Raw genomic sequence first — 112,575 nt, 5'->3', positions numbered from 1 at the left:
CCATCGTTACCTGAAGCCGGACTGCGATTTCGAGGCCGGCGCGGCCGAAGTGACCGGCCTGAGCCTGGACTTCCTGGCCGACAAGCCGCGCTTCGAGGAAGTCGTCGATGAGTTCCTGGCCTATGTGGACGGCGCCGAGCTGATCATCCACAACGCCTCGTTCGACATGGGCTTTCTCGAAAACGAGATGACACTGCTCGGCAGGGGCCGCCTGGCAGAGCGGGTGACCGTCACCGATACGTTGGCGATGGCGCGCGAGCGTTTCCCCGGCCAGCGCAACTCGTTGGATGCATTGTGCCGCCGGCTGGGCGTGGACAACTCGCATCGACAACTGCACGGCGGCCTGCTCGATGCGCAGATTCTGGCCGACGTCTATATCGCGCTGACGTCCGGACAGGAAGAGATCGGCTTTGGTCAGCCGGAAGCGGAGATGACCAATGCTGCCAATGTGGTGGAGGCGTTTGATGCGTCGGTGCTGCTGCCGCGCCCACGGGTGGTGGCGACGGCATCGGAGCTGGAAGCGCACGAAGCGCGGCTTGCCCGGCTGCGCAAGAAGGGCGGTCACGCCTGGTGGGACGGTGAGCGCGCGCCAGAGCCGTCCGAAACCGCTTGAGTCTTCTTCCCGGCCGCACGTAGGAGCGGCCTTGGCCGCGAAGCTCGTGGCGGTGGATGCGTCAGTCGAACAGCAGATGCAGTGAGCCGGCTGCGATGACGGGCGGCGCATCGAGCGTGAACATCGGTGGCTTCGCGCCTGAAGGCGCTCCTACGGCTGCAATCAGTCCTGCGGTCAGTGGCAGCGCACCAGCACCACGGTGACGTTGTCCGAGCCGCCGCCATCGAGTGCGGCTGCAATCAGTGTGTCCACGCATTCCTGCGCGCTGCAGTCGGCATGGCCCAGGGTCTGGGTGAGGTTGAGGTCGTCCACTTCTTCGGTCAGGCCATCACTGCACAGCAGCAGCTGCATGCCCGGGCGCAGTTCGCCGGTCATCGTGGCCACGTTGAGGTGGGCCGGGTCGGTGACGCCCAGTGCCTGGGTGACCACGTTGCGGTGCGGATGGGCGCGGGCCTGTTCGGCGGTGAGCGTGCCCTGGGCGATCAGTTCCTGCACATAGCTGTGGTCCTGGCTCAGCTGGGCCAGCTTGCCGTCGCGCCACAAATAGGCGCGGCTGTCACCAACCCAGGCCACTTCGAAACGGTTGCCCTGCACGCGTGCGGCCACCACGGTGGTGCCCATCGGCAGGCTGTCGTTGCGACGGCGCGAAGTGCGGATGATTTCCTCATCGGCGATGCGGATGGCCTGTTCGAGCGGGGTGCCATTGCGGACTTCGCGCACGATGGTTTCCCGTGCCAGCGCGCTGGCCACCTCGCCGCAGGCGTGGCCGCCCATGCCATCGGCGACCAGCCAGAGGCCAAGCTCGCCGTCACCGTAATAGGTGTCCTCGTTGAGCTGGCGACGCAGGCCAACATGGCTGAGATGTCCGAATTCGATCATGGATGCCCGAACGGGCTGAGTGTGAGCGGGATGGCAACGCATCATCGCGTTCATGGAGATGGACGGCAAGCGTCGGGCGTTGCTGCGGCCAGCTCCCGGAAAGGTGGCGGGATGTGGCGGAAATGCACGGCTGACAACAAAGCGCTTGTCGACGCTGGCAATGCCCCTTATCATTCGCACCCCGGTTCGCCGGGACCATCTGGAGAGGTGGCAGAGCGGTTGAATGTACCTGACTCGAAATCAGGCAGGCGTTTATAGCGCCTCGGGGGTTCGAATCCCCCCCTCTCCGCCAGATACATGAAAAAAGCCGCCTCCGGGCGGCTTTTTTCATGGGCCAACGTTCGCAGCGTTTCCGTTCGCAGGATGGCCAGCGAAGTGAGACGGCGGGGGGATGAGGAGCACCGGTGGGGTTCGACCGCCGGCGCAGCCGGTGGGACGGCGTAGCCGCCCGAAGGGTGAGGCGCGTAGCGTCGAATCAATCCCCCCTCTCCGCCAGATACATGAAAAAAGCCGCCTTAGGGCGGCTTTTCATTTCACTTGTCCTGGCGCGATGGATTCAACGCAGGAGCTCGCTGGCCTTGGCTTCAGCCTCGGCGGTGCTGCCGACGATCAGCATCGGGTAGCCCCAGAAATTCTCGAAGAATCTGCTGAACGCTTCGGCGTTGCGCTGCTCTTCCTCGTTGGCGGTGATATGCAGGTGGGCCTTGATGAATTTGACGATGGCCGGCTTGTTCGCCTTCATCCAGTTGGCGACCATGCGCCGCTCGTCCAGATCAGGCTCTCCCTGATCGAAGCCGCCGCTGGCGATATAGACGAAGGGTTGCTCGCGGGCCAGAAGCGCGGTCATGTCAGCAAGCACGGTTTCAGTGCTGTCGGCATTCTCCGGGGCATGGTCCAGGCGGACCAGCGGAAAGTGGGTGGAGTCAACGCGCATTGTTGTATCCTTTTCTACAAATAAGAATCATTATCGTTTAACAAGGAGCTGATGCGCAATCGCTCCGCTGCCCGGCTGTGGCGAGACTTCCGCCACGGCCATCGCGGCTGCGATGGCAGTGTCGCGGCTTGATTGCAGCGACGGGCTAAACTGTGCGGCACGTTATCCAGGTGTCCCTCATGTCTGAAATTCTCGTCCCCGTTTCCTTTGGCGAACTGCTCGACAAGATCTCGATCCTGCAGATCAAGTCCGAGCGCATGAGCGATGCGGCCAAGCTGGCCAATGTGCGCAACGAGTTGGCGGCGCTGGACCGTACCTGGTCGGCGCATCCGGCCGCCGCGCAGGACATCACTGTGCTGCGGGATGAGCTGAAGGCGGTCAACGAGCGGTTGTGGGACATCGAGGACGACATCCGCCTGAAGGAAAAGGCGCAGTCCTTCGATGACGGCTTCGTGCAGCTGGCCCGCAGCGTGTACATCCAGAACGATGAGCGCGCACGCATCAAGAAGGCGATCAACCTGGCGCTGGGCTCCACCTACGTGGAAGAGAAGTCGTACCAGGATTACCGCGCCGGCTGAGGAAGAGGGCTGACGGTGATAAAGAAGGGCCGCCCATCAGGCGGCCCTTTGCGTTCTGTACGCGCGCTGCCGGCCTCAGGCGTGGTCGCTGCGGTAGCGCTCGAAGGCGGCGATGGCATCGTCCACGGTGATCAGCGACATCACCTCGTCGAACTCGATCTTGGTTCCCCATTTCAGTTCGCTGGCGGGCTTGTGCAGGTAGCGGCGAGCGGCAGCGTCGTAGCGGTCCACGCAGTAGCGGCGGTCCGAGTAGGGGCCGCTGCGCTCGGGGTTGCTGGCCGCGTGCAGGCCCAGCACCTTGGTGCCGACCGCGTTGGCGATGTGCATCGGCCCGGAATCGGGCGTGACCAGCAGCGAAGCGCGTGCCAGCAGGGCCGGCAACTGCTTGAGCGTGTCCTTGCCGACCAGATCCAGCGCCGGGTGCTTCATCGCCGCGAGGATGGCATCGCTGGTGGTGCGCTCCAGCTCGCTGCGCCCGCCACACAGCACCACCCGCCAGCCCTGCGCGGCGGCGTGGTCGGCCAGCGCGGCGTAGCGGTCGGCATACCAGTTGCGGCGCTGGTGGCTGGAGCAGGGCGAGATCATCAGCACCGGGCGGCCATCCTCAGGCCACTGCGCGGCCGCCCATTCATGGGCCTGCGCGGGTGTGGCCAGGTCCCAGCTGATCTCGGTCTGCTTCAGGCCCAGCGGCTCGCAGAAGCTGCCGATGGCATCGAGTACATGGATGCCGGGGCGGTCGGGGATGCGTTCGTTGATGAAAAGGCCGTGCAGGTCCTTGGAACGGGACTTGTCGTAGCCGATGCGTCGCCGGGCCGGAATGAAGGCCGACAACACGTTGGCGCGGAATGCCACCTGCATCTGCAGCAGCGCCTCGAACCGGCCCGCCGGCAGTTCGCTGCGCAGCGCGCGCATTCCGGCCAAACCGGTGTTCTTGTCGTAGACGTGGAAGTCCACGCCGGGCAGGCCGTCGAGCAGTTTGTGCCCGGCCTTGTCGATCACCCAATGCAGCGGTGTGCCCGGAAGTGCCCGCTGAAGAGTGCGTACCAGCGGCACCACATGGGTCACATCTCCCAGTGCCGAGAGGCGCAAGAGGCACAGCGGGGAGGACGTTGCAGGCATGGTGTTGTTAGACTCGCAAAGAATGGTCGCTTTCGACGCCAATGAAGCATTGACGCCTTGCCGCGATGGTCGCGGCTACGGCGCCATTCTGTTCGACCGCCAGCGCCTGCGGCAAGCCGACCCTGGCTTGTTCTCGCCCGCGCAATGGGAAGACAAGGCGCGGCCCGTGGGCGAGGGTGGACGCGGCGGGGCATGGTTCGTCGATGCGCCGTTCGGCCATTGCGTGCTGCGGCATTACCTGCGCGGCGGTGTGGCAGCCAAGCTCAGCCGCGACCGCTACGTGTGGCGCAGCTCCGAACGGACCCGCAGCTTTGCCGAGTTCCGGCTGATGCGCGAGCTCATTGCGCTGAAGCTGCCGGTGCCGCGTCCGTTGGCGGCGTTCTACATGCGTGACGGGCTGAGCTACCGCGCGGCGATCCTGATGGAGCGGCTGGAAGACGTGCGCTCATTGGCCGACCGCGCGCTGGTGGCCGGGCGCGGCGCGCCCTGGGAAGAAGCGGGGCGGCTGATCGCGCGCTTCCATCGCGCTGGCCTGGACCATGCCGATCTGAACGCCCACAACATCCTGTTTGATGCCAATGGGCGGGGCTGGCTGATTGATTTTGATCGCGGCGTGATGCGCATCCCGGCCACGCGCTGGCGCGAGCGCAACCTCAAACGCTTGCTGCGCTCGTTGCTGAAGCTGCGTGGTGAGCGCAGCCGCGAAGATGTCGAGAAAGACTATGCGCGGCTGCGCCGTGCCTACGATCTGGCTTGGAACCGGGGCACGTAATGAACTGGGCGTTGCGTTTTCTGGGCGTCGGCAATGCCTCGGCCGTCGAGCTGGGCTCGCCGATGTCGGTGATCGAGCGCGATGGCCGGCCGTGGCTGACCATCGATTGTGGCGGCGAAGGGCTGACCGCCTATCGTGCCCAGTACGGGGCTATGCCCGATGCGCTGTTCGTCACCCATGTGCATCTGGACCATGTGGCTGGTTTCGAGCGGCTGTTCGTCGATGCGTTCTTCAACCGGCAGCGGCGTGGCAAGGTGCGGCTGTACGTGCCGGCCACGGTGGTGCCGCTGCTGCACAAACGGGTTGGCGACTATCCGAACGTGCTGGCCGAAGGCGGCGCCAATTTCTGGGATGCGTTCCAGCTGATCGTCGTCGGCGATGCGTTCTGGCATGAAGGCGTGCGCCTGGAAGTGTTTCCGGTACGCCACCATTGGCCGGAGACCGCCTACGGCCTGCGTCTGCAAGGCTCGGTGGTGTGGAGCGGCGATACCCGGCCGATTCCGGAAATGTTCGCGCGATACGCCAGCGACAACGAGCTGATCGCGCACGACTGCGGCCTGCACGGCAATCCCTCGCACACGGGCGTGGACGACCTGGAGCGTGAATACGACGCCGCCATGCAGGCGCGGATGATGCTCTACCACTACGCCAGCGCCGCCGATGGGCAGGCGCTGCGTGCACGCGGCCATCGCGTGGCGATGCCTGGCGAGTGCGTCGTCCTGGCCGATCCGACGGCCCCGCAGGTCGCGCTGGAAGACTTGCCCTGAAGAGGGGCGGCCCGTCCGTCCCGGAGGCAGTGGCCGTGGAGCTGGTCGCATTGGAGCGCGCCTTGCACGACCCGGCGGTGCGCGCTGATCTGAAACGTCTGGATGCCCTGCTCGACGAAGCGTTCAGCGAGATCGGTCGTTCCGGGCGCTGTTACACGCGCGCGCAGATGCTGCAGCACCTGCCTGCCGAAGCGGCGGGAGTGGCGATCGAAGCCGATGGTTTTGTCGTGGCGCTGCTGGCGCCGGATCTCGCGCAGGTGCGCTATCGCAGCCGCTATCTCGATGCGGGACGGGCAGGGGAGTGGGCTGAACGCAGTTCGTTGTGGCGGCAGCACACAAACGTTTGGCGGCTGCTGTTCCATCAGGCAACGCCTGCACGGTAGCAAGGGGCATCGCCGAAAAGGCGGTGGCCCCGCCGGCTGACCTCGGCGCCCGCGTCGATCGATACCGTTGCTGCCTTCCGGCCCTGGCGGGATTTTCGACCTAGCGTCGCGAGGGGCCGACGGGGCCACCATAGAGACGGTTTGGCCGCGCAGTGCGCGGCCATTCTCAATCTGGGGAAACAGGGGCGATGGGTTCATCAGCCGCCGTGGATCACAGACCGGACACAAACCGGAGCAGATCCTGTCGTGTGTGGCGATTGTAGCGTATGCGTGCGGCATACGGCCAGATCCGCGGTTTGAACCTCATGTAACCCGGCAGCGGCTGCGGTAGGCCATTGTCGGCCCCGTTGGCTAGAATGCCGGCCCATCGGAGGACGACCTCCCCCAGCACGGGAACGTATCCAGGACGGCCTGGCCCCCTCAAGGAGGCTTTCATGGCTTGGATCTATCTGTTGATTGCGGGTTTGCTGGAAATCGTCTGGGCATTGGCGATGAAACAGTCCCATGGTTTCACCAAGCTGGTCCCCAGCATCGTCACCATCGTTGGCATGATCGCCAGCTTCTGGCTGCTGGCCGTGGCCATGCGCACCCTGCCGCTGGGCACCGCGTACACCATCTGGACCGGCATCGGCGCGGTGGGTGCGTTCCTGATCGGCATCTTCTTCCTCGGTGAGCACGTCAGCGCGATGCGTATCGGCGCTGCGGTGCTGATCGTCAGCGGTCTGGTGCTGATGAAGTTGTCGAGCAGCTGAGTGCGGTGCGGTTGTCGTCCATCGACAACCGCATTTCCACTGCATCGAGGCCCTGGCCGTGTCCATCGGGCACGACCCGGGTCACCGCAAATCCCAGACGCTCATAGAAGGCCTGGATGTGCTGGCTGGTGCTCAGTTCGATGTATTTGATATCCGGGTGCTGCAAGGCTTGTTGCAGGCGGGCGTTGGCCAGTTGCCGACCCAATCCCTGCCGATGGTGGCTGCGCAGCACCATTCCCCAGCAGAAACCGGCGATGCCCGTGGCATCGACGGAAAGGCCGCCGCAGGCAAGGATGCGCCCCTGTTCTTCGATGACCTGGTAAGCGCATTGCATGGCCTGGTCATCGAGAAACCGCTGGAAATCCGTGCGCTCGCCGCGCGCAAAATACTCCGGCACATTGCTGTCGAATACCGACAGGCAGCCAGCGGCATCAGCGGCTTGATAAGCGCGTAGCGTCATACGCGTGAATGTAGCGCATGACGCTGGGCCCGCCCCGGATCATCGCGACATGGAATACGGCAGCTTCGTCGCATCTGTCGCCCACTCGCGGTTGGGTTCGGCCTGCATGCTGAAGTGCAGTTCGCCGCCGGCAAGAATTTCTTCGTGCGTCAGATAGGCGCGATCCAATGGCCTGCCGTTGAGGGTGACGCTGCCCACATAGGCGTGCGCGTCATCCAGCCCGTTTGCGACGATGCTGAAGTGCTTGCCGTTGGGCAGGTTCAACGTCGCGCGCGGCAGGAATGGGCGGCCGATGATGTATTGGTTGCTGCCTGGTGTGACCGGGTAGAAGCCCAATGCGGTGAATACGTACCAGGCCGACATCTGCCCGAGGTCATCATTGCCGGCGAGGCCGTCGGGGCGCGCGGCGTACTGCGTGTCCATGATCTGCTTCAGCCGCGCCTGGGTGCGCCACGGCTGCCCGGCGTGCGCATACAGATAGGCGACGTGATGGCTGGGCTCGTTGCCATGCGCGTACCAGCCGATCAGGCCGGTGATGTCTTCCATGTGCGCGAAGATCGATGGATCCACCTTGGCCTCGAACACTGCGTCCAGTCGCGCCATCAGCTTTTCGTTGCCACCGTGCGCAGCGGCGAGGCCGGCAACATCCTGCGGCACGTACCACGAGTACTGCCACGCATTGCCTTCGGTGTAATCGCTGCCGTAGCCGCTGGCGCTGGGATCGAACGGCTCGCGGAAACTGCCATCGCGCTTGCGTGCGCGCATGAAGCCGGTGACCGGGTCGAACGCATGCTTCCAGTTGCCGGCGCGCTTGCTGAACTCGGCAGCGACGTCGCTCTTGCCCATCGACCGCGCCATCTGCGCGATGGTCCAGTCGTCGTAGGCGTATTCGAGCGTCTTGCTGGCGGCTTCGCCTTCCTCATCGATGGGCACATAGCCCAGTTCGCGGTACTGGGCGATGCCGTCGTAGGGGCCGTAGTTGGCGCTGGCCACCATCGCCTGCAGGGCTTCATCGGTGTCATAGCCGCGAATGCCTTTCATATAGGCATCGGCGATCACCGGTACCGCGTGGTAGCCGATCATGCACCACGTTTCCAGGCCGTGGAACGACCACACCGGCAGCACGCCGTGCGCGCTTTCGCGGCGTGAGGCGAGCAGTGAATTGACGAAATCATTGGTGCGTTGCGGCGGCTGCACCAGCGTCGCCAGGGGATGCAGTGCGCGGTAGGTGTCCCACAGCGAGAAGGTGGAATAGTTGGTCCAGCCCTTGGTTTGATGCACGGCGTTGTCCGGGCCGCGATAGCGCCCGTCGCTGTCCATGAACAAGGTCGGCCCCAGCAGCGTGTGATAAAGCGCGGTGTAGAAACGCGTGCGTTGCGCTTCGCTGCCGTGTGCATCCACCGCACCCAATGCCTCACTCCATTGCTGCTTGGCAGCGGCGCGCATGCCATCAAAATCCCAGCCCGGTGCTTCAGCATCCAGATTGGCGATAGCGCCTTCCTCGCTCACTGGCGAAATGGCGACCTTCACCAGCAGCGGCGTGCCTGCGGCCGGCGCCACATCGAATGCGGCGACGAGCTGACGGCCTTCGATCTGCGCGCGCTGCTCCGGGTTCTTCTCGCCCGGCGGCGGGAAGCCCTTGTAGGGGATGTCCTGCTCGGTGTCGTGCAACTGATGGCCGCTGAGTGGCTGCGAAAAACGCAGGGCGAAATACAGCTGGCGTCCCGGCGCCCAGCCGCGCGTTTCGCGGAAACCGGTGATCGTGCCGTCCGGACGCACGCGGATGCGCGACCACAGAATCTTGCCCGGGTAGTCATACATGCTGGTACGCAGGTCCAGCACCACATGCGCCGGCTTGCCGGCAGGGAAGGTATAGCGGTGCATGCCGACCCGCGCACTCGCGGTGAGTTCGGCGTGGACGTTGGAGTCATCCAGCGTCACCGCGTAGTAGCCGGGCTGCGCCTGCTCGGTGGCATGACGGAAGCGCGAGGTGTAGCCACTCAAGGGCTGGTCGGGATTGCCGCGCTCCAGTTTCAGTTCGCCGCTGGTGGGCATCAGCAGCAGGTCGCCCAGGTCCGAATGGCCGGTGCCGGAGAAGTGCGTATGCGAGAACCCGACGATGGTGCTGTCGTCATGGCGGTAACCCGCCGCCCAGCCGTAACCATCCTTGCGCGACTGGATGCGGGTATCGGGCGAGAGCTGGACCATGCCGTAAGGAACGGTGGCGCCGGGATAGGTGTGGCCTTCGCCACCGGTGCCGATGAAGGGGTCGACCGCAGCGTAGGCGGCTTCGCCACTGCCACGTGGTGCTGCCGCTGAGGATGTCGCGGTCGAGACACCCGCGACCGTTGCCAGGAACAACAGTGCCGCACCAAGTTGCTTCATCCCGCACCTTTATTTGGATCGGTCTAATTCGGGAAAGCTAGCATAGGGTCGGCGGGCCGGTCATGGGCCATCGTGGGAGTGCACGCTGGGGGCCGGCTTGTTTGCCGAATGATCGAGAGAACTGGTCGGAGGGGCGTTCCCGAGCCGCTGCGTAGGGGCTCGGGGCGGCGCCGGGCGATTTTCTGTGGGTCCAGGCTGGGATGACGCTTGAATTCGGGGTTCAGGTGTTCCGGGATTGCTCCTGTTCGGCTGCACTGGCCTGCGCAGAAATGGCACAAATGAAAAGCCGCCCATGGGCGGCTGCTTTGAATTCTGGAAAGGGGATTGATTCGATGCTCCGCATCTGGCCCTTCGGTCGGCTGTGTCGTCCCACCGGCTGCGCCGGCGGTCGAATCCGTCGACGCTCTCATCTCCCATGCTTTCCCCCAGATAAAAAGAAAAGGCCACCCGATGGGCGGCCTTTTCTTTTTATCTGGCGGAGAGAGGGGGATTCGAACCCCCGAAGCGCGGTTTAGACGCTTACACACTTTCCAGGCGTGCTCCTTCAACCACTCGGACACCTCTCCGGATCCTGCCGCTGTAACACCTCAGCAGGGGCGCAGATTCTATAGGGCTTGGTGCGCCGCCACAAGCACCCTTAACCCGGGTGCTGGCAGAAGGGTGGGCCGTGGCACAATGGCCGCTCAGATGAAGACGGTACCCTGATGTCCTATCTCGTCCTTGCCCGCAAGTGGCGTCCGAAGCGTTTTGCCGAGCTGGTGGGCCAGGAACACGTGGTCCGTGCCCTGAGCAATGCGCTCGACAGCGGCCGTGTCCACCACGCCTTCCTGTTCACCGGTACCCGCGGTGTCGGCAAGACCACCATCGCCCGTATCTTCGCCAAGTCTCTGAACTGCGAGCAGGGCACCAGCGCCGACCCGTGCGGCCAGTGCCGAGCTTGCCTGGATATCGATGCCGGGCGCTATATCGACCTGCTGGAAATCGACGCCGCATCCAACACCGGTGTGGATGACGTGCGTGAGGTGATCGAGAACGCCCAGTACATGCCCTCGCGCGGCAAGTACAAGGTTTACCTGATCGACGAAGTGCACATGCTGTCCAAGGCGGCGTTCAATGCGCTGCTCAAGACGCTGGAAGAGCCGCCGGAGCATGTGAAGTTCCTGCTGGCCACCACCGACCCGCAGAAGCTGCCGGTCACCGTGCTCAGCCGCTGCCTGCAGTTCAACCTCAAGCGTCTGGACGAGGAGCAGATCCAGGGGCAGATGAAGCGGATCATGACCGCTGAGGAAATCGAATTCGACGACAGCGCCATCGTGCAGCTGGCGCGTGCGGCCGATGGTTCGCTGCGCGACGGCCTGTCGCTGCTGGACCAGTCCATCGCCTATGCCGGCGGCGCGCTGCGTGATGACGTGGTGCGCGCGATGCTCGGCACGGTCGACCGCACCCAGGTGGCGGCGATGCTGGATGCGCTGGCCGATGGCGACGGCGCCCGCCTGTTGCAGGTGGGCGCGGCGCTGGCCGAGTTCTCGCCCGATTGGAGCGGGGTGCTCGACGCGCTGGCCGAAAGCCTGCACCGCATCCAGGTGCAGCAGCTGGTGCCGGGCGCGAGCGTGCCCGGTGAAGGCATCGATTCGGCTGCCTATGCCCAGCGCCTGCGCCCGGAAGTGGTGCAGCTCTGGTACCAGATGGCTTTGGGTGGCCGCCGTGACCTGCATCTGGCACCGAGCCCGCGTGCCGGCTTTGAGATGACTGTGCTGCGCATGCTGGCGTTCCGCCCGGCTGGCGCGGTGCCTGCGGTGCCGGAAGGCTCGGGTCAGGGCGCAGGTGCCGGTAGTGTTGCGCCGGTTGCCACGGGGGTGGGTGTTGCCGCCTCTGCCGCAGCCAGCCCCGCGCCGGTTGCCAAGGCGGTTGAGCCTGCGCCGCAGCCGGTCGTTGCCGCACCCGTGGCACCGCCCGCGGTAGTGGCTGCGCCGGTGGTCGAAGTCGTACAGGAATCGCCTGTCCCGACGCCGCCTGCTCCCGCCGCATCTGCTCAGACGCCGCGCGCTGCCGCTGACGATCTACCGCCCTGGGAGACGGACGCCGCCGAAGCCAGCGCGCGGGACGAAGCCATGGCCATGGAAATGGCCGGGCCTGAAGACGTCGAACCCGAGCCGATCAAGGCCGCGCCTGTCCGCCCGGCGGCGCCTGTCGAAGCTCCGCCCGCGCCTGCTGCGGCTCCCGCACGGCCGAGCGGCATCGCCATCGAGCCGAGCAAGCCGGTGGCCGGTCGTGCGCTGGAAAGCGCCGAGCAGTGGCTGGATCTGGTGGACGACAGCGGCCTGTCCGGTCCCTCGCGCGAACTGGCGGCCAATTGTGCATTCGTCGGTTTCCAGCATGGCGTGCTGCGTCTGGGGTTGCTGCCGGGGTTTGAATACCTGCAGTCCGAACGTGCGCTGACCGCGTTGGCGCAGGCCTTGTCGCAGGCATTGGGCAGCACGCCTAAAATCGTGATTGAAACCGGCAACGTCCAGGCCGAGACGTTGCACGAGCGCGCGGACCGCCAGCGCGGTGAACAACAAGTTGCGGCCGAAGCCGTTTTCATGGCCGATCCGCAGGTGCAGCAGCTGATCCAGCAGGGCGCCCGGGTCGTGGCCGATTCCATCCGTCCATTCAAAGAGTAAGCAACCATGCGCGGCAATATCGCCCAGATGATGCAGCAGGCCCAGAAAATGCAGGAAAACCTGCAGAAGGCCCAGGAAGAAATCGCCAAGTTGGAAGTCACCGGCAGCGCCGGTGGTGGCATGGTCACCGTGACCCTGAGTGGCACGAAAGAGTGCCGCAAGGTGCGTATCGATCCGTCGGTGCTGTCCGACCAGGAAATGGTGGAAGACCTGATCGCCGCCGCGTTCAACGATGCCTCCAACAAGATCGACAGCGAATCGCAGAGCCGCATGGGCTCGGCCACGGCCGGCATGAAGCTGCCGCCGGGCATGAAGCTGCCGTTCTGATGATGCGTGTGCCGGCGCTGTCCGGCACCTGCGTTGCCCGCGTCGCGAAGCTCCCGGGCTTCGCGCGTTTGTTTTTGAACAAGAGCCTGTCGCGATGAGCCTGCCGTTGCTGGAACAACTGATCGAAGCGTTCCGCGTGTTGCCGGGCGTCGGCCAGAAGACCGCGCAGCGCATGGCCTACCACGTGCTTGAGCGCGCCCGCGAGGGCGGCCAGCGGTTGTCCGAGGTGCTGGCCGAGGCCATCGAGAAGATCGGGCATTGCGCGCAGTGCCGGGATTTCAGCGAAACCGAAGTGTGTCCGGTCTGTGCCAGCAGCAGCCGCGAGCGGCAGATGTTGTGCGTGATCGAGTCGCCGGCCGATCGCCTGGCCATCGAACATGCGACCAGTTATCGCGGCGTGTACTACGTGTTGCAGGGGCGGTTGTCGCCACTGGACGGCATCGGCCCGCGCGAGCTGGGCCTGGATAAACTGGAACAGCGATTGGCAGAGGGTGAAGTCACCGAGCTGATCATCGCCACCAACTCCACCGTCGAAGGCGAGGCCACCGCGCATTACCTGGCGCAACTGGCACGCCGCAACAAGGTGCGTCCCAGCCGCTTGGCGCAGGGGCTGCCATTGGGTGGTGAGCTGGAGTATGTGGATCGCGGCACCTTGTCGCATGCTTTTGGCAGCCGCAGCGAAATCAGCGAATAGCCGATGCAGGGGCGGTAAGCTGTAGGCCGTTTCCGCCAGTGAGCCGTCGCATGACCGACACGATTTTCGGCAAGATCATCCGCCGCGAGATTCCCGCCAACATCGTCTACGAAGACGAGGATGTGCTGGGTTTCCAGGACATCGCACCGCAGGCGCCGGTACATGTCCTTTTCATTCCGAAGAACGACGTCATCCCGACCCTGGACGACCTGCAACCGGCGCAGGCGCACCTGATCGGCAAGCTGGCCTTGGCTGCGGCCGAGTACGCGCGCCGCGAAGGCTTCGCGCAGAACGGCTACCGCATTGTCATGAACTGCCGCGAGGATGCCGGGCAGACGGTGTTCCACATCCACATGCACCTGTTGGCCGGCGCGCCGCTGGGGCGTTTCGGCGCGGCCTGAAGGTCCAGTGCCGTGGATAGGGGCGTTCGTTGACCGTGGGAATCAAGTGCGGAACCGGGGTTCCGCCTTGAAGGGGGATTTTCGATGTCGCGAAGCATCTTCAGGCGTATCTGCCTGACGCTGTTGATGTCCACTTCGGCCGGCGCATCGGCGCAGGCCGCATTGGATTCTTCGGCCGCCATGACCGTGTTCCAGCGCATGCAGGCATTGTGCGAGGCCGATGGTGGAACGACCTGGGGTGTGAGCCTGTGCGGCCCCATGCTCCTGGCAGACCCGGCGACGCGGCAGTTCGTCGCCAACATCGACGGTGGGGAAACCGCGCTTGAGCGCGATGGCGCGGTTTTCCGGGGGCGTCTGCCTGACGCCGTTCCGGTTGCGAACACGTCGGTGAAATGGAACGGCCGCAGCTGGACGATGCTGATGCTGCCGTTGCCCGACAAGGAGCCGGCGCTTTCCATCCTGCTCATGCATGAAGCCTGGCATCGCATCCAGGGGCAGGTCGGCCTTGCCGCGACCAACGCCGACCAGACGCAGCTCGAGACCGAGCAGGGGCGATTGTCACTGCGGCTGGAACTGCGTGCCCTGCGTGCTGCCATCACCGCGACAACGCCGCTAGCGCAGCGCCAGGCCACGCTGGATGCGTTGACCTTCCGTGCGTGGCGGCAGGCACGTTTCCCGGAAGCACGGGAAGCAGAAGATGCGATGGAGCGGCACGAGGGAATTGCCGAGTACACCGGCCGCATCCTGTCGCAGGATGCGGCGATGTCTGCGCATCTTGCAGAGCACCTGCTCAAGGGCGATACGGTGAAGGCCTACGCCCGTTCCTTCGCGTATTACACCGGACCGGCCTATGGCGTGCTGCTGGACCGCGCGGCTCCGGGTTGGCGCGGGAGCTGGAACCGGCGCGATGGATTGCCGGAACAACTGGCGGCTGCACTGAAGCTGGATATCCCTGCCGACGATGCGGTGTTCAACGAACGCGCGCCGCACTACGGACTTGTCGAGATCCAGGCGCAGGAATCGGCACGCACCATCAAGCAGGCCGAAGTGGTTGCCGGATTGCGTGCACGGCTGATCGACGGTCCGGTGCTCATCGCGCCCGTCAACGGCGCCAGTTTCACTTTCGACCCCAGTCGGGTGACGCCGCTGCCGCCGGCGGGCGCGGTCTACGGCACCATCCGTGCCGCAGCGCAGTGGGGTGTGCTGGAGGTGGCGAGCGAAGGGGTGCTTTCCACCGACTGGTCACGGTTGTCTGTTGCTTATGCGGGTACAGCGGTGGCCGGCGAAGAGGTGAAGGGGAGCGGTTGGAGCCTGCGCCTGAAGCCGGGTTGGACACTGTCGCCCGGCGAGCGCGCGGGTGACTGGACAATCACGCGACCGGACTGAGCGCCGGTTGCCGGTGGTCACCGACGCGGAAGCGCCATTTCCGACAAACGAAAACGCCGCCCGGAGGCGGCGTTTCGTTCATTGCAGCGTGGTGCTTACCACCAGCCGCTGCGCCAGCCCCAACCCCAACCCGGGCCGGGGCCCCAGGCCGGCCCCCACGGGCCGTAGGGATAGGCCGGCACCACGTCCACTTCACGCACCACCGGCCACAGGTAAACCACGTCGGCGGCGATCTTCGGCAGCGGATAGTCGTACTCGCCGATCTTGGTGGTCTGGTAGCCATCGATGCGGCCGATGAAGGTCACGTCGCGGCCCGGCTCGAACACCGCCGGGTCGTAGAAGCCGGAGCGGCAGGCGATGAAGCGGCCGTCGCTGGCATCGGAGGAGGTGCTGCTCGGGCGACCGCTGCCGTTGAGTGGGCGGGCGATCATCTGGAAGCAGGTTTCACCCTGGCCAGGCAGGGTTTCGATGATGCGGCCACCCCAGCGCACCGGCGTGCCGGTCTGCTTCTGGGCAACCGAGTCGCGCGGGGAAATGGTGCTGAACTGCCCCTGCAGCGGTTTGGGTGCGGTGGCACAGGCGGCCAGCGTCAGGCTGGCAGCAAGGGTGATGAGGATGCGGGTCTTCATGTTCGTGCTCCGGAATTCGGGCGATGCCTGTGCAGGTCGGCCAATAATGAAACGGTGTCGGACTTGGCGCCAGCGTATCTCGCATCGGCGAAACGCTGGCTGAGTGCCAGCAGACCATTGCCGGGATGGATAAGTTCCACGCGCCGGGCCCATTCGATTGCCGGTTCGTGCGGCTCTCGGCCCAGGCCAAGGCGTGCGTAGCGATGGCCCAGCCGTTGCCAGGCGCGCAGCAATGGATCGCGCTGGCGCTCGCCTCGTGCGAGCAGCAGCGCCATCGCGCCCACGGCGAGCGCGGCGAAACCACCGAACAGTGCGACCAACTGCCAAGGCTCGAGTCGGTCGATGCCGAACGGGCGCAGCAAACGCTGCTGGCGGTTGGCGTCGAAGGACAGGAAGGCGGTGTTCCAGCCGCGCCGCATCCAGTCGCCGAACTGCCTGAGGCTGTCCCAGCGGCCAGCCAGATCCAGGCCGGCGGCGTTGCCCTGGCCGAGGCGGTCCTCCAGCGTGTCGTAGATGCGTTCAGGCGCGACCGCAGCGGTGGGGTCCACCCGTACCCATCCACGGCCGGACAGCCAGACTTCGGCCCAGGCATGGGCGTCCATCTTGCGCACGACCCAGTAATCGCCGAACCGGTTGCGGGTACCGCCAGCGTATCCGGTGACCACGCGCGCCGGGATGCCGGCGCCGCGCATCAGCACCACGAACGCCGAGCTGAAGTGTTCGCAGAAGCCGGCCTTCTGCTCGAACAGGAACTCGTCCGCGCTGTGGCGGCCAGCCAGCGGCGTGGACAGGGTGTAGGCGAACTCCTTGTGTATCCAGTCCAGACTGCGGCGCACGATGGCGTCGTCGTCATGACCGGCCTGTGCACGCCATTGCTGGGCCAGTGCGCGCGTGCGCGGGTTGAAGCCGGTGGGCAGTTGCAGGGCCAGCTGCCGCAAATGATCCGGCAGTTGTGCCTGGAAGGCCGGCTGCGGGGCGGACTGCATCCGCCATCGGCTCAATGCGGTCAACGGTTGCGCGCTGGACAGGCTGTAATCCGCGTCCAGATGCGCCTGTGCCGGCGCGGCCAGCGGCAGATCCAGTGCGACCAGTTGGCGGTCGTCGGTGGGCTCGTACTCGATCTGGTAATCCCAGCCCTGGGTGCGGTTGCTCAGCGCGGCCGGCGCGGTGCGGCGCTGGCTGTCCAGGCGGGTCCAGCTGCGCCCGTCGAAGCGGGTCAGTACCGGGCCGCGCCAGTAGCGCTGCTCGGGAGCAGGTGTCGGGCCGAAGAACTGCACCCGCAATGCCGGGCTGTCATCGGCCATCAGGTCGATCCATTCGCCCGGTTGCATGCTGTCCGACAGCCCGGGGCGGGCGACCGTGCGCTCGGGCAGGCCCCATAGCGGGCTGCCCAGGCGCGGCACCAGCCAGAACGCGGACAGTGCCAGTGGCAAGGCCAGCAGCATCAGCCGGCCGACCGTGCGCAGTTGCGCCGCTGCGGGCAGGGGCGCGCTGCCGGCTTCCTCGTCGGCCAAGCGCTGCAACGCCAGCAGCGCGCAGATCACCGCGATGGCGGCCAGCACCAGAGTGAGTGGCCCCTGATCGAGCAGAAACGCGGCGAACGGCGCGAACAGGGCAAAACCGAGCAGGCTGCGCGCATCGCGCAGGCTGCGCAGCTCGCTGGATTTGATCGCCAGCATTGCGGCCAGCAATGCACAGCCGGTATCGCGGCCCGGATGCGCCCCCATTTGCCAGTAGATGGCCAGCAGCATGCCGACGATCAACAGCAGCCGCAGCGGCAAGGCCAGCGTGCCCCGCCAGGACAGCCCGGCTACTGCCAGTGCGACGGCGGCGAATACGCCCGCCAGCACGCCGGGCAGCTGCAGCAGCAGCGGCAGCAACGACAGTGCCGTGGTCAGCAGTACCCACGCACGCGTGCCAGCGCTGGGCTGTGGTTGTGGCAGGCGGCTCATGCGGGTGGCAACAAGGCAAGCGCGCGCAGGCACAGGTGGCGATGCGAGTCGCCATTGGCCGGGCCCAGCGGTGGAGCGCCGGGCAGGCGCAGCTGATAGCGACGTCCTTCGCGCTCGGCCTCGTTCACCCAGTGCGCCAAGCGGGCGATGCGGCGTTCGTGGGGAAGCGCGCGCAGTTCCTGCCAGTCCAGCACCAGTTCGGCGCCGCTTGGCCGTTCGTACTCGCGCACCAGCAGGCCGTCGCGCCGCGCCGAATGCTTCCAGGCCACGGTGCGCAGTGCGTCGCCGGCTCGATAGGGACGCAGTTGTTGCAGTTCATCGCCCTGCGGGTGGATGCGGGTGTGGTTGGAATGGGTGTCGCTGTCCGGCAGTGGCGGAGCGTTGGTTTCCGGGGCGGGGTAGACCAGTATCGGTGTGTCCGGCCAGAACCAGCTCCATGCACGTACCAGCCCCAAGGGTTGGCTGGTGGAGATGCGGATGCGCGAAAGGTCCATCCAGCCGCGCGTGCTGGTGGGCAGCCACAGATCCACTTCGACCTGATTGCCGTGTTGCAGGTCGGTACTTGCCTGCGCAGCATCGTGGTTGAGTTGAAGCGCACGGCGGTTGCGGGTGTCGGTGCGTGCCAGCGCCAGTCGCAGCTGGATGGGCGAGCCGGCGGCCACCGGTTCGGCCGAAAGGGCTTCCAGGCGCAGGCCGGACAGCTGCAGATGCGCATGCAGTGCACTGGTCAACGCAGTGGCCGCCAGTGCGAGCGCAAGCAGCAGTGCCGGATTGTTGTTGTAGTTCAGCGCGCCCAGCAGCATCGTCGCCAGCAATGCGCCAAGGAACAGCCCGAAGCCGGTGGGCAGCACGTAGATGCGCTGGCGATCCAGCACGGCAGGCAGCGCTTCGGGCTGGCGTGGCCGGGCCAGCCATTGCAGTGCAGACGCGCGTTGCCGCAATTGTCCGAGCAACTCAGTCCACCCGGACGCTGTGCAGGATCGCGCGCGCCAGCGTCGGCCCGGACGAGGATTCGGCCTCGGCAACCAGGCGATGACCGGCCACTGCAATGAACAATGCCTGCACGTCCTCGGGCACGACATGGCCGCGGCCCAGCAGCAGTGCATGTGCCTTGGCCGCGCGCAGCAGGGCGATGCCGGCACGTGGAGACAAGCCGACCTTGATTCCGGGGTGCTGGCGGCTGCGGGTGACCAATGCCTGCACGTAGTCGATCAGTGCATCGCTGGCGTGGATCTGCTCGACAGCCTCGCGCAGCGCCAGGATTTCCTGATCGGACAGGCTGGGCGTGGTGCGGGCGATCAGTTCACGACGGCTGCGCCCGGCCAGCAGTTCGCGCTCGGCGTCGGCGTTGGGATAACCCAGGGTGAGCCGCAGCAGAAAGCGATCCAGTTGCGAATCAGGCAGCGGAAACGTACCGGACATGTCGACCGGATTCTGCGTGGCGATCACGAAGAACGGATCCGGCAGCGCATGGGTTACGCCGTCGAGCGTCACCTGCTGCTCGGCCATCGCTTCGAGCAGCGCGCTCTGCGTGCGCGGCGGCGCGCGGTTGATCTCGTCGGCCAGCAGCACGTTGCAGAACACCGGGCCGGGATGGAACTGGAAACTGCGGCTGTGGGCTTCGTAGACCGAAATGCCAAGCACGTCGGCCGGCAGCAGGTCCGAGGTGAACTGCACGCGCTGGAACTGCAGGCCCAGGCTGGAGGCCATTGCATGGGCCAGCGTGGTCTTGCCGAGCCCAGGCAGATCCTCGATCAGCAGATGCCCACCGGACAGCAGGGCGACAAACGCCAGGCGCACCTCATGGGCTTTGCCAAGCAGCAGTGAATTGACCTGGTTCTGTGCCGTGTGCAGGGATTGCAACGTGACATCGGTTAGCATTCCGGGCAGCGCCACAGTCATGGTCGTCTCGTAATTCCAAAGGTTGGGGGAGTGTAAGTGGCAATCAGGGGTGAGCAACGCGCATACCTTACGTTCCTTGTGCTGTGGGCGCTGGTTACCACCGTCAAGGTTCTGATTGCCGCGCAGCTTCCGCTGTTCGTGGATGAGACGTTCTATTGGCAGGAAGGCCAGCACCTGGCCGCGGCGTACTCCGACCTGCCCGGGCTGACTGCCTGGCTGACGCGGCTGGGCGTGGAAGTCGCCGGTGATCATCGGCTTGGCGTGCGCCTGCCGTTCCTGCTGCTCGGCGCAATGTTGCCGTGGATGGTGGCCAGCATCGCCAGGCGCTGGTTCGGCGGGCGCGTAGGTTGGCAGGCTGGTTCATTGGCGTTGTTGATGCCGCTGTCGGCCACGCTGGGAATCCTGGCGGTGCCGGATGTGCCCATGGCCTTTGCCGCGGTGCTGTGTCTGGGGGCCGGTGCGCGGCTGCTGCGCAATGTCGATGCCGGTGGCGCGCTGATGCTGGCGCTGGGACTGCTGGTCGGTGCATTGAGCCACTACCGCTTCATCGGCGTGATCGTGGTGGGTTTCATTGCCTTGATGCTGCTGGCCGAAGGCCGCCGCGTGCTGCGCGATCCCCGCGTGTGGATTGCATTGGCCGTTGGCATCGTGGCCTGGTTGCCGCTGCTGGTGTGGAACCTGGACAACCAGGATGCCGGGTTGAAGTTCCAGGTTGTTGATCGCCATCCATGGGCGTTCCATTGGGAGGGCTGGTTGTTCCTGGTCATCCAGCCGCTGATGGTCACCCCGTTGCTGTTCATTGCCATGGCAGTGGTGGCGCGTGGTGGATTGGTCAGGACGCAGGGCGGGCTTCACCACGTGCAGTGGCGTTACTTCGCGCTGGTCGGCACCACCTCGACCGTGCTGATTTTCCTGCTGGGCTTCCTTACCGACGTGGAGCGGCTCAGCTTCCATTGGCCGCTGCCGGGTTATCTGGCGTTGCTGCTGGGTGTGCCGTTGCTGCTCAATCGCGGCTCGCGGCTGTGGCGGCGCAGTGTCTGGGCGGTCGCTGCGATCGGGCTGATCGCAGCGCTGGGTTACTACACGGCGATATCGATGCCGTCGCTGCGCGAGCAGCTGGCCGGCAGCAAGTACTACCCGCGCAATTTCGCCGGCTGGCAGCTGCTGGCCGAGGGCGTGCGCGAAGAGCTGGCCGACATGCCCGCCGACACCACCGTGCTGGCCGGTAGTTTCAAGGTGGGTTCGGAATTGGGCTTCCGCCTGGATGATCCTTCGATCAAAGTGCTGCCGCATCAGCTCAACGATCACCACGGCCGTACGGCGCAGCTGGCGCTGTGGGGATTGATCAGCGATGGCAGCCGCACCGGCCCGCAGTTGCTGGCACTGGCGCCGGATGACCAGCGTTACCGCGACCTGCTGACGTACTACCACCAGGTCTGCGAACAGGTAGGGCCGCTGCCGCCGCCGCGGGTGATTTCACTGGACCACGGCTTTCGGCGCTTCCTGTTGTTCCGCCTGCCGGCGCAGAAGCAGGATGGCCCCTGTGTCACCCCGGCGATGGCCTGGGTGGATGCGCCCACCGCTGGTGCAACGGTTGCCGACACGCTGCAGGTGCAGGGGTGGGCATTCAAGGATGGCGTGGGCCTGTCGCGCGTGGAGTTGCTGGTCGATGGGCGCAGCGTGGGCGATGCCAGATACGGCCGGGAGTTCGACATCCGTCCCGCGTGGCCGGGCACCAATGATCCCCGACACCCGCACGTCGGCTTCGACGCGGAGCTTGATGTCAGTGGGCTGGCGCCCGGCAGGCATTGGCTGGGCTTGCGCCTGTACGGCACCGACGGCAGCGTCGAGCAGTGGCTGGAGCAGCCATTCAAGGTTGAGCGCTGAGGTGCGCGGCCAGGCTGCCAGCTTTCAGGGCAGCGTGTATCCGGCCTGGCGCAGCAGGCCGCTCAGTGCGATCAGGGGCAGGCCGATCAGTGCGGAAGGGTCGCTGTTGTGGATGGCCTCGAACAGGCTGATTCCCAGACCTTCACATTTGAAGCTGCCGGCACAGTCGAGCGGCTGTTCGGCGTCCACGTAACGGGCGATTTCCCCGCTCGTCAGCGCCCGGAACTGAACACGGGTCAGATCGCAGGCGTGCAGGTGCTGGCTGCCGTTGCTCACGCAGATGGCGGTATGGAACCGCACCTGCTGGCCGGACATCGCCGCCAACTGCGCGCAGGCGGCCTCATGGCTGCCGGGCTTGCCCAGTGCGGCCCCATTCAGATCGGCCACCTGGTCCGAACCGATCACCCAGCTGCCGGGTCGCAGCAGCGCCACCGCCCGCGCCTTGGCGGCAGCCAGGCGCCGGGCCAACGCATCCGGGGCTTCGCCGGGAAGCGGGACTTCGTCGACCTGCGGGGCCATGGAGCTGAACGGCAGCCGCAGGCGCGACAGCAGTTCGGCTCGGTAACGTGACGTGGAGGCGAGGATCAGGTCGGTCATGTGGGAAAATAGGCGTCTTGGGGCTGGCAGTCTGCTGTCGCCAGGCTGCGGCGGCAACGGTTTCGGCGCTTCCGGGTTTGACAGCGGCGGGGCGACTGCCTACCATTCTGCGGCTTATGTCCGCGAACGTGCCCGAATTGCTGGATGCTTGGCGGATGGTCGCAGCACGCAGGTGCTTCGACGGCCAGGTGCCCTTGTCCGAACTGACCCGCCTGCAAGGCCTTGTTGCCGATGCCGAAGGACAGTGCAGCTATGCGCTGGAATTTGGTCGCGATGAGGTGTTGCAGGTAGCCTATGTCGAGCTGACCATCGATACCGCGCTGCCCCTGATCTGTCAGCGCAGCATGCAGCGTTTCCTGCTGCCGGTGTCGATCAAGCAGCGGCTGGGCTTGATCCGCGATGAGGAAGAGGAATCCGCGCTCCCGCCGGATTACGAAGCGCTGCTGGTGCCCGAAGACGGCAACCTGCACCCGCTGGAAATGGTCGAAGACGAATTGGTGTTGGCGGTGCCCGTGGTGGCGCTGGCACCGGGAAGCGAGGCGGTCGAAAGTGACTGGCCCGCGACCGAAGAGGAACAGAGCAAGGCCAATCCGTTCGCGGCATTGGCGGCGCTGAAGAAACAATAGCGGCCGGTTATCGTCGGCGGTCGCGGCGAAAGCGAGAGTAGTGCTGGACGCTGGCGTCCCGTGCAATTAAACGACGAAGCAAACGAACCGAGTTTGGAGCAATCCCATGGCTGTGCAGAAATCCCGTGTTACCCCGTCCCGCCGCGGCCAGCGCCGTGCGCACGACGCCCTGAGCGCCAAGCAGCTGTCCACCGATCCGACCACCGGTGAAGTGCATCTGCGTCACCACATCACCGCTGACGGTTTCTACCGCGGCAAGAAGGTGATCGCGACCAAGTCGTCCTCGGTCGTCGAAGAAGATTGATTCGTGACTGCCACCACGGTTGCGTGGTGGCAGTTTCACTGATTCTTCCGGGGCCGCCTTCGGGCGGCTTCGCGCAACAGGAAACAGCATGAGCAAGCGGATCTACTCGAGGATCGCGGGCACCGGTAGTTACTTGCCCGAGAAAGTGTTGACCAACGACGATCTGACCAAGATCGTGGACACGACCGACGAGTGGATTGAGTCGCGCACGGGTATCCGTGAGCGGCATATCGCAGCTGAAGGCGAAACCACCAGCGACCTTGGCTACCACGCCGCAATGCGCGCGCTGGAAGCCGCAGGCATCGAGGCTTCGCAGCTGGACATGATCATCGTGGGGACCACCACGCCGGATCTGATTTTCCCGTCTACCGCCTGTCTGATCCAGGCACGCCTTGGCGTGGCCGGTGCGGCGGCGTTTGACGTCAATGCGGCATGTTCGGGCTTCATCTTTGCCCTGAGCGTGGCCGACAAATTCATCCGCAGCGGCGACGCCAGGCATGTGCTGGTGATCGGTGCGGAAACCCTGACCCGTATCGTCGACTGGACCGACCGCACCACCTGCGTGTTGTTCGGCGATGGCGCGGGCGCCGTCGTGCTCAAGGCCGACGAGGAAACCGGCATCCTCAGCACCCACCTGCATGCCGATGGCAGCAAGAAGGAGCTGCTGTGGAACCCGACCGGCGTATCGGTCGGCCTGGACAAGCCGGGCAAGATCAACATGAAGGGCAACGACGTGTTCAAGTACGCCGTCAAGGCGCTTGATGGCGTGGTCGACGAAACCCTGCAGGCCAACGGCCTGGATAAGTCCGACCTGGATTGGCTGATCCCGCACCAGGCCAACCTGCGCATCATCGAAGCCACGGCCAAGCGCCTGGACATGTCGATGGAGCAGGTTGTGGTGACCGTGGACAAGCACGGCAACACTTCGGCCGGTTCGGTGCCGCTGGCACTGGACGCTGCGATCCGTTCGGGTCGCGTCGAGCGCGGCCAGTTGCTGTTGCTGGAAGCCTTCGGCGGCGGTTTCACCTGGGGCTCGGCACTGCTGCGCTACTGATTCAAGCCGCTGTATCGGCTGGTTTGTCGATATCAAAGGAATACACGTTCGGGCAGCCATTGGCTGCCCGATGTCGTTTCAGGGCCTGCTACGCAACATGTAGGAGCGGCGTCAGCCGCGAGGCAGATGGTGGTTCCGGTGGTTGGCATGCCTGCAATTGCAGCTTCTCCTTAGATATTTGAGGCGGTATCGGCTTCGCGGCTTAAGCCGCTCCTACGGGGGGCGGCGGGATCCCTCATGCGGGCCGAAATAGCGGGCTTTGCAGGTTTGCCGAGGCCGGCTGCATACGCGCCAGTACAGACGAGCGGGCGCTTTCGCGCTTATGATTCGCGGCTTCGATTTGTGCAGCAGATGACCGCGTGACTGATTCCCGACTCGCTTTCGTGTTCCCCGGCCAGGGCTCCCAGTCCTTGGGGATGCTGGCTGAACTGGCTGAACTGCACCCGCAGATCCGTGAAACCTTCGTTGAGGCTTCCGAAGGCGCGGGCGTGGACCTGTGGGCGCTGTCGCAGGGCGGCCCGGAAAAACAGCTCAACCGCACCGAGTTCACCCAGCCGGCGCTGCTGGCGGCGAGCATCGCGGTGTGGCGCCTGTGGAATGCGCAGGGCGGTGCCAAGCCGGCGGTGCTGGCCGGTCACAGCCTGGGTGAATACACCGCGCTGGTTGCGGCCGGTGCGCTGACGCTGCGTGACGGCGCCCATCTGGTGCGCCTGCGCGGGCAGCTGATGCAGGACGCGGCGCCGACCGGCGTGGGTGCGATGGCCGCCGTATTGGGTGCCGAAGACGCGCTGGTGCAGGAAGTCTGCGCCGAAGCGGCGGGCAGCCAGGTGGTGGTGCCGGCCAATTTCAATTCTCCCGGTCAGATCGTGATCGGTGGTGATGCCGCTGCGGTGGACCGTGCGCTGGCGCTGCTGGCCGAGAAGGGCGTGCGCAAGGCGGTCAAGCTGGCCGTCAGCGTGCCCTCGCATACGCCGCTGATGCTGGAAGCCGCCAACCGTCTGGCCGAAGTGATGGCCGGGCTGGACTGGCGTGCGCCGCAGCTGCCGGTGGTGCAGAACGTCGATGCCAAGGTGCATGAGGGCGTGGATGCGATCCGCCAGGCGCTGGTGCAGCAGCTGTACCTGCCGGTGCAGTGGACCGGTTGCGTGCAGGCGCTGGCCGCACAGGGCGTGAGCCGCGTGGCCGAATGTGGTCCGGGCAAGGTGCTGACCGGCCTGATCAAGCGCATCGACAAGAGCATTGACGGGCGTTCGCTCGCCACCCCGGCTGATTTCGCCGGTGCGCTGGAAGAGTGGGCCCAGTAATCAACCGGCTCGGGGCGCGGTCCGCGCCCGGCCATGACCGGGAGCCGCCAGCGGCGGCCTCGCAGCAAGAGGAAACAGCATGAGCAAGCCATTGCAGGGTGAAATCGCGCTCGTCACCGGCGCCAGCCGTGGCATCGGTGCGGCCATTGCCGACGAACTGGCCGCCCAGGGCGCCACCGTCATCGGCACCGCCACCACCGAGTCCGGCGCTGCCGCCATCGGCGAACGCCTAGCCGCGCAGGGCGGCCACGGCCGCGCGCTGAACGTGACCGAGCCGGGCGCGGTGGAAGCGCTGATCGAGGCGGTCAGCAAGGAGTTCGGCGCCATCACCATCCTGGTGAACAACGCCGGCATCACCCGCGACAACCTGCTGATGCGCATGAAGGACGAGGACTGGCAGGCCATCCTCGACACCAACCTGACCAGCGTCTACCGCACCTCCAAGGCGGTGATGCGCGGCATGATGAAGGCGCGCAAGGGCCGCATCATCAACATCGCCTCGGTGATCGGCGTGACCGGCAACGCTGGCCAGGCCAACTACGCCGCCGCCAAGGCCGGCATCATTGCCTTCTCCAAGTCGCTGGCCAAGGAAATCGGCAGCCGCGGCGTGACCGTGAACGTGGTCGCCCCGGGCTTCATCGATACCGACATGACCAAGGACCTGCCCGAGGACGCCAAGGCGGCGATGCTCGGCCAGGTCGCGCTGGGCCGCCTCGGCGAGCCGGCCGATATCGCCCGCGCGGTGGGCTTCCTGGCCGGCCCGTCGGCCAGCTACATCACCGGCGAAACCCTTCACGTGAACGGTGGCTTGTACATGCCGTAAGCGTGTGGTGCAGGGACTGCGCCCAAGTGGTTGATAGCCGGGGTTTTTTGCCAGAATGCATGGCCCCGGTGCTTTCCACTACACTATCCCACGGCCATCACCACGTGATGGCGTCTTTTGAACCACTACTCCATCTGGAGCGATATCCAATGAGCACCATCGAAGAACGCGTCAAGAAGATTGTTGTCGAGCAGCTTGGCGTCAAGGAAGAGGAAGTCACCACCAGCGCATCGTTCGTCGATGACCTGGGTGCCGACTCGCTGGACACCGTCGAGCTGGTGATGGCGCTTGAAGAAGAGTTCGAGTGCGAGATCCCGGACGAAGAGGCTGAGAAGATCGGCACCGTTCAGGCCGCCATCGACTACGTCAAGGCACACGTCAAGGCTTGATCCACGCCTGACAGGACGCGGCCGGCATGTACTTCCGACCGCGTTGCAAATCCATGGGGCCGCGCATGCGGCCCTGTGCTTTTCACCGCTTCAACCCCCGTGAATGGGGCCAGGAGAATCCGCAATGAGTCGTCGCGTCGTCGTTACCGGCATGGGCATGGTGTCGCCGCTGGGCAATGATCTGGCCAGCAGCTGGGAAGGCATCATCAATGGCCGCTCGGGCATTGGCCCGCTGACGAACGTTGCAGATGCCTATCTGGAACGTTTCACCACCAAGATCGCAGGTGAGGTCAAGGATTTCGACATCACCGCCGACAATCCGTTGTTCGGCAAATTCCGGGTCAGTGGCAAGGATGCCAAGAAGATGGACCCGTTCATCCATTACGGCCTGGGTGCCGCCTTCATGGCGCTGCACGACTCGGGCCTGGAAATCACCGACGCCAATGCCGACCGCATCGGTGCCATCGTCGGTGCGGGCATCGGCGGCCTGCTGGGTATCGAAGAGCAGACCATCGAGTTCCATGAGGGCAAGAAGATCTCGCCCTTCTACGTGCCCAAGACCATCATCAACATGCTGCCGGGCCAGCTGAGCATCATCGCCGGGCTGAAGGGCCCGTCGTTCTCGGCGGTGTCGGCCTGCGCCACGTCCAACCACTCCATTGGTACGGCGATGCGCATGATCCAGTACGGCGATGCCGACGTGATGGTTGCCGGTGGCGCCGAGCGTGGCTCTTCGCCGACCGCACTGGGTGGCTTCTGCGCGATGAAGGCCATGTCCACCCGCAACGATGATCCGACCAAGGCGTCGCGTCCGTGGGACAAGGGTCGTGACGGCTTCGTGCTGGGCGACGGTGCCGGCATCCTGATCCTGGAAGAATACGAGCACGCCAAGGCGCGCGGCGCACGCATCTACTGCGAGCTGGCCGGCTTCGGCGCAAGCTCGGACGCGTACCACATGACCGCACCGAGCGAGAACGGCGAAGGCGCCGCTCGCTGCATGGTCGCGGCGATGAAGGACGCGGGCGTCACTCCGGAGCAGGTGGGCTACCTCAACGCACACGGCACCTCCACGCCGCTGGGCGACCTGGGCGAGACCATGGCGATGAAGACCGCCTTCGGTGAGCACGCCTACAAGATGCTGGTCAGCTCCACCAAGTCGATGACCGGCCACCTGCTCGGCGCGGCCGGCGGTGTGGAAGCCATCTTCTCGGTGATGGCGCTGGAAACCGGCATCATCCCGCCGACGATCAATCTGGAAGACCCGAGCGAAGGCTGCGACCTGGATTACGTGCCGAACGTGGCGCGCAAGGCGCAGGTGGATGTGGTGATGTCCAACGGCTTCGGCTTCGGCGGCACCAACGGCACGCTGGTGTTCAAGCGCATCTAAGGGTTCGTCGCTCTTGCTTGAGCCCCTCTCCCGCAGGCGGGAGAGGGGTTGGGGTGAGGGCAGAGCGAAGCGGAGTTGGTGAGCTGTCGAGTTGTTGAAAGCACCCAACGTTTGTTCTTTCCGCTTTGAAAGCTTCCCCTCATCCGCCCTTTGGGCACCTTCTCCCGCAAGCGTGAGAAGGGAGCCACGAGTTTCTCACGACTCTTCCCCGGGCCTACGATGCACTTCCTTCCCCTGCACGCCGACACCGACCTGCTGGCGCTGCACCGGCTTGCGCCGCATCGCTACCCCGTACTGCTGGAATCCACCGCTGCCGGCAAGCAGGGCCAGTGGGACATGCTGCTGATTGCCGATGGCGGCCAGCTGCGGCTTGACGCCCATGGGCACGTACATCGCGAGGACGGCACGCCGGTGGAAGGTGACTTCCTGGACGTGCTGGATCGCGAATGGCAATCGCTGCGCCTGGCGCGCAATCCGCTTGAAGCCGACATCCCGTTCCGTGGCGGTTGGGCGTTGCTGCTCGATTACGAACTGGCCGGGCAGATCGAACCGATATTGAACCTGCCACAGCGGACCGACGGCCTGCCGTCGGCCATCGCGCTGCGCTGCCCGGCGGCGGTGTTGCGCGAGCGCGACAGCGGCCGCTGCGTCGCGGTGGCTGAAGATGACCACGCAGATCTGCTCGCGCAGCTTCAGCACGACATCAGCGACGCCGCGCAACTCCCGGCATTGCCGCACTGGCAGCCGCCGCATGCAATTGACGAAGATGATGGTCAGCGTTTCACCGATGGCGTGCAGCGGGTGATCGATTACCTGTGCGCCGGCGATGTGTTCCAGGTGAATCTGTCACGCCGCTGGCAGGCGCACTTCGACGCGCCATTGGCGCCCGAAGCGCTGTACGCACGGTTGCGCAAAGCCAACCCGGCACCGTTCGCCGGACTGTTCAATGCGGCCGGGCGTGCGGTAGTGAGTTCCTCGCCGGAGCGGCTGGTATCGGTCAGTGGCGACCTGGTGCAGACCCGGCCGATTGCCGGCACCCGCCCGCGCTTTGACGGTGACGACGATGCTGCGCGCATCCAGGAACTGGTCGGCCATCCGAAGGAGCGTGCCGAGCACGTGATGCTGATCGACCTGGAGCGCAACGACCTGGGCCGCATCGCCGCACCGGGCACGGTTGAGGTTGATGAGCTGATGACGGTGGAAAGCTACGCCCACGTGCATCACATCGTCAGCAACGTGCGTGCACGGCTGCGGCCAGACGTGACGCCGGGCGAGGTGATCGCCGCCACGTTCCCGGGCGGCACCATCACCGGCTGCCCCAAGGTGCGCTGCATGGAAATCATCGCCGAACTGGAACAGACCGCACGCGGCGCCTACACCGGCGCATTCGGCTGGCTGAACCGTGACGGCGACATGGACCTGAACATCCTGATCCGCACCGCCGAAGTACAGGGCGCGGTGGCGACGTTCCGTACCGGTGCCGGCATCGTGGTGGATTCGGATCCGGTCAAGGAACTGGACGAAACCCGCGCCAAGGCGCGCGGTCTGTTGCGGGCGCTGGAACCGCAACAATGAACGCGCCGCTTGGCCGGTGTTCGCGGTGGCGCGGTATCCTGCGCACCGGTTCTATTCAAGCGGAGTGAGCATGGCGGGTGCGAAACGCGGATGTCTGGCAGTGCTTGCGGTAGTGGTTCTGCTGGTGGCATTGGCCGGGGTGGGCGCATTTGCGCTGTGGCAGCGCCTTGGCAGCTTCGCTTCCACGCCTGTGACGCCGGACCAGGCCAGCATCACCATCGCCCCGGGCGATTCGTTCAGCACCGTGCTTGGCAAGCTGCGTGCGGCCGGCATCGACGAAGGCCGCGATGTGCAATGGCAGCTGCTGGCACGCCAGCTCGATGCGGCGGGCAAGCTCAAAGTGGGCGAGTACGCGCTGGAGCCGGCTCCCACGCCGCGCGAACTGCTGCGCAACATGCGCCAGGGCAAGGTGCTGCAATACCGGGTAACGATCGTTGAAGGCTGGAATATCCGCCAGCTGCGTGCCGCGCTGAACCGGGCGCAGCCGCTGCTGCACAAGACCGCCGAATTGAGCGATACCGAGTTGATGGCTGCGCTTGGTTTCCCGGAGCAGCATCCGGAAGGGCGCTTCCTGCCGGAAACCTACATCTACCAGCGTGGCGACAGTGACCTGGATGTGCTCAAGCGCGCGCATGCGGCGATGGAAAAGGAACTGGCTGCTGCGTGGGCATCGCGTGCCGACGACCTGCCGCTGACCTCGCCGTATGAACTGCTGATCCTGGCCTCGATCATCGAGAAGGAAACCGGCCTTGCCAGCGAGCGCCCGCAGATTGCCGGCGTGTTCATGCGCCGCCTGAAAATGGGCATGCGCCTGCAGACCGATCCGACCGTGATCTACGGCATCGGCAGTGCTTATGACGGCAATATCCGTCGCAGCCATCTGACCACCGACACGCCGTACAACACGTATACCCGCGCCGGTCTGACGCCGACGCCGATCGCCATGCCCGGCCGCGATGCGCTGCATGCCGCCGCGCAGCCGGCACCGGGCAATGCGCTGTACTTCGTCGCAGTGGGCGATGGCAGCGGCGCGCATGAATTTTCGGCCACGCTGAGCGATCACAACGCGGCCGTCGCGCGTTATCTGCAGCGCTTGCGCCAGTCCCGCAGCCAGGCGGTGCAGCAGTGAACCGGGAGTACCGCGCATGAGTGATGCATTCGCACCCTGGCAGCAACGGGCCTATGAGCAGGCCGTCGCTGCGCTGGACGCCGGGCGCCTGGGCCATGGCCTGTTGATCTGCGGGCCGGCCGGCATGGGCAAGCGCGCGGTCGCGCTGAAGCTGGCCGCGCACGTGCTGAACCACGGCGTGGATGCAGCCGGCCGCCAGCGCAACGCGCAGCTGATTGCCGCAGGCACCCATCCGGACCTGCTGTTGACCTCGTTCATCCCCAACAAGACCGGCGACAAGCTGCGCACCGAGATCGTGATCGAACAGGTGCGCGATATTTCGCAGAAGCTGGCGCTCACCCCGCAGTACGGCGTGGCCCAGGTGGTCATCGTCGACCCGGCGGACGCAATCAACCGCTCCGCCTGCAACGCGCTGCTCAAGACCCTGGAAGAACCCTCGCCGGGCCGCTATCTGTGGCTGATCAGCTCCGACCCCGTGCGTTTGCCGCAGACCATCCGCAGCCGCTGCCAGCGCCTGGAATTCCGCCTGCCGCCGCGCGAGGAAGCAATGGCCTGGCTGCAGGCCCGCGGCTACACCGAAGGCGTGGCCCGTGAAGCGCTGGATGCCACCCGTGGCCATCCGGCGCTGGCCGATGCCTGGCTGCAGGGCGAGGGCATGGCGCTGCGCCGGCAGGTGGCCAGCGAGCTGGAGCAGCTGGTGTCGGGCAAGCTGGGCAGCGTGGAGCTGGCCCAGCGCTGGACCGGCGACGAGCACGCCGACCTGCGCCTGCGTCATGCCGCCGATCTGGCCCTGAAGAAGGCAGCCGACGGCTTGACCGATTCCTCGCGATTGAACAAGCTGGCCGCCTGGTTCGACGCCGCCAATCGCACCCGCGACCTGCTGCGCACCACCGTTCGCGCCGACCTGGCCGTGGTGGAACTGCTGCTGGCCTGGGGCGCCGCCAACCAGGTGCAATCCAAGGGGACTAATCGATGAGTGCGATGAACGCGCGCCAGGGCATCCTGTCCCTGGCGGTGAAGGACAAGGCAGCGCTGTACAGCGCCTACATGCCGTTTGTGAAGAATGGCGGTGTCTTCGTACCCACGCCCAAGCGCTATTTCCTCGGCGACGAGGTGTTCCTGCTGATGACCTTGCCCGACTCCAACGAGCGCCTGCCCATCGCCGGCAAGGTGGTCTGGGTGACGCCGCTGGGCGCCCAGGGCAACCGCCAGGCCGGCATCGGCGTGCAGCTGGCCGATGGTGCTGATGGCGAGGCAATCCGCAACAAGATCGAGACCCTGCTGGCGGGCACGTCCGGCTCGGACAAGCCCACCCAGACGATGTGAAGAAGTTTGTGAAAACCGTTGACGTGTCCGCTCAGCTCCCTATAATGAGCGGCTCGCAACACGGGCGGTTAGCTCAGCGGTAGAGCATTGCCTTCACACGGCAAGGGTCGCAGGTTCGAACCCTGCACCGCCCACCATAAAAATCAAAGTGTTGCAGAAGAACCGGCGAAAGCCGGTTTTTTGTAGGTGCGTGATAAGTGCCATTGGTATTGGTCATTAGGATGTTGGCCTACAGGGGGCTAGATGCTGTCCTTCGCTACTGATTTTCCGGTTTCTTTCGGTGCCACCAGTTCGGATTTCATGGATGCAGTGCGGCAGTAGATCTCCGGCTCTCCGCACAACGTCCTAACGAGCGAAGACTTGGCTGTCCTCAATGCCCACGGGCGGGCTTCATCAGAACGAGGGCGGGCAAAGCTCGACTCCCTGCGGTTTGTTGACTCTGCAGTGGACAGTGGAGCGATCCGTTACGTCGTCCAAGATGGAGTGCTCCAGTGGATGACATTAGCTACTTTCTCAAAGCGCACCGCCGACAGCTGGGTTTCTGTTCGAACTCTCTGCGAGTCACGGCACCCAGCCGCGGTGCTGCCGTCCGGCAAAAAGCCTTTGCTGGTCAAGCAACTACTCGAGCATCTTGGGGGGGGCGATGACAATGGGCTTGTTTTGGGGAAGCCCATAAGTTTGACTAACGCGGACATGGCCCTTGCTATTGACCTGATAGCAGGAAAGGCGGGAAATCGTCTGCCTATCGTTTACGTAAGCGCACCCTCTTCGAATAAGCACTTTGTTCGTATTGGCAACCTTAGTCATAAGCTTGCTGGAATGGCGCACTTAGTGGTCGAGCCAAGCCGGTCTTTCTCTTGGCGACTACGTGACCAGGTCAACTCAGAGAATGTCTACGGTGGGGCAGTAGGCATTTATTGGCCTGATAGTGGTGGTCGTAGGTCTCAGTTCCGTCGAGGGGACTTCTCGTCGATAAATGAGATGGAGTCAGCGATTGAGGAGGAAGTTCGGGCAGCCCTCATCAACCGGCGGCCACTAGATCGTTGCACATTCTCCTCCGTCGATTCAGCCATCTCGCGTAGTGAAATCGAGCACTACAAAAAGGAAGGCAATAAGGGATTTGATGAATATGCTGCGCATTTCGACGTTGAGTTGCTAGCTAAGGATGAGAGTCTCGAAAGCGCAGAGCGTGAAATCGCTCGTCTTAAGGCCGAGATCAGGGAGCATGAGCGAATTCGAGCAATGCAAGGTGGGGTTTCATTCTCAGTCGGACAAGAAGCAGACTTGTACGCTGGGGAGATACTGGATGTTGTGCTTGGAGCTGTTCAGGCAGAGGTCGGGCGGGCGATTCAGGGGACCCGGCGGCGACACATTGTGGAGGCCATCTTGGAATCCAATAAGGTTGTTGGAATGGCTCCCCGTAGTCGCGAGAAAATCAAGGAAGCGCTGCGCGACTACCGGAGTTTAGATAAGAAGACGATCGCGATTCTAGAAGAGTTAGGCTTCGTTGTTGAGAAGGGTAATCATCCGCGGATAGTGTTTCAGGGCGATGAGCGATATGCGTTCGTCTTGCCTGGCACTGGTGGTGATTGGCGTGGTGGAATGAATGCTGCTTCGGATTTGGCAAACCTCGTATTCTAGACTTCCCACTTCGTAGGGTGACGACAGCTTTTTTGAAGAACAGGGGTCGAAGAACAGGAACGAAGAACAGGGGTCAGAGTCGAGTTTTAACAAGGACCTGACTCTGCTCACTGTCTTTCAGGTTCAATACCTGTAACTCCCACCATTCAAATCGGAGTGTTGTAGAAGAACCGGCGAATGCCGGTTTTTTCGTATGCGGGCTGTAGGTTGTTTCTGCTTGGCTTCGGTGCGATATGGCGGCCAGCTACGCACTCACCGCGTCCGCTTGACCCACGCACGAATCAGCAGCGCCACCAACGCGCTGAACACCAGCCACGAGATCACGTCGAATACGCCGTCGCCGATCAGCGCGCTGACCAGGCCGAGCAGGCTGGCGGCGGCGATCCATGCCGGGGCGGCGAAGGGATTGCGTGGTGCGGGCGCGGGTTTGCTCATGCGCTGGCTCCGGTCTGCGCGGCGCGCTCGAGTTCGGTGATGCGTGCTTCGGTGCTGCCGCGTTTCACCCATAGATACAGGCCGCTGATCAGCACCGCGATGGTGAGTAGATCAAGCAACGCCCACAGGATTTTCAGCGGCAGGTGGCCGTAGTCGCCGAAGTGCAGTGGCTGGCTGAGCAGCAGCACGCTCATGTAGACCGGCAGCTGTGGTTGCGCGGTGAGTGCGCCGGTCTGTGCGTCGATCAACACCGGGCGGTACAGGCGCTCGGTCAGCGGGGTGTTGCCCTGCATGAAGACGCCGTAGTGGTGGTCGCCGCTGTAGCCGGTGCCGGGGAAGCTGACGAAAGCCGGACGCATACCGGGTGCGGCGGCGCGTGCGGTGTCCACGGCGGCCTGCAGTGAAGCCAGCTGGGTGGGGCGTGGCTGGCCGGCGTAGCGTGCGGCGAACTCGCCGAGCTGCTCGGTCTGCCAGGCCTGTTCGAGTGGCTTGGCGATGGTGTTGATGGCGCCGGTGATGCCGACCACCAGCGCCCAGCCGAAGGTGACGATGCCGAGCACGTTGTGCAGGTCCAGCCACGCCAAACGCCGGCTGCGGCCGGTGCGCAGGGTGCCGAATGGCTGGCGGCGCATGAAAGGCCCATACAACACCAGCCCGGAGATGATCGCCACGGCGAACAGCAGCGCCATCGTGCCCATGAACAGCATGCCGGGCAGGCCAAGGAACAGGTCGGTATGCAGGCGGTAGAGGAAGAACATCACGCCTTCGTTGAACTGCGCGGCCGGTAGCACGTCGCCGCTGACTGCATGCAGCAGTGCGGTGTGCATCTGCGGCGGTGGCGTATCCGGGCGCGCGCCGGTGTTGACGTACACCGTGGGTGCATCCGGGTCCCAGCCGACGAAGAGCGGTACGTCGCCGGGATATTCGGCCAGTGCGCTGCGCACTTGTGCATCCAGGTCGCGCGGTGTGGCGTCGGGTGCGACGGCGGCGACTTCGGGTTCACTGAGGTGGGCGATTTCTTCGCCGAATACCAACGGCAGCCCGGTCAGGCACAGCAGCAACAGGAACAGGGTGCAGACCAGGCTGGTCCACTTGTGCACCAGGAACCAGGCTTTGAGGGTCGAACGTTGCATGGGGTTCCCTGGCGATGGCTGGAGACGATGCGATGACCGGCCCGGTCAGCGTGATGCCGACCGGGCCGGGTGAAACGTCAGAACCGGTAGCTGATCGTGCCGGTCACGGTACGCGGATTGCCGCTGAAGCAGTCGCCGAAGTTGCGGCAGGGTGCGAAGTACTGCTTGTTGGACAGGTTGGTGATGTTCAACGCCATGGTCCAATCGGTGACCTGCACTTCCATCAGCGCATCGACCAGCGTGTAGCTCGGCGTGCGGATGAAACCGCCGTAGCCCAGCGACTGGGTGTTGCCGACGTAGCGGCCACCCACGCCCACGCGCAGGCGCGCATCGTCGTCGAGCTGGAAGCCCTTGGCCACCCACAGCGAGGACAGTTCCTGCGGCGTGTCGTTGAGGCGCTGGTCCACTTCCATGGCGAAGTTGCTCTTGGTCACTTCGGCCTTGTTGTGTGCATACGCGGCGGTGACGGTCAGGTCGTTGGCGAAGGAGAACTGGCCTTCCAGTTCCACGCCCTTGGACTGGATCTCACCGGTCTGCACCACGTTGAGCACGTTGTCCGGATCGTTGGTCTGACGGTTGGTTTCGGTGATGCGGTAGACCGAGGCGGTGACCAGCATGTTGCGCGCCGGCTGCCACTTCACACCGGCCTCGCTCTGACGGCCCTGCATCGGCTTGAACGCGCGGCCGTACAGATCCTGGCCGGTGACCGGCAGGAACGATTCGCTGTAGCTGATGTACGGCGAGAAGCCTGCACCGATCTCACCGATCAAGCCGGCACGATAGGTGGTGGCGTTGTCGGTCTGGCTGGGCAGGCCTTCGGTCTTGCTGCGTGCGTGGTCGCGGCGTGCACCGAGTACCAGCGACACGCGATCGGCCCAGCGGATCTGATCCTGCACGTATACGCCCAACTGGGTGTTACGCTGCGTGGGCAGGCGGTTCCAGCCATTGACGGTGACGCCGCCGGAGACCGGCGCGTAGATGTCGATCGGCGTGGCGGTGGCATCGACGCTGGATGATTCCTCGCGGTAATCGTTGTAGTCCACGCCGGCCAGCAGCAGGTGCTGGAACGCGCCGGTGGCGAAGTCGAACTGCAGTGCGGTGTCGCTGGTCAGCACACGTACGTCGGGCTTGATGCCGTAGGCGTTGCGGGCGAGGACGCGGCCATCGGCATCGATGAAGGGGTTGGTCGGGTTGCTGTAGCTGTCCGGGAACAATTCCTGGAAGGTGGTCTTGCCGTCCAGGTAACGTACCGACGCACGCAGGCTGATGCTGTCGTTGAAGGCGTGGTCGAACAGTGCCGAGAGGCTGTACACGCGCGAATCAAGCTTGTCGAAATCCGGGTCGCCGAGGAAGGTTGACGGGTCCAGGCTCGGACGCCCGGCCGGTGCATTCAAGGTGGCGGCAACCGGCAGGAACTGCTGGCTGGAGGCGGTCTGGTCGCGCTGGTAGCTGGCCAGCACGGTGAGGTTGCTGCGCTCGCCGCGCCAGCTGATCGACGGCGCGATGTAGATGCGGTCATCGTCGACGAAATCGGTCTGCATGCCAGCGTCGCGGACCACGCCGACCACGCGCCCGGCAACGGTGCCGGCATCATTGAGCACGCCACCGACATCGCCCTGGAACTGCTTGCGGTCGAAGTTGCCAAGCTGCACGCCGACCTCACCACCGATGTCACCAAAAGTGGGGCGCTTGGTCATCGCATTGATGATGCCGCCGGTGGCGCCGGCGCCGTACAGCACCGAGGACGGGCCGCGCAGCACTTCCACGCGCTCAAGGCCGTAGACCTCGGTGCGTGCCATCGGGCTGAAGCCGTAGCTGCGACGCATGCCGTCCAGGTACTGCACCGGGTCCAGGCCGCGCACGGTGCTGCCGTCGCTGCGCGTGTCCAGGCCCCAGGCATCGGCGGTGACGCCAGCGCTGTAGCGCAGGGTTTCCTGCAGGTTGTGGGCGTCACGGTCGGTGAACAGGCTGTTGGTGACCACGCTGATCGCCTGCGGCGTCTGGGTCAGCGGGGTGTCGGTCTTGGTGGCGGTGCTGGCACGCTCGGCGATCACGCTGACGGCGTCGAGGGTGCGGGCTTCGGGCGAGTCCTGCGCCTGGGCGAGCGGGGCGGCCAGCGCGGTTGCGATGGCAAGGGCGAGCAGCATGGGGCGGCGGGGCGGCAGTGAAGCGGGCATCGGGGGTGGTCCGGCAATGACAATGATGGCGGATTATCCTGATGCGTTAATGCGAATACAAACGATTATCAGCAATGGCGCTTATTGATCCCGCTGGTGGTGTGGCCGAGCCGGGGGGGCGGCCGGGCCGGCTGTGGGCAGGAGCGGGGGCAGCGTTGAGTCATTACGAACCAGGCACAGGGCACTGTTCTTGTGGAACTGACCGTGGCCAGAGAAGCTGCGGCCGGCAGGACTTCGTGGCTGTTGTTCGTGCCGAGCATGGCTCGGCGCTACTGGCGGCGCTGAGACACGTGGGTTAGGCGAAACGGGAGAGCCTGGTCCTGGGCTGTCCTGGTTGTATCCAATGCCGCCACCCTGAACTCGCGCCGGCACCTGCTACATTCGGCTGGCTCAATCGCCGGGGGATGGATATGAGGGCAATCGCACTGACGGCGCTGCTCCTGCTTGCCGCTCACGCAGCCGCATCGGATGAACATCCCCCCGTGCAGTTGTTGCGGTCTTTGCCGCCGTGCGTATCGGAGCGGCTTGGGCAGGTTTCGATCGCGCTGGGGACCAGGGAGCCCAACATGCGGACTGGCATGGCGCCACTTCCGGTCAGCTATCAGCAAGCGTTCGAGCAACTACTGAAGGCGGCAAGCGCGAGAGGCGGGGAGGCGATTGTCCTGCGCGGGCATGAAGCGCAGTTCTTTACGAAGGGCGCGCGAATCGCGCGGCGTCCAACATTCCTTGAGCTGAGAGGAAGCGTTGTGAATCTCCAGGCGCATGGCCAGGGCTGCAACCTCGTCGAACTTGATCCGGTTGAATTTGAGCACGAAGCACTCGCTCGCGAGGGCGAAAGCCTGGAGCATTCAACGGGAGTGGCATTCTAGGGCTCGTTCCTGCGCGGGGCGGAGGCGATTCTGCGTCGGGGTAGCGTTTCATGCACCAGCGGGCCTGCCGTTGCGCGATCCGTGAAACCTGCGGTGATTGGCACGGTTCATCGCGTGCTGCATTGAAGGGCGGCCACTGCCGGGCATGGCTCGGCACTACCGCTGCTCAACGCCGGATCTGGCTTGGGGTTACGTTCAATCGTCGGCGCAGCAGGCGTCGAAGCGTCGCCGGATCACCAAGCCCCACCTGCGATGCGACTTCTTCCACCGACAGCTTGCTGTTTTCAAGCAACGCGCGTGCCTTGTTCACGCGTACTGACTGGATCAGGTGCTGCGGGCCGTAGCCCAGTTCCTTGCTGACCAGACGCGACAAGGTACGCGTGGACATGTTCGCCTGCGCGGCCAGCGTGGCCACCGACACCGGAGCGGGCAGCGCGCTTGTGATGTGTGTGGTGAGCTTGGCGATCAGCTTGCTCTCCGGCGCCATCAACGCCGGCGACATGTAAGGCGATTGCAGGCGCCGGCGCTCCACCAGCAGTGCCTGGCCGATGGCCGTGGTCAGGCGTTCGCCGAAGCGTTGGCGGATCAGGTGCAGCAGCAGGTCCATATGCGCCAGTGCAGCGCCGGCGGTGATGATCGGGCCGTCTTCGTGGACCATCCGCTCCGGTTCGACCTGTGCCAGTGGGGCCATGCGGCGCAGCGTGGAAGCGAGCCACCAGGTTGTGGTGACACGGCGTCCGTCGATCAGGCCGGCGTTGTTGAGCACGAACACCGCAGAACACGACGCCGCGACGACGCCTCCCTTGTTCGCATGGCGACGCAATGCGGCGGCCAACGGCGCCATGTCCGCGTGTGCCAGGCGTGATTCAAGCTGCGCGGCGTCGTCCACGGCCAGCCCCGGCACGATCCAGCAACCCAGGCCCGCCGATGCAGCGCTCAGTCGCTGGGCTGGCAATTGCATGCCGTTGGCCAGTTGCACGGGCCGCGCCGACAGGCCGCAGACCCGCCAGCGCGGTGCGGCGAGCCCCAGCCGCGGCGCGAGTTTGGCGGCGGTGGAGAGCACGTCCATCGTAAGGGTCACGCTGGAACTGAAGGCGCCATCCGGCACTACGAGGGTGAAATCATGCATTGGCCGATTTTGCACGAATGATGTCATCTCGGCCACTTTCCGGCCGCAACGCTCCGGGCTTCAATCAAGGGGCCTTCAATCCAGGAACAAGGGTCATGCCCACCATTTTCATCAAGACTCCTTCCGGCGCCTTGAGCGCGGAGCAACGCGAGCGGTTGCTGGTCGCCGTGAATCAGGCGGCCACGCAATGCAGCGGACTCGGTTCGGATCCTCGGCAACGGGCCTTGTGCGGGGTGATTGCAGAGGAGGTGCCGGCATCGCAGTGGCGCTGTGGCGGCAGCGATGACTTCAGCCGGCTTGTGCCGTGTTTCGTGCAGGTGCTGGTGCCGGCCGGCGTGCTCGACGATCAGCGTCGTGCCAACTACGCCGCCGCCATCCATCAGGCGATGACCGACGCGGTTGGCTTGCCGCATACGCGGATGCTGGCGACCTCGATCATCGTCAGCGATGTAGAGGATGGCGCGTGGGCGGTAAACGGTCAGCTGTGGAAACTGCCGACGTTCATTGCCGCCGCCGGATACGCGCATCTGCAACAGCCGGTGTGCGTGTGATCGTGTGATGCCTTGACGGGCAGGGCGGTCATCGCCCTGTCACGAGCAGAGAAAGATCATCGCCGACCTCGTAACACCGCGACCACGGCAGCGGCTGATTCCTTCGCGCGCTCTTACGAACGGCAGCTGCGCCGCCAGTGTGCTGGTGACATGCCGAAGCGTGCCTGGAACGATCGCTGGAATTGACGCTCGGATGCAAAGCCAACTTCGTACAGCAACCAGGTGAGGCTGCACGTCGGATCGCGTTGCAGATGCCGGTATGCAAGCTGCAGACGCCGCTCGCGGATGTAGTTGGATACGCCGCCAAGCAGCTGGAAACGGCGGTACAACGTGGCGCGCGAAAGATTGAATCGCTCGCGAATCATGCGTTCGTCAAGCTCGCATTCGCCAAGGTGCACGTCGATGTAATCGAGCACGCAGCTCATCCACTCTTCTTCCGTCACCACTGCATCCTGCTTGAAGGATGCAGCGGTGCGGCATGCGTGCGTGGAGCGAAGGTCAGCAGCCAGCGGGCCGGCCACGGAGGCAGCAAAGGCGTTGCGCATTGAGGTGAGCATCGGCCCACAGTTCGGGGCCTGTCATATACAAAAACCGTGGAAAGCAGGAATAGAACATCACGACTCGGTCACAAAAAATGATGTTGAGCAGCTGAGACGAATTGTCGCGTGCGCGATGCCTGCGCGTTCCTAGACTTCAGCGACATCGAAACCCGATGCTGCGGCGATATGCCGAATGGATCGGGTGGCGATGCGCGATTCAATCACCGGCAGCGCATCGCGCATGGCGGGGGGGCAGGACGAAGACGTGGCTGCAGCAGTGCCGGCATGTCATCGGCAGGCGCCTTCGCGCCGGACCTGGATGCTCAAACCGGAGGCCAACCATGGCAAACAGCCAGAAATTCATAGCGCGCAATCGCGCACCACGCGTGCAGATCGAATACGACGTTGAGTTGTACGGCGCACAGAAGAAAGTGCAGCTGCCGTTCGTGATGGGTGTCATGTCCGACCTGTCCGGTGCCAATGCGGGCGAGTTGCCGGCACTGGAAGAGCGCAAGGCGCTCGAGATCGACGTGGACAACTTCGACAGCCGCCTGCAGTCGATGCGCCCACGCGCAGCGTTCTCGGTGCCCAACACGCTGACCGGTGAGGGCAGCCTCAACGTCGATATCACCTTTGAAAGCATGGACGACTTCTCGCCTGCGGCCGTTGCCCGCAAGGTGGCGCCGTTGGCCAAGCTGCTGGAAGCACGCACCGCGCTGGCCAATCTGGACACCTACATGGACGGCAAGGCCGGCGCCGAGGAACTGATCGCACAGGTGATGCGCGATCCGGCGCTGTTGCAGGCGCTGGCATCCGCACCCAAGCCCGACGCGCCGGAACAGGAGTAAGTCATGAGCACCGAACAACTGGCTGAAACCGGCAGCGTTGCCACGCTGGAAGAAGGCGATTTTGCCGCGCTTCTGAGCAGGGAATTCAAGCCGAAGAGCGAGCGCGCGAAGGAAGAAGTCACCTCGGCCGTGCGCACCCTGGCCGAGCAGGTGCTCAGCCGCGCCGACATCGTTGGCGATGATGTGTCGCAGACGCTGAAGGCCTACATCGCCGAGATCGACAAGAAGCTCACCGAGCAGCTCAACGTGATCATGCACCAGGCCGAGTTCCAGCAGCTGGAAAGCGCCTGGCGTGGCCTGCACTACCTGGTCAACAACACCGAGACCGACACCCAGCTCAAGGTGCGTGTGTTGAACATCTCCAAGAAGGAGCTGGGCAAGACGCTCAAGCGCTACAAGGGCACGGCGTGGGACCAGAGCCCGATCTTCAAGAAGGTGTACGAGCAGGAATACGGCCAGCTGGGCGGTGAGCCTTATGGCTGTCTGGTTGGTGATTACTACTTCGACAACAGCCCGCCCGACGTGGAACTGCTGGCCGGCATCGCGCAGGTTGCTTCGGCCGCGCACGCTCCGTTCATTGCTGCCGCCGCGCCGAAGCTGATGGGCATGGACAGCTGGAATGAGCTGGCCAATCCGCGTGACCTGGCCAAGATCTTCTCCACGCCCGACTACGCGGCTTGGCGTTCGCTGCGCGATTCGGACGACTCCAAGTACATCGGCCTGGCAATGCCGCGCACGCTTTCGCGCCTGCCGTACGGCGCCGACACCAACCCGGTGGACGAGTTCGATTTCGAAGAAGACACCGCCGGTGCCGATTCGTCCAAGTACACCTGGCAGAACGCGGCCTATGCGATGGCAGTGAACATCAACCGTTCGTTCAAGCAGTACGGTTGGTGCTCGCGCATCCGTGGCATCGAGTCCGGTGGCGCGGTGGAGGGCCTGCCCACGCATACCTTCCCCACCGACGACGGCGGCGTGGACATGAAGTGCCCGACCGAAGTGGCCATCACCGACCGTCGTTCGGCGGAGCTGGACAAGATGGGCCTGATGCCGCTGGTGCATCGCAAGAACTCGGACATGGCCGCTTTCATCAGCGCGCAGTCCCTGAACAAGCCGGCCGAGTACGACAACCCGGAAGCCACCGCCAACGCTGCGTTGGCTGCGCGCCTGCCGTACATGTTTGCCTGCAACCGCTTCGCGCATTACCTCAAGTGCATCGTGCGCGACAAGATCGGCTCGTTCTCCAGCCGTGAGCAGATGCAGACGTGGTTGGGCAAGTGGATTCTCAACTACGTCGATGGCGATCCGGCCAACTCCAGCGAGGAGTACAAGGCCAGCCATCCGCTGGCAGCGGCTGAAGTGGTGGTGGAGGAAGTGGAAGGTGCGCCGGGTTACTACACCTCCAAGTTCTTCCTCAAGCCGCATTACCAACTGGAAGGGCTGACGGTTTCGTTGCGGCTGGTGTCGCGCCTGCCGTCACAGGCCAAGGCCTGATCCACGGTTCCAGATATGCCGGCCGCCCCGAGGTGGCCGGTGCTTTCCGTCTGCTTGTGTATTTCCAAACTTGAAGGAGTTGTTCCATGGCTTTTGACATGCATCTGAAGTTCAAGGGTGGCTCGGTCACCATCGAAGGTGGCTCCACCCACGCCAAGCACAAGGGCGAGATCCCGGTGCTTGCCTGGTCCTGGGGTGTCAGCAACAGCGGCGACCTGCACAGCGGCGGTGTCAGCTCCGGTGGCAAGGCGCACATCCAGGACATTTCGCTCACCAAGTACGTGGACAAGAGCTCCAACGCCATCCTGCAGGCCGCCTGTACCGGTGCGCGCCTGGAAGAGGCGTGGCTGTACGTGACCAACGCAACCGGTGAGCAGACCGACTACGTGGTCATCCACCTGTCCAACGGTGTACTCGTCACCTCGGTGTCGACCGGCGGTTCCGGTGGCGAAGATCGCCTGACCGAGAACATCACGTTGCACTTCGGCAAGTTCCAGTACGGGTTCCAGCCGCAGACTCCGGACGGCAAGGCCGATGGTGGTCAGAAGACCTTCACGTACGACATGCAGGCCGTGGCCAAGGCGCCCTGATCGGCATGAGCATCCAACTGACTTCCGGCCCGGTTGCCACAACCGCCAACGAGGCGGCTGCGCTGTTGCGTGCCGGGCAGTTGGATCAGGCATTGCAGGCGCTGACCGCACGCGTGCGGTCAGCGCCGGGCGATGCCAACGAGCGGGTGTTCATGTTCCAGATGCTGGCCGTGCTCGGGCAATGGGGCCGGGCGGGCGAGCAACTGCGTACGGCGGTACAGCTGGACCCGAGCCTGGCCTTGCTTGCCACCACGTGCGAGGTGCTGCTGCGTGCCGAAGACGAGCGTGCAGCGGTGTTCGCCGGGCAGAATCTGCCGCATGTGCTGGGCTCGCCGGAGCCGTGGTTGGCGCTGTTGTTGCAGGCGCTGCAACTCGAACAGCAAGGCCAACCGGATGCCGCCGCCGCGTTGCGAGAGCAGGCGCTGGAGCAGGCGCCGGCGGTGCCGGGCACGCTCGACGGAACTGCATTTGACTGGCTGGGCGACGCCGATTCACGTTTTGGGCCCTGCCTGGAAGTGATCAGTCACAGCGGCTATGCGTGGGTGCCGATGGCGCAGCTGCGTGAGTTGCGCATCGATGCGCCTGGTGATCTGCGCGACACGGTGTGGCTGCCTGGCGAACTGGTCTGGGCCAACGGTGCGCAGACGGTTGTCTTCCTTCCGGTGCGCTATCCCGGCAGTGAAGGCGCTGGCGAGGACGCGCTGAAACTGGCCCGGCGCACCGAATGGGACGACGCCGGGCATGGCGTCGGGCAGCGCATGTTTGCCACCGATGGCGGCGAGCATGCGTTGTTGAACACGCGCGTCATCACGTTTGACGCTGCGGCGTGACGGTGGCCGCCGATGGCCGAGCTGACCACCACCGAACGCCTGCAACCCTCGTTGCTGGACCGGCTTACCGACGAAGAGCCGCAGCGTGCCGCTGAAGGCCGCGACCAGCGCGTGATCTCGCCCAGCCGCCTGCGTGAGTGCGTCAGCCGCGATCTGTCCTGGCTGCTCAACTGCGTGCAGATGGACAATGAGCAGAAGCTTGCAGCATTCCCGGAAGTGGCCGCGTCGGTGGTCAACTATGGCATTCCCGACCTGACCGGGCTGGAGCTGGCCGGGCTGGACGTGAGCCAGCTGCAACAACGCCTGCGCGCGGCGATCCTGGCCTATGAGCCGCGCCTGATCGCCAGCACCTTGCAGGTGACCGTGCACGCACACGCCGAGCGCATGGACCGCAAGTCATTGGTGTTCGAGATACGTTCGGACATGTGGGCCCAGCCCATTCCGTTGGCGCTCTATCTCAAGACCGAGGTCGATCTGGAAACAGGCAAGCTTGATCTGGTCGAGGGGTATCTGTGATGGACCCGCGGCTGCTGCGTCACTACAACCGCGAGTTGCAACATGTGCGCGAGATGGGCGCCGAGTTCGCGCGTGAGTTCCCCAAGATTGCCGGCCGGCTGGGTATGGACGGCATCGAGTGCGCCGATCCGTATGTCGAACGCCTGTTGGAAGGCTTTGCGTTCCTGACCGCGCGCGTGCAGCTCAAGCTTGAAGCGCAGTACCCGGTGTTCACCCAGCACCTGCTGGAAATGATCTACCCCAATTTCCTGGCTCCGCTGCCATCGATGGCGGTGGTGCAGATGCAGCCGGACCCGAAGGGCGCCAACCTTGCGGCCGGGCATCGCGTGCCCCGGCACAGCGCGCTGCGCGGGCAGATCGGCGCCGAAGAGCGCACCGCCTGCGAGTACCGCACCGCGCATGAGGTCACGCTGTGGCCGCTGTCGCTGGTGGAGGCCAAGTATTTCGAGAGCCCGGCAGCGCTCGCTGCGGCGGACATCGCGCTGCCGGCAGGCGCCACGGTGCGCGCTGGCCTGCGGCTGCGGTTTGAATGCCAGGCCGGCGTGCCAGTGCAGGATCTGACGTTGGACACGCTGCCGCTGTTTCTTGCCGGTGGCGAGGCGGCCAATCGTCTGTACGAACAACTGCTGGGCAACGCGGTGGCCTGGCAGGTGCGTGGCTCCGGCGTGACCTCGCCCTGGCACGGGCCGGACAGCTTGCGCGAATGCGGCTTTGACGATGCACAGGCGATGCTGCCCTACGACGGCCGCTCGTTCGGTGGCTATCGTTTGTTGCAGGAATACTTCGCCTGCCCGGAGCGGTTCCTGTTCGTGCAGTTCAATGGCCTGCGTCGCAGCTTGCAGCGTGTGTCCGGGCAGGTGTTCGAGATCGTGGTGCTGCTGGACCGCAGCGTGGCGAGTTTGCAGAGCGCGGTATCGGCGGAGAACTTCCGCCTGTTCTGCACGCCTGCGATCAATCTGTTCACCCGCCGTGCCGACCGCATCCACCTTGAGCCGGGGCGGCATGAGTACCACGTGCTGGCCGACCGCACGCGTCCGGTGGATTTCGAGATACACAGCGTCAGCCGGGTGGAAGGCTTTGGTGACAGCCAGGAGCCGGAGCAGCGCTTTGAACCGTTCTATGGCGGCAATGCGCGCACCTGGCACGACAGTCATGCGGCGTACTACACGTTGCGCCGGGAGCCACGACAACTGTCGGCGCGGCAGCGCCGCCAGGGCGCGCGTTCAAGTTATGTCGGCAGCGAGCTGTTCGTCAGCCTGGTGGATGCGCACGACAGCATCTATCCCAGCCGCCTGCGCCAGCTTGGCCTGGAACTGCTGTGCAGCAACCGCGACCTGCCGTTGCAGATGCCGGTGGGCAAGGGCCAGAGCGACTTCCAGATGGACAATGGCGCGCCGGTGGCATCGGTGCGCTGTGTGGCCGGTCCGACGCGACCACGTGCCGCCGGTGATAGCGGGGAGAGCGCGTGGAAGCTGTTGAGCCATCTCCAGCTGAATTACCTGTCGCTGTTCGAGGATGGCGACGAGCGCGGTGCCAACGCGCTGCGCGAAATGCTGTCGCTGTACTGCGACGCGCACGACGCCGGCGCACAGCGGCAACTGGAAGGACTCAAGTCGGTACGCGCGCAGCCGATCGTGCGGCGTATTCCGGTACCTGGCCCGATCACCTTCGGTCGCGGACTTGAGATCACTCTGACGTGCGAGGAGAACGCTTTCGAAGGCAGCGGTGCGTATCTGATGGGCGCGGTACTGCGGCATTTCTTTGCCCGCTACGTGTCGATCAACTCCTTCACCGAGACGGTGCTGCGCACGGTCGAGCGCAATGAGGTGGCGCGATGGACAGCACGTCCTGGCGCTCTGGCAACGCTGTAGCCGCCACGGCCGGCGAGCGCGCGGCGCTGCTGGAGGCGCTGTCCAGCACGCCGGAGCGCTTCCAGCTGCTTGCGGCCCTGCGCCTGCTGGAGCGCGCCTACCCGGAGCAGCCGCGCATCGGTCGTTCGGCGCGGCCGGTTGACGACCCGGTGCGGCTGCGCCACTCGCCCTCCTTGGCTTTCGCTGACCGCGATATCGACCGCTTCGAACCCGTGCGCGGCACGGCGCCGCCGGCATTGCATGGGCTGGTGCTGGGCCTGTTCGGCCCGAACGCACCGCTGCCGCTGCACCTGACCGAATACGCATTGCAGCGCCAGAACAATGCGCGTGACCGCAGCCTGGTGGCCTTTGCGGATATGTTCCATCACCGCCTGCTGGGTTTGTTCTATCGCGCCTGGGCAGATGCCCAGCCAGTGGTTCAGGCCGACCGGCCCGAGGACGATCGCTTCCGCTTCTACCTGGGCGCGTTGATCGGCCTGGCCACACCGGCGTTGCAACAGCGCGACATGCTGCCCGATGACTACAAGCGGCACTTTGCCGGCCGCATGGTGGCGCTGGCGCGTAACCGTGAAGGCCTGCAAGGGCTGTTGCAGCACGCCATGCAGGTGCCGGTGCAGGTGATCGAGTTTGTTGCCGAATGGATGCGCCTGCCCAATGATGCGCGGCTGCGCCTTGGGGGGCGCAACGGTGCCAACCAGTTGGGAAGCAGCGCCGTGCTGGGCGCGCAGGTGCGTGGTTGCCAGCACCGCTTTCGCCTGCGAATCGGCCCGTTGGATGCGCAGGCCTTCCGCCATTGGTTGCCGGGCGGGCGTGCGCTGGCACAACTGACCGCTGCGGTGCGCGGCTACATCGGCGATACGCAGAGCTGGGATGTGCAGCTGATCCTGCGCGCCGACGAAGTACCGCGCATGCGCCTGGGGCGCAGCGGCCGGATCGGCCTGGACAGCTGGATTGGACAACGCACCTGGAGCGTGACCGACGCCGACGAGGTGGTGGTGCGCCCGCGCCTGGGCAGCGCCTTCTTTGATTCGAAAGGACCCCGACAATGACTGAAATCAGCCGCAATGCCCTGTTCGGCAAGCTCAACCCGCTGGCCTACCGCGCCGTTGAAAGCGCCACGGTGTTCTGCAAGCTGCGTGGCAATCCGTATGTCGAACTGGTGCACTGGATCCACCAGATCCTGCAGCTCCCCGACTCGGACCTGCATCGCATCCTCAAGCAGTTCCAGGTCGAGCCTTCGCATCTGGCGCGTGACGTGACCGCCGCGCTGGACAAACTGCCGCGCGGCGCCGGCACGCTGACCGACCTGTCGTCCAACGTCGAGGAAGCGGTCGAGCGTGGCTGGGTGTACGCGTCGCTGAGCTTTGGTGAAGCGCAGGTGCGCACCGGCTATCTGCTGGTTGGCATCCTCAGCGTGCGTACCTTGCGCAGCGTGCTGACCGGCATCTCGCGCGAGTTCGAGAAGCTCAAGCCCGAAGCCCTGGGTGACCGCTTTGCCGAGATCGTAGCCGGTTCACCGGAGGACGGGCAGCGGCCCAGCGATGGCTTCCAGCTCGGCAACGCCGGTGCGCCGGGTGAAGCCAGTGGCGCGATCGCCCCGGCCGCGATGGGCAAGCAGGAAGCACTCACGCGCTTCACCACCGACCTCACCGCGCAGGCACGTAGCGGCAAGCTGGACCCCATCGTTGGCCGTGACGACGAGATCCGACAGGTGGTGGACATCCTGATGCGCCGCCGCCAGAACAACCCGATCCTGATCGGTGAGGCCGGCGTCGGCAAAACCGCCGTGGTGGAAGGCTTCGCGCAACGTATCGTGCGTGGCGATGTGCCGCCGGCTTTGAAGGACGTGGAGCTGCGCGTGCTCGACGTGGGTCTGCTGCAGGCAGGCGCCAGCATGAAGGGCGAGTTCGAGCAGCGCCTGCGTGGGGTGATCGAAGAAGTGCAGGCCAGCACCCGCCCGATCATCCTGTTCGTCGACGAGACGCATACGCTGGTCGGCGCCGGTGGCGCGGCCGGCACCGGTGATGCGGCCAACCTGCTCAAGCCGGCCCTGGCACGCGGCACATTGCGCACCATCGGCGCGACCACCTTTGCCGAGTACAAGAAACACATCGAGAAAGACCCGGCACTCACCCGGCGCTTTCAGTCGATCCAGGTCGACGAGCCGGACGAGGCCAAGGGCGTACTGATGATGCGCGGCGTGGCCAGCACGATGGAGAAGCATCACAAGGTACAGATCCTCGACGAAGCGCTGGAGGCATCGGTCAAGCTCAGCCATCGTTACATTCCCGCGCGTCAGCTGCCGGACAAGTCGGTGAGCCTGCTCGACACGGCCTGCGCCCGCGTGGCGGTGAGCCTGCACGCGGTGCCGGCGGAAGTGGACGACAGCCGCCGCCGCATCGAGTCGCTGGAGACCGAGCAGGGCATCATCGGCCGCGAGAGCGCCGTGGGTGTTGAAACCGCCGAGCGCGCAGCCACGGTCGAATCGGCCCTGGCAATTGAGCGCGAACGCCTGTCCGGGCTTGAAGCGCGTTGGCAGGCCGAGAAGTCACTGGTGGACGAACTGCTGGCTCTGCGCGCCCAGCTGCGTGGCGGCACCGCCCCGGTCGAAGGCACCGGCAGCGCACTGGAAGCTCAGGCCAGCACCGAGGCAGCGCAGCAGGAGGTAGCGGTCGAGGCAGTCTCCGAAACGCTCGTGGATCGCCAGGCATTGCTGGAACGCCTGCGCCAGGTGCAGGCGGCGCTGGCGCAGTTGCAGGGCGAGAGCCCGCTGATCCTGCCGACCGTGGACTACCAGGCGGTGGCTGCGGTGGTGGCGGACTGGACCGGTATTCCGGTCGGGCGCATGGCGCGCAACGAGATCGACACGGTGCTGCGTCTGCCCGAGCTGCTTGGCAAGCGCGTGATCGGCCAGGACCACGCGATGGAGATGATCGCCAAACGCATCCAGACCAGTCGCGCAGGTCTGGACAACCCGGACAAGCCGATCGGCGTGTTCATGCTGGCCGGCACCTCGGGTGTGGGCAAGACCGAAACGGCGCTGGCCTTGGCCGAGGCGCTGTACGGCGGCGAACAGAACCTGATCACCATCAACATGAGCGAGTACCAGGAAGCGCACACCGTCTCATCGCTCAAGGGGGCGCCGCCGGGTTACGTGGGCTACGGCGAGGGCGGTGTACTGACCGAAGCCGTGCGCCGCCGCCCGTACTCGGTGGTGCTGCTGGACGAAGTGGAGAAGGCGCATTCGGACGTGCACGAACTGTTCTTCCAGGTCTTCGACAAGGGCTGGATGGAAGACGGTGAAGGCCGCCGCATCGATTTCCGCAACACGCTGATCCTGTTGACCAGCAACGCCGGCACCGACCTGATTGCCAGCCTGTGCAAGGACCCGGAACTGATGCCTGACCCGGAAGGCATGGCCAAGGCCCTGCGCGAGCCGCTGCTGAAAGTGTTTCCACCCGCGCTGCTCGGCCGCCTGGTGGCCATCCCGTATTACCCGCTGAGCCCGGACATGCTCGGCCAGATCGTGCGCCTGCAGTTGAACCGCATCAAGAAGCGCGTCGAGCAGCGTTACCGCATTCCATTCGAGTACGACGACGGTGTTGTCGAACTGGTGGTCAGCCGCTGCAACGAAAGCGAATCGGGTGGACGCATGATCGATGCGATTCTGACCAATACGATGCTGCCGGAGATTTCGCGTGAGCTTCTGGGCCGAATGATCGACGGCGCTCCCGTGACAGGAGCAAGTGTCGGAGTTGATGCCGCACGTTTCACATACGCGTTCGATCAGTCTTGACGGACTGGGCCGATCCTACTGCCAACGAATGAGCAAGGAGAATGGGCATGCCGAATACGAAGCTGGCTGTTTATGAGTACGGTGCAATCACCCGAAGCTACGTCGTTCCCAATGGAGTCGTGCGTACCGATTGTGTCTGGAACGACTGCATCGATGCCCTCAATGCTCTGGGAGTGGATTTTCGTCCTGTTCAGTGGCCGAATGCGGCAGTTCGTCGGCCCAATGCGTGGTCGAACCCAGGGAACAACATCGGCGCCAACGCAGCGAGTACGGCCTACGGTCCAGCGGTTCTGGGAAGCCCGCACGTTCATGGCGGTATTGGCCCGCAGCATCGGGCGGCTATTGGATGCACGACGAACAATCAGCCTCCCCTCGGGAACATCTATCCATTCATGAAGATTTACATCGGGCAGTTCAGTTGAGTCCGCTTTCGCTCTGGATGCGGGAGCGAGAGAAGGAAGGCTGGCCCTGGATCTTCGCTCAGTACGGGCTTCGAAGAAATTGAAGGTTGGGCTTTGATGAAAGCTCGCCTTCCATTTGCTGATTGAGTGGCACGATCCGAGGGTGCGGAGCCCCTGCCACTTAGCCGCTCCATGTGCTTTTGACGTCGATATCGCAACGTTCTAGTTGAACTTTCAAGATGAAAGATAGGAGAAGTGTCAGATGTTTTTTTTTGGTTCCAGGAGCGCACAGACGTCCAATGAGTCAGCTCAGAATTCAGATGCCGGTGGGGGCGGTGCTGTTGAAAATGCGGTGAAGGGCTACATAACCGCGGCCATGAATTCCGGAAATCCTGTCCAGGTTCACCATATGTGGCGAAAGCTCAGTCGTGACGGCGGGTTCCTGACGCCTCATCACAGTCAGCTGTTTGTTACCAATCTCAACGGCGTCATTCTGTTCAACTTCGGCTTGTGGAGTGACGAGGATGGCAAGGTTGTATTTGCGGAAGAGCAGGAAAAGAACATCAGGCACTACACGTTAAGTGATACCTACAGCCCCAATCCGGTGCGGGTGACGCCTGGGCAGTTGATGCTGGCATTCCTTGCTACAAAGGTGAAATGTGGGCCTGACTACAAGCAGCTTCATAACAATTGTCAGAAGTTTGGTCGGTTGTTCATGACTGAACTCGGTGCCAAACACAGCCGCAGCCTCTTCCATCTTTGATTCTTGCTCGGCCGCTGGGAACTCCAGATGTGCTGTGCGTTGGGCCAGGTGACGACAGGTTTCGGTCTGCCGGCGTGCCGCCGAAGAGTCGACCTTTGGATCTTCCGCAGGATGTAAGTGAGCGGCGAGGTTCGTTGGCGATGCCGCGTGGAGACAAATGGTCGGGTTGCAGGAGGTGGAGCTGCTAGCGTGTGCATATCTCAGCGCATGCAAGCCAATGCAACCCGCAGCCCGCCTGACTGATCTCCACACCTGCCCGATGGTCACCGGCATCGTTCCGCATGTCGGTGGCCCGATTCTTGCGCCCGGTGCGCCCACGGTGTTGATCGGAAAACTGCCGGCGGCGCGGGTGACGGACATGTGTACCTGCGTCGGTCCGCCGGACACCATCGTCAAAGGTTCGACCAAGGTGTTCATCAAGGGCTTGCCGGCCGCGCGGATGGGCGATACCACCGCGCATGGCGGTGTGATCGTGCTGGGCTGCTTCACCGTGCTGGTGGGCTGACAGCAGCACGCTCGTGCCGTGATCGCGGTGCTTCGATCCGGGTACGTGTGCGTGCTCCGTGGTACGACTGAGACAAATTGTCGGCTCAAGTCGCAGCGCTCATGTGAGCATCGCCTGGCAGGCCGGTGCCAGCGCGATGGCGCTGCGTGGCTGATGACAAACTTCCTGAGTTCCGGACCTGGTGATGGCGCGCACTATTTCTCTGCAATCCGACCTCGGCGCGCAGCTGCGGTTCGTGCGGTTGCAGGCAACCGAGGCGTTGGGCCAGCCGTTCCGCTATGAGGTGGAGGCGCTGTGCGCCACGCTCGCACCGGACCTGCCGGCGCTGCTGGGCACACCGCTGACGGTATCGGTTGCCTATGACGGCGGCGAACGGCACTTTCACGGCATCGTCGCGGCGGTGGAGCAGGGCAGCGGCGGGTTGATCGACAACCTGGTGCAGGTACCGTTGCTGTTCACGCTGGTACCCAAGCTGTGGCTGCTGGGCCAACGCGTGGATTGCCGCATCCACATGGACGTGAGCGTGCCGGACCTGGCGCGTCAGCTGCTGAGCGAAATCGGCTACAGCGATGTGCGGTTGAACCTGTCGGCGCGCTATCCCAAGCGCGAGTACTGCGTGCAGTACAACGAGAGCGGCCTGGACTTCCTGGCGCGTCTGTTCGAGCAGGAAGGCATCTATTACTACTTCGAACATGGCCCGGGCAAGCACACGCTGGTACTGGCCGATGGCCTGGGCGCGCATGCTCGCCACGCGCCCTATGAGAGTCTGCCGTGGCGCGGTGAAGGTGCGGCACAGGGCGAGCACATCGCATCGATGACGCAGTGGCGGCAGCGCCGCGCCGTGCATCCCACGCGCTACCAGTTGGATGAGTACGATCCGCTGAAACCGCGCGCCAGCCTGATGGGCGAGGACGCCTTGAAGGGTGACGGTTTGCATGCGGTTGCCGGGCTGGAAAGTTACCACTGGCATGGCGCACATCCGGTACAGGCCGATGGCCAGCGCTACGCTCAGGTACGTGCCGAAGCACACAATGCCGAACGTGCCTGCTTCCAGGGCCAGACCAATGCGCTCGGCCTGGCGGTGGGGCATCTGTTCAAGCTCAGCGGATGCCCGCAGACCGGCTGGGACCAGGAGTATCTGGTGACCACCGCTCGGACCGAACTGAGCCAGGCCGACGCCAATGCCGGCGCTGGGCCGGTGCTGTCGAGCAGCGTGGAAGTGCTGGAAAGCCGGTTGCCGTACCGCTGCGTTGCACGTACCTCGCGCCCGCGCATTGCCGGGCTGCAAAGCGCGGTGGTGGCCGGTGACCGCGATGAAGACATCGCCGTGGATCAGCATGGCCGGGTCAAGGTCAACTTTCACTGGGCCAAGCCGGCGCGCAAGAACGGCAAGGTGTCCTGCCCGGTGCGGGTGGCCTCGGCCTGGGCTGGCAAGGGTTGGGGTTTGCAGGCCATTCCACGCGTGGGCCAGGAGGTGCTGGTCGCGTTCCTGGACGGCGACCCGGACCGGCCGTTGATCGTCGGCAGCGTCTACAACGCCGATCACGTGCCGCCGTATGCCTTGCCGGACCAGCGTACCCGCAGCGGCATCCGCAGCCGCAGCCATCCCGATGGCGGTGCGGAAGACTTCAACGAGATCTGTTTCGAAGACCGCAAGGGCAGCGAGGATTTCCTGCTGCACGCGCAGAAAGACATGCACGTGGAGGTCGAGAATGACCAGATGGTGCTGGTCGAGCATGACCAGCAGATCGACGTGCGCCACGACCAGCGCTACACCATCGACAACGACCAGACTGGCAAGGTCAAGCATGACCGCCGCGTCGAAGTGGACAACGAAGACGTGCTCAAGGTGGGCGCCAACGCCACCACCACCGTGCAGAACAAGTTCAAGCTCGATGCCGGCTCGGAGATCGAGCTGGTGACCGGCGCATCGAGCATCGTAATGAAGAGTTCCGGGGAGATCACCATCAAGGGAGTGAAGATCATCATCGAGGGTTCGCAGTCGGTCAGCGCCGAAGGCAAGGTGCAGGTCAACGTCAAGGCCGGCGCGACGATGGATATCGGTGCCGGCGCAAGCTTGAAGATGCACTCCGATGCGATGTTGCAGGTGCAGGCCGGCGCACAGGGCGAGGTGAAGGCGCCGATGCTCAGCCTGTCTGCCGATGCCTTGGCCAAGGTGGCCGGGCCGCTGATTCTGATCGGGTGATGCACGTGGAAGACGACCGTCAGCCCTTTGCCGAGGCCTGTGAGCAGATGCAGATCGCCGAAGCGGCGTGCGCGCTGCTGCGTCCGGGCATGCGCCCGGCGCAGGCGGTGCTTGCGCTGCTGGAGGGCAGCCAGCCACAGGCGGCGTTGCAGCTGGCCGCGCGGTTGCTGCCCAAGCGGTACGTGGTGGCCTGGTTGTGCCAGTGTGCGCGTGGCCAGGCGCTGGCGCCGGAAGCGCGCGCCGGTGTGGCGTTGGCCGAGCGCTGGCTGCGCGACCCGGTGGAGAGCAACCGTCGTGCGGCTTACGAATACGCCAACGCTGGTGGCTACGCGTCGCTGGGCACCTGGTTTGCCGCTGCGGTCGGCTGGGCCGATGGCAGCCTGGCACCGGCCGGGCAGGCCGCCGTATCACCACCGGAACACCTGACCGCCCGCGCCACCGTGGCGGCATTGAACCTGCTGGCCGCCGCACAGCCGCAGGATTTCGCCGAGCGCCGCGAAGCCTATGTGCGCCAGGCGCTGGCCCTGCTCGATGGAGCAGCGCAATGAACATGCGTCGCGCCGCCGGCCATTGCTCGCCTTACTTTTCTGGAGTGCTGCCAACGTGTCCCTCTTGCAGAATCTGATCCTGACCGTCAGCGGGCGCCAGGCCAGCCAGTTCGGCAACGCCGCGCAGAAGACCTTTGTCCAGCACGGCGGCAGCATCGGCCGCGCCGATGAGTGCGACTGGGTATTGCCAGCGTCCGGCGTGTCGCGCACGCACGCGATGGTCCGCTATCTCAATGGCATGTACTTCGTCGAGGATTGCAGCACCAACGGCATGCTGCTCAATGGCTCCGGGCTGGCGCGTGGCGAACCGGCGATGCTCGGCGACGGTGACCGCCTGCAGGTGGACAGTTTCGAGATCGAAGTGCGGTTGCAGACCATCGGTGCGCCACCGGCATCCTTGCCGAGCGCCGACATGGCCAACCCCGACCTCACCCAGGTGGCCATCACGCCACCGCAGCGCAGCGCTGCCGATCAAGCGTTGCCCATGGACGATCCGTTCGACCAGTTGTGGGGCGGCGCGCCCTTCGCCACGCCCGTGGCCGCCGCGCCGGCTCCGGGCTTTGTCGAGCCAATGCCGGCGCAGGCGCCTGCGGAGCTGGACCCGATGCGACTGCTGCAACCTGCGCAGCCGGCACCGGTCGCGCCGCTGCGTGGCGAGGCCGGTGGCTGGAATCACAGCCACGCAACCCAGGATCATTTCCGCCCGCCGCAGGTGAGCGGGGGCGGAAATCATCTGCCCGAGGATTGGGACCTGACCTCAGGCGATTTCGCGCCGCCGCCAGCGACGGCCATGCCTCCCATGCCGACGCCGCACGTTACGGCTGCGCCGACGGCGCTGGCCGAAGCCGAGCGTGAGCGCATCCTGCATGTGGTCACCGAAGGTGTGATGGAAGTGCTGCGCGCACGTTCGGAGATCAAGAACACCTTCCGCCTGCCGGTCACCGTGATCCAGCGTTCGGAGAACAATCCGCTCAAGTTCGCCGCAACCACGGAAGACGCATTGCATCGCATTGGTGCAGCGCCCGGTGGTGCGTTCCTGACCGGTGCGGCGGCGTTTGACGATGCGTTCGACGATATCCGCGGTCACCAGATGGCGATGTTGGCCGGCATGCGTGCCGGTTATGAGGCGGTGCTGCGTCATTTCGACCCTGATCGGCTGGAGCAGGACGTGGACCGCAGTGGTCGGCGCCTGGGCTTCAGTGGCCGTGGCCGTTACTGGGAACGCTACCGCGAACAGTTCGAGGCCTCGGCGCGTGATCCGGACGATTGCTTCCGCCGCCTGTTCGGCGAGGAGTTCGCGCGTGCCTACGAGAGCCAGCTCGCACGCTGCAAACGCGTGCGTTGAGCTGAGACGAAATGACGGGCCGTGATGGCCCGCCGCTGGCCAGAATCAACCGCATCGGTCACCGACATCGCGGGGCGTGCGTTCGGCCAGCCGTGGCCAACGGGGACGACCGGATCTTGATTCCTGATTGGTGTCGCAACGGCGTGCGCACCGCAAACTGCGAGCTGCGCCGATGACCCTGAACAACAAAGTCGTATGGAGTGAAGGGCTGTTCCTGCGGCCGCAGCACCTGCAACAGCAGGATCGCTACTTCGAACGGCACGTGGATCTACGCGTGGCACCGTTGCAGGCCCAGGGTTGGGGCTTCAGCGAACTGGAACTGGAAACCGACCTGCTGGCGGTGGGCAAGCTGGGCCTGCGCCGTGCACGCGGGGTGTTCCCGGATGGCACGCCGTTCTCGATGCCCGGTGACGATCCGTTGCCGCCGCCGCTGGAGCTGGACTCCAACGCACGCGACAAGACCATCTACCTGACCCTGCCGATGCGACAGCCGGCGCAGCCGGACACCGCGCGCGCGGAGTCGCCGCAGGACCAGCTGTTCCGCTACCGGGTGCGTGAGTCCGAAGTGCTGGACAGTTCCGGCAGTGTGGATGAGTACGTGTTGATGGAAGTCGGCGGGCTCAATACGCGGCTGGTGCTGGAAACGCAGCCGCTGGAAGGTCTGTCGCGCATTGCCCTGGCACAGCTGGTGGAAGTGCGGGCTGACCGTCGCGCGCAGATCGATGAAGGCTTCATTCCCAGCGTGACCGCCTGCGAGGCGGCGCAACGCCTGGCCACGTTCCTGGTCGAGTTGCTGGGCCTGCTGCATCAGCGCGGTGAAGCACTGGCTGGGCGGGTTGCGGTGTCCGACCGCGGCGGCGCAGCGGAAATCGCCGACTTCCTGATGTTGCAGTTGATCAACCGCTGGCAGCCGCTGCTGGCCCATTGGACCGCCACGCCCAGGCTGCATCCGGAAACGCTGTACAGCGGCTTGCTGGCGCTGGCCGGCGAGTTGGCAACGTTCACCGCACCGGGCAAGCGCCCGCCGCAGTTCGCGCCGTATCAGCATGATGCGCTGCGTGAGAGTTTCGAGCCGCTGATCAATGCGCTGCGCGGCAGCCTCAGCGCGGTATTGGAACAGACCGCATTGGCTATTCCGGTGCAGGCACGCAAGTTCGGCGTGTGGGTGGCGGTGATTCCCGATCCCGGCCTGCTGGACAGCGCCCAGTTCGTACTGGCGGTCAAGGCCGACCTGCCGGCCGAAGACGTGCGGCGGCGGCTGCCGGCCCTGGCCAAGATCGGCCCGGTGGAGCAGATCCGCGACCTGGTCAACCTGCAGTTGCCCGGCATCACGCTGGCGCCGCTGGCGGTGGCGCCGCGACAGATTCCGTATCACGCCGGCCATGTGTACTTCGAATTCGACAAGCAGTCGCCCATGTGGCGTGCGCTGCAGGGCGCCGGTGGGCTGGCGTTCCACCTCGGCAACGAGTTCCCGGGCCTGGCCCTGCAACTGTGGGCGATAAGGGGGTAGGGCGATGAGCGTGCGAGGCTTGGAAGGTGCGGTCCTGCAACGGCCCGCGACCGCGTCGGAGACGACACAGACCGGCATCAACGAACTGCTGGGCGACAGCCTCAATCCGCTCGTGCAGGCTGCCACGCCGTTGCTGCTGCTGGCCGTGCAGCTGCGCCACAGCGCCTACGCGCCGGACCTGGTGCGCCTGCGCGAACAGGCCGAAGCGCAGGTGCGCAAGTTCGAAGCGCGGGTGCGCGAAGCCCGTTGCAGTCCCGAGTCGGTGATGACTGCCCGCTATGTGCTGTGCGCGGCGCTGGACGAGGCGGTGCTCAACGCGCCGTGGGGCGAGCGCAGTGGCTGGGCGCAGCGCACGTTGCTGGTCACCTTCCATGGTGAGGCATATGGCGGTGCCAAGTTCTTCGCCATCCTCGAACGCCTGTGCGAGGACGTGCCGCGTCATATCGACCTGCTGGAACTGTTGTACCTGTGCCTGGCGATGGGCTTTGTCGGGCGTTACCAGATCGAGGCCGATGGCGCGGCGCGCATCTCCGCGATCCAGGACGACCTGCACCGGCGCATCCGCAGCCAGCGTGGCATTGCGCCGCAGGTGCTGTCACCGCAGTGGCAGGGTGTACAGGACCAGCGTCATCGGCTGCTGCGCTGGCTCCCGTTGTGGGTGGTGGCCAGTGCCGCAGCGTGCGTGGTGCTGGCAGTGTTCGTGCTGCTGCATGCACGGCTCAACGCAATGTCCGCGCCGATCAGCAGCGAGCTGGCGCAGATCGGGCTGGAAGCGGCGCAGGTGCCTGACAGCAAGCGTGCGCCACCGACGCTGCGCTTGAGCCAGCTGCTGGCGCCGGAGCAGCGCGCCGGCCTGCTGACGGTGGACGACCAGGCCGACGGCAACGCCCGCGTGCGGCTCAATGCCGCGGCCATGTTCGCCTCCGGCGGCGTGGACGTGGACCCGTCACAACAGCCGTTGCTGGCCAAGATTGCCGCAGCGCTGGACCAGTTGCCGGGCCGGGTGATCGTGGTCGGGCATACCGACGACCAGGCCGTGCGCTCGCTGACCTACAAGGACAACTTCGCCTTGTCCTCGGCGCGCGCGCAGGCGGTGGCGCAGGTATTGGGCAACGGCCTGCGCGATCACGCGCGGGTGGAATCCTCCGGCGCCGGTGATTCGCAGCCATTGGCGCGGCCCACCGGGCTGGCCGCCAATCGCGCGCGCAACCGCCGCGTGGAAATCCTGTACCAACCGGGGGACTGAGTGATGTCTGCATTCATGGAGAAACTCCGTCGCGGTGGTTGGGTGGTGCTGCTCGGCGCGCTGCTGGTGGCCGCCCTGGTCTGGTTTGGCGGCCCGTACCTGGGCATTGCCGGCCGGCAGCCCTGGGCCGGCGTGATGGCGCGCGTGGTGACCGTGCTGGCGCTGGCCTTGCTGGTGGTCGCCGTGTACTTCGCGCGCCGTGCCTTGGCCCAGCGCCGCGCGCGGCGCATGGCCGCCGCGCTGGATGACGATGACCGTGTGCAGCGCGCAGCCGGAGAGCGCAGGCAGCTGGAAAGCCGCTTCCAGGAAGCACTGCAGATGCTGCGCCAGCGTCGTGGCGCAAATCTCTATTCACTGCCTTGGTATGCGGTGATCGGCCCGCCGGGCTCGGGCAAGACCACCTTGTTGCAGCATTCGGGGCTGCATTTCCCGCTGGCCGGCCGCTTCGGCAACGAGTCGGTGCGTGGCGTTGGCGGCACCCGCCAATGTGACTGGTGGTTCACCGATGAAGCGGTGTTCCTGGATACGGCCGGCCGTTACACCACGCAGGATTCGGACCGCATGGTGGATGCCGGCGGCTGGCAGGATTTCCTGCGCCTGCTGCGCAAGCACCGGCCACGGCGTCCGCTCAACGGTGTGGTCGTCACCATGAGCCTGTCGGACCTGCTGACGTTGGACCCGGGTGAGCGGCTGGAGCATGCGCAGGCCATCCGTCGTCGCCTGGATGAGCTGCACAACCAGCTGCACCTGCAGGTTCCGGTGTACCTGGTGCTGACCAAATGCGACCTGCTGGCCGGCTTCAGCGAGTTCTTCGATGACCTTGATGGCGACCAGCGCGCCCAGGTCTGGGGCGTTTCGTTCCCGCTGGAGAAATCACTGGACGGCAGCGCGCCGGCCGCGTTGGCCGGCGAGTTCGCGCGCCTGCTGGACCGGCTCAACGCCCGCGTGCTGCAACGCCTGCACGACGAGCGCGAAGGCAGCCGGCGTGCGGCGGTGCTGGCGTTCCCGCCACAGTTTGCCGCAGCAGCCGAGACCGCGCGGCAGTTCGTCAGCGCGGTGTTCAGTGGCCAGGCCTTGGCGCCGGCACCTTTGCTGCGCGGTGTTTACCTGACTTCCGGTACCCAGGAAGGCACGCCGATCGATCGCATGCTCGGTGCGGTGGCGCGCAGCTTCGGGCTGGATGCACAGCAGACCCCGGCACCCACCGCGCAGCCAAAGACCTATTTCGTGCAGACGCTGTTGCGCTCGGTGGTGTTGAGCGAATCGGGCCTGGCCGGCTTCAACCCGCGCCACCAGCGGCGCCGCACCTTGCTGCATGCCGCCGCCTGCGTGGCGGTGGCGCTGGTTGCGGGCGTGTGGGTGGCGGCCATGTTTGGCAGCTACCACGGCAACGCGGCGTATCTGGCGCAGGTGGAGCAGGCACTGGATGCGCGCCCGCACACGGAAGATCCATCGCAGGGCAACGATCTGCGTGAGTACTACGCGCGCGCCATCCAGCGCTTGCAGGCCACCGAAGCGGTGGCCAAGGTAGCTGCGCCCGCCACGCGGGTGCCGTGGTCGCAACGTTGGGGGCTGTACCAGGGCAATGCCATCGGCGCGGAAATGGAACAGGCCCGCACCCGTGAGCTCAATGCCTTGCTGGTGCCCGGGCTGGCCGCGCAGTTGCGGCGTGGTCTGCAACAGTCGGCGACCGAACCGCAGGCGCTGTACTACTACCTCAAAGGCTATCTGATGCTGGGCGAAACCCAGCACCTGCAGGCCGACGATCTGCGTGCACTGGTGGAGCTGGACGCGCAGCGCCTGTTCGACGGCGATCCGGTGCTGGTCAAGGCACTGGACGCGCAACTGGCCAGGCTGGTGGATCGCCCCGGCCAGCTGCGTGCGATCAGCCCGGAACCGCTGCTGGTGGAACAGGCGCGCAACACGCTGCGCTCGGCCAATCTGGCCACGCTGGTGTACAGCAACCTCAAACTCGGCGCGCGTGCGATGCCGGGCGCGCCGCTGCGGCTGGACCGCGCGCTTGGCCTGCTTGCCGACGTGTTCCAGCGGCGCAGCGGTACCGCGCTTTCAACGCCGTGGCCAGCGCTGTACACGCAGCCGGTGTTCGCCGAGCTGGCTGCCAGCGGCATCGACGAAGCGGTCGAGCGGTTTGTCTCCGACGATTGGGTGCTGGGCCGTCAGCGCATGGATGCGATGACGCGTGCGCGCCTGTCCAACGAGGTGCTGCGGCTTTACGAACAGGACTACATCCGCGCCTGGGATGGGCTGCTGACCGATCTGCAACTGGCGCCGGATGCGGACCCGGACGGTGCCTCGTCCACGCTCGCCAAGATTTCCGGGCCCAGCTCGCCGTTGCGGCTGCTGCTGGGCCTGGTACGCGAGCAGACCCAGGACCTGACCCGTGCTCCGCCTGCCAGCGCTGCGGACAAGGCAGCAGGCGTGGCCGCCGACAAGGGCGAAGCGGCGGCCGGCAAGCTGGCGGCACAGGCGGCGGGGCGTGTTCCCGGTGGCAATGCGGCACTGAAAGCGGCCCTGGCACCGGCCGCAGACCAGCTGCCAGCGGTCGAACCCGGCGCGGCGATCAGCGAACACTTTGCCGCGCTCAACCAACTGTGCGCAGGCGCACCGGGCAGCACGCCGCTGGATGCGGTGCTGGCCACGTTCGAGCAGTTGGGCCGGCAGTTGCTGGCGCCTGTGCCGGGCACGACGGCAGCAGCGTCCAACGAGGCGTTGCTGTTGGCCAGGCAACAGGCGGCGCAGTTGCCGCCACCGGTCTCGGGCTGGTTGCTGGCCTTGAGCGGGCAGGGCTCGGCGCAGCTCAACCGGCAGAGCCAGGCCGCGCTGGACGACAAGGTGGCGCGTTCGATCAGCCAGGTCTGCGCCGAGTTCGTGCGTGGCCGCTATCCGTTCGACCCGGCCGCGACCGCCGAGATACCGGTACAGAATTTCGCCGAGCTGTTCGGCTATGGCGGACGCTTCGATGCGCTGTACCAGCAGGCACTGGAACCGCTGCTGGACACCGCCGGCCAGCGTTGGCAATGGAAAGACCCGACCACCGTCGCCGCAGCCGATCCGGCATTACCGGCGCGCATGCAGTTGGCCGATGCGATCAAGCACAAGTACTTCCGCAACGGTGCGTTGCCGGAAGTGGGCTTCACCGTGTTCGCGCCGGTACTGGCCGAGGGCGTGGCGCGGCTGGCCATCGATATCGACGGCCAGCACTACGACTACCAGGAAGGTGCGCCACCGAACATGCCGATGAAATGGCCCGGCCCAACACCGGGCCGGGTCACCATCGCCGCCTTCGACGCCGCCGGCAAACGCTTGGGCGGCGTTGCCTATCTGGGCGACTGGGCGCTGTTCCGTGCCTTGCAGGCGGGCAAGCTCGAGTTGCAGTCGGACCTGCGCTATGTCGCCACGTTCGACCTGGAAGGTATCCCGGCCCAGTTGCCGTTGCAGGCCAGCAACCTGCGCCATCCGTTCGGTGATGCCGACGTGGCGCGTTTCCGGTGCGGGAGCTGAGCATGCACAAGGCTGTTGCAGCGTCTGCCAGCGGGTACTACGGCAAGGTGCCGTGGGCGGGTGATTTCGTGCAGCGACGTCTGCCGCAGGATCTGGTGCAGGCATGGGACATCTACCTGAGCAACCTGTTGCCGACGCTGCCGTCCGGCAACGGCGTGGCCGGCGCGGCGCAGCCGTGGATGTTCCTGTGCGCACCGGGTGTATGCGGTGAAACGGCATTCGCCGGCGTGGTTGCAGCGAGTGTGGATCGTGTTGGCCGGCGCTTTCCGTTGTTGCTGGCACGCACGGTGCGCAGCGACGGCAATGCTGGTGGTGTGCTGCGTGGTGGACTGCCGTGGTTCAACGCTGCCTGCCAATTGCACACGGACGTAGTCAGCGGCGTGGTGGTCGGCATGGATGCGTTCGATGCGCGCGTGGCAGCGCTGGATGCTGACCCCGATGAAGGCATTGCCGATCCGGCCATCACCGTGCCGGGCGCGGTTTCCGATCGCGCATTGCGCAGCCGCCTGGATGCCTGGGCGTGTTGCGTGGCCGAAGGTGGCAGCGTGTGGTGGCGCGGCGTCAGCGGCGCGCCATGCCTGTTGCCGGGATTGCCGGACAGCGTGCACTGCCAGCGTGCAGGGCAGGCGATTTGTACTGGGGAGGTGGATGCATGAACGCAGTGGCGCAACCCTATATCTCGGCCGGGCACACCGACGTTGGCAAGGTGCGGCGGCTGAACGAGGACGCCATTCTGGTGCGTGACGACCTGGGCCTGTGGGTGGTGGCCGATGGCCTGGGCGGGCATGCGGCCGGTGATTACGCCAGCGCCTTGATCGTCGAGCGTCTGGGCGCACTGCAACGCAGTGGCGATGTGGTGGATTTCATCGAGGCCATCGAAGACGCGCTGGAGCAGGTCAACCGCGAGTTGCTGCAGCGGGCGCGCAGCCAGCAGGTCGATGTGATCGGCTCCACCGTGGTGGTGCTGGTCTATGACCGCGATTTCATGTTGTGCGGCTGGGTGGGTGACAGCCGCGCCTACGGCGTCAGCGACGGCAGGTTGCGCCAGCTTACCCGTGACCACGTCCATGGCATGAAGGATGACGCCACCCAGTTCTCCGGCAGCGGTGCCAGCCCTGGCGCGTTGACCCGCGCGATCGGTGCGCAGGAGCCATTGCTGGTGGATTGGGTGGTGGCCAGCCACGCCGCCGGCGGCCCGTTCCTGCTGTGCAGCGACGGCATCAACAAGGAAATACCCGATGCCGAACTGGATCTGGAATGCCGCCGCGTGCGTGAGCCCGGTGCATTGCTGGCGCGGCTGTTTGAACTGGCGCTGGGGCGTGCGGCGCGTGACAACGTGTCTGCCGTTGCCGTGCGCCTTCAGGAGTAACAAACGTGCAAGAGGACACCGTCTCCGTGGTTGAACTGGTAACTGCTTTCCGCATCGGCAAGCTGGATCTGCATGCGCTGCTCGAGGCCCTGGCCCAGCGCCAGTCGCTGGCCGAGGACGACTACCGCACCGGCGTGGATACGCTGTGGAAGATGCGCGAGGAAGGCGCCATCGACGAGATCACGGTCAGCACGCTGCTGGAGCGGTTGCAGGGGCTGCGGGCCAAAGCGCCGTCGGTTGCGGCCGACGATGTCACCGTGGTCAAGCCGACGCGCAACCCTTTGCCGGACGAAGACATCACGCGGGTGCTGCCTTCCAGCGATGCGCCGGTCAGCGATGGCGAAGGCCGCACCGGCAGCAGCCATTCGCACGCATCCAGCCTTGGCAGCTGGGCGCAGGTGGCGGCCGCCAGTGGCCAGCACGTCACCGTGGGCAGCACGCTCAAGGGCCGCTTCCTGCTGGAGCGTGAACTGGGCCGTGGCGGCATGGGTGTGGTCTATCTGGCCCAGGACGCGCGCAAGGTGGAAGCACGCGACCGCGACCCGTGGCTGGCGGTGAAGGTGCTCAGTGACGAGTTCCGGCGTCATCCCGATTCGCTGATCGCGTTGCAACGCGAGGCGCGCCGCTCACAACAGCTCGCGCACGACAACATCGTGCGCGTGTACGACTTCGACAAGGACGAAGGCATCGTCTTCATGACGATGGAGTACGTCGAAGGCAACGACCTGCGCACGCTGATCCGCGAGCAGGCAGCCAGCGGCATGCCGTTGGCACGCGCACGCCCGCTGATCGAGGGCATGGCGCGGGCATTGGCACGGGCCCATGCGGCCGGCATCGTACATTCGGATTTCAAGCCCGGCAACGTGATGGTCACCACCGACGGGGTGGCCAAGGTGTTCGACTTCGGCATCGCCCGCGCCGGCCAGCACAAGGCCGATGTATCCGGTGAGCAGACCGTGTTCGACGCCGCCACGCTGGGCGCGTTGACGCCGGCCTATGCCAGCCTGGAAATGCTGCGCGGGCAGGCGCCGACGCCGGCCGATGACATCTACGCGCTGGGCTGCGTGTGCTTCGAGCTGTTGGGCGGACGCCATCCCTTCGACAAACTCAGTGCGGAAGTCGCGCTGAAGGAAGGGCGCAAACCACCGCCGCTGCCGGGCCTGAGCAAGCGCCAGTACCGCACCTTGTGTGCGGCGGTGGCGTTCGATGCCAAGCAGCGCCTGCCGGACGTGCAGGCCCTGCTCGATGGGCTGCGCGACGTAAGCTGGCGCGAGCGCGCCCTGCCGGTGGTGGGCTATGGAACGGCGGCAGCACTGGTGCTTGGCGTGGCCGGCACCCTGGTCTGGCGGCAGGCCCAATCCAGCCATCTGGCCGAGGTGATCGGCCGCTTCAACCTGGACGCCGCCGATCGCTATCGCGATGAGACGCAGGCCTGGGAAGGGCTGGGTTCGCTGGGCGATGACCAGCGTGCACGTGTGGTGGTGGAGCGTAGCGACACCATCGAGAAGTTCCTGCAGGCGCGTCTGGACGAGCTGTGGAAGCCATCGGCAGGACGCTTCAACTACCCCGGCACGGCAGCGGTGTTCGCATTGCGCGACCGCCTGCGCCTGTACGCGCCAGCACTGGACAAGCGCCACGACCAACTGGAAGACGAGCGCGATGTGCAGCTCAACACATTGGACACCCGCCTGGCCGACGGCTTGGCGCAGGCCGATCTGTTCGGTGCAGGTGCCGACAGCATGCAGGAGACATTGGCGCGCATACGCGCCATCGATCCCGGCAGCCCGCTGTTGCGCAACACGGACCTGGAAGTGGGGTACGCCGATGCCATCGCCACCGCCCTGCAGGCGGGCGATCTGTCCGTGGCCAAGCAGCGCCTGGCGCTGGCCCAGCAGCAGTTCCCGGATTCACTGCGCTTGCAGATGCTGGCCGCGCAGTCGCGCGTGCAGGCACGTCCGGCGATGGCTGTTGCAGCGGCGGGTGATGCCGCGCAGTCACGCGCGCGGGTCGAGGCGCTGTTGCGTGAAGCGCCAACCAGCGCCGGTTGGCAGGAGCAGATGCATGCAGCACTGGCGTCGTTGCGGTCGACGCCCGATTTCGCACAGTTGCAGGAGCGTGTGGGCCAGAGCATCGCCACCGCGCTGGCCGGCCACGACCAGGCCGCGCAGTTGCCAGACGATCTGGTGCTGCTCAGCTTCGGTCTGGAACAGGCGCCGCAGTCGGCCCCGTTGCAGGCCCAGCGCGACCGTTTGCAGCAGCGTCAGCAGGCATTGATGGCCAGCCTGGAAAGCGAGCGTGCGCAGGCCGGTCTGGTCGCACGCAGCGAGTCGCTGCGCCGGGCCGTGGCCGCGGGCGATCTGGACAAGGCCGAGCGCCTGCTGCTCAACCTGCGCAAGGATCAGCCGGAAGCCGCGTTTGTGCGCGAGCAGGCACCGGCATTGTTGGAGCAGGCCTACCAGGGCAATGCCACCACCCAGTTCGCCAAGGGCAATTTCAGCGCCGCAGCAAGCGGATTGGAGCGCGCTACCCGCGTCCTCGGCGACCGTCCGTCGTTGCGGCAGGCGCTGGACCGCTATCAGTTGATCGCGGCAGTGATGGTCGTTACCGACAGCACGCCTGCGGCCGAGCGCGAGCGGTTGCGCCAGCGTCTGGAAACGGGCTATCGCAATGACGCCACCGCATTGACCCGGTTGGAGCGCGAGATGCAGGTACGTGGGCAACTTCCGCAGGGTTCGCTGCGCGCCCGTCTGCAACGCGACGTGCGCGAAGCGGCGCCGGCCACGGTGGCCGCCAGTGCCGCTCCGGCCGCTGCAACAGCGGCGGCCAAGCCTGCCGCGCGGCCGGTTGCGCCGGCAGTGCTGCCCGGTGCCAGCGCCGAGGAAGAACCGTTGCCACCGGTACCCGATGGCCCGGACCCGTGCGAAGGGCTGGCCGGTCGCGCGCGTGGTTGTTTCGATCCGGTGGCCGGCGGTCGCGGCCCGATGATGATGGTGATTCCGGCAATGTCCGGTGGCAAAGCCTATGCGCTGTCGCGTGGCGAGATCGCCGTGGATGACTTCAACGCGTACTGCCGTGCCACCGGCCGCTGCTCCGTGCAGAACGTCAGCGGCGCCGAACAGGGCCGGTTGCCTGCGCAGAACATCACCCTGGCACAGGCGCGTGGCTACGCACGCTGGTTGACCCGCGCCAGCGGCGGCTGGCGCTACCGCCTGCCCACCGACGCCGAATGGCTGCACGCCGCACAGGCTGACCGGCAGTGGCGACAGGCACCGGATTCGAACTGCATTCCGCCTACCGCCACCGGCGAGCATGTTGGTGCGCCGGCCGGTGTGCGCGGTCGTGAAGCCAATCCGTGGGGCCTGGTGAATCTGTCGGGCAATGTCTGGGAGTGGGTGAGCAACGGCGAAGCCGGCGCGCTGCGTGGTGGCAGCTACACCAGCTTCTGGTCCGACTGCAGTGTGCAGGCGCGTCGCAACGCATCTGGTGCCGCGCAGGCTGACGTAGGCCTGCGGATTCTGAGGGAGCTCAAATGAGCGAGTGGGAACGCCACGCAAATCACAGCCTGCGCAGCCTTGGCGATGCGCTGCAGCGCGGGCAGCTGGACCGTGCCGAGTATCGCGCGCGTCGCCGCCGCATCCTGCATGCCGGTTCGGTGCACAACGCACAGACCCAACCTAATGCAATGCAGCCGTCGGCAAGCGTCGGTACCACGCCGGCCGCGTCGGCGTCGCCCTCATGGGGCCGGTGGCTGGCCGTGGGGCTGGCGGTGGGTCTGTGTCTTGGGCTACTGGCGTGGTGGGGGGTAATCAGATGATGATGCGCGACGTGCGGCCAAGGGGTGTTGTGCGATGTGGGTCGATCGGCCAGCCATGTCGGCGGGCATCGACTACAGGGAAATCGCAGGCTGCCGTTTCCGAGGGGGACATATGTTGTTGATCAGGAACACAGCGCTCGCGCTGGTGGCAGCGCTTGCTGCGCCCGCCGCATTGGCGCAGGACAGCGCGGGTGTGACCGCTACCGCCGTGCCGAGCATGAGCGAGCGTGATGCAAACGTAAGAGTGGAAGTGCGCGGACTGCGGGTGACCGAAGTCGGTGCGCATGCCGAGCAGGGCATCACCCCGCAGACGGTGCAGGCCGTGGCCGATGCGCAGTTCGCCAAACTGGCCGCAGGCGCGTCCTCGGCGTGGCTGGATTTCGCGCAGTTGCAGGCGGTAGCCGATGCCATCACCGAGGAGTATCGCCGCGCCGGCTTCCTGGTCAGCGTGGCGTACCTGCCACCGCAGAACCTGGGTGCGGACAAGATCGTCGAAATCCGCGTCATGGAAGGCCGCATCGGCAAAGTGATCGTGCAGGGCAACCAGCGTTACGACAGCCGCACCGTCGGCGATGCTGCACAGCGCCTGCAGGGGCGTCCGTTGCGCAAGGCCGATATCGACAGCGCATTGCTGTACGCGCGTGATCTGCCAGGCGTGTCGGTGTCCTCGGTGTTGCAGCCGGGCGAGAACGAAGGCGAAACCGATCTGGTGCTGGTGGCCAGCGAGAGCGGGCGTCCGTGGGCGGTCAATCTCAGTGTGGACAGTTACGGCACCGAGACCAGTGGCCGTGGCCGCGCCCAGGCCGGCTTGACCTGGGGCAATCCGCTGGGCCGTGGCGACATGTTCGCCATCAGCGGCATCTGGCAGTTCGATCCCTCCGCCAGCCGCAATGGCGCGGTGTCCTACAGCCTACCCATTCGCGGCGTTACCGGTCTGTCGGTGCTGGCCGGTGCCAACCAGAGCGAACTGGAAATCAACAGTGGCCCGCTGGCGTTGCTGGATCTGCGTGGCCCGGCCGCGCAGCGCTATGCCGGTGCGGACTGGAAGTTCGTCAACACGCAGATGCTGCAGCTGACCAGTTCGCTGCGCTACATCCACGAAACCTCGCGCTTCGAAGCAATGGGCATGAAGCTGTCCGACCACCGTTACGACGTGGCCGAGCTGGGCCTGGGCATGCGCCACAACGACGCCGGCTGGCGCGGGGTCAATCTGGCCCAGCTCAGCGTGCGTCGCTCGTTGCATGACGGCTCGGCGCCGCTGGATGTGGTCAACCCCAATCGCGACAGCCAGTTCACCCTGGCGCGCCTGGGGCTGATGCGCATGCAGTACCTCACCCGCACTCAACGCCTGCTGTTCAAGTTCAACGGCCAGTGGACCAACAACGCATTGCCGGCGATGGAGCAGTTCCAGCTCGGTGGCCATGACAGCGTGCGCGGTTACGGGCAGGGCGAGAGCCTGGGCGACCGTGGCTACTTCGTGGGCCTGGAGTACCAGGTTGATGCGCCGGGCTTTGCCGACAAGGCATCGCCGTTCCAAGGCCTGGCCTGGCGTGAAGTGCTGACCCTGGATGTGTTCGCCGACCACGGCAAGGTGTCCAACATCTATGGCCCGGCGGGTCCGTGGGAGCTGGCCAGTGCCGGTGCCGGCATGACTTTCCGGCTGCCGCGTTTCTACAACCTGGAACTGCGCCTGGCAGGCGCGGTGCCAACCAGTTCCGCCGAGCCGTCCGATGGCCGCAACGCTCGCCTTTACGCACGCTTGGGCATGACCTTCTGAGGATCACCGCATGAATCGTATCTATCGTCTGGTGTTCAACGTGGCCACGGGCCAGGTCCAGGTTGCCTCCGAACTTGCCGCCGGCAAGCGTTGCAGCGCAAAGCGCACGCTGTTGGCACCGGCTGCCTTGCGGTTGCTGCCGCTGGCGGTGGCGCTGGGTTGGGCCGGCGCCGCACAGGCCCAGGGGTTGCCCACGGGCTTCAGCTCGGGCGATGCGACGCAATTGGTCAATGGCAACACGATGACGATCACCCAGACCGGCAACAAGGCACGGGTCAACTGGGCTGATTTCAGCATCGGCAATGGTTCGACGGTCAAATTCGATGCACCCAGTGCCGCGTCGGTGGTGCTGAACGTGGTGACCTCCGCGACCCCGAGCCTGATCAACGGCAATCTGAACGGGAACGGGCAGGTATTCGTCATCAACCCGAACGGCATCGTGTTTGGCAACCTGGCGCAGGTCAACGTGGCCGGGTTGGTCGCCAGCTCGCTGGCCCTGGATCAAGATGCCGGCAACGAGTACACATTCAAGCGCGGCAATGGCGGTGCGGCGGCAGTGATCAACCAGGGGACGATCAAGACCAGCGGCGGCCCTGCGGTGTTGCTTGGCTCTGCAGTCACCAACCTGGGTGTCATCAAGGGCACCGACGGTAACGGCGCCAACCCTGGCAGAGGCGGCAGCATCACCCTGGCTGCCGCCTCGGAAGCCAAGGTCACCTACGAGCCGGGCTTCGGAGTGGTCGTCGTCCTGAACGTGCCGACCGATAATCTCGTGGGTGGCAGCTCGGCGGTAAACAACGTCGGCACGCTGGATGCCTCCCTGATTTCATTGCAGGCATCGACAACCCAGGGCCTGGCTGCGACTGCCATCAACATGGGCGGAAGCATCGGTGCCAGCTACTTGATTGCCAATGGCAGCGGTGGCGCCCTGGCGGCAACCGGGACGATCACTGCGGGCGACGTGAGCCTGAGCAGCAGCCATGCGCTCAGCCAGGACACGGACAGCCGTCTGGAGGCCGGCGACCTTGTGCTCAACATCGGCGGCGACGCCGTACTGCCGGGTACCGACAACCGGATCGCAAGCATCGGCGGCACAGTCACCGGCGATCTGATACTGAAGAGTACGGCGGCGCTGGTGCAGAGCCAGGCGCTGAGCGTTGGTGGTCAGACCGCCATCGACGTTGACCCCTTCAGAATCACTCTGAACAACGCGGGCAACAGCTTTGGTGGCAAGGTGCAACTGGCCGGTGGCGTCGTAGACATCAGCTCTTCGACACCGCTGAGCCTGGGTAACGTCACGGCCGAATCGCTGACGGCACGTGCCAGCAGCATCACGTTGAACAACAGCATCGCTACGGACGGTTGGCAGACCTACGATGGCGATGTGCAGCTCGGCAACGATCTCACCCTGAGCAGCGCCAACAACGGCAGCATCGAGTTCAGGCGCAATCTCAGCGGCAGTGGTCATGACCTGGTTATCCAGTCCGACGGCAACGCCGTGTTTTCCGGGACCACGGCGCTGGACAGCCTGTCGGTTTCGGCCGACAGCATCTCCATCGGCGGCAATGTCACAACATCCGGGCAGCAGGACTACCAGAACGCGGTCTCCCTCACCGGCGGGGCCACATTGGCCAGCACCGGCGGCGGCAGGCTTCGCTTCGGCAACACGATCAACGGCAATTATGTGCTGACCACCAGTACCTCGGGCGAGACGCGCTTTGAAGGGGCGATTGGTGGAAGCAGCGCGCTGTCCTCGCTGAGCAGCGTGGGGGGCGGCACCACGTTCCTGTACCACGACGTGAGCACGATGGGCACGCAGCGCTACGACAATGCCGTGAAGCTGGAAGGCAACGTCACGTTGAGCAGTCTCATCGGCGGCAGCCTCGACTTTGGCAGTACGGTCAACGGCCCGTTCGCGCTGATTACCGACAGCTCCGGAACGACGCGGTTCTCAGGTGCGGTGGGTGGGATACAGGTGCTGGACTCGCTCACCACCACGGGCGCAGGCGTGGTCGCCTTGGGCAACAGCGTGACCACGGTCAATGAGCAGGTTTACGGCAGCGCGGTGGTGTTGACGGGCGATACCACGCTTACCAGCACAAGCCCCGATACCAGCAGAGGCAACATCAGCTTCCATGGCGAGGTGAATGGGCAACATGCACTGACCACCAGGGCCGCCGGCAGCACGGTGTTCGGGGCTGACGTCGGCAAAACCATTTCCCTTGGGTCCCTGAGTATCGGTGGCGGTGGAACCACGCATTTTGGCGGGACGATCAGGGCCGTCAACGATGTGCGTTTCAACGATGCAGTGTCCCTGGCAAGCCCCAGCAAGGTCTTCAGCAGCGCCGGCCACGTCGTGTTTGGCAACACGGTCACCGGCCCGTGGCAGTTGGATGCTGGTGGCAGCGCGGGCACGGCATTCCTTGGAAAGGTTGATGTGGGCCTGTTGGATGTCACCGGCGGTGTGACCACACTGGGCGCGGATGTCGATGTGGCGGTATCGGCGAGGTTTGCTGGTCCGGTGACGTTGTCTTCCGACGTGAAGGTGAGTGGCCGGATATTGCAGTTCGACGGAGCCATCAACGGCGGACATGCGCTGGACCTGCAGGCCACGACTGTCACGGTGGGCGATGATATCGGTGCGGTGGATCCCCTGGCCTCGCTGAAAATCAACACGCAGATTCTCAACCTGGCCGGTGGTATCGCCACCAGCGGTGGTCTGTCATTGAAAGCCGTCGGCGGTTTGACCCAGGGCGCCGCGTTCGAGGTGGGTGGCGCAGCCAGCTTCACGTCCGAAAGCGACATCACCCTGGGCAATGCCGGCAACCGCTTTGACGGTTCGGTCACGCTGGATGGTGCGGATGTGACCATCAACGCCAGCACCGGGTTGGATATGGTGAGTGTGCAGGCCGACAGCCTGGATGCCACGGCGGTTGGCCAACTCAATCTGGCCAATGCGGATAGCACCGGCAACAGCACGCTTCGCGGCGGTGCCATCGACCTGAACAACGTGCAGGTGGGCGGTAACCTGCATGCAACCAGCGATGGCACGATCACTCAGACCGGCGCTGTGCACGTCGTCGGCGGCAGCACGTTGAACGCAGCGGGCAACATCACGCTGCAGAACACAGCCAACACCTTCGACGGTGCACTGCAGTTGCAGGGGGATGCCGTGGCGATCCGGGCCGCCGGCAACATGCTGGTTGCAAGTCTGGCCAGCGGTGCCAACGCGGCGGTGACATTGGTCGCCGGAGGCGTGCTCCAGGTGCAGCCCGTGATCAACACCGGCACTGCAAATCTGGCCCTGCGTTCGTTGGGCGGCAGCCTGAGCATCGGCAATGCCCTGACCGGCGCACAGGTGGCGTTGGAGGCGCGCGATGGTATCTCCATCGCCAGCGATGTGACGGCTTCGCGATTGTCCCTGCACAGCCAGAGCGGGCCGATCACCCAGACCGGCGGCAACCTGCTGGTAAGCGGTACCAGCGACGTGGACGCAGGTTCGAGCGACATCACGCTTGCCAATATCGGCAACTATTTTGGCGGGGCGGTCAGCCTGACCGGTGGCGCGGTCAAGATCGCCGCAGGCAGCGCTTTGCAGCTGGACGACGTGACCGCCGGCAGTCTCCTTGCCACCGGCAACAGCGGTTTGAGCGTGGCCAACGCGGGCATTGACGGCCTTGCAACGCTTGACGCGGGCAGCGGCGCTCTGGTGCTGAGCAATGTGCACGTGGGTGCCGACCTGATAGCCACCGGCGCGTTGATCACGCAGACCGGCACACTGGACGTCACCGACACGGCAACGCTGACCAGCCCAGGGAGCATCGCGCTGAACGGCATTGTTGCCGGCGACCTGGTCGCCAATGCGGGCAACGGCTTGAGCGTCATTGGTGCGGATATCGGTCAGAGCGCTTCACTGCATGCCGGCCTGGGTGCGTTGACGCTCAGCGACGTGGACGCAGGCGCCGATCTGACCGGCAGCGGAACCTCGATCACCCAAACCGGAACCTTGGCCGCGGCCGGCGTCGCCACGCTGACCAGCGCAGGCACCATCGCGCTGCGCAATGTCGGTGGTGGCAGCCTCATCGCCAGTGCCGGCACCGGTCTGGACGTGAATGGCATGAATCTCACCGGCGACGCGTCGCTGGATGCGGGCACTGGCGCGTTGACGCTCAACAACGTCGGCGCGGGTGGTGATCTGACCGGCAGCGGTAGCTCGATCACGCAGATGGGAACGCTCACTGCAACCGGTGTCGCCACGTTGACCAGCGCAGGCACCATCGCGCTGAGCAATGTCGGCGGTGGCAGCCTTGTCGCCAATGCCGGAGCCGGTCTGGACGTGGATGTCGCGTATCTCGCCGGCGACGCATCGCTGGACGCGGGCAGTGGCGCGTTGACGCTCAACAACGTTGTCGTTGGTGGGGATGTGACCGGAACCGGCGCATCAATCACGCAAACCGGAACGCTCACTGCAAACGGCGTCGCCACGTTGACCAGCGCAGGCACCATCGCGCTGAGCTATGTCGGCGGTGGCAGCCTTGTCGCCAATGCCGGCACCGGTCTGGACGTGAATGGCACGTATCTCGCCAGCGACGCATCGCTGAACGCGGGCAGTGGCGCGTTGACGCTCAACAACATCCGCACGGGCGGCAATCTGACCGGTACCGGCAGCTCGATCGCGCAGACGGGAACGCTCGCTGCAAACGGCGTCGCCACCTTGACCAGCGCAGGCAACATCGCTTTGAGCAATGTTGGCGGTGGTGGCCTTGTCGCGCGTGCCGGCAGCGGCCTGAGTGTCGGTGGAGCCAATGTTGGCCGCGATGTGGTGCTGGATGCGGGTAATGGGGCGTTGACGCTCGCCAACGTGCGGGCGGGCGGCAACCTGACCGGCACCGGTACGTCGATCAGGCAAACCGGCGCGCTTGCCGCAGCCGGTACCGCCACGCTGACCAGTGCAGGAAACATCGCGCTGAGCAATGTGGGCGGTGGCAACCTGGTCGCCAATGCCGGCACCGGCCTGGAGGTGGTTGGCGCAGACCTCGCCCGCGATGCTTCGCTGGATGCGGGCAATGGCGCGCTGGCGCTCAGCAACATCCGCACGGGCGGCAATCTCACCGGCACCGGTGCCTCGATCACGCAAAGCGGAACCTTGACCGCAGCCGGTACCGCCACGCTGACCAGCGCAGGCAATATCGCATTGAGCAACGTCGCTGCTGGCCGTCTTTCCGCCAGCGGTGAGGGCCTGAGCGTGACCGGCGGGGCGATCGGGGGGGATGCCGCGCTTGCCGCCGGAAACGGTTCGCTGTCGGTGGGCAATCTGGCCGTTGGCGGAAACCTGCAGGCCAGCGCTGCGCATATCGGCCAGAACGACACGCTCAACGTTGCCGGCAACACCGACCTGCGCAGCAATGGCGACATTGTGCTGGACAACGCAGGCAACCACTTTGGTGGTGCCGTGGCACTGAGTGGGCAGCAGGTAGCGATCGTGGCCGGTGACGGCCTGGAGCTTGGTCAGGTGGACGTCGCATCGTTGCGGGCTCACTCCGGTGGCGCGCTGCGTGTGCGCAACGCGGTCATCGCCGGCAATGCCATGCTGGAGGGGCAGGGCGTTCTGACTGGCACCACCCGCGTGGGCGGCGACCTGAGTGTGGTCAGTGGTGCGGGCATCGACCAGGACGGCAGCAGCCAGGTGCAGGGCAGCAGCAGCTTCGTCGCGGCGGGGCCGATCACGCTGGACAACGACGGCAACGATTTCCGTGGCAGCGTGAGCGCCAGCGGCGACGGCATCACCCTGGTCGATGCCAACGATCTGCAGGTGGCTGCGCTGTCCAACGGTGCTGGCTCTGGCAGTCCGCAGGCGGCAGCTTCCAATGGCGGTGGGTCGGGCAACATCACGGTGGTGGCAGGTGGCAACCTGTCCCTGCCTGCGAGCGCGATCGATGCCGGCAACGGCGTACTGACCCTGCGTGCCAATGGTGGCCCGCTTGCGGTGCGCGGTGCACTTGCCGGGCGCGAAGTCGTGTTGGGGACCAGCGGCGAGATGACGCTGGGCGCCGACATCAGTGCCCGCGATGTGCTCGACTTGCAGGCCGGCGGTGGCATCAACCAGACCGCTGGCAGGCTGTCGACGGCAGTGCTGCGTGGCCAGGCAGGCGGCAATGTGAATCTGTCCGGTGACAACCGGATTGCCGCGCTGGGCGATTTCAGCGCCAGCGCCCTGCAACTGGTCAATGGCAGCAGCCTGGCGCTGACCGGCAATGTGCAGGCCGGCGGCAAGGCGCTGCTGGATGTACGCGGGGGTGACCTGCGCCTGGATGGGCGATTGGCCGCCGATGCGGTGCATCTGCAATCGTCCGGTGCGATCACGCAGGGCCAGGGCAGCAGCATCGTTGCCGCACAGCTCAGTGGCCGCTCCGGTGGCGCCACCCAGCTCGGCAGCGCCAATGGGTTTGCCGCCAACCGGGTCGGACTGCTGGGCAACTTCTACGCCGGCAATGGCTTCAGCCTGACCAATGCCAGCACGCTGACCTTGGGTGCGGTAGACGGCAGTGCCTACAGCGTTGATGCCGGCAGCGGCGCGTTCTATCTGAAGGTCGATGGCGGTGACTTGTTGCAGCGGGGGACCACGCCGGTTCTTGCCAGCAAGTCGAACTGGTGGTCCAGCGGTGGTATCGGTACGGCCACTGCACCGATCTACCTGATCACCACCGCAGGGGGCACCGTGGTCGATTACGTCGGCAGGCCACCGGCCTATTTCAACGCGTTGCAGGCCGACGGCAGTGCCGTGGCGATCAATGGTTCGGTCAACCTGCCGGTGGTCGCCATCGGCAGCCGCGCGCAGAGCGGTTCGATGCGGCGCATGGCCTATGTGGATGTGGGTGCGTTGAGTGCGGAGTACCGCGCCTTCGGCATCGTCAAGCCGGGCATCCGTCTGCCGGCCCATCAGGTGGTCGCCTGCGACGCGGGCGATCCCGATGCCGAGTGCGCGCAATGAATCCCATGATCTGGATGCACAGGAGAGTTCGTCGATGAGCGGTCAATACGATCTGCAGGCCTTGTGGGCGGACCTGTCCGAGCAGGCACCGTGCGGGCTGGATCTGGAATACGACGCCGAGTTCATGGCCCTGGAGCGGGTGGCCACCCAACGGAGTGAACGGGCCATCGGCGACAGCGTGATTGCCGCCGAGCCGCCGGATTGGGAGCGGGTGGGCGAGCAGGCCATGGCGCTGGCGCAGCGCACCCGCGACCTGCGCGTGGCCATGCACCTGACCCGCGCCTGGACCCGCCAGCGCGGCCTGAACGGCTGGGCCGACGGCCTGACCCTGCTGCGCGGTCTGCTCGACCAGCAATGGGCGGCGGTGCATCCGCAGCTGGATGCCGATGACGACGACGACCCCACCGCGCGGGTCAACGCGCTGATCGGCCTGTCCGACCCGCAGGATGCGTTGGCGCTGCTGCGAGGCACGTGGTTCGTGCAGTCGCCCCGGCTTGGTCGCTTCAGCCTGCGCGACCTGCGCGTGGCCGAAGGCACGCTGCAACCCAGCCAGGGCAGCGATACGCCGCCGCCGTCACTGTTGGAAATCGAAGCCTGCTGCCGCGATTGCGAAGCGCAGGCACTGGCCGACACCGCGCAGGTGCTGCGCCGCGCGCTGGACGATGCGCGTGCGCTCGACCAATTGCTGTCGGAGCGGCTAGGCACTTTGGCACCGGACCTGAAGGCGCTGCTGACGGATCTGTCGGAGCTGGACCGCTTCGTGCAATCGCAGTACCAGGCACGCGAAGGCAATGCGATGCCGGCGGCGGAGGATGCGCAGGCACCGGTCGCAGCGGGGCAGCCCGTCGCGGTGCCGGGGCAGATCAACGGGCCGGAGGATGTGCGTCGGCGCCTGGACGAGATCTGCGATTTCTATGCGCGCAACGAACCCTCCAGCCCGGTGCCGCTGCTGCTGCGGCGCGCACGTCGATTGGTGGGTTGCGACTTCCTGGCCCTGCTCAAGGACCTCACGCCCAACGGCCTGGACGAACTGGAACGGGTGGTTGGGCGCAGCGAGGCGGAGTAACCGGGAAGGAGAGTGGCCGGTGTACCCGGCCGTGGATGTTGCCGTTCACCGGCCAGCACCGGCGCCGGGGCGCAGCACCTGGCCTGGCCCATGATTCTCGCGGTCCGGGCATAAATCGATAAAAAACAATGGGTTGATGGCTCCGTCGGCCGTTTCGGAGCCACATCGACAGACAGGCCGCCCGTCCGCATTGGCGCGCTTCCCGTAATCCACCCCGACCGATACCTGCCTGATCCCACGCTTTCACTCTGATTCCTGCGTCCGGCACGCTATCGTTGCGCCGGGCCGCCGAGGCCCGTGAATTGACGGCAAGGCTGGCCGACAGGCGCAGCCGGTATGGCATGGAGGTTGGTGTGGCGAATGTTGGGGTGCGGGGCCTGCATAGCGTGATGCGGGGTATCGGTTGCGGCGTGCTTGCCCTGTTGTGTCTGGCGGTGGGTATATGGGGCGGATTGGCGTTGTGGTTCCAGTTCCCCGGCAACGTCGTGGCGCGGGTGGCGGTGATCCTGGTGTGGTGCATTCCCGGCGTATGGGCGCTGCGTGCCAGTTTCGGGCCGAAGCGGCGCTGGCATTCGTTGGCCGTGTTTGCTGCGGTGTTCGCGTTGATGCTGGTCTGGTGGGCAACGATCACTCCACGCCAGGACCGGGTATGGGCCGACGATGTCGCCCAGCCGCTGCGCGCACGCATCGAAGGCAATCGCCTGCTGATCGACAACGTGCGTGATTTCCGCTGGCGCACCGAGAAGGATTACGACATTGCCTGGGAGCGCCGCGAGTACGACTTGTCGCAGGTGCAGTCGGTGGACATGATCCTGTCCTACTGGATGGGCCCGGCCATCGCCCACACGCTGGTGTCGTTCGGCTTCGCCGATGGCCGACAGTTGGTGTTCTCGCTGGAGATCCGCAAGGAACAGCATGAGTCGTTCTCCGCGCTGGGGGGCTTTTTCCGCAAATTCGAAGTGGTGCTGGTGGCCTCGGACGAGCGCGACATCGTGCGTGTGCGCAGCAACGTGCGTGGCGAGGATGTCTATCTGTACCGCCTGCATGGCCTGAGCCAGGACGAGATGCGCGCGCTGCTGCGGGTGTACGTGGAGCAGGCGCAGCAGCTGGAGCGCGAGCCGCGTTTCTACAACACGCTGACCAGCAACTGCACCACGGTGGTGTTCGCGCTGATGCGTGGCATCGTGCCGGGCCTTCCGCTGGACTACCGCCTGCTGCTGTCGGGCTATCTGGCCGAATACGCCGCCGATGTCGGCGGGCTGACGCCGGGCGTGAGCCAGGCGCAGCTGCAACAGCGCGGGCGCATCACCCAGCGCGCCCGCGATGCCGGTGATGCAGCTGATTTCTCCCGCCGGATACGCCAGGGCGTGCCGGGAATTCCCAGTCAAGGAAATGCTCCATGAGTTCAGCGTCACAGGCACGGATACGCCGTTGGTTGCCGCTGTTTGCGGTGATGGCGCTGCTGCTGAGCAGCGGCTGCGCGATGGTGAAGATGAAGTCGGTCACCACCACCGACCATGTCATGGCCAAGCGTGGCGATATCCTCAACAACGGCAAGTTGAGCGCGTTGTCGCAGGAAGCCTTGTCGGTGATCGGCTTGACCGCCAGTGCCTGCGACAAGGACCTGGCCGCCTGCCGGCAGACCGTGTCCACCGTGGACGGCCTGCAGACCGAACAGCGGCTTTCGACCCTGGCGGAACTGTGGATGCAGGAAGCGCTGGCGCTGACCCCGAAGAAGGGCGGGGAGGACGTCGAGCTGCCACCACAGGCGCTGGATGCATGGCTGGAGACGGCACGTTACTCGTACGCCTATCTGTTCTTCAGTGGGCGCACGCCTGCGCAGCGGGCGTTGGAAGACCGGCTCACCCAGGTGCGTGACTACTACAACTACGCCGCCGAGCAGGCATCCTCGGTGGTGTTCCAGCGCACGCGCATGCGGGCAATGGAGGGTGAGGACATCCTGCGCCCGGTGCAACTGGACCGCTGGACCATCAGCACCGATTTCGCCCGCCTGCCGGTGACCAGCATTCCCAAGCAGCTGCTGTCGGCCTCGTCGGTGAGCTTTGCCGGCCTGCGTAGTTCCTATCGACGCGATGGCTTCGGCGCCGAGCTGGTGGTGGTGATGGAGAAATCATCGCTCGCACTGCCGGTGGATGGCCCCGGCGATGACGCGCCGAAGCTGCCGGTTTTCAGCGAGATGCCGGCGATCAACGCCACCACGCTGCTGCATTTCTCCGGTGACACATTGGAGCAGGTGCTGGCCACGCGCGAGGTCCGGCTGGAGGCTTATTCGCCGGACACCACCACCAGCATCGTCCTGCGCGGGCAGGAAGTGCCGCTGGCGGCCAACTTCACCGCCGCCTACGGGGTGTGGCTGGCGCAGTCCGGTTTTGCCGGTGAATCGCTGCGCACGCTGTTTGGCCGAGGCGAGGGCATCCGCGAGCCGCACATCTACCTGATGCAGCCCTACGATCCCAACCGGCGCATCATCTTCATGCTGCATGGCCTTGCCAGCAGCCCGGAAGCGTGGGTGAACCTGGTCAACGAGATCATGGGTGATACGGAGATGCGCAAGCACTACCAGGTGTGGTCCGTGTACTACCCGACCAATGCGCCGATCGCCTTGAACCGTTACACGGTGAGCAATGCCTTCAACGGCACGCTGCGCCACTTCGACCCGAAGGGTTCCGCGCCGGCATCGCAGGACATGGTGTTCATCGGCCACAGCATGGGCGGGGTGATCGCGCGGCTGATGCTCAGCAGCTCCGGCGAGGTGCTGTGGGACGACGCGGTGCAACGTTACAAATTGCAGGGCGAGCGTCTGAAGCGGGTGGAAACCCGGCTGGGGCCGCTATTGCATTTCACCCCGCAGCCGAACGTGGAGCGGGCGATCTTCATCGCCTCGCCACATCGCGGCACCGAAGCGGCCAGCAACAGCCTCGGCCGCATGATCGGCAAGCTGGTGCGGCTGCCGATCACCATCCTTGGCAAGTTCGCCGATGTGTTCCTGGACCTGCAAAGCCCCGATGAGAACGGCGCCAAGCCCAAGGAACCGCGCGTGGGCACCAGCATCGACAACCTCAAGGCCAGCGACCCGTTCATCGAGTTGTCGTCCACGCTGCCGATCGCACCGGGCCTGAAGTACCACTCCATCATTGCCCAGCGCAAAGCCGACGTGCCGCTGGCCCAGTCCGATGACGGGCTGGTGCCGTACTGGAGCGCGCACCTGGATGGCGCGTTGTCGGAGAAGGTCATCATCTCCGGCCACAGCGTGCAGGAAACACCGGAGGCGGTGCTGGAAGTGCGGCGCATCCTGCGCCAGGACCTGAAGGACGAGAACGCCTTGCCCGCAGGCGAAAGTCCCTGAATGCCAGGGCAAGCGGTGGGCCGTTCGGGCCCACGCTTGCCGCCAGCTCGCAACCGGTCAGATCTGCGCTTCGATCAACGGCATGGCCAGGCGCGAGCGGGTCAGCGCCATGCCCAGGTTGGCGGTGCGACGGCAGACGAACACCATCACGTAGTCCGGGTAGCGCTTGCCGCGCATGAAGATGTGGATCAGGTTTTCACTGTTGACGATGATTTCCTGGAAGTAGTGCGCGCCTTCCTGCTCCTGCAGGCCGCGCGCACGACGGAACATCTGCTCGATGGTGCGGATGTTCGGGCCCTGGTACAGATCGGCGGTGGCGGCGGCCACCAGGTCCAGCACTTCGCGCGGATGCGAGTCCACGGTCTTGACCGACAGCAGCATGCCGGAGCTGATATCGACGTAGCCGGCGGCCACGCATTCGGGAATGGAGGCGACGGATTGCTGCAGGACGCTGTCGAGGGACATTGGGGGGAGTTCCTTGGGGGAGGGAAAACAACAGCCGTGCCGGCCCGACATGCGGGCCTGTGGCAGGCAAAGAGAGTCAGTTCACTGGCAGGCGCGGATCAGCAGGTTTTCTTCCAGCGCGTACAGCAGCGCTTCCTGCTCGTTGGACTGGACGAAGCCAGGCTCGATGGTGCGCAGCCGGCGCAGGGCTTCCTCCGCGGTCAGCCCCTGCTGGATCAGCCAGGCGGCAAGCACCAGACCGGTACGGCCCAGGCCGGCCAGGCAGTGCACCGCCACCACTTCACCCTGGCGCAGCATCACTTCGATCTTGGCCAGCAGCAGCTTGGCCCACAGCAGCGGCGGCGCCCTGCGGTCGGCGATGCCCAGGTGATAGCTGCGCAGGCCGTGGCGGGCCAGGGCCTCGGCCGGCATGGCGTTCTCGGTCAGATTGACCAGCACGGTGATGCCCACGCCGCGCAGCAAGGCCAGGTCGTGGTCGATGGCGAACACCACGCCGGGCATCGGGCAACCGGCCAGCTTGCCCGGTTCCAGCCAATGAAAACCATTGGGACCACGGCGCAATGACGTGGCTTGCAGCATCACCTGCGACGGCGCGGCAAGCTGCGCAGCAGTGCTGATCTGGACGGGAACGGCCAGGGCCGGACTTTCCTGCATGGGGGGGGCGATCACGGGAACTGCGACGTTCTCGGCCAGATCCTCGGCGCGTGCATCCGGTGCCGGGACATGGCAACTGCCAGTGCGCAGAAACTGCGCGAGCACCGGGTGCTGCGCGCGGTTGGCGAAGAAATCATCGGCCGCTGCATCCACCTGCACCTGGCCTCCGGCCAGCAGCAGCACCCGCGAGGCGATGCGCCGCGCCTGGCCCTGGTGATGCAAGCTGACCAGGCAGGTGTGGGTGAGTGCAAGCCGCTGGATCAAAGACAACACCGCGTCGGCATCGTCGGCGGGCAGTTCGCTGGTGGGTTCGTCGATCAACAACAACGGGCTGCCGGTGAAGGCGGCGCGCAGGATCGCCAGTTGTCGCGCCAATCCACGCGGCAGGTCGATCACGCGCTGCTGCAGCCGTTCGGCCAGTGCGTCGGCGCCCAATGCAAGCAGGCGTTCGGTAACGGCCTGGCGCAACGCCAGTGGTGTAGCGCTGCACTGCTGGCGCAACGCCAGTGGTGTAGCGCTGCACTGCTGGCGCAACGCAGCGGCCAGGTTTTCGAGGACGCTGAAGCCCAGTTCGCGTGGCAGTTGCTGGACCAGTGCCGGTGGCGACGGTGCTTCGCTCAGCGGCTGGCCCTGGAACAGCAACTGCCCCCAACGCTCACCATGAGCGCTGTGCTGCCCGGACAGCGCATGCAGCAGCGAGGACTTGCCGGTGCCGGCTGGCCCCATCACCACGACAACACCCGGGCCATCGATAGTGAGATCGAGGCTGGCATGCACGATGCGGCGGCCACGGCTCATGCCCCAGGCCTGGAGTTGGAGCAGTGGAGCGGTACTGATTGAAGCCGGACAAAGGGAATGCATGCAGCGTTGTCCGCGTCGATGACCTGCATCGACAGCGGACGCAATCTAAAAAGTGGCGGTCAGTATGGTTGGCAACGCATGCAAGTCAATTTGAATTTTGTGCCGGAGTCTGCGCAGCGGCTGCAATCGCGCGCCGGCTGCTGCCTGCCGGGTCGCGTCAGCTATCGAATTGATCGCAAAGGCAAACCGCGTTGGTGTTGCGCACGGAAAGTGGCAAGACAGTGCGGTCGTGGCAACAGCAACAAGCCATTTGCGTCACGTTTCCGGGTTTTGATGATGTTCAGAAATTGCGCTCGAAGCGGATGTTGCCCTGGCCCTTGTCCGCAATTACCTGCAACTCCACCCGCAGTTGATCGTGCGGATGCGCATCCAGCACGCCGATCAGATCGGTGTATTCGCCGGTCTGCACCGGGCGCAATGCAACCTGCTGGCGTTTGCCTGACAGATCCACTGCGGTGGCGGTTACCTCGCCGCTGCCGGGCAGCTCATCGCCATCGCGCAGTTCGCGCAACGCCACCACCAGCAGGGCGCGGTTGGCCTCGCGGCGCACGCCGTAGCTGCCGGCCACCGCGTCATTCATCGCCAGCGTCGGCAGCAGGTTGTAATGCACACGCACCGTGCCCAGGTCGGCATGGCCCGGTTGTGGTTGCACCGCCGTCGCCGGACGCGGGATTTCCTGTGCGCTGCAGGCAGCCAGCAACAGCAGGCCGATCGACAACAACGGCTTGGTCGAATGACGCATGGTGGTGCTCCGGAAGCGATGGGAAGGCAATTGCCACAACCCCGTAGGTGCGGCTTCAGCCGCGAACCTGTTGATCCAGCCGCCGCCGGAGCATCCGCAGTTGCAGGATGTTCCGGCATGGGACGAATGGCCAGCTTCGCGGCTGACGCCGCTCCTGCAGGCCAGTGCCGCGGTATCAATCATTGGCCGCCGACAGCTCCCCGCCTCGGCGGGCAGCAGCGGCGATCGCGCGCGATGTCAGCGCCTCGAAGCCGCCGGCCTGGAACGTCTCGATCGCGGCCTGGGTGGTGCCGCCGGGTGAAGTGACACGGCGGCGCAGCTCGGCCGGGGCCTCACCGCTTTCGGTGAGCATGCGTGCCGCGCCCAGCACGGTGTCCAGTACCAGCATGCGCGCCGCGTCGGCCGGCAGGCCCTGTTCGAGCGCGGCTGCTTCCATGGCCTCGGCCAGCAGGAACACATACGCCGGGCCGCTGCCGGAGACAGCGGTCACCGCATCCATCTTGTCCTCGCTGGCAATCCAGACGGTGCGCCCGGCGCTGGCCAGCACCTGCTCGGCCTGGGTGCGTTGTTCGGCCGAAACCCGTGCATTGGCGAACAGGCCGGTGACACCGGCGCCGAGCAGGGCCGGCGTGTTGGGCATGGCGCGGACGACGGACTGGCTGCCACCGAGCCAACGCTCCAGCTGTGCGGCGGTGATACCGGCAGCGATGGAGACCACCAGCGGCTGTTGCCGTGCCGCATGCTCGGCCAGTGCCGCGCACACGCTGCGCATCACCTGCGGCTTGACCGCCATCACCCACAGCGTGGCGTGGCTGGCGGCGGTTTCGGCCTGCTCATGCGGGGTGATGCCGAAATCCTGTTGCAGCGCCTCGCGCAATGCCGCCACCGGCTCGGCCACGTGGATGCGCGCACCGGGCATGCCGCGGCGCACCAAACCGGCAATCAGGCTGCGGGCCATGTTGCCGCCGCCGATGAAGGCGATGTCGGTATCGGGAAGGGCGGCATGTTCGGTGGCGGTCATCAGCGGTCTCGACGGCGGATCAAAGGGAAGGGCGGGGGCCAAACAGCGCGCTGCCAACGCGCACCATCGTCGAACCGGCGGCGATGGCTTCGGCAAAGTCGGCGCTCATGCCCATCGACAGTGTATCCACCTGCTCGTGGCGCGCCGCCAGGGTGTCGAACAGGGCACGCATGCGGGCGAATGCGGCCTGGCGCTTTTCCTGCTCGGGGAAGGGCGCGGGGATGGCCATCAGCCCGCGCAGGCGCAGCCGCTCGTGGCCGACGATTGCCTCGGCCAGCGCATTCACCTGCTCGGGCCGGCAGCCGTGCTTGCTGTCCTCGTCGTCAATGTTGACCTGGATCAGCACGTTGAGCGGGGCCAGCCCGGCCGGGCGGTGCTGGGCCAGGGCCTGCACCAGCTTGGGGCGGTCCACGGTCTGCACCCAGTCGAAAATGCGGGCGGCCAGCTCGGCCTTGTTCGATTGCAGGTGGCCGATCAGGTGCCACTCCAGGCCCTGCCCGGAAAGCGCCTGGATCTTCGCATCGGCTTCCTGCACGTAGTTTTCACCGAACGCGCGCTGTCCTTGGGCGGCCAGTGCCGACACCGCCTCGGCCGGCTGCAGCTTGGAAACGGCCAGCAGGCGGACCGGCCGGGTGGGGCTGGAAACCCCGGCGATCTGGCGCTGGAGTGTGGCAAGCGACACGGTTTGCACGTGGGTCAACCTCTTACTCGGGAACGCTATACTGCCCGGCAGGGGAAACACCTTCCAGATACTCGCAACAGGGGATAACGCGGCGTATGGATATCGCTGAACTTTTGGCGTTCTCGGTCAAGAACAAAGCCTCCGACCTTCACCTTTCCGCCGGCCTGCCGCCGATGATCCGCGTGGATGGCGACGTACGTCGCATCAACATCCCGGCGCTGGACCACAAGCAGGTGCACGCGCTGGTGTACGACATCATGTCGGACAAGCAGCGGCGTGATTATGAGGAATTCCTCGAAGTCGATTTCTCGTTCGAGATTCCTTCGCTGGCACGCTTCCGTGTCAACGCCTTCAACCAGAACCGTGGCGCCGGTGCGGTGTTCCGTACCATTCCCTCGGAAGTGTTGACGCTGGAAGACCTCGGCTGCCCGCCGATCTTCCGCCAGCTGATCGAACAGCCGCAGGGCCTGATCCTGGTGACCGGCCCGACCGGTTCGGGCAAGTCGACCACGCTGGCGGCGATGATCGACCACATCAACAAGAACGAATACGGCCACATCCTCACCGTCGAGGACCCGATCGAATTCGTGCATACCTCGCAGAAGTGCCTGATCAACCAGCGCGAAGTGCACCGCGACACGCACGGCTTCAACGAAGCGCTGCGTTCGGCGCTGCGTGAAGACCCGGACATCATCCTGGTCGGCGAATTGCGTGACCTGGAAACCATCCGTCTGGCATTGACCGCTGCCGAAACCGGCCACCTGGTGTTCGGTACGCTGCATACCAGCTCGGCGGCCAAGACCATCGACCGAATCATCGACGTGTTCCCGGCCGGCGAAAAGCCGATGGTGCGCTCGATGCTGTCCGAGTCGCTGCGCGCGGTGATCTCGCAGGCGCTGCTCAAGCGCGTAGGCGGCGGCCGTATCGCCTCGCACGAAATCATGGTGGCCACGCCTGCCATCCGTAACCTGATCCGCGAAGACAAGGTGGCGCAGATGTACTCGTCCATCCAGACCGGTCAGGCGGTGGGCATGCAGACCCTGGACCAGAACCTGCAGGACCTGGTCAAGCGCAGCCTGATCACGCGCAACCAGGCCAAGGAATACGCAAAGGACAAGCGGTTGTTTGAGTAAGCAGGGAATGGAAAGCAGGGTAGTGGGAACGGCTTGGCTGTTCCTGCGCCTGTTTTCCGGCTCGCTGTCAACGACATCCTGATTCCGTTTTCCTTTTCCTGGCCTCGCCGGAGCATTCCATGAGCAGCATCGATTTCACCTCCTTCCTCAAGCTGATGGCGCACCAGAAGGCCTCGGACCTGTTCATCACCGCCGGCATGGCGCCGTCGATGAAGGTCCACGGCAAGATCTCGCCCATCACCCAGACCCCGCTGACCCCGCAGCAATCGCGCGACCTGGTGCTCAACGTGATGACGCCGGCCCAGCGCGAGGAGTTTGAAAAGACCCACGAGTGCAACTTCGCCATCGGCCTGTCCGGTGTCGGCCGTTTCCGCGTGAGCTGTTTCTACCAGCGCAACCAGGTCGGCATGGTGCTGCGTCGCATCGAGACGCGCATCCCGACCGTGGAAGAGCTGAGCCTGCCGCCGGTGATCAAGACGCTGGCGATGACCAAGCGCGGCGTGATCCTGTTCGTCGGCGCCACCGGCACCGGCAAGTCCACCTCCCTGGCGGCGATGATCGGCTACCGCAACCAGAACTCGACCGGCCACATCATCACCATCGAAGACCCGATCGAATTCGTGCACAAGCACGAAGGCTGCATCATCACCCAGCGCGAAGTCGGCATCGACACCGACAGCTGGGAAGCGGCGCTGAAGAACACGCTGCGGCAGGCGCCGGACGTGATCATGATCGGCGAAATCCGCACCCGCGAAGGCATGGACCACGCCATCGCCTTCGCCGAAACCGGCCACCTGGTGCTGGCCACGCTGCACGCCAACAACGCCAACCAGGCGATGGACCGCATCATCAACTTCTTCCCGGAAGACCGTCGCAACCAGCTGTTGATGGACCTTTCGCTGAACCTCAAGGGCGTGGTCGCGCAGCAGCTGATCCCGACTCCCGACGGCAAGGGCCGCCGCGTGGCGATGGAAATCATGCTCGGCACGCCGCTGGTGCAGGACTACATCCGCGAAGGCGAGATCCACAAGCTCAAGGAAGTGATGAAGGACTCCGTGCAGCTGGGCATGAAGACCTTCGACCAGAGCCTGTTCGAGCTGTACCAGGCCGGCGAGATCAGCTACGACGACGCACTGCGCTACGCCGATTCGCAGAACGAGGTGCGCCTGCGGATCAAGCTCTCGCAGGGCGGCGACGCCAAGACCCTGTCGCAGGGCCTGGATGGCGTGGAGATTGCTGAGGTCCGCTGACCGGTAGTTCCCAACCGACATCGATGAAGGAGTGGCTGCATATGGAAGTGCGAGATCCCTACCAAGCCCCGGCAGCCGTGCTGACGGCCACTCCTTCGGCACCGGTTGTGCCAGGGGTCATCGAAGAGGAATGGGTGCATCCGGAGTTGTTCGCCCCCTCGACCGGCAAGCTGGTGGTCATGAGCCTGACCAGCCTGGGGCTGTACGTGCTGTATTGGTTCTACCGCAATTGGCGTGCCATCGCCGATCAGGAGGGCACGGCGATCTGGCCGTTCTGGCGTGCGGTGTTCGCGCCGCTGTGGGGTTTCAGCTGCTTTGCCCAGCTCAACCGTTACGCATCCGGGCGGCGCCGACAGCTGGCGTTTCCGCCGGTGGTGCTGGCCTTGGTCTATCTGTTGATCAATGCCGTTGCCAACTGGTCGGTGCTGTTCCCGCGTGATTTTGGCCGGAACTTGTGGGTGCTGGGGTTGTTCACCTTTCTGCCGCTGCTGCCGATGAACTCGCTGATGCGCGGTTATCAGCAATCACTGCGCATGGACATGCGCCGCCAGGACCGGCTGACGGTCTGGCACGTACTGGTCATCGTGTTCGGCGGGCTGTTTGTTGGCCTTGCGCTGCTCGGCGCCCTGCTGCGCTGAGGAAGTGACGCAGCCGGAATCTCCGCCGGGTAGCATCGAGCTGCGCTCGCCGGGCGCCTTCCCGGCATCAGAGCCGTGCGCTCCTACAACCGCCGGGCTGCGTCAGCCCCCTGTAGGAGCGGCTTCAGTCGCGAAGCCGGGGCAGGGGCCGGTTGCAGGAAAGCCGGTGATCGCATGTTCCCGAGTGCCGAACTCCAAAGCGATTCCCGCCTGCGCGGGAATGACGGGCTGAGAGTTGGTTGGGAGCTTCGAATCCCCAATCCCAGCCAGCTACTCCCTCATCCACATCGGCTTCAACGGCACCAGCCTTGTGTAAACCGGGCAATCCTCGCGGTGTGAACCGGGCAGGTAGCCCAGGCTCATCAGGAACTCGCCGGTGATCTCGCCGCCGGTGAAACGGAAAGTCTTCTTGAACAGCTTCACCCACTCGGCCTTGGACAGCGGGTGGTGGGCATCAAGCCATTGCGCGAACCCGCCGTGCGAAGCGCGCAACCCTTGGATGACCTGCGCGTTGTGAATGGCGGCAAGCACCTTGAGCCGGTTGCGGATGATCGCCGCATCGGCCATCAGCCGCGCGATATCGGCATCGCCGTAGGCGGCCACCGCATCCACGTCGAAGCCGCTGTAGGCGGCGCGGAACCCTTCCCGCTTGCGCAGGATGGTCTCCCAGCTCAGCCCGGCCTGGTTGATCTCCAGCAGCAGGCGCTCGAACAGTTCGCGCTCATCGCGCTGCGGGAAGCCGTACTCATTGGCGTGGTAATCGGCATGGACCGGGTGGCCGGGAGCGAAGTCGCAGTAGTAGACGGTCATGGAGGCTCACTGACGGGGAGATGTGTCGATTATTACCGCCGCGAGCCCTTGACGGCGGCAACCGTTAGAATGCGCACATGTCCGCGTTGTCGCCCCCATTGTCCAACCACCTGCTGGTCGCCTTGCCGTCGCTGGCCGATTCCACGTTCGCGCGCGCCGTGGCACTGATCTGCCAGCACGATGACAATGGCGCCATGGGCGTGGTGGTCAATCAGGCTTCGGATTTCACGCTGGGCGAGGTGTTCGCGCAGATGGAGATCGACACCGACGACGGCGACCTGCGCAGCGTGCCGGTGCTCAACGGCGGCCCGGTGCATCCGGAGCGCGGTTTTGTGATCCATGACGACGCCCGCAGCTGGGATTCCAGCCTGAAAGTGGCCGAAGGCCTGTACCTGACCACCTCGCGCGACATCCTCGAAGCGATGGCCGCCGGGCAGGGCCCGCGCAACGCGCTGGTCACCCTGGGCTGCGCCGGCTGGAGTGCGGGGCAGCTTGAGCAGGAGCTGGCTGACAACAGCTGGCTGACCGTTCCGGCCGACGCCGCGCTGCTGTTCGCAACACCGCTGGACGAGCGTTGGCAGCTTTCCGGCTCGCGCATCGGCGTGGACCTGTTCAGCATGGCCGGGTACAGCGGTCATGCTTGAGCCGTCAGCGCTTTCCACCGACAGCACGGTGCTGGGTTTCGACGTTGGCTCGCGCCGGATCGGCGTGGCCATCGGCAGCGCGTTCGGCGTTGGCGCACGCGCAATCGCAGTGATCGACGTGCACGCCAACGGCCCGGACTGGATCGCCCTGGACCGCCTGCACAAGGAATGGTTGCCGCAGGGCATGATCGTCGGCGACCCGCTCACCCTGGAGGGCGAGGACCAGCCCAACCGCAAGCGCGCGCACGCCTTCGCCCGGCAGTTGCGCCAGCGCTACAAGCTGCCGGTGCTGCTGGTGGATGAACGTTCCAGCTCGGTCGAAGCGGCAAGCCGTTTCGCCGTCGAACGTGCGCAGGGCCGCAAGCGCCGCCGTGATGCCGCCAATCTCGACGCGGTGGCTGCCGCGGTCATCATCGAACGCTGGCTGTCGGCGCCGCACGACGCCACCCCCATTTCCTGACTCACAAAGACCCGCCATGACTGCCTCGCAACTCGATGACCAAGGACGCCTGCGCCACCTGCTGACCCTGGAAGGGTTGCCCCGTGAAGTCCTGCTGCAGCTGCTTGATCGCGCAGGCCAGATCCGCGACGCTGCCGTGGGCCGCATCAACAACAAGCGTTCGGTGCTGGCCGGGGCTGCGGTCTGCACCCTGTTCTTCGAACCGTCCACGCGCACCCGCAGCTCGTTCCAGCTGGCCGCGCAGCGGCTGGGCGCGGACGTGCTGAACTTCGATGCGTCCACGTCCTCCACCCGCAAGGGCGAGACCGCCTGCGACACGCTGAAGAATCTCGAGGCGATGGGGGTGCGTGGTTTCGTCGTGCGCCACCCCGATGACGGCGCGGTTGCCGCGCTGGCCGCTGCCGCTGGTGAAGGCACCGCGCTGATCAATGCCGGTGACGGTCGCAGCGCGCATCCCACCCAGGGCCTGCTCGACATGCTGACCTTGCGTCAGGCCAAAGGCGCGGACTTCTCCAAGCTCAAGGTGGTGATCGTCGGCGACGTGAAGCACTCGCGCGTGGCGCGTACCGACCTGCATGCCATGCGCACGCTGGGCGTGGGCGAGATCCGCGTCTGCGGGCCGCAGTCGTTGCTGCCGGACGACGAGACGCTCAAGGGCTGCGTGGTCAGCCAGGATTTCGATGCGATGCTCGAAGGCGCCGATGCGCTGATGATGCTGCGCCTGCAGCGCGAGCGCATGGAAGAAGGGCTGGTGCCGTCGCTGGAGCAGTACCACGCGCAGTACGGCCTGGGCGTGGAGCGCCTGAAGCGTGCGGCCAAGGACGCGGCGGTGCTGCATCCGGGCCCGATCAATCGCGGTGTGGAAATCACCGATGAAGTGGTCGACGGCCCGCAGTCGTGGGTGCTGCGTCAGGTCGCCAACGGCGTGGCCGTGCGCATGGCCGTGCTGGAAACCCTGTTGGGCTGAAAGCCGGCGTAGGAGCGGCGTAAGCCGCGAAGCCGGGGGCGATCAATGATCAGTCCCCGGCATGGTTTTCGTAGGAGCGGCCTTGGCCGCGAAGCTGATGCCGTTCCAGTCAGGGCGATGCTCGCGATTGCACGATGAGCTTGGATGGGGCGTCTGGGAGCTTCGCGGCCAAGGCCGCTCTTCCAGAAATCCCGGCCCATGGCGTCATTCGCGCGGAGCCATCGCCAGGATCGCCAGCTGCTGCTGCGCTTCCTCATTGCCCGCCTCGGCGGCGGCCTTCACCTGTTCCAGGTTCGGGTGCTGCACCACCAGCACCGGGAACTCGCATTGCGGGCAGCTGTACTCGGTCTGCTCGTCGTGCAGCTCCATTTCCATCTGTCGCGAATTGCCCTGCCACTCGCAGGCAGGGCAGGTGTGGACCTGCTCGCGCCAGCCCGGCTGGTAATAATCGTGGACGGTGGTGGTCATGACGGCAGCATCCTGCGTTTGGGGCGTTGGAGTTTACGCCGCAGCCGCACCGCGCGCTTTCAGCCGTCGCGTCCGTCCTGGCGGGGCAGCAGGTAGATGCGGCCGATGCGCGCCACCCAAGGTGAGAACGCCAGCAGCCAACCGATCGCACTGAGCGCCTGCCATGCGGCAGCATCGGGCATGAGCTCGGCCACCACCCGCATCACCGCCACCGCCTGGATGGCGATGAAGGCGAACCACGCTACCGGCGTCATCTGCAACGGTCGCCCGGAGTGGCCCTGCGTTACCCGCGTGACCATCGCCACCAGCAGGCTGCCGAACAGGCCGATGAACAGCGCATGGGCCGGGCCACGGCCCAGCGTCAGCGGCCAGCCCAACGCGTCGGCAAGGCTTTGCACGACATACAGCGCAAGGCTCACCGGCAACCAGGCCAGACCGATGAACAACACCCGCAGCAGCCCGGGCATGGCACCGCGCGGCCACCAGCGCCATAGCGCGAGAACGCTGAGGAGCAGCAATGGCAGATCAGCCAGCCACAGCCACGCGCTTTGCGCACGCAGATCCAGCAGCAGATGCAGCACGAGGAACAGCCAGAAGGCGCCCAGCCACCACAACGGACGCCAGGGCTGGTAGCCCGGCACAACATTGCCGGCGAAGAACGGAAACATGCGATGCGCGACGCTGACGTAGATCGGCAGCAGCAGGCCGAAACCACCAAGCTTGATGCCCACCATCACCCAGGCCGGGCTGGCGCCGAAGACGACGAACGCGGCAAACGCCCACAGTCCGGCGTAGCCCAACAGCAATGCCGCCATGCAGGAGCGCGCATGCCAGGTGCGCCCGCGCTCGGACAACAACAGCCGTCCCAGCTGCCACAGGCCGATGCTCCAGCCCAGCAGGGCCAGCACCAAGGCGATGGGGAGGGCATAGGGCAGTCCGAGTGTGCCGAGCAGCAAGGTCAGCTGCCCGCCGATCAGGCCGATACCCACCGGCAGGTAGTGATGGCGGGCCAGCTCCGGCAAGCCCATCCAGCGCGGAAACACCGTCAGCAGAAATCCGAAAATGAAGCTGGGGAACACCAGGTAGACCATCACCAGCGCGTGCAGCCAGCCGGGGTAGACATCGGGCATCGGCATGGACGGTTGCTGCCAGCGGGCGTGGATCAGCCACAGCGCCCACCAGGCCATCGCCAGCAACAGGTTGCTGGCGCCGATGAAGAACATCAGCCGGTGCGGGGTGCGGCCCAGGTTGCGTAATGCCATGCCGGGCGAGGAGGAGGGCGTCTGCATCGGGCCATGGTGCACAACCCATGTGCAAGTCGCCTTGACATCCATCAGCCGCCCCGCGCCTACAGGAATCCAGCGCCGTGGACCGGGCTGGAGCGCAGGTAATCCAGACCTGCGGCCTGCACTGAGCCAGGTTGCATCAGCCACGCCCGGCCGTTGCTGGAGCGGTGTGAGCCGCGAAACGGGGAATCACCAACGTGGCCGCAACCGCTGCAATTGCAGACACGCCGCTGCCCGTGGCTTCAATAGCTTCGCGGCTGACGCCGCTCCTACGGAATCGCGGCGATACCCAGGGAGCGCGGGGATGTCATCCCGGCCCGCTCAGTGCATCAGCACCAGCGTCGCCAGGCCGAGGAAGGTCAAAAAGCCCATCGTGTCGGTCACTGCGGTGAGGAAGATGCCACTGGCCAGCGCCGGGTCGAAGCCCAGCCGCTTGAGCGTCAGCGGCACCAGCACGCCGGCCGAGGCCGCGAGCAGCAGGTTCAGGGTCAAGGCGGTGGCGATCACCAGCGACAAGGCCGGGTTGTGGAACCAGACCAGCACCACCACGCCCAGCACGGTACCCAGCAGCAAGCCGTTGAGCAGCGCCACGCGCAGCTCCTTCCACAACAAGGTGCGTGCGTTGGAAGCGCCCACCTGGCCCAGCGCCAGGCCGCGCACCATCAGTGCCAGCACCTGGGTGCCGGCGTTGCCGCCGAGGCCGGCAACAATCGGCATCAGCACCGCCAACGCCACCAGCTTGTCGATCGTGCCCTCGAAATGGCCGACCACGCTGGAGGCCAGGAACGCCGTGCACAGGTTGATCGACAACCACATCAGGCGCCGGCGCATCGCGCGCCAGACCGGGCTGAACAGATCCTCGTCCTCGTCCAGGCCGGCGGCGCCCAGCGCCTGGTGCTCGGCCTGGCCACGGATGATGTCCACCACGTCATCGATGGTGATGCGGCCGATCAGGATGTTGTTGTCGTCCACCACCGGTGCCGAGACCCAGTCATGGTCGGAGAACTGGCGGGCCACCTCGTCGGCGCTCTCGCCGACATCGATGGCCGGCTGCTCGTCGTCGATCAGGCGGTTGATCGGCGTGGTGTCCTCGTGGGTCACCAACGAGGCCAGCGAAACCCGGCCAAGGTACTGATGACGACGGCTGACCACGAACAGGTGATCGGTGTGGTCCGGCAACTCGCCGCGCAGGCGCAGGTAGCGCAGCACAACGTCGACATTGACGTCGGCACGCACGGTGACCACATCCGGGTTCATCAGTCGGCCGGCGGTGTCCTCCGGATACGACAGCACCTGCTCCAGCCGCTCGCGGTTCTCGCGGTCCATCGACTTGAGAACTTCGTCGATGACGGTGTCGGGCAGATCCTCGACCAGGTCGGCCAGGTCGTCGATGTCCAGGTCTTCGACCGCGGCGATGATTTCGTCCGGGTCCATGTCCGCCAGCAGGCTTTCGCGCACGTCGTCGCCGACATGCACCAGCACCTCACCGTCGTCCTCGGCATCGACCAGCCCCCACACCACCTCGCGCTTGCCGGGCGGCAGCGATTCGAGCAGGTTGCCGATCTCCGCCGGCGAGAGCGTGTTGACCAGGCGGCGTACCGGGCCAAGCCGACCACTGTCCAGCGCGTCGGAAAGCAGGCGCAGCTGTCGTGCGGTCTTGTCGTGGCGTACCGCTTCGGCCATGCGCTGCTCCCGGAATGAAAAGGCCGCTATCCCGGGCAAGGATGCGGCATCGGCGGTGTTGAGCCCGTCATTATCAACTGCGCGGGCCAGCGTTGCACTGGCTTTGCGCGGGAAACTCAGTCGTTGCCCACGCTCGCAACCCAGCGTTCGATGCCGCGACGGTCGCGCGCGGCGAGCAGCTGCGGCGCCTGCGCACGCAATGCGGACAGGTCCATGCTGCGGATGGCACGGCGCACTTCCAGCAGCGTGCCGGGGTGCAGGCTGAACTCGGTCAGGCCCAACGCCAGCAGCAGCGGGGTCATGCGCGCATCACCGGCAATCTCGCCGCAGACCGCCACCGGCGTGCCATGCCGCTGTGCGGTTTCGATCACCTGCAACACCAGCCGCAACACGGCCGGATGCAGCGGGGAGTACAGCTCGCTGACGGCCTCATTGTTGCGGTCGGCGGCCAGCAGGTACTGCACCAGGTCGTTGGTGCCGATCGAAAGGAAATCGACCTGATCGATGAAGCACTCCAGCGCGATGGCTGCAGCCGGCACTTCGATCATCGCCCCGACCGGGATGTTCTCGGCCACCTCATGGCCTTCATTGCGGAGCAATGCGGCCAGCCGCGACAACCGGCGGCGTACCGCCATGATCTCCTCGCGGGTGCTGATCATCGGCACCAGGATGCGCACCGGGCCATAGCCGGAGCTGCGCAGGATGGCGCGCAGCTGGGTGTCGGACACCTTCGGTCGGGCCAGCGACAGGCGCACGCCTCGCAGGCCCAGCGCGGGGTTTTCCTCGGTGCCGACCACCAACCCGGTGCGATCGGCCTTGTCCGCGCCCAGGTCCAGCGTGCGGATGGTGACCGGCAGGCCGCTCATGCCCAGCACGGTGTCACGGTAGACGCGGAACTGTTCTTCCTCGTTTGGCAGCTGGTTGCGCTGCAGGAACAGGAACTCGGTCCGGTACAGGCCCAGGCCGCGCGCGCCCAGTGCATGTGCCTGGGTGACGTCGTCCTGGGATTCGGCGTTGGCCAGCAGGGTGATCTCGACCCCGTCCACGGTGCGGGTGGGCTTGCCGCGCAGTCGCCCCAGCTCACGTTGTTCGCGCGCCAGTTCGCGTTGGCGGGCGCGGTACTGGCGCAGGTCCGCCGCCGCCGGCTCGATCACGATCTCGCCGCTGCCGCCGTCAACGATCAGCACATCGCCGTCGTTGATGCGGTTCAGCACCGCGCTGGCGCCCACCACCAGCGGCATGTGCAGGCTTCGCGCAAGGATGGCGCTGTGCGAAAGCGTGTTGCCGCTGCTGCTGACAATGCCGACCACGCCCTGCGATTGCAGTTGTGCCAGTTCCGAGGGGGCCACGTTCTCGCAGACCAGGATTTCCCCGGACAGCCCCTTCACGTTGTTGGGGCGTTTGTGCAGGAACGACTGGATGCGCCCGATGACGTGATCCAGGTCGTCAAGGCGACTCTTGAGGTAGGCGTCTTCCATGCCCTGGAACACCTGCGCCAGGCGGTCGCGCTGCACGCGCAGGGCATAGCTGGCGCTGTAGCGCTTGCTGCGGACCAGTTCGTCCAGTGCCGCAAGCAGCTCAGGGTCGTCCAGCAGCATCGCGTGCAGGTCGAGGAATTCGCCAACTTCGGCGGGCAGCGCGCCCTGCAGGCGGCTGCGCAGCTCGCGCATTTCGGCGCGGGCGGCATCGGTGGCGCGGTGCAGGCGTTGCAGCTCCTGGTCAACCGCGCCAGCGGCAATGCGCTTTTCACCGGTTTCCTGCACCTGCGGCAGGCGCAGCCGGGCACGGCCCAGAACGGTGCCACGCGAGGCGGGCTGGCCCTGCAGCCGGGTCACGGCAGCAGGCTCCGGCAGATATCGCCTGGCGCGGCCAGCGGCATCAGTTGTCCTCGTCGAAACGGCGCTCGAACAGGGCGGTTACCGCTTCAAGCGCGGCCGCTTCGTCCTCGCCATCGATGCGGACGGTGACCGGGGTGCCCTGCGCGGCGGCCAGCAGCATCACACCCATGATGCTCTTGGCGTTGACCTCGCGGCCTTTGGCCACCAGCGTGGCATTGGCGCGGAAGCCGGACAGCACCTGCACCAGCTTGGCGGTGGCGCGGGCGTGCAGGCCCAGACGGTTGGAAACGGTGAGTTCTTGTTCAAGCATCGTCGACGATGACTCCATTGCGTGCGCCCGCCGCCGCAGTGGCGGGCAGTTGATCCAGTCCCTGTTCCGGATAGTTCATTACCCGCAGCAGCATCGGCAGGCTCAAGCCCGATACGCGCCGGGCCGGTGTGCCCAGACGTGCCAGCTGGTTGGCCAGGTTGCTGGGGCTGGCACCGTACAGATCGGTCAGCACCAGCACGCCGTCTTCACCTTCCACCCGGCGCATGGCCGCCGATGCTTCGGGCAACAGCACATCAAGGTCAGCGTCGAAGGGGACTTCGAACGCTTCGGTCTTCAGGGGCAGCTGGCGCAACAGGGTGGTCGCCACTTCCAGCAGGGAAGTGCCGACGCCGGGATGGGTCACAAGGAGAATGCCGCAGGTCATGTCCGAACGTTAACAGGTCAACATGACCCCGCGATAGCGCTGAAAACGTGTCTTCTGTGTGCCATTGCGGACAAGCCAATTCATCTGGGCCCGCGCCGGCCCTAATCCTGTTCCCGGTGGAAGGTGGCCACGTCCTGCCAGCCGCGCTCACGTGCATGGCGGGCGAGCCGTTCGGCCAGGTACACCGAGCGGTGCTTGCCGCCGGTACAGCCGAAGGCCACGGTCACGTAGCTGCGGGTTTCGCTGCCGAGCTTGGGCAGCCAGGTGTCGAGCAGGTCTTCGAGCTGGGTGACGTAACGCACCACTTCAGGCTGGGCGTCCAGGTACTCCCGCACTTCACGGTCGCGGCCGGTCAGTGAGCGCAGCTCAGGGTCCCAGTGCGGGTTGGGCAGCACCCGCGCATCGAACACGAAGTCCGCTTCGGCGGGGACGCCGCGCTTGTAGGCGAAGGATTCGAACAGCAACGACAGGTTGCTTTCGTGGCTGAGTGCGAATTCGGTGATCACCCTGCGCCGCAACTGATGAACGTTGAGCCGGGTGGTGTCGATGATCGCATCGGCTTCGCGCCGCAACGGTGCGGTCAGTTCGCGTTCGCGGGCGATGGCTTCGGGCAGGGACAGGCCCAGATGGCTGAGCGGGTGCCGGCGTCGGGTATCGGCGTAGCGCGCGAGCAGGGTGTCGTCGTCGGCTTCGAAGAACAACAGGCGTGCATCGATGCCGTGTTCACGGGCGGTCTGGCGCCAGCGCGCCAACTGGCTCAGGTCACTGCGGCCACGCACGTCGATGCCGACGGCCAGCCTTGTCGGGCTGTTCTCATTGCGTTCGCCAAGCACGTCGCGTACGAACTCGGGCAACAGGTTCAGCGGAATGTTGTCCGAACAGTAGTAATCCAGGTCCTCAAAGGTCTTCAACGCGACCGATTTGCCCGAGCCGGACAGGCCGCTGACGATCACCAGCACCGGTGCCTGTGGGGTGTTCATGAACTGCGTTGCTCCAGCAGGTTGCTGTGACGGGCGATGAACATCGCAGCCGGATCGATGCCCTTGGTGCGCAGGATGTGCAGGCGCGTGGCGGCCTCGGTCAGCACGGCCAGGTTGCGGCCGGGCATCACCGGCAGGGTGATCAGCGGCACGTCCAGGTCCAGCACGTGGCGCTTGCCGGAATCGCCAGTCAGGCGCTCATAACCGTAGGTGCTGGGCTCGGTCATCGGCTTGGTCAGGTGGACGATGAGGCGAAGGTACTTGTTCTTCTTTACAGCCGTGTCACCGAACATCTGGCGTACGTTGAGCACGCCCAGGCCACGCACTTCCAGCAGGTCCTGCAGCAGTTCGGGGCAGGTGCCGTCGAGCACGTCCGGGGCGATCTGGGTGAACTCCGGGGCGTCGTCGGCCACCAGCCGGTGTCCGCGCGATAGCAGTTCCAGCGCCAGCTCGCTCTTGCCCGAACCGGCCTCGCCGGTGATCAGCACGCCGATGGAGTAGATCTCCATGAACACCCCGTGCAGGGTGACGCGTGGCGCCAGGGTGCGGGCCAGATGATAGCTGAGGTGGTTGAGCAGCTCGTGGCCGCGCTTGGGCGAAACCCACAGCGGCGTCTGTGATTCATCAGCGGCCGCGCGCAGGTCTTCCGGGCAACCGTGGCTCTTGGTGATGACCAGCGCCAGCGGGCGCGCCTGGATGATGCGTTCGATCACTTCCCAGCGCTGGCGCGAGTCCAGCGAGTCCAGCCAGGTCAGCTCCTCGGTGCCGAGGATCTGCACCTTGTTGGGGTAGATGGTGTTCAGGTAGCCGGCCAGCGACGGGCGGCGCGAGACGGTGTTGCCGGCTTCCAGTTCGCGTTGCGCGCCCTTGTGGCCCGCGACCCAGCGCAGTTCAAGCTTTTCGCGCTGCTGGTCGAACAGTTCTTGGGCGGTGATGCTGGTATTCATCCGCGGCACGCCTGTTGCGGGTGGGTGATGAGGTGTTTGAGGGTTGTCGCGTCGGGTGCATCGCGCAGCGCCTGGCGGATGCTGGCATCGGAGAACATCTCCGCCAGCTCGGACAACAGCATCAGGTGCTGGTGCGTGTAATGCTCGGGCACGGCCATGGCGAACACCAGGTCAACGGCTTCGTCACCACCGAAGTCCACCGGCCGTTCCAGGCGCAACAAGGCGCCACGGGGTTGGGTCAGGGTGGTGGAGCGGCCATGCGGGATGGCGATGCCATGACCGATGGCGGTGCTGCCCACGCGTTCGCGTTCGCGCAGGCTCTGGAAAAGGCTGTCAGCCCCGGCTTCGCGACAGGCGAGCAGTCGCGAGGCGGCGAGAAGGGTGGTATCACGGTCGGCGGCCGCAAGTACCTGGGTACTCACGGCCGCCATAAGGTCGGTCAACGGCATGATTGCTACGGATGTTGGCGTCTAGATGCCATTGTCGCGCAGAGCATGCGATGCGTGGGGAAGATGCTTTTCCTTGTGCTTGATGACCAGGCGGTCCAGCTTGTCTGCAAGGACGTCAATGGCCGCGTACATGGTCGGGGCGGCGGCGTCTGCGTGCAGGGTGCGCCCGGGGAGATTCACCGTGGCGACAACGAGAAAGTCAGGCTTGCGGGTGGATAGCTGCACCCGTATCTCGCAGTGTTGGTCGAAATGCCGGCCCAACCGCTCCAGCTTGGTTTCCACGTACTCCTTCAGGGCGGGTGTCACTTCGATCTGCTGGCCATACGTCTCGATACGCATCGGATTCCTCCTGTGGTTCGGGTTTGCCTCATGAACCCCCGCGCCAGAACAGCGATTGCCTCAGACGATGCGTACGCGTTCGTGGGAGGCGGAGATGTTCATGGCTTCACGATACTTCGCAACGGTGCGCCGCGCTACCGGTATTCCACTGGTTTTGAGCAGCTCGGCCAGCTTGGCGTCAGAAAGCGGTTTGCGCGGGTTTTCCGCGTCGATCAGATTGCGGATCATCGACTGGATGGCGGTGCTGGATGCTTCACCGCCGCCGTCGGTATCAATGCCCGAGGCGAAGAACGCACGCAGCGGCAAGGTTCCGCGCGGGGTGCGCACGTACTTGCGGGCAATGGCGCGGGAAATGGTGGATTCGTGAAGGTCGAGTTCACCGGCGATTTCACGCAGCGTCAACGGACGCAGCGCCTGTTCGCCGAATTCCAGGAAACCGGCCTGGTGGTGCAGCAGGCTGGTGACCACCCGCAACAGGGTTTCGCCGCGGGCCTCCAGGCTCTTGAGCAGCCAGCGGGCTTCCTGGAGCTGGCCGCGCAGGTAGCTGGCGTCGGCGTCACCGCAGCGTCGGATCAGCTGTTCATAACCACGGTTGATGACCACCTTGGGGCCGGCATGTGCGGCCAGCGCGCAGCGCCACACGCCGCGCTGGCGCCAGATCACCACATCCGGCACCACGTAGGTGTCGGTGGACAGTTCACCCAGTTGCTTGCCCGGACGCGGGTCCAGTGAGCGCAGCAGCTGCACGGCCTGTTCGACGTCGGCCAGCGGTTGCTTCAGTTCCTGGGCGATGCCGGGAATGCCAGCACGGGGCAGGCGCTCCAGCGGTCCCAGGGCGATGGTCCGGGCCAGGGCCAGCCCGGGCGTGCAGGCGGGCAGGGTGTCTAGTTGCAGGCACAGGCATTCGCCCAGTGAGCGTGCACCCACGCCGGCAGGGTCGAAACGCTGGATCTGCCGCAGGACGGCGAGGATTTCGTCTTCGCCGGCGCGGATGTCGGGCAGCAGGGTCTGGATGATGCTGGAGAACGGCTCGCGCAGGTAGCCGTCTTCGTCCAGTGCGTCGATCAGGGCCACGCCAATGGCGCGATCGCGCCTGCCCAGATGGGACAGGTGCAGCTGCCAGAGCAGATGGTCCGACAGCGTGTCCGGCTCGGCGGCCTGTTCACGCTCGCCCGGCTCGCCATCGTCATCGAAGGAGCCGGAGCGGCTGCTGCTCCAGTCCTCGTCGCCGCCTTCCCAGTCCTGGCTGTCGTCGTTGATGTCGCCCTGGGCGGGATCGGCAGGTTGTTCGTCGGCGCTGCTGGTCGTCGGCTCGTCGTCGCCGGCGGCATCGCCGGCTTCGGCCCATTCCAGCAATGGATTGGTTTCCACTGCTTCGACCAGCTCAAGTTCAAGCTCGGTGCTGGACATCTGCAACAGACGGATGGCCTGACGCAACTGCGGCGTCATGACCAGGCTCTGTCCCATCGATGTCTGCAACCGAGCTTTCATGCCGGATTCCGTCAGGCGGGAGCGTGACGTGGTGCGGCTGCTCAGAGGGTGAAGGCATCTCCGAGGTAGACGCGGCGCACGTCGGTGTTGGCCAGCAGTTCTTCCGGTGCTCCCTGCGCCAGGACGCTGCCCTCAGCGAGGATATACGCCCGGTCGCAGATTCCCAAGGTTTCGCGGACGTTGTGATCGGTGATCAACACGCCGATGCCGCGTTGTTTGAGGTGAGTCACGATGCGCTGGATTTCGCCGACGGAAATCGGATCCACGCCAGCGAAGGGTTCGTCGAGCAGGATCAGGCGCGGTTTGGCAGCCAGTGCGCGGGCGATTTCGCAACGGCGACGTTCGCCGCCGGACAGGCTGGCGCCGGCCTGGCTGGCGACATGGCTGATCTGCAGTTCTTCCAGCAGCGCATTCAACTCGTGTTCGCGGCCGGCGGCATCAAGGTCTTCGCGCAGCTCCAGCACCAGGGCGATGTTGTCGGCCACGCTGAGTTTGCGGAACACCGAAGGCTCCTGCGGCAGGTAGCCCACGCCCTGTTTGGCGCGCGTGTACATCGGATCGCCGGTGATGTCCTTGCCGTCGAGCACGATGCTGCCGGCATCGGCGGCGACCAGGCCGACGATCATGTAGAAGCAGGTGGTCTTGCCGGCACCGTTGGGGCCGAGCAGGCCGACCACTTCACCGGCGTCGAGGGTGAGCCCGAAATCCTTGACGACTTCGCGGTTCTTGTAGCGCTTGCGCAGACCTTTGGCGACGAGCATTACTTCTTCTCTCCCTGCGCGGCAGGTGCCTTGTTCTTGGGCTGGATGACCGTACGCACGCGGGTGCCGTCGCCGCCGCTCTGCATGGCGCCGGTGCGGGTGTTGTAGACCATGCGCTGGCCGGCGTTGGTGCCGCGGTCGGATTCGACGTTGTAGTTGCCGGTCAGCACGATCACTTCGCTGGTGACGTTGTAATCCATGTTGTCGGCACGGGCATTCATCCAGGTGTTGTCGTCCATCTGCTGCTTCAGCCGGGCCTGCTTGCCGGTGAAGATCACCCGCTCGGTCTCGCCGTTCTTCTGGATCACATCAGCCGTATCGGCCTGGATTTCCAGCGTGCCCTGGGTGATGACGACGTTGCCGCTGAACTGGCATTTGCCGTTGTCGCTGAAGTTGCAGTCGCTGTTGGTCGAGTCGATGGTCATCGGCTGGTTGCGATCGGATGACTTGGCCCACACCGCGGCAGGCACGAGCAGGGCGGCGAGCAGGGTGATCGACGCAAGCTTAGCGGGCAGCATTGGGTTCATAGCGGGTCTTGACCTGGGAAAGGAGGGAGTACTGCTTGGACTTGAGGTTGGCCTGGAAGCCGATGCCGGTCTGGGTAAGCCCCGGGCGGGTCATGGTGACGCGGCCATCGGTACGCGCCAGGCTTTGTTCGGTGAGTACGTCCAGCGCATCGGTACGGAAGGTGGTGGGCGGGGTCTTGCCGTCTTTCGGGCTGTCGCCGGAGACATTGCCGCGCAGGCGCAGTTCTTCGCCCTTGGGGCTGACCCAGCCGGTGCTGGCGCGCAGTTCCCAATGCTGGCCGGCGGCATCGGGCATCAGGAACAGCGGTGAGGTGATCATGGACGTCTGGTCGGCGCGATTGCGTTCCATCGCTGGCGCACGCAGCGTCATGGACTCCTTGCCTTCCTTGTCCAGGGTGATGATCTCGAAATCCTTCAGCACGAAGTCGGTGCTGCCTTCCTCGGCAGCCTGCGGGGTGCTGCTGGCGCGATGGCGCCAGGCCGACCAGCCGCTGATCAACGCCGCCAACAGCAATCCAATGCCCAGTAGGGAGCGCCAGCTCATGCCGAGAACCTCGCCAGAACATCATCGAGCTTGCCCTGCGCTGCGAGCAGCACGTCGCACAACTCGCGCGCTGCGCCACGGCCGCCCTGGGCGCGGGTCTGCCAATGCACGCGTTCGGCGATCCACGGATGCGCATCGGCCGGAGCGACCGCCAGGCCGACATTGCACAGCGGTGCCAGATCGGGCAGGTCATCGCCAAGGAAGGCAACCTGGTCCAGGCCGATGCCATGCGCCTCGCACAGGGCGCGCACGCTGGCCAGCTTGTTGCCGACAGCGATCTGCGTGTCGATCCCCAGATCCGCTCCACGCTTCTGCGCCGAAAGGCTGTTGCGGGCGGTGATCAGCACCGGGTGGATGCCGTGCTGCTGCAGCAGTTTCAGGCCCAGCCCGTCCTGCACGTAGTACGCCTTGCTCTCGTTGCCGGCATGGTCGTAGTACAGGCGCCCGTCGGTCAGCGTGCCGTCCACGTCGAAGCAGGCCAGCCGGATGCGCGCAGCCACGGCGTGCAGCGGGGCGGGGAAGTGGTCGAGCGGGGAATAAGGCATCTGCGGGCAGGATCCGTTGCGGCGGGCGTGGGGAAGGCAGGTTGAATGGGGATTGTGGGGGCTTTAGACCACTTTTGCCCGCAACAGGTCATGAATGTTCAGGGCGCCGACCGGTCGGTTGTCGGCATCGACCACGATCAGGCCGTTGATCTGGTGTTTCTCCAGCAAACGCGCCGCTTCCACGGCCAACTGGTCGGCATCGATGGTGCGCGGGTTGTGGGTCATCACCTGGGCGATGCCGGCGGTGCGTACGTCCAGGTCGGTATCCAGCGCACGACGCAGGTCACCATCGGTGAACAGACCGACCAGGCGGCCGTCGGCATCGATCACCGAGGTCATGCCCAGGCGCTTGCGGCTCATTTCCATCAGGGCCTGGCTGAGGCTGGCGTCTTCACGCACGGCCGGCAGATCGTCGCCGCCGTGCATCACGTCGGTGATGTGCAGCAGCAGGCGGCGGCCGAGGCTGCCCGCCGGATGTGAACGGGCGAAATCGTCGGCGGTGAAGCCGCGCGCATCGAGCAGGGCCACCGCCAGCGCATCGCCCATCGCCAGCGAGGCGGTGGTGCTGGAGGTCGGGGCCAGCGCCAGCGGGCAGGCTTCATGGTCCACGTTCACGTCCAGGTGCACGTCGGCGGCCCGGGCCAGGCTGGACTGCGGCTTGCCGGTCATCGAAATCAGCGGATTGCCCTGGCGCTTGAGCACCGGCAGCAGCATCAGCACCTCGTCCGACTCGCCGGAGTAGGACAGCGCCAGCACCACGTCGTCCTCGGTGATCATGCCCAGGTCGCCGTGGCCGGCTTCGCCCGGATGCACGTAGAACGAGGGGGTGCCGGTGGAGGCCAGGGTGGCGGCGATCTTGCGGGCGATGTGCCCGGATTTGCCCATGCCAGTGGTGACCACCCGGCCGCGCGAGGCCAGTACCAGCCGGCAGGCGGCGGCGAACTCGGCGCCGAGGCGGTTGCCCACCCGGTCCAGCTCGGTGCGTTCGATCTCGAACACACGACGGCCGCTGGATACCAGGTCGGCATCGCGCAGGGTATCCAGGGAAAGCGAAGAAGCAGCCATGCGGGCGCCACTCGGAATAGTAGAATGGGTGTTCATTTTATTAGGAAAGCGCTTTGGACGCCGAGACCATCCGAAACCTGATCGAAGCCGGGCTGCCCGGCGCCCGCGCCGACGTGCAGGGTGAAGACGGCGTGCACTTCGAGGCGACGGTCGTCTGCGAGGCGTTTGCCGGCAAGATGCCGCTGGCCCGCCACCGCATGGTCTATGCGACGCTGGGCGACCTGATGGGCGGCGCGATCCATGCGCTGGCGCTGAAAACCGTTACTCCGGGTGAAGCCGGCTGAGCCGGCTCCCCTCCATTCCCCATATCCGGTTCTCACATTCATGGCAAAAATCGTAGTCACCGGCGGCAAGACGCTGAACGGTGAGGTGTACATCTCCGGCGCCAAGAACGCCGTCCTGCCGATCCTGTGCGCCACCCTGCTGGCCGATGCGCCGGTGGAAATCACCAACGTGCCGCACCTGCACGACGTGATCACCACCGTGAAGCTGCTCGGCGAGCTCGGCGCCAAGGTCACCATCGACCAGGGCACGCTGTCGCGTGGCAGCGCCATCGTGGTCGACCCGCGCAGCGTCAACCAGCACGTTGCGCCGTATGAGCTGGTCAAGACCATGCGCGCTTCGATCCTGGTGCTGGGCCCGCTGCTGGCCAAGTACGGCCAGGCCGAAGTGTCGCTGCCGGGCGGTTGCGCCATCGGCTCGCGCCCGGTGGACCAGCACATCAAGGGCTTGCAGGCGCTGGGTGCGCACATCACGGTCGAAAACGGCTTCATCAAGGCCCATGTCGATGGCCGTCTGAAGGGTGGTCATTTCACCTTTGACATGGTCAGCGTCACCGGCACCGAGAACGTGCTGATGGCCGCCGTGCTGGCCGAAGGCACCACCGTGCTGGACAACGCGGCGATGGAACCGGAAGTCTCGGATCTGGCGCATTGCCTGATCGCGCTCGGCGCGAAGATCGAAGGCATCGGTACCGCGCGTCTGGTGATCGAAGGCGTCGAGCGCCTGAGCGGCGGCCGTCATGCGGTGCTGGCCGATCGCATCGAAACCGGCACCTTCCTGGTGGCCGCTGCGATGACCGGCGGTCGCATCGTGGCGCGCAATGCGCGCCCGGACACGATGGACGCGGTGCTGGCCAAGCTGGTCGAGGCTGGCGCGCACATCGAAACCACCGACGACACGATCACCCTGGACATGCAGGGCAAGCGTCCGAAGGCGGTCAACCTGACCACTGCGCCGTACCCGGCGTTCCCGACCGACATGCAGGCGCAGTTCATGGCGCTCAACTGCGTGGCCGAGGGCGTGGGCGTGATCAACGAGACCATCTTCGAAAACCGCTTCATGCACGTGCAGGAACTGCAGCGCCTGGGCGCGGACGTGCAGATCGAAGGCCGTACCGCGATCTGCCGTGGCAGCGATCGCCTGACCGGCGCACCGGTGATGGCGACGGACCTGCGTGCCTCGGCGTCGCTGATCCTGGCCGGCCTGGTGGCCGAAGGTGACACCACCATCGACCGCATCTACCACCTTGACCGCGGCTACGAGAACATCGAAGAGAAGCTCGGTGCGCTCGGTGCCGGCATCCGGCGCGTGTCATGATCCTCAAGGGCCGTTTCACCCCGCGCCGCAAGGCATTGCTGATCCTGGTGCTGCTGGCCATGGCCTGGCTGGGCTGGGGCTGGTACAGCGGCGTGGCCATCACCCGTGGCGTTGAAAAGGAACAGATGGACTGGAATGGCGACGGCCAGGTCAGTCGCGAAGAGCTGTTCCAGGCGTTCTACGCGGTGAAGGTGAATGACGTGGAGGAAGGCAATCGCCAGTGCCGCAGTTTCATGTGGCGCAGCAGCGGTGAAGAGTTCCGTCGCGACTGCAGGACCGTGTTCAAGAAGGACGCCGAAGCAAAGTAAGTCTTCGTTTCGCGTTCAACAAAAAAGCCCGGCAGATGCCGGGCTTTTTCATGTGCGGGTGGTAGTGCCGAGCCACGTTCGGCAGGAAGCGCTACCGGGAAATCCCAGCGCAGCATGGCTGCGCTCTACGGGTTCCGGGTTTGGATCAGTTGATCGACTTGATGGTCAGGTCCAGCGCGTCGCGTCCGTCCTCGCGCTGCAACAGCCGTGCCGGGACCGGCATGCCCGGCACGATCCAGGCGATCTGTTCCTTGTTGCCATCCACGCGCGAAACCTTGGTCGCTTCCTGCGCCTTGCCGGCGACGGTGACGTTCTCCTTGCCGATCACCCGGTAGGTCATCGGCTTGATGCGGCCATCGTCGACCATGCGGTACGTCAGCGGCCTGCCGGCGTCGAGGTCGCGGGCGATGGCCAGGTTGATCAGCAGCGCATCCATGTCGCCGTTCTGCAGGCGGATCGGGCCGCGGCGCTCAGGCTTAACGTCGCCGGTCCAGCTGGCCTGGTTGTTGCTCCAGTCGTAGCGCGCATCGATCTGTTTGCGCTTGACCAGCACCACCGAGCGGTCGTGGCTGCTGAGCGGACGCAGCTTGCCATTGTGTTCGTCGAACACGGTGCTCTGGCTCAGGTCGGCCATCGGGTTCTTGATCTGCAGGCTGTAGCGGTAACGATTGTCGCCTTCGGCGGTCAGGGTCATCACGCCATTGGCCTGCATGCCCATGTAGTTGGCCTGGTAATTGGCGACAAAGGGTTGCATCGCCAGCGCCGGCAGGCTGGACAGGGCCAGTGCGGCGGCGGCCAGGAGGCGAAGAGGGCGCAGGATGGGTTTCATGCTCAGGCTCCTTGGTATTCGATCAGGCGCAGGTCGATTTCGTCCTCGCCATCTTTCCGTTGCAGGATGCGGACCGGCGTTGGCACGCCATTGGCGATCCACAGGATGGTTTCGTCGTTGCCGCCGTTGGTGCGGTAGACGCGCAGTGCGTCGTAGCTGAGTTCGCCGACCTGCACGTTCTCGGTGGCATCGGCGGCGCGATATTCGTACTGGCGCACCCGGCCCACGTCCACGTAGCGGTACTGCAGGGCCTTGCCGGGGCGCGCATCGCGCATCAGCGAAAGGTTGAGCAGCAATGCGCTCTGGTCGCCGCGTTGCAGTGCGATGGGCTGCCGGCGCTCCTTCTTCAGGTCGCCCTGCCATTGCGCGGTGCCGGCCTGCCAGTCGTAAAGGCCGGTGACCTTCTTGCCGAGGAACAAGGCTTTCTTGACCGTGCTCTGGCTCAACGGCGTGTACACGCTGCCCTCATTGGCGAACACCGTGCTCTGCTCGATGTTCAGGCCGAGCACGCTGGCAAAGCCGCGCTTGCCGACCACGGCCATGTCCACGCGCCACTGCGTGCCTTCGTTGTGAACCACGCGCATGGTCGCATCACCGGCTTCCTTGCCCTTGTAGAAGGCCTGGTAGGTAGCAACGAACGGCTCCAGCGGCGGCGCGCTCCACTCCATGGCCGGCAGCATTACAGGTGCAGGTGCAGGTGCAGGTGCAGGTGCAGATGCCGGTGCAGGCACTTGCTGGGCATGCGCGGCTGTCGTCGTCAGCAGAGCGGCCAGTACCAGCAATTTCGAGGACGGCAGGGTCATGCGGGTTCGGCGAAGGAAGTTAAGGGGGGAGCATGCCAGCAGGAAGGTCAGTGGCATGTAGGCATCAACCAACCAGCACGCCGGCCGAATCTAGGCGTAGCGGCCTGAGCAGGGACTGACCATCGCACAGGATCTCCCCATCCTGTTCAGTTATGCGGCCGGTGACCAGCAGGGCCACGCTGGCCAGCAGCAGCGGGTGTTCCACCGTCAGCACCCGGTTGGCCAGGGTTTCCGGCGTATCGCTGGGCAGCACCGGTACCCGCGCCTGGGCCAGCACCGCGCCGGCATCCAGCTCCGGCACCACGAAATGCACGCTGGCGCCGTGTTCGGCATCGCCGGCCTCGATGGCGCGGGCATGCGTGTGCAGGCCCTTGTGCAGCGGCAGCAGGGACGGGTGGATGTTGATCAGGCGCCCGTTGAAGCGTTCGACGAAGCCGGTGCCGAGGATGCGCATGTAGCCGGCGCAGATGATCCAGTCCGGGTTGCAGGCGGCGACTGCGTCGGCCAGTGCCTGGTCGAAGGCTTCGCGGTTGTCGAAGTCTTTGGGGGCAGATGCCCAGCGCAGTTCCGGTGCGACCTTGTCCAGCGCGGCGGCACCGGGCTTGTCCGAGAAGACGCCGACGATCCGTGCATCGAGCTGGCCACTACCGATGCCGTCCAGCAGGCATTGCAGGTTGCTGCCGCGGCCGGAGGCCAGCACGGCGATGCGTGCGGGGCTGTTCATCGGCTTGCCACCTTGTGCGCCAGCGGCCAGACCAGCAGGCTGCCCAGCGTGGCCAGCAGCATGTCGGCATGTGCATCCCACATATCGCCTTGCTGGCCGTTGTAGGCCTCGGCCGCGTCAGGCGATAGCAGCAGCGCGATGCCCCATTCGAACCATTCGTAGGCCAGGCTGGAACACATGATCACCATCACCGCCAGGGTGAACGCATGGCCGAGGCGCAGCGCAGGCCAGGCATGCCGCACCAGTTGGGTGAGCGCCGGGGTGAAGCACACGCCGTACAGGAAGTGGATCAGCCGGTCGAAATGATTGCGCTCCCAGCCGAACGCGGCATTGGGCGACCAGCCCAGCAACGCCTGGAACCATTGCTCGTAGGGCACGTTGGAGTACAGCCAGCGCGCAGCGATGCAGTGGACGACGATGAAAGCGCAGATGGCGATGAACGCGCCGGCGCCCAGTCGCCAACGTCGGTCAACCCACCACAAGGCGGCCAGGCCCAGTACGGTCAGTGTGCTGTGCAGGGCCTGTTCGACCGGCCACAGCGGCTTGATCCAGGTGATCAGGAATACGGCCAGCACGCCGATGAAGGCAATCTTCTTGGCGTTGGTCATGCGGTGCGACCCAGGCAACAAACGTGGTCGTCAGGCGACGACAGCAGGGTATTCAAGCGAAAGCAGCCTTGACGGAGGGGCGCATCAGCACGATCAGGGTGAACACCCCCAACACCGTGCCGATGGGCATCAACATGCAGGAAATCGCCGCAACGACCAGGCACAGCGTGTGACGCCGGCGCTGCGCCAGGCAGCGCCCGGCGTAGGCCATGTAGCCGGCCAGCAGCAGGCCGCAGGCAATGAACACGGCGGCGAAGATGACGAACAGCCAGCCAAACAGCCGGGGGTCCACGTCCTGGACATCCGGGTTGCTGGCGTTCACCGGAAGCTTGCCGCTGACGATGCCAAGCCCTATCACCAGGTGCATGACCGGGAACAACGAAAACAGGCCGGTCAACGCCGCCACCACGTAGTGGAAGATCGACAGAAGACGCAACTGGTTGGCGTCTTCTTCGGTGATTGCTGGCGGCGGAGCGGGGGGATTCACTGCATCCATGAGTGGCACCTTGCAGGTTGGGCGGTATCAGCCGATGTGGACGCGTTCGCCACCGTTGGCAGCGACCACTTCGCCGATCTGCCAATGCGCCAGCTCCAGCGCATCGAGTGCGCTGTTGATGGCCGCGGCCTGGTCGGCCGGAACCAGCAGCACGAAGCCGATGCCGCAGTTGAAGGTGCGCCACATCTCGCTGTCGGCAACATTGCCTTCGCGCTGCAGCCACTGGAACACCGGCGGCAGCGTCCAGCTGCCGGCATCGATGTTCAGGCCCAGGCCTTCCGGCACCACGCGGATGATGTTCTCGGTCAGGCCGCCACCGGTGATGTGGGCCATGCCGTGCACGGCGGCACCGTGCGACTTGAGCAGCGACAGGATCGGCTTGACGTACAGGCGGGTCGGCGCCATCAGCGCGTCGACCAGCTTCACGCCATCTTCCAGCACCAGGTCGGTCGGGCTGCCGGCGCGCTCATAGATGCGGCGCACCAGCGAGTAACCGTTGGAATGCGGGCCGGAGGAGGCGATGCCGATCAGCACGTCACCCTGCTGCACGGCCGAGCCGTCCTTCAGTTCGCTCTTTTCAACGCCTGCGACAGTGAAGCCGGCCAGGTCGTATTCACCCGGGGCGTACATGTCGGGCATTTCGGCGGTTTCACCGCCGATCAGCGCGCAACCGGCCTCGGTGCAGCCGTTGGCAATGCCGCCGACCACCGCCGCAGCGGTGTCGATGTCGAGCTTGCCGGTGGCGAAGTAGTCCAGGAAGAACAGCGGTTCGGCGCCCTGCACCAGCACGTCGTTGACGCACATGGCGACCAGATCGATGCCGATGGTGTCGTGGCGGCCCAGCTGTTGTGCCAGCTTCAGCTTGGTGCCGACGCCGTCGGTACCGGAGACCAGCACCGGCTCGCGGTACTTGCTGGACAGATCAAACAGCGCGCCGAAGCCACCCAGCCCGCCCATGACTTCAGGGCGGAAGCTGCGCTTTACCAGCGGCTTGATGCGCTCGACCAGTTCGTTGCCCGCGTCGATATCGACACCGGCGTCACGGTAGGTCAGGGGGGAGTTCGCAGAGGTCGGGGAGCTGGTCACGGGCGGCTGCACTGGCGGGGTGAACGCGGCATTTTAACAGGCCACGTTGGCGCGAAGGCCCCATTCGGGCAACAATTCCCTCCGGAATCGTCGAGCAATGGAATATTCAATGCGTCGCAGCCTGGTCACAATGCTGTTTCTGGCGCTGAGCCTGTCCGTTTTCGCGGTGCAGGCGCAGTCGGACATGCGTACCGAAGGGGACGTTGCCAGCGCCAAGGGAGCCTACGAGGCCGAGGTGCCCGTCAACAGCCAGTCCGAGTCGGACCGCAACGGCGCAATGACGCGGGCGTTGGGCGTGGTACTGGGCAAGTTGTCCGGCGATCGCGGCACGATGGCCCGTCCCGGCGTGGCGCAGGCCCTGCGCAGCGCCCGTGACATGGTGGAAAGCTACGACTACCGCCAGGACCAGGGCGTTGCCGCCAGCGGCGCGCCGAGCTTTCGTACCGTGCTGGTGGCGCGTTTCCGCCAGAGCGACGTGGATGAGCTGGTCGCCGCACTGGGCCTGCCAGTGTGGCCGCAGCCGCGGCCCAAGCCGGTGGCCTGGCTGGCCATCGACGATGGCAGCGGCCCGCGTCTGGTCAGCGTGCAGCAGTCCAATGCGGCGCGGCCGTTGCTGGATCGGGCGATCGAACGCGGCTTCCGCTTGGGCCTGCCTGCCGGCGGTGCAGCCGAACAGGCCCTGGTCGGCGCGATCTGGCGTCAGGATACGGCCGCTGTGGCACGGGCTTCGGCCCGCTACGCGCCGCCGATGCAGCTGGTCGGCAAGCTTTACCGCGCCAAGGCCGGCGGCGGCTGGCAGGCGGACTGGGTGTTCGTCGACAACGGCCGTGAACTGTCCAAGTGGACCACCCGTGACAGTGACGCACGTCGCGCCATGGTGGGCGGTGCCGATGGCGCGGCCGACGCGCTGGTGCGGCGTTATGCCAAGGCGCCGGCAGCAACCGGCGCGGCTGGAACCTACCGCATCGTGGTGAGCGGCATCGGCAGTGCGGATGATTACCTGCGGCTGGCCTCGGCCCTGCAGCGGGTGGCGGTGGTCAAGTCGATCATGCCGATCCAGGCAGCGGGAGACCGCCTGGAGCTGGATGTCGAGTTGAGCACCGGCCTGTCGGGCCTGAATCGCATGCTTGGCCAGGACAGCCCGCTGCAACCGGTGAGCACGGTCGAGGATGACCCCGCCGACGGCGAGGCAAGCATCAGCAGGCGCGCCGAGTACCGCATCCGATGAGCATCGTTACCCCGGAAGTTGAAATCGCACTGTTCCTGCGTCGCCTGAAATGGGTGGTGCTGGCCGTGTTTGGTCTGTGGGTGATGGGGCTGCTGGCACCGAT

105 protein-coding genes, 3 tRNA genes, 2 other RNA genes and 1 pseudogene (2 of these 111 running past the window's edge) are annotated in these 112,575 nt (G+C 65.5%); 66 read left to right on the top strand and 45 right to left on the bottom strand.

Annotation, left to right across the window (positions count from 1 at the left end; genetic code table 11):
- Positions 1-613: the 3' portion of a DNA polymerase III subunit epsilon gene (gene dnaQ / locus LR961_RS14130; protein WP_232150539.1), read on the top strand. It extends 116 nt beyond the left edge of the window; 613 of the gene's 729 nt are visible here — the last part of the coding sequence; the start codon falls outside the window, past its left edge; it ends in the stop codon at positions 611-613.
- Positions 614-787: 174 nt separating this feature from the next.
- Here dnaQ and LR961_RS14125 read toward each other — a convergent pair whose 3' ends face one another.
- Positions 788-1,492, bottom strand: a complete 705-nt coding sequence (locus LR961_RS14125; protein WP_232150538.1) for a protein phosphatase 2C domain-containing protein — start codon at positions 1,490-1,492, stop codon at positions 788-790.
- 201 nt (positions 1,493-1,693) lie between these two features.
- On the opposite strand from LR961_RS14125, the gene LR961_RS14120 reads away from it, so the two are divergent.
- Together LR961_RS14120 and LR961_RS14115 are read left to right on the top strand one after the other, a co-directional pair.
- Positions 1,694-1,784 (top strand) — tRNA-Ser (locus tag LR961_RS14120).
- A gap of 79 nt (positions 1,785-1,863) precedes the next feature.
- Positions 1,864-1,987: non-coding RNA, RtT sRNA (locus LR961_RS14115), on the top strand.
- A gap of 61 nt (positions 1,988-2,048) precedes the next feature.
- Here LR961_RS14115 and LR961_RS14110 read toward each other — a convergent pair.
- Positions 2,049-2,426 carry a hypothetical protein gene (locus tag LR961_RS14110; protein WP_232150536.1) on the bottom strand — a complete coding sequence of 126 codons (378 nt, stop codon included), beginning with the start codon at positions 2,424-2,426 and terminating at the stop codon, positions 2,049-2,051.
- 179 nt (positions 2,427-2,605) lie between these two features.
- Here LR961_RS14110 and LR961_RS14105 point away from each other — a divergent pair, with 179 nt between their 5' ends.
- Positions 2,606-3,004: a DUF6165 family protein gene (locus LR961_RS14105; protein WP_232150534.1), complete on the top strand. Its 399-nt coding sequence runs from the start codon at positions 2,606-2,608 to the stop codon at positions 3,002-3,004.
- Positions 3,005-3,079: 75 nt separating this feature from the next.
- Here the strand turns inward: LR961_RS14105 and LR961_RS14100 are convergent, their stop codons facing one another.
- Positions 3,080-4,123, bottom strand: coding sequence for a glycosyltransferase family 9 protein (locus tag LR961_RS14100; protein ID WP_232150531.1), 1,044 nt, complete (start codon positions 4,121-4,123; stop codon positions 3,080-3,082).
- 22 nt (positions 4,124-4,145) lie between these two features.
- On the opposite strand from LR961_RS14100, the gene LR961_RS14095 reads away from it, so the two are divergent.
- Genes LR961_RS14095 through LR961_RS14085 form a run of 3 tightly spaced genes read left to right on the top strand, consistent with a single transcriptional unit; the run spans position 4,146 to position 6,045 of the window.
- A complete protein-coding gene (locus LR961_RS14095; RefSeq protein ID WP_232151156.1) occupies positions 4,146-4,895 on the top strand; it encodes a 3-deoxy-D-manno-octulosonic acid kinase in 750 nt (249 codons plus the stop codon).
- On the top strand, positions 4,895-5,662 hold the full coding sequence (locus LR961_RS14090) for an MBL fold metallo-hydrolase (protein WP_232150529.1): 768 nt from the start codon (positions 4,895-4,897) through the stop codon (positions 5,660-5,662). The genes LR961_RS14095 and LR961_RS14090 overlap by 1 nt, the downstream gene beginning before the upstream one ends.
- A 35-nt stretch (positions 5,663-5,697) precedes the next feature.
- A complete protein-coding gene (locus tag LR961_RS14085; RefSeq protein WP_232150527.1) occupies positions 5,698-6,045 on the top strand; it encodes a nuclear transport factor 2 family protein in 348 nt (115 codons plus the stop codon).
- A 26-nt stretch (positions 6,046-6,071) separates the two neighbouring features.
- Here the strand turns inward: LR961_RS14085 and ffs are convergent.
- An RNA gene (ffs, locus tag LR961_RS14080) (signal recognition particle sRNA small type) lies at positions 6,072-6,168 on the bottom strand.
- Between the two features lie 311 nt (positions 6,169-6,479).
- Here ffs and sugE point away from each other — a divergent pair.
- Entirely contained in the window at positions 6,480-6,797 is a 318-nt protein-coding gene (gene sugE, locus LR961_RS14075; protein WP_057633178.1) for a quaternary ammonium compound efflux SMR transporter SugE, read from the top strand.
- Here sugE and LR961_RS14070 read toward each other — a convergent pair.
- The 3 genes from LR961_RS14070 to LR961_RS14060 all read right to left on the bottom strand — a co-directional run bounded on the left by LR961_RS14070 (position 6,760) and on the right by LR961_RS14060 (position 10,208).
- Complete coding sequence (locus tag LR961_RS14070) at positions 6,760-7,257, bottom strand: GNAT family N-acetyltransferase (RefSeq protein WP_232150525.1); 498 nt, start codon at positions 7,255-7,257, stop codon at positions 6,760-6,762. The genes sugE and LR961_RS14070 overlap by 38 nt on opposite strands.
- 39 nt (positions 7,258-7,296) lie before the next feature.
- On the bottom strand, positions 7,297-9,642 hold the full coding sequence (locus LR961_RS14065) for a GH92 family glycosyl hydrolase (RefSeq protein ID WP_232150523.1): 2,346 nt from the start codon (positions 9,640-9,642) through the stop codon (positions 7,297-7,299).
- A 473-nt stretch (positions 9,643-10,115) separates the two neighbouring features.
- Positions 10,116-10,208: transfer RNA gene (locus tag LR961_RS14060), tRNA-Ser, on the bottom strand.
- 138 nt (positions 10,209-10,346) lie between these two features.
- Between LR961_RS14060 and dnaX the strand changes: the two genes are divergently transcribed.
- From dnaX to LR961_RS14035, 5 genes are all read left to right on the top strand, one after another.
- On the top strand, positions 10,347-12,305 hold the full coding sequence (gene dnaX / locus LR961_RS14055; protein ID WP_232150521.1) for a DNA polymerase III subunit gamma/tau: 1,959 nt from the start codon (positions 10,347-10,349) through the stop codon (positions 12,303-12,305).
- 6 nt (positions 12,306-12,311) lie between these two features.
- Complete coding sequence (locus LR961_RS14050; protein ID WP_232150519.1) at positions 12,312-12,632, top strand: YbaB/EbfC family nucleoid-associated protein; 321 nt, start codon at positions 12,312-12,314, stop codon at positions 12,630-12,632.
- Positions 12,633-12,726: 94 nt separating this feature from the next.
- The gene (gene recR / locus LR961_RS14045; RefSeq protein WP_232150517.1) at positions 12,727-13,326 is read left to right on the top strand and encodes a recombination mediator RecR; all 600 of its coding nucleotides are present in this window, start codon (positions 12,727-12,729) and stop codon (positions 13,324-13,326) included.
- Positions 13,327-13,376: 50 nt separating this feature from the next.
- Entirely contained in the window at positions 13,377-13,727 is a 351-nt protein-coding gene (locus LR961_RS14040) for a histidine triad nucleotide-binding protein (protein WP_232150515.1), read from the top strand.
- Positions 13,728-13,811: 84 nt separating this feature from the next.
- Positions 13,812-15,113 carry a hypothetical protein gene (locus tag LR961_RS14035; RefSeq protein ID WP_232150514.1) on the top strand — a complete coding sequence of 434 codons (1,302 nt, stop codon included), beginning with the start codon at positions 13,812-13,814 and terminating at the stop codon, positions 15,111-15,113.
- Between the two features lie 95 nt (positions 15,114-15,208).
- Here the strand turns inward: LR961_RS14035 and LR961_RS14030 are convergent, their stop codons facing one another.
- Genes LR961_RS14030 through LR961_RS14015 form a run of 4 tightly spaced genes read right to left on the bottom strand, consistent with a single transcriptional unit; the run spans position 15,209 to position 19,575 of the window.
- On the bottom strand, positions 15,209-15,742 hold the full coding sequence (locus tag LR961_RS14030; protein ID WP_232150512.1) for a Slp family lipoprotein: 534 nt from the start codon (positions 15,740-15,742) through the stop codon (positions 15,209-15,211).
- Positions 15,739-17,694 (bottom strand): DUF3488 and transglutaminase-like domain-containing protein, encoded by a 1,956-nt coding sequence (locus LR961_RS14025; protein WP_232150510.1) that lies wholly within the window; start codon positions 17,692-17,694, stop codon positions 15,739-15,741. Before LR961_RS14025 ends, LR961_RS14030 begins: the two co-directional genes overlap by 4 nt.
- Positions 17,691-18,647 (bottom strand): DUF58 domain-containing protein, encoded by a 957-nt coding sequence (locus tag LR961_RS14020; RefSeq protein ID WP_232150508.1) that lies wholly within the window; start codon positions 18,645-18,647, stop codon positions 17,691-17,693. The genes LR961_RS14025 and LR961_RS14020 overlap by 4 nt, the downstream gene beginning before the upstream one ends.
- A 1-nt stretch (position 18,648) precedes the next feature.
- A complete protein-coding gene (locus LR961_RS14015; RefSeq protein WP_232150506.1) occupies positions 18,649-19,575 on the bottom strand; it encodes a MoxR family ATPase in 927 nt (308 codons plus the stop codon).
- 63 nt (positions 19,576-19,638) lie between these two features.
- Here LR961_RS14015 and LR961_RS14010 point away from each other — a divergent pair, with 63 nt between their 5' ends.
- Complete coding sequence (locus LR961_RS14010) at positions 19,639-21,483, top strand: glycosyltransferase family 39 protein (RefSeq protein WP_232151155.1); 1,845 nt, start codon at positions 19,639-19,641, stop codon at positions 21,481-21,483.
- Positions 21,484-21,507: 24 nt separating this feature from the next.
- On the opposite strand, the gene LR961_RS14005 is transcribed toward LR961_RS14010, so the two are convergent.
- A complete protein-coding gene (locus tag LR961_RS14005) occupies positions 21,508-22,080 on the bottom strand; it encodes a Maf family nucleotide pyrophosphatase (protein WP_232150504.1) in 573 nt (190 codons plus the stop codon).
- 116 nt (positions 22,081-22,196) lie between these two features.
- Here LR961_RS14005 and LR961_RS14000 point away from each other — a divergent pair, with 116 nt between their 5' ends.
- The 13 genes from LR961_RS14000 to LR961_RS13940 all read left to right on the top strand — a co-directional run bounded on the left by LR961_RS14000 (position 22,197) and on the right by LR961_RS13940 (position 33,638).
- A complete protein-coding gene (locus LR961_RS14000; protein ID WP_232150502.1) occupies positions 22,197-22,706 on the top strand; it encodes a YceD family protein in 510 nt (169 codons plus the stop codon).
- Between the two features lie 106 nt (positions 22,707-22,812).
- Positions 22,813-23,010 carry a 50S ribosomal protein L32 gene (gene rpmF / locus LR961_RS13995; RefSeq protein ID WP_232150501.1) on the top strand — a complete coding sequence of 66 codons (198 nt, stop codon included), beginning with the start codon at positions 22,813-22,815 and terminating at the stop codon, positions 23,008-23,010.
- Positions 23,011-23,098: 88 nt separating this feature from the next.
- Positions 23,099-24,064 carry a beta-ketoacyl-ACP synthase III gene (locus LR961_RS13990; RefSeq protein ID WP_232150499.1) on the top strand — a complete coding sequence of 322 codons (966 nt, stop codon included), beginning with the start codon at positions 23,099-23,101 and terminating at the stop codon, positions 24,062-24,064.
- A 359-nt stretch (positions 24,065-24,423) separates the two neighbouring features.
- Positions 24,424-25,368, top strand: coding sequence for an ACP S-malonyltransferase (gene fabD, locus LR961_RS13985; RefSeq protein WP_232150497.1), 945 nt, complete (start codon positions 24,424-24,426; stop codon positions 25,366-25,368).
- 79 nt (positions 25,369-25,447) lie between these two features.
- Entirely contained in the window at positions 25,448-26,191 is a 744-nt protein-coding gene (fabG, locus tag LR961_RS13980) for a 3-oxoacyl-ACP reductase FabG (RefSeq protein WP_232150495.1), read from the top strand.
- 149 nt (positions 26,192-26,340) lie between these two features.
- The gene (gene acpP / locus LR961_RS13975) at positions 26,341-26,580 is read left to right on the top strand and encodes an acyl carrier protein (RefSeq protein WP_054659808.1); all 240 of its coding nucleotides are present in this window, start codon (positions 26,341-26,343) and stop codon (positions 26,578-26,580) included.
- Positions 26,581-26,704: 124 nt separating this feature from the next.
- Positions 26,705-27,967, top strand: a complete 1,263-nt coding sequence (gene fabF, locus LR961_RS13970) for a beta-ketoacyl-ACP synthase II (protein ID WP_232150493.1) — start codon at positions 26,705-26,707, stop codon at positions 27,965-27,967.
- Positions 27,968-28,186: 219 nt separating this feature from the next.
- Positions 28,187-29,542, top strand: a complete 1,356-nt coding sequence (locus LR961_RS13965) for an aminodeoxychorismate synthase component I (protein WP_232150491.1) — start codon at positions 28,187-28,189, stop codon at positions 29,540-29,542.
- Between the two features lie 70 nt (positions 29,543-29,612).
- Positions 29,613-30,671, top strand: a complete 1,059-nt coding sequence (mltG, locus tag LR961_RS13960) for an endolytic transglycosylase MltG (protein ID WP_232150489.1) — start codon at positions 29,613-29,615, stop codon at positions 30,669-30,671.
- A 16-nt stretch (positions 30,672-30,687) separates the two neighbouring features.
- The gene (locus tag LR961_RS13955; protein ID WP_232150487.1) at positions 30,688-31,647 is read left to right on the top strand and encodes a DNA polymerase III subunit delta'; all 960 of its coding nucleotides are present in this window, start codon (positions 30,688-30,690) and stop codon (positions 31,645-31,647) included.
- Complete coding sequence (locus tag LR961_RS13950) at positions 31,644-31,997, top strand: PilZ domain-containing protein (RefSeq protein ID WP_232150485.1); 354 nt, start codon at positions 31,644-31,646, stop codon at positions 31,995-31,997. The genes LR961_RS13955 and LR961_RS13950 overlap by 4 nt, the downstream gene beginning before the upstream one ends.
- 62 nt (positions 31,998-32,059) lie before the next feature.
- A tRNA-Val gene (locus LR961_RS13945) sits at positions 32,060-32,134 on the top strand.
- A 223-nt stretch (positions 32,135-32,357) separates the two neighbouring features.
- Entirely contained in the window at positions 32,358-33,638 is a 1,281-nt protein-coding gene (locus LR961_RS13940) for a hypothetical protein (RefSeq protein WP_232150483.1), read from the top strand.
- A gap of 252 nt (positions 33,639-33,890) precedes the next feature.
- Here LR961_RS13940 and LR961_RS13935 read toward each other — a convergent pair whose 3' ends face one another.
- The 3 genes from LR961_RS13935 to LR961_RS13925 form a co-directional block, all read right to left on the bottom strand.
- Positions 33,891-34,073, bottom strand: coding sequence for a hypothetical protein (locus LR961_RS13935; RefSeq protein ID WP_232150482.1), 183 nt, complete (start codon positions 34,071-34,073; stop codon positions 33,891-33,893).
- On the bottom strand, positions 34,070-35,206 hold the full coding sequence (locus LR961_RS13930) for a PepSY-associated TM helix domain-containing protein (RefSeq protein ID WP_232150480.1): 1,137 nt from the start codon (positions 35,204-35,206) through the stop codon (positions 34,070-34,072). Before LR961_RS13930 ends, LR961_RS13935 begins: the two co-directional genes overlap by 4 nt.
- Before the next feature lie 77 nt (positions 35,207-35,283).
- Positions 35,284-37,383, bottom strand: coding sequence for a TonB-dependent siderophore receptor (locus LR961_RS13925; RefSeq protein WP_232150478.1), 2,100 nt, complete (start codon positions 37,381-37,383; stop codon positions 35,284-35,286).
- Between the two features lie 566 nt (positions 37,384-37,949).
- Between LR961_RS13925 and LR961_RS13920 the strand changes: the two genes are divergently transcribed.
- Positions 37,950-38,252, top strand: a complete 303-nt coding sequence (locus tag LR961_RS13920) for a hypothetical protein (RefSeq protein ID WP_232150476.1) — start codon at positions 37,950-37,952, stop codon at positions 38,250-38,252.
- 166 nt (positions 38,253-38,418) lie between these two features.
- On the opposite strand, the gene LR961_RS13915 is transcribed toward LR961_RS13920, so the two are convergent.
- On the bottom strand, positions 38,419-39,381 hold the full coding sequence (locus tag LR961_RS13915; RefSeq protein WP_232150474.1) for a helix-turn-helix domain-containing protein: 963 nt from the start codon (positions 39,379-39,381) through the stop codon (positions 38,419-38,421).
- Positions 39,382-39,476: 95 nt separating this feature from the next.
- Here LR961_RS13915 and LR961_RS13910 point away from each other — a divergent pair, with 95 nt between their 5' ends.
- Positions 39,477-39,932, top strand: a complete 456-nt coding sequence (locus LR961_RS13910; protein WP_232150472.1) for a tautomerase family protein — start codon at positions 39,477-39,479, stop codon at positions 39,930-39,932.
- A gap of 119 nt (positions 39,933-40,051) precedes the next feature.
- Here LR961_RS13910 and LR961_RS13905 read toward each other — a convergent pair.
- A pseudogene (locus LR961_RS13905) lies at positions 40,052-40,348 on the bottom strand (helix-turn-helix domain-containing protein); the annotation flags it as partial.
- Positions 40,349-40,812: 464 nt separating this feature from the next.
- On the opposite strand from LR961_RS13905, the gene tssB reads away from it, so the two are divergent.
- From tssB to LR961_RS13775, 26 genes are all read left to right on the top strand, one after another.
- On the top strand, positions 40,813-41,319 hold the full coding sequence (gene tssB, locus LR961_RS13900; RefSeq protein WP_232150470.1) for a type VI secretion system contractile sheath small subunit: 507 nt from the start codon (positions 40,813-40,815) through the stop codon (positions 41,317-41,319).
- A 3-nt stretch (positions 41,320-41,322) separates the two neighbouring features.
- Positions 41,323-42,813 carry a type VI secretion system contractile sheath large subunit gene (gene tssC, locus LR961_RS13895; RefSeq protein ID WP_232150468.1) on the top strand — a complete coding sequence of 497 codons (1,491 nt, stop codon included), beginning with the start codon at positions 41,323-41,325 and terminating at the stop codon, positions 42,811-42,813.
- A gap of 86 nt (positions 42,814-42,899) precedes the next feature.
- A complete protein-coding gene (locus LR961_RS13890; RefSeq protein WP_232150466.1) occupies positions 42,900-43,403 on the top strand; it encodes a type VI secretion system tube protein Hcp in 504 nt (167 codons plus the stop codon).
- A 5-nt stretch (positions 43,404-43,408) separates the two neighbouring features.
- Positions 43,409-44,233 (top strand): type VI secretion system accessory protein TagJ, encoded by an 825-nt coding sequence (locus tag LR961_RS13885; RefSeq protein WP_232150464.1) that lies wholly within the window; start codon positions 43,409-43,411, stop codon positions 44,231-44,233.
- Between the two features lie 12 nt (positions 44,234-44,245).
- Positions 44,246-44,749 carry a type VI secretion system baseplate subunit TssE gene (gene tssE / locus LR961_RS13880; protein WP_232150462.1) on the top strand — a complete coding sequence of 168 codons (504 nt, stop codon included), beginning with the start codon at positions 44,246-44,248 and terminating at the stop codon, positions 44,747-44,749.
- Positions 44,749-46,620, top strand: a complete 1,872-nt coding sequence (gene tssF, locus LR961_RS13875; protein WP_232150460.1) for a type VI secretion system baseplate subunit TssF — start codon at positions 44,749-44,751, stop codon at positions 46,618-46,620. Before tssE ends, tssF begins: the two co-directional genes overlap by 1 nt.
- Positions 46,584-47,669, top strand: coding sequence for a type VI secretion system baseplate subunit TssG (gene tssG / locus LR961_RS13870; protein ID WP_232150458.1), 1,086 nt, complete (start codon positions 46,584-46,586; stop codon positions 47,667-47,669). The genes tssF and tssG overlap by 37 nt, the downstream gene beginning before the upstream one ends.
- A complete protein-coding gene (tssH, locus tag LR961_RS13865; protein ID WP_232150456.1) occupies positions 47,666-50,416 on the top strand; it encodes a type VI secretion system ATPase TssH in 2,751 nt (916 codons plus the stop codon). Before tssG ends, tssH begins: the two co-directional genes overlap by 4 nt.
- Positions 50,417-50,463: 47 nt before the next feature.
- Positions 50,464-50,838, top strand: a complete 375-nt coding sequence (locus LR961_RS13860) for a hypothetical protein (protein WP_232150454.1) — start codon at positions 50,464-50,466, stop codon at positions 50,836-50,838.
- Positions 50,839-51,079: 241 nt separating this feature from the next.
- The gene (locus tag LR961_RS13855) at positions 51,080-51,580 is read left to right on the top strand and encodes a hypothetical protein (protein ID WP_232150452.1); all 501 of its coding nucleotides are present in this window, start codon (positions 51,080-51,082) and stop codon (positions 51,578-51,580) included.
- A gap of 217 nt (positions 51,581-51,797) precedes the next feature.
- On the top strand, positions 51,798-52,085 hold the full coding sequence (locus LR961_RS13850) for a PAAR domain-containing protein (protein ID WP_232150449.1): 288 nt from the start codon (positions 51,798-51,800) through the stop codon (positions 52,083-52,085).
- Between the two features lie 184 nt (positions 52,086-52,269).
- A complete protein-coding gene (gene tssI / locus LR961_RS13845; protein WP_232150447.1) occupies positions 52,270-54,291 on the top strand; it encodes a type VI secretion system tip protein TssI/VgrG in 2,022 nt (673 codons plus the stop codon).
- A 5-nt stretch (positions 54,292-54,296) separates the two neighbouring features.
- Positions 54,297-54,839, top strand: a complete 543-nt coding sequence (locus LR961_RS13840; protein WP_232150445.1) for a hypothetical protein — start codon at positions 54,297-54,299, stop codon at positions 54,837-54,839.
- A 55-nt stretch (positions 54,840-54,894) separates the two neighbouring features.
- Positions 54,895-56,184 carry a type VI secretion system-associated FHA domain protein TagH gene (gene tagH / locus LR961_RS13835; protein WP_232150443.1) on the top strand — a complete coding sequence of 430 codons (1,290 nt, stop codon included), beginning with the start codon at positions 54,895-54,897 and terminating at the stop codon, positions 56,182-56,184.
- 172 nt (positions 56,185-56,356) lie between these two features.
- On the top strand, positions 56,357-57,694 hold the full coding sequence (gene tssK, locus LR961_RS13830; RefSeq protein WP_232150438.1) for a type VI secretion system baseplate subunit TssK: 1,338 nt from the start codon (positions 56,357-56,359) through the stop codon (positions 57,692-57,694).
- Positions 57,695-57,698: 4 nt separating this feature from the next.
- Entirely contained in the window at positions 57,699-58,940 is a 1,242-nt protein-coding gene (gene icmH, locus LR961_RS13825) for a type IVB secretion system protein IcmH/DotU (RefSeq protein ID WP_232150435.1), read from the top strand.
- A 3-nt stretch (positions 58,941-58,943) separates the two neighbouring features.
- Entirely contained in the window at positions 58,944-62,462 is a 3,519-nt protein-coding gene (tssM, locus tag LR961_RS13820; RefSeq protein ID WP_232150434.1) for a type VI secretion system membrane subunit TssM, read from the top strand.
- Between the two features lie 2 nt (positions 62,463-62,464).
- Positions 62,465-63,118, top strand: coding sequence for a type VI secretion system-associated protein TagF (tagF, locus tag LR961_RS13815; RefSeq protein ID WP_232150433.1), 654 nt, complete (start codon positions 62,465-62,467; stop codon positions 63,116-63,118).
- The gene (locus tag LR961_RS13810; protein WP_232150432.1) at positions 63,115-63,831 is read left to right on the top strand and encodes a protein phosphatase 2C domain-containing protein; all 717 of its coding nucleotides are present in this window, start codon (positions 63,115-63,117) and stop codon (positions 63,829-63,831) included. Before tagF ends, LR961_RS13810 begins: the two co-directional genes overlap by 4 nt.
- Positions 63,832-63,836: 5 nt before the next feature.
- On the top strand, positions 63,837-67,364 hold the full coding sequence (locus LR961_RS13805; RefSeq protein ID WP_232150431.1) for a bifunctional serine/threonine-protein kinase/formylglycine-generating enzyme family protein: 3,528 nt from the start codon (positions 63,837-63,839) through the stop codon (positions 67,362-67,364).
- Positions 67,361-67,645, top strand: coding sequence for a hypothetical protein (locus LR961_RS13800; protein WP_232150430.1), 285 nt, complete (start codon positions 67,361-67,363; stop codon positions 67,643-67,645). Before LR961_RS13805 ends, LR961_RS13800 begins: the two co-directional genes overlap by 4 nt.
- Positions 67,646-67,763: 118 nt before the next feature.
- Positions 67,764-69,422, top strand: a complete 1,659-nt coding sequence (locus LR961_RS13795; RefSeq protein ID WP_232150429.1) for a ShlB/FhaC/HecB family hemolysin secretion/activation protein — start codon at positions 67,764-67,766, stop codon at positions 69,420-69,422.
- A gap of 10 nt (positions 69,423-69,432) precedes the next feature.
- Entirely contained in the window at positions 69,433-76,413 is a 6,981-nt protein-coding gene (locus LR961_RS13790) for a filamentous hemagglutinin N-terminal domain-containing protein (RefSeq protein ID WP_232150428.1), read from the top strand.
- A gap of 34 nt (positions 76,414-76,447) precedes the next feature.
- Positions 76,448-77,479, top strand: coding sequence for a type VI secretion system protein TssA (tssA, locus tag LR961_RS13785; protein WP_232150427.1), 1,032 nt, complete (start codon positions 76,448-76,450; stop codon positions 77,477-77,479).
- 389 nt (positions 77,480-77,868) lie between these two features.
- Positions 77,869-78,882: a DUF4105 domain-containing protein gene (locus tag LR961_RS13780; protein WP_232150426.1), complete on the top strand. Its 1,014-nt coding sequence runs from the start codon at positions 77,869-77,871 to the stop codon at positions 78,880-78,882.
- Complete coding sequence (locus LR961_RS13775) at positions 78,879-80,846, top strand: alpha/beta fold hydrolase (protein ID WP_232150425.1); 1,968 nt, start codon at positions 78,879-78,881, stop codon at positions 80,844-80,846. The genes LR961_RS13780 and LR961_RS13775 overlap by 4 nt, the downstream gene beginning before the upstream one ends.
- Positions 80,847-80,903: 57 nt before the next feature.
- Here the strand turns inward: LR961_RS13775 and LR961_RS13770 are convergent, their stop codons facing one another.
- The 5 genes from LR961_RS13770 to LR961_RS13750 all read right to left on the bottom strand — a co-directional run bounded on the left by LR961_RS13770 (position 80,904) and on the right by LR961_RS13750 (position 85,280).
- A complete protein-coding gene (locus LR961_RS13770; protein WP_232150424.1) occupies positions 80,904-81,311 on the bottom strand; it encodes a hypothetical protein in 408 nt (135 codons plus the stop codon).
- A gap of 81 nt (positions 81,312-81,392) precedes the next feature.
- On the bottom strand, positions 81,393-82,763 hold the full coding sequence (locus LR961_RS13765; RefSeq protein ID WP_232150423.1) for an ATP-binding cassette domain-containing protein: 1,371 nt from the start codon (positions 82,761-82,763) through the stop codon (positions 81,393-81,395).
- A gap of 343 nt (positions 82,764-83,106) precedes the next feature.
- Positions 83,107-83,568 carry a DUF4426 domain-containing protein gene (locus LR961_RS13760; RefSeq protein ID WP_232150418.1) on the bottom strand — a complete coding sequence of 154 codons (462 nt, stop codon included), beginning with the start codon at positions 83,566-83,568 and terminating at the stop codon, positions 83,107-83,109.
- 175 nt (positions 83,569-83,743) lie between these two features.
- The gene (proC, locus tag LR961_RS13755) at positions 83,744-84,589 is read right to left on the bottom strand and encodes a pyrroline-5-carboxylate reductase (RefSeq protein ID WP_232150417.1); all 846 of its coding nucleotides are present in this window, start codon (positions 84,587-84,589) and stop codon (positions 83,744-83,746) included.
- 19 nt (positions 84,590-84,608) lie between these two features.
- Positions 84,609-85,280 (bottom strand): YggS family pyridoxal phosphate-dependent enzyme, encoded by a 672-nt coding sequence (locus tag LR961_RS13750; RefSeq protein WP_332311042.1) that lies wholly within the window; start codon positions 85,278-85,280, stop codon positions 84,609-84,611.
- Between the two features lie 86 nt (positions 85,281-85,366).
- Here LR961_RS13750 and LR961_RS13745 point away from each other — a divergent pair, with 86 nt between their 5' ends.
- The 3 genes from LR961_RS13745 (at position 85,367) to LR961_RS13735 (ending at position 88,292) form a co-directional block, all read left to right on the top strand.
- Entirely contained in the window at positions 85,367-86,404 is a 1,038-nt protein-coding gene (locus tag LR961_RS13745) for a type IV pilus twitching motility protein PilT (RefSeq protein WP_232150416.1), read from the top strand.
- Positions 86,405-86,523: 119 nt separating this feature from the next.
- Positions 86,524-87,654, top strand: coding sequence for a PilT/PilU family type 4a pilus ATPase (locus tag LR961_RS13740; protein WP_232150415.1), 1,131 nt, complete (start codon positions 86,524-86,526; stop codon positions 87,652-87,654).
- Between the two features lie 41 nt (positions 87,655-87,695).
- A complete protein-coding gene (locus LR961_RS13735; RefSeq protein ID WP_232150412.1) occupies positions 87,696-88,292 on the top strand; it encodes a hypothetical protein in 597 nt (198 codons plus the stop codon).
- Positions 88,293-88,562: 270 nt separating this feature from the next.
- On the opposite strand, the gene LR961_RS13730 is transcribed toward LR961_RS13735, so the two are convergent.
- Complete coding sequence (locus LR961_RS13730) at positions 88,563-89,102, bottom strand: DNA-3-methyladenine glycosylase I (RefSeq protein ID WP_232150410.1); 540 nt, start codon at positions 89,100-89,102, stop codon at positions 88,563-88,565.
- A 77-nt stretch (positions 89,103-89,179) separates the two neighbouring features.
- Between LR961_RS13730 and LR961_RS13725 the strand changes: the two genes are divergently transcribed.
- Genes LR961_RS13725 through LR961_RS13715 form a run of 3 tightly spaced genes read left to right on the top strand, consistent with a single transcriptional unit; the run spans position 89,180 to position 91,173 of the window.
- Positions 89,180-89,746 carry a YqgE/AlgH family protein gene (locus tag LR961_RS13725; protein WP_232150408.1) on the top strand — a complete coding sequence of 189 codons (567 nt, stop codon included), beginning with the start codon at positions 89,180-89,182 and terminating at the stop codon, positions 89,744-89,746.
- Positions 89,739-90,206 carry a Holliday junction resolvase RuvX gene (gene ruvX / locus LR961_RS13720; RefSeq protein WP_232150406.1) on the top strand — a complete coding sequence of 156 codons (468 nt, stop codon included), beginning with the start codon at positions 89,739-89,741 and terminating at the stop codon, positions 90,204-90,206. The genes LR961_RS13725 and ruvX overlap by 8 nt, the downstream gene beginning before the upstream one ends.
- A 16-nt stretch (positions 90,207-90,222) precedes the next feature.
- Positions 90,223-91,173 (top strand): aspartate carbamoyltransferase catalytic subunit, encoded by a 951-nt coding sequence (locus LR961_RS13715; protein ID WP_232150404.1) that lies wholly within the window; start codon positions 90,223-90,225, stop codon positions 91,171-91,173.
- Positions 91,174-91,377: 204 nt separating this feature from the next.
- Here the strand turns inward: LR961_RS13715 and LR961_RS13710 are convergent, their stop codons facing one another.
- The 16 genes from LR961_RS13710 to LR961_RS13635 all read right to left on the bottom strand — a co-directional run bounded on the left by LR961_RS13710 (position 91,378) and on the right by LR961_RS13635 (position 104,791).
- Positions 91,378-91,641: a hypothetical protein gene (locus LR961_RS13710; protein ID WP_232150402.1), complete on the bottom strand. Its 264-nt coding sequence runs from the start codon at positions 91,639-91,641 to the stop codon at positions 91,378-91,380.
- 59 nt (positions 91,642-91,700) lie between these two features.
- Positions 91,701-92,930 (bottom strand): NnrS family protein, encoded by a 1,230-nt coding sequence (locus LR961_RS13705; protein ID WP_232150400.1) that lies wholly within the window; start codon positions 92,928-92,930, stop codon positions 91,701-91,703.
- A 318-nt stretch (positions 92,931-93,248) separates the two neighbouring features.
- The gene (gene mgtE / locus LR961_RS13700) at positions 93,249-94,610 is read right to left on the bottom strand and encodes a magnesium transporter (RefSeq protein WP_232150398.1); all 1,362 of its coding nucleotides are present in this window, start codon (positions 94,608-94,610) and stop codon (positions 93,249-93,251) included.
- Positions 94,611-94,726: 116 nt separating this feature from the next.
- Positions 94,727-96,445 carry a phosphoenolpyruvate--protein phosphotransferase gene (ptsP, locus tag LR961_RS13695; protein WP_232150396.1) on the bottom strand — a complete coding sequence of 573 codons (1,719 nt, stop codon included), beginning with the start codon at positions 96,443-96,445 and terminating at the stop codon, positions 94,727-94,729.
- A 43-nt stretch (positions 96,446-96,488) separates the two neighbouring features.
- A complete protein-coding gene (locus LR961_RS13690) occupies positions 96,489-96,758 on the bottom strand; it encodes an HPr family phosphocarrier protein (protein WP_232150394.1) in 270 nt (89 codons plus the stop codon).
- Positions 96,751-97,143 carry a PTS fructose IIA subunit family protein gene (locus tag LR961_RS13685; RefSeq protein ID WP_232150392.1) on the bottom strand — a complete coding sequence of 131 codons (393 nt, stop codon included), beginning with the start codon at positions 97,141-97,143 and terminating at the stop codon, positions 96,751-96,753. Before LR961_RS13685 ends, LR961_RS13690 begins: the two co-directional genes overlap by 8 nt.
- A 101-nt stretch (positions 97,144-97,244) precedes the next feature.
- Positions 97,245-98,123, bottom strand: coding sequence for an RNase adapter RapZ (rapZ, locus tag LR961_RS13680; RefSeq protein ID WP_232150390.1), 879 nt, complete (start codon positions 98,121-98,123; stop codon positions 97,245-97,247).
- Positions 98,120-99,070, bottom strand: a complete 951-nt coding sequence (hprK, locus tag LR961_RS13675) for an HPr(Ser) kinase/phosphatase (RefSeq protein WP_232150388.1) — start codon at positions 99,068-99,070, stop codon at positions 98,120-98,122. Before hprK ends, rapZ begins: the two co-directional genes overlap by 4 nt.
- Positions 99,067-99,519 carry a PTS sugar transporter subunit IIA gene (locus LR961_RS13670; protein WP_232150386.1) on the bottom strand — a complete coding sequence of 151 codons (453 nt, stop codon included), beginning with the start codon at positions 99,517-99,519 and terminating at the stop codon, positions 99,067-99,069. The genes hprK and LR961_RS13670 overlap by 4 nt, the downstream gene beginning before the upstream one ends.
- A 21-nt stretch (positions 99,520-99,540) precedes the next feature.
- Complete coding sequence (raiA, locus tag LR961_RS13665; RefSeq protein ID WP_232150384.1) at positions 99,541-99,858, bottom strand: ribosome-associated translation inhibitor RaiA; 318 nt, start codon at positions 99,856-99,858, stop codon at positions 99,541-99,543.
- Positions 99,859-99,918: 60 nt separating this feature from the next.
- The gene (locus LR961_RS13660; RefSeq protein WP_232150382.1) at positions 99,919-101,349 is read right to left on the bottom strand and encodes an RNA polymerase factor sigma-54; all 1,431 of its coding nucleotides are present in this window, start codon (positions 101,347-101,349) and stop codon (positions 99,919-99,921) included.
- A 41-nt stretch (positions 101,350-101,390) separates the two neighbouring features.
- Positions 101,391-102,110: an LPS export ABC transporter ATP-binding protein gene (gene lptB / locus LR961_RS13655; RefSeq protein WP_232150381.1), complete on the bottom strand. Its 720-nt coding sequence runs from the start codon at positions 102,108-102,110 to the stop codon at positions 101,391-101,393.
- Positions 102,110-102,637: a lipopolysaccharide transport periplasmic protein LptA gene (gene lptA / locus LR961_RS13650; RefSeq protein ID WP_232150379.1), complete on the bottom strand. Its 528-nt coding sequence runs from the start codon at positions 102,635-102,637 to the stop codon at positions 102,110-102,112. Before lptA ends, lptB begins: the two co-directional genes overlap by 1 nt.
- Positions 102,615-103,181 carry an LPS export ABC transporter periplasmic protein LptC gene (gene lptC / locus LR961_RS13645; RefSeq protein ID WP_232150376.1) on the bottom strand — a complete coding sequence of 189 codons (567 nt, stop codon included), beginning with the start codon at positions 103,179-103,181 and terminating at the stop codon, positions 102,615-102,617. The genes lptA and lptC overlap by 23 nt, the downstream gene beginning before the upstream one ends.
- Positions 103,178-103,726 (bottom strand): HAD hydrolase family protein, encoded by a 549-nt coding sequence (locus tag LR961_RS13640; protein WP_232150374.1) that lies wholly within the window; start codon positions 103,724-103,726, stop codon positions 103,178-103,180. The genes lptC and LR961_RS13640 overlap by 4 nt, the downstream gene beginning before the upstream one ends.
- Before the next feature lie 63 nt (positions 103,727-103,789).
- Complete coding sequence (locus LR961_RS13635; protein WP_232150372.1) at positions 103,790-104,791, bottom strand: KpsF/GutQ family sugar-phosphate isomerase; 1,002 nt, start codon at positions 104,789-104,791, stop codon at positions 103,790-103,792.
- A gap of 53 nt (positions 104,792-104,844) precedes the next feature.
- On the opposite strand from LR961_RS13635, the gene LR961_RS13630 reads away from it, so the two are divergent.
- Genes LR961_RS13630 through LR961_RS13620 form a run of 3 tightly spaced genes read left to right on the top strand, consistent with a single transcriptional unit; the run spans position 104,845 to position 106,698 of the window.
- On the top strand, positions 104,845-105,075 hold the full coding sequence (locus tag LR961_RS13630; RefSeq protein WP_232150370.1) for a BolA family protein: 231 nt from the start codon (positions 104,845-104,847) through the stop codon (positions 105,073-105,075).
- 40 nt (positions 105,076-105,115) lie between these two features.
- A complete protein-coding gene (gene murA / locus LR961_RS13625) occupies positions 105,116-106,390 on the top strand; it encodes a UDP-N-acetylglucosamine 1-carboxyvinyltransferase (RefSeq protein WP_232150368.1) in 1,275 nt (424 codons plus the stop codon).
- Positions 106,387-106,698: an EF-hand domain-containing protein gene (locus LR961_RS13620; protein WP_232150366.1), complete on the top strand. Its 312-nt coding sequence runs from the start codon at positions 106,387-106,389 to the stop codon at positions 106,696-106,698. Before murA ends, LR961_RS13620 begins: the two co-directional genes overlap by 4 nt.
- Before the next feature lie 145 nt (positions 106,699-106,843).
- Here LR961_RS13620 and LR961_RS13615 read toward each other — a convergent pair whose 3' ends face one another.
- From LR961_RS13615 to purM, 6 genes are all read right to left on the bottom strand, one after another.
- The gene (locus LR961_RS13615) at positions 106,844-107,527 is read right to left on the bottom strand and encodes a DUF3108 domain-containing protein (protein WP_232150364.1); all 684 of its coding nucleotides are present in this window, start codon (positions 107,525-107,527) and stop codon (positions 106,844-106,846) included.
- Positions 107,528-107,529: 2 nt separating this feature from the next.
- Positions 107,530-108,330, bottom strand: coding sequence for a DUF3108 domain-containing protein (locus LR961_RS13610; protein WP_232150362.1), 801 nt, complete (start codon positions 108,328-108,330; stop codon positions 107,530-107,532).
- Between the two features lie 64 nt (positions 108,331-108,394).
- Entirely contained in the window at positions 108,395-109,054 is a 660-nt protein-coding gene (purN, locus tag LR961_RS13605) for a phosphoribosylglycinamide formyltransferase (protein ID WP_232150360.1), read from the bottom strand.
- Positions 109,051-109,662, bottom strand: coding sequence for a DUF2238 domain-containing protein (locus tag LR961_RS13600; RefSeq protein WP_232150358.1), 612 nt, complete (start codon positions 109,660-109,662; stop codon positions 109,051-109,053). Before LR961_RS13600 ends, purN begins: the two co-directional genes overlap by 4 nt.
- Before the next feature lie 52 nt (positions 109,663-109,714).
- Positions 109,715-110,158: a hypothetical protein gene (locus tag LR961_RS13595; protein ID WP_232150356.1), complete on the bottom strand. Its 444-nt coding sequence runs from the start codon at positions 110,156-110,158 to the stop codon at positions 109,715-109,717.
- 27 nt (positions 110,159-110,185) lie between these two features.
- Positions 110,186-111,244: a phosphoribosylformylglycinamidine cyclo-ligase gene (purM, locus tag LR961_RS13590; RefSeq protein ID WP_232150355.1), complete on the bottom strand. Its 1,059-nt coding sequence runs from the start codon at positions 111,242-111,244 to the stop codon at positions 110,186-110,188.
- A 97-nt stretch (positions 111,245-111,341) separates the two neighbouring features.
- Here purM and LR961_RS13585 point away from each other — a divergent pair, with 97 nt between their 5' ends.
- Together LR961_RS13585 and LR961_RS13580 are read left to right on the top strand one after the other, a co-directional pair.
- The gene (locus tag LR961_RS13585) at positions 111,342-112,472 is read left to right on the top strand and encodes a DUF2066 domain-containing protein (RefSeq protein ID WP_232150337.1); all 1,131 of its coding nucleotides are present in this window, start codon (positions 111,342-111,344) and stop codon (positions 112,470-112,472) included.
- Positions 112,469-112,575, top strand: partial view of an AI-2E family transporter gene (locus tag LR961_RS13580; protein WP_232150329.1) — the 5' portion only. Its footprint extends 1,066 nt past the window's final position; the window shows 107 of its 1,173 coding nt (coding positions 1-107); its start codon is at positions 112,469-112,471; the stop codon falls past the right edge of the window. Before LR961_RS13585 ends, LR961_RS13580 begins: the two co-directional genes overlap by 4 nt.

Origin of the sequence: Stenotrophomonas sp. SY1 (genome assembly GCF_021202945.1) — a bacterium.
In the GTDB taxonomy this organism is placed as follows: domain Bacteria; phylum Pseudomonadota; class Gammaproteobacteria; order Xanthomonadales; family Xanthomonadaceae; genus Stenotrophomonas.
The sequence above is the reverse complement of the archived record's forward strand: the minus strand, read 5'-3'. Positions and strand labels throughout refer to the sequence as shown.

What these genes read in the sequence shown, in the direction of transcription:
- LR961_RS13935 (WP_232150482.1), bottom strand. Translation starts at nt 34,073, where the DNA reads ATGAGCAAACCCGCGCCCGCACCACGCAATCCCTTCGCCGCCCCGGCA.
- LR961_RS13915 (WP_232150474.1), bottom strand. Translation starts at nt 39,381, where the DNA reads ATGCATGATTTCACCCTCGTAGTGCCGGATGGCGCCTTCAGTTCCAGC.
- LR961_RS13705 (WP_232150400.1), bottom strand. Translation starts at nt 92,930, where the DNA reads ATGCAGACGCCCTCCTCCTCGCCCGGCATGGCATTACGCAACCTGGGC.
- LR961_RS13595 (WP_232150356.1), bottom strand. Translation starts at nt 110,158, where the DNA reads ATGGATGCAGTGAATCCCCCCGCTCCGCCGCCAGCAATCACCGAAGAA.
- LR961_RS14090 (WP_232150529.1), top strand. Translation starts at nt 4,895, where the DNA reads ATGAACTGGGCGTTGCGTTTTCTGGGCGTCGGCAATGCCTCGGCCGTC.
- LR961_RS13760 (WP_232150418.1), bottom strand. Translation starts at nt 83,568, where the DNA reads ATGCGTCATTCGACCAAGCCGTTGTTGTCGATCGGCCTGCTGTTGCTG.
- icmH (WP_232150435.1), top strand. Translation starts at nt 57,699, where the DNA reads ATGAGCGTGCGAGGCTTGGAAGGTGCGGTCCTGCAACGGCCCGCGACC.
- LR961_RS14110 (WP_232150536.1), bottom strand. Translation starts at nt 2,426, where the DNA reads ATGCGCGTTGACTCCACCCACTTTCCGCTGGTCCGCCTGGACCATGCC.
- rapZ (WP_232150390.1), bottom strand. Translation starts at nt 98,123, where the DNA reads ATGAACACCCCACAGGCACCGGTGCTGGTGATCGTCAGCGGCCTGTCC.
- LR961_RS14030 (WP_232150512.1), bottom strand. Translation starts at nt 15,742, where the DNA reads ATGAAGACCCGCATCCTCATCACCCTTGCTGCCAGCCTGACGCTGGCC.
- tssI (WP_232150447.1), top strand. Translation starts at nt 52,270, where the DNA reads ATGGCGCGCACTATTTCTCTGCAATCCGACCTCGGCGCGCAGCTGCGG.
- LR961_RS13730 (WP_232150410.1), bottom strand. Translation starts at nt 89,102, where the DNA reads ATGACCGTCTACTACTGCGACTTCGCTCCCGGCCACCCGGTCCATGCC.
- LR961_RS13860 (WP_232150454.1), top strand. Translation starts at nt 50,464, where the DNA reads ATGCCGAATACGAAGCTGGCTGTTTATGAGTACGGTGCAATCACCCGA.
- LR961_RS13930 (WP_232150480.1), bottom strand. Translation starts at nt 35,206, where the DNA reads ATGCAACGTTCGACCCTCAAAGCCTGGTTCCTGGTGCACAAGTGGACC.
- tssG (WP_232150458.1), top strand. Translation starts at nt 46,584, where the DNA reads ATGGACAGCACGTCCTGGCGCTCTGGCAACGCTGTAGCCGCCACGGCC.
- LR961_RS14035 (WP_232150514.1), top strand. Translation starts at nt 13,812, where the DNA reads ATGTCGCGAAGCATCTTCAGGCGTATCTGCCTGACGCTGTTGATGTCC.
- LR961_RS13790 (WP_232150428.1), top strand. Translation starts at nt 69,433, where the DNA reads ATGAATCGTATCTATCGTCTGGTGTTCAACGTGGCCACGGGCCAGGTC.
- LR961_RS14015 (WP_232150506.1), bottom strand. Translation starts at nt 19,575, where the DNA reads ATGCTAACCGATGTCACGTTGCAATCCCTGCACACGGCACAGAACCAG.
- LR961_RS13685 (WP_232150392.1), bottom strand. Translation starts at nt 97,143, where the DNA reads ATGACCTGCGGCATTCTCCTTGTGACCCATCCCGGCGTCGGCACTTCC.
- mgtE (WP_232150398.1), bottom strand. Translation starts at nt 94,610, where the DNA reads ATGGCCGAAGCGGTACGCCACGACAAGACCGCACGACAGCTGCGCCTG.
- acpP (WP_054659808.1), top strand. Translation starts at nt 26,341, where the DNA reads ATGAGCACCATCGAAGAACGCGTCAAGAAGATTGTTGTCGAGCAGCTT.
- LR961_RS13640 (WP_232150374.1), bottom strand. Translation starts at nt 103,726, where the DNA reads ATGCCTTATTCCCCGCTCGACCACTTCCCCGCCCCGCTGCACGCCGTG.
- LR961_RS14005 (WP_232150504.1), bottom strand. Translation starts at nt 22,080, where the DNA reads ATGACCGACCTGATCCTCGCCTCCACGTCACGTTACCGAGCCGAACTG.
- tssC (WP_232150468.1), top strand. Translation starts at nt 41,323, where the DNA reads ATGAGCACCGAACAACTGGCTGAAACCGGCAGCGTTGCCACGCTGGAA.
- tssF (WP_232150460.1), top strand. Translation starts at nt 44,749, where the DNA reads ATGGACCCGCGGCTGCTGCGTCACTACAACCGCGAGTTGCAACATGTG.
- LR961_RS13855 (WP_232150452.1), top strand. Translation starts at nt 51,080, where the DNA reads ATGTTTTTTTTTGGTTCCAGGAGCGCACAGACGTCCAATGAGTCAGCT.
- dnaX (WP_232150521.1), top strand. Translation starts at nt 10,347, where the DNA reads ATGTCCTATCTCGTCCTTGCCCGCAAGTGGCGTCCGAAGCGTTTTGCC.
- LR961_RS13715 (WP_232150404.1), top strand. Translation starts at nt 90,223, where the DNA reads ATGACTGCCTCGCAACTCGATGACCAAGGACGCCTGCGCCACCTGCTG.
- LR961_RS13920 (WP_232150476.1), top strand. Translation starts at nt 37,950, where the DNA reads ATGCGGACTGGCATGGCGCCACTTCCGGTCAGCTATCAGCAAGCGTTC.
- LR961_RS14025 (WP_232150510.1), bottom strand. Translation starts at nt 17,694, where the DNA reads ATGAGCCGCCTGCCACAACCACAGCCCAGCGCTGGCACGCGTGCGTGG.
- LR961_RS13710 (WP_232150402.1), bottom strand. Translation starts at nt 91,641, where the DNA reads ATGACCACCACCGTCCACGATTATTACCAGCCGGGCTGGCGCGAGCAG.
- LR961_RS13885 (WP_232150464.1), top strand. Translation starts at nt 43,409, where the DNA reads ATGAGCATCCAACTGACTTCCGGCCCGGTTGCCACAACCGCCAACGAG.
- LR961_RS14105 (WP_232150534.1), top strand. Translation starts at nt 2,606, where the DNA reads ATGTCTGAAATTCTCGTCCCCGTTTCCTTTGGCGAACTGCTCGACAAG.
- LR961_RS13890 (WP_232150466.1), top strand. Translation starts at nt 42,900, where the DNA reads ATGGCTTTTGACATGCATCTGAAGTTCAAGGGTGGCTCGGTCACCATC.
- LR961_RS13765 (WP_232150423.1), bottom strand. Translation starts at nt 82,763, where the DNA reads ATGAGCCGTGGCCGCCGCATCGTGCATGCCAGCCTCGATCTCACTATC.
- LR961_RS13950 (WP_232150485.1), top strand. Translation starts at nt 31,644, where the DNA reads ATGAGTGCGATGAACGCGCGCCAGGGCATCCTGTCCCTGGCGGTGAAG.
- LR961_RS13800 (WP_232150430.1), top strand. Translation starts at nt 67,361, where the DNA reads ATGAGCGAGTGGGAACGCCACGCAAATCACAGCCTGCGCAGCCTTGGC.
- LR961_RS13780 (WP_232150426.1), top strand. Translation starts at nt 77,869, where the DNA reads ATGCGGGGTATCGGTTGCGGCGTGCTTGCCCTGTTGTGTCTGGCGGTG.
- LR961_RS13585 (WP_232150337.1), top strand. Translation starts at nt 111,342, where the DNA reads ATGGAATATTCAATGCGTCGCAGCCTGGTCACAATGCTGTTTCTGGCG.
- LR961_RS13925 (WP_232150478.1), bottom strand. Translation starts at nt 37,383, where the DNA reads ATGCCCGCTTCACTGCCGCCCCGCCGCCCCATGCTGCTCGCCCTTGCC.
- tssK (WP_232150438.1), top strand. Translation starts at nt 56,357, where the DNA reads ATGACCCTGAACAACAAAGTCGTATGGAGTGAAGGGCTGTTCCTGCGG.
- LR961_RS13660 (WP_232150382.1), bottom strand. Translation starts at nt 101,349, where the DNA reads ATGAAAGCTCGGTTGCAGACATCGATGGGACAGAGCCTGGTCATGACG.
- LR961_RS14050 (WP_232150519.1), top strand. Translation starts at nt 12,312, where the DNA reads ATGCGCGGCAATATCGCCCAGATGATGCAGCAGGCCCAGAAAATGCAG.
- tssE (WP_232150462.1), top strand. Translation starts at nt 44,246, where the DNA reads ATGGCCGAGCTGACCACCACCGAACGCCTGCAACCCTCGTTGCTGGAC.
- LR961_RS13810 (WP_232150432.1), top strand. Translation starts at nt 63,115, where the DNA reads ATGAACGCAGTGGCGCAACCCTATATCTCGGCCGGGCACACCGACGTT.
- LR961_RS14070 (WP_232150525.1), bottom strand. Translation starts at nt 7,257, where the DNA reads ATGACGCTACGCGCTTATCAAGCCGCTGATGCCGCTGGCTGCCTGTCG.
- rpmF (WP_232150501.1), top strand. Translation starts at nt 22,813, where the DNA reads ATGGCTGTGCAGAAATCCCGTGTTACCCCGTCCCGCCGCGGCCAGCGC.
- LR961_RS14000 (WP_232150502.1), top strand. Translation starts at nt 22,197, where the DNA reads ATGTCCGCGAACGTGCCCGAATTGCTGGATGCTTGGCGGATGGTCGCA.
- LR961_RS13740 (WP_232150415.1), top strand. Translation starts at nt 86,524, where the DNA reads ATGAGCAGCATCGATTTCACCTCCTTCCTCAAGCTGATGGCGCACCAG.
- lptC (WP_232150376.1), bottom strand. Translation starts at nt 103,181, where the DNA reads ATGAGCTGGCGCTCCCTACTGGGCATTGGATTGCTGTTGGCGGCGTTG.
- proC (WP_232150417.1), bottom strand. Translation starts at nt 84,589, where the DNA reads ATGACCGCCACCGAACATGCCGCCCTTCCCGATACCGACATCGCCTTC.
- fabG (WP_232150495.1), top strand. Translation starts at nt 25,448, where the DNA reads ATGAGCAAGCCATTGCAGGGTGAAATCGCGCTCGTCACCGGCGCCAGC.
- LR961_RS13955 (WP_232150487.1), top strand. Translation starts at nt 30,688, where the DNA reads ATGAGTGATGCATTCGCACCCTGGCAGCAACGGGCCTATGAGCAGGCC.
- LR961_RS13600 (WP_232150358.1), bottom strand. Translation starts at nt 109,662, where the DNA reads ATGACCAACGCCAAGAAGATTGCCTTCATCGGCGTGCTGGCCGTATTC.
- LR961_RS13635 (WP_232150372.1), bottom strand. Translation starts at nt 104,791, where the DNA reads ATGGCTGCTTCTTCGCTTTCCCTGGATACCCTGCGCGATGCCGACCTG.
- LR961_RS13850 (WP_232150449.1), top strand. Translation starts at nt 51,798, where the DNA reads ATGCAACCCGCAGCCCGCCTGACTGATCTCCACACCTGCCCGATGGTC.
- LR961_RS13965 (WP_232150491.1), top strand. Translation starts at nt 28,187, where the DNA reads ATGCACTTCCTTCCCCTGCACGCCGACACCGACCTGCTGGCGCTGCAC.
- LR961_RS14065 (WP_232150523.1), bottom strand. Translation starts at nt 9,642, where the DNA reads ATGAAGCAACTTGGTGCGGCACTGTTGTTCCTGGCAACGGTCGCGGGT.
- LR961_RS13745 (WP_232150416.1), top strand. Translation starts at nt 85,367, where the DNA reads ATGGATATCGCTGAACTTTTGGCGTTCTCGGTCAAGAACAAAGCCTCC.
- tagF (WP_232150433.1), top strand. Translation starts at nt 62,465, where the DNA reads ATGCACAAGGCTGTTGCAGCGTCTGCCAGCGGGTACTACGGCAAGGTG.
- LR961_RS13735 (WP_232150412.1), top strand. Translation starts at nt 87,696, where the DNA reads ATGGAAGTGCGAGATCCCTACCAAGCCCCGGCAGCCGTGCTGACGGCC.
- LR961_RS13670 (WP_232150386.1), bottom strand. Translation starts at nt 99,519, where the DNA reads ATGCCGTTGACCGACCTTATGGCGGCCGTGAGTACCCAGGTACTTGCG.
- tssB (WP_232150470.1), top strand. Translation starts at nt 40,813, where the DNA reads ATGGCAAACAGCCAGAAATTCATAGCGCGCAATCGCGCACCACGCGTG.
- LR961_RS13775 (WP_232150425.1), top strand. Translation starts at nt 78,879, where the DNA reads ATGAGTTCAGCGTCACAGGCACGGATACGCCGTTGGTTGCCGCTGTTT.
- LR961_RS13990 (WP_232150499.1), top strand. Translation starts at nt 23,099, where the DNA reads ATGAGCAAGCGGATCTACTCGAGGATCGCGGGCACCGGTAGTTACTTG.
- lptB (WP_232150381.1), bottom strand. Translation starts at nt 102,110, where the DNA reads ATGCTCGTCGCCAAAGGTCTGCGCAAGCGCTACAAGAACCGCGAAGTC.
- ruvX (WP_232150406.1), top strand. Translation starts at nt 89,739, where the DNA reads ATGCTTGAGCCGTCAGCGCTTTCCACCGACAGCACGGTGCTGGGTTTC.
- LR961_RS14095 (WP_232151156.1), top strand. Translation starts at nt 4,146, where the DNA reads ATGGTCGCTTTCGACGCCAATGAAGCATTGACGCCTTGCCGCGATGGT.
- raiA (WP_232150384.1), bottom strand. Translation starts at nt 99,858, where the DNA reads ATGCGTATCGAGACGTATGGCCAGCAGATCGAAGTGACACCCGCCCTG.
- LR961_RS14040 (WP_232150515.1), top strand. Translation starts at nt 13,377, where the DNA reads ATGACCGACACGATTTTCGGCAAGATCATCCGCCGCGAGATTCCCGCC.
- tssH (WP_232150456.1), top strand. Translation starts at nt 47,666, where the DNA reads ATGACTGAAATCAGCCGCAATGCCCTGTTCGGCAAGCTCAACCCGCTG.
- mltG (WP_232150489.1), top strand. Translation starts at nt 29,613, where the DNA reads ATGGCGGGTGCGAAACGCGGATGTCTGGCAGTGCTTGCGGTAGTGGTT.
- LR961_RS13910 (WP_232150472.1), top strand. Translation starts at nt 39,477, where the DNA reads ATGCCCACCATTTTCATCAAGACTCCTTCCGGCGCCTTGAGCGCGGAG.
- LR961_RS13770 (WP_232150424.1), bottom strand. Translation starts at nt 81,311, where the DNA reads ATGTCCCTCGACAGCGTCCTGCAGCAATCCGTCGCCTCCATTCCCGAA.
- LR961_RS13620 (WP_232150366.1), top strand. Translation starts at nt 106,387, where the DNA reads ATGATCCTCAAGGGCCGTTTCACCCCGCGCCGCAAGGCATTGCTGATC.
- tssM (WP_232150434.1), top strand. Translation starts at nt 58,944, where the DNA reads ATGTCTGCATTCATGGAGAAACTCCGTCGCGGTGGTTGGGTGGTGCTG.
- LR961_RS13725 (WP_232150408.1), top strand. Translation starts at nt 89,180, where the DNA reads ATGTCCGCGTTGTCGCCCCCATTGTCCAACCACCTGCTGGTCGCCTTG.
- LR961_RS13610 (WP_232150362.1), bottom strand. Translation starts at nt 108,330, where the DNA reads ATGACCCTGCCGTCCTCGAAATTGCTGGTACTGGCCGCTCTGCTGACG.
- recR (WP_232150517.1), top strand. Translation starts at nt 12,727, where the DNA reads ATGAGCCTGCCGTTGCTGGAACAACTGATCGAAGCGTTCCGCGTGTTG.
- LR961_RS14100 (WP_232150531.1), bottom strand. Translation starts at nt 4,123, where the DNA reads ATGCCTGCAACGTCCTCCCCGCTGTGCCTCTTGCGCCTCTCGGCACTG.
- purN (WP_232150360.1), bottom strand. Translation starts at nt 109,054, where the DNA reads ATGAACAGCCCCGCACGCATCGCCGTGCTGGCCTCCGGCCGCGGCAGC.
- murA (WP_232150368.1), top strand. Translation starts at nt 105,116, where the DNA reads ATGGCAAAAATCGTAGTCACCGGCGGCAAGACGCTGAACGGTGAGGTG.
- LR961_RS14125 (WP_232150538.1), bottom strand. Translation starts at nt 1,492, where the DNA reads ATGATCGAATTCGGACATCTCAGCCATGTTGGCCTGCGTCGCCAGCTC.
- tssA (WP_232150427.1), top strand. Translation starts at nt 76,448, where the DNA reads ATGAGCGGTCAATACGATCTGCAGGCCTTGTGGGCGGACCTGTCCGAG.
- lptA (WP_232150379.1), bottom strand. Translation starts at nt 102,637, where the DNA reads ATGAACCCAATGCTGCCCGCTAAGCTTGCGTCGATCACCCTGCTCGCC.
- hprK (WP_232150388.1), bottom strand. Translation starts at nt 99,070, where the DNA reads ATGAATACCAGCATCACCGCCCAAGAACTGTTCGACCAGCAGCGCGAA.
- LR961_RS13690 (WP_232150394.1), bottom strand. Translation starts at nt 96,758, where the DNA reads ATGCTTGAACAAGAACTCACCGTTTCCAACCGTCTGGGCCTGCACGCC.
- sugE (WP_057633178.1), top strand. Translation starts at nt 6,480, where the DNA reads ATGGCTTGGATCTATCTGTTGATTGCGGGTTTGCTGGAAATCGTCTGG.
- fabF (WP_232150493.1), top strand. Translation starts at nt 26,705, where the DNA reads ATGAGTCGTCGCGTCGTCGTTACCGGCATGGGCATGGTGTCGCCGCTG.
- LR961_RS13615 (WP_232150364.1), bottom strand. Translation starts at nt 107,527, where the DNA reads ATGAAACCCATCCTGCGCCCTCTTCGCCTCCTGGCCGCCGCCGCACTG.